Source organism: Burkholderia sp. MSMB1498 (genome assembly GCF_001526245.1).
Classification (GTDB): domain Bacteria; phylum Pseudomonadota; class Gammaproteobacteria; order Burkholderiales; family Burkholderiaceae; genus Burkholderia; species Burkholderia savannae.
The window spans coordinates 1-93,606 of record NZ_LOYJ01000080.1 but is presented as its reverse complement, the minus strand read 5'-3'; the positions used below and the strand labels follow the sequence as shown (position 1 = coordinate 93,606).

Here is a 93,606-nt window from a genome sequence, read left to right as displayed (position 1 = left end):
AGAACGGCGAACCGAGAACGGCGAACCGAGAACGGCGAACCGAGAACGGCGAACCGAGAACGGCGAACCGAGAACCGAGAACCGAGGTCCGCTCGACTTCGAGGCTTACCCGTTCGACATCGCGACACGCCGACGGCAACGGCACGCCGTACAGCGGCCGTACAACGCCTCGATCCGCCCCATTCACCGCGCCGAGCGCCGCGCCCAGCGCCAGCCCGAACCGAAGCGGCACATAAAAAAGCGGCGCATCGCGCGCCGCTTCGATCAGCTTTTCATCAGCCGTTTCTGCCGTCCGACGCTCATGATGAGCCCGACGGCGATGCCGAGCGTCGTGAGCGCGGTGCCGCCGTAGCTCATGAACGGCAGCGGCACGCCGACGACGGGCAACACGCCGCTCACCATCCCGATGTTGACGAACGCGTAGACGAAGAACGCGAGCGTGAGCGAGCCGGCGAGCAGCCGCCCGAACAGCGTCGCGCCCTGCGCGGCGATGTAGAGCCCGCGCACGATCAGCGCCATGTAGAGCGTGAGCAGCACGAGCCCGCCGACGAGCCCGAATTCCTCGGAAAACACCGCGAAGATGAAGTCGGTGTGCTTTTCCGGAATGAATTCGAGGTGCGCCTGCGTGCCCTTCAGATAGCCCTTGCCGAGCGGGCCGCCCGAGCCGATCGCGATTACCGCCTGGATCGTGTGGAAGCCCTTGCCGAGCGGGTCGGACGTCGGGTCGAGCAGTGTGCAGACGCGGTGCTTCTGGTAGTCGTGCATCAGCGGCCAGACGACGTCGGGCTGGCAGATGCGCTCCTCGAACACGGCGATCGAGCCGACCGCGATCACGCCGGCAACGAGCACCGGCACGATCAGCTTGAACGACAACCCCGCCAGATAGATCACGAAGAGGCCCGCCGCGAATACGAGGACGGCGGTGCCGAGGTCCGGCTGCTTCGCGATCAGCCCGACGGGCACCATCAGGATCACGAACGCGACGACGAAGTCGTACCAGCGCAGGCTGCTTTCGCGGCGCTGGTAGTACCACGCGAGCATCAGCGGGGTCGCGATCTTGAGGATCTCGGACGGCTGGATCACGACGCCGACGTTCAGCCAGCGCTTCGCCCCCTTCTTCGTCATCCCGAATAGCGCGACCGCGACGAGAAGCGCGACGCCCAACGAATAGAGCGGCACCGCGAAGCGCATCAGCGTCTGCTGCGGGATGTTCGCGATCACCCACATCAGCACGAACGTCAGCATGATGTTGCGCAGCTGGTCCTCGACGCGGCCGGGCATGTCGATGCTCGCGCTGTAGAGCGTGACGATGCCGACGCACAGCAGCAGGAACACGATGAGCGCGAGCGGCCGGTCGAAACCCTCGAACATCTGCTTGATCTTGTCGAGCGAGGCGCGCTTGTCGAATTGCATGCCTGTCTCCGTTACTCGTCGATGCCGCCCGCCGCCGGCTTGGCGGCGGTGGCGGCGCGGTTGTCGTCCCTCGGGGACTTCCGTTGGTCGGCTGGCGCGGCGGCGGTGGTCGCGGCGTCGCTCGCCGGCGCGCGGCGCGGCTTGCGCGGCGGCAGCCGGCGGGGCGCGGGCGGCGCGCTCGCGGCGCTGCCGGCCGTGGCGGCCGCGCTCGACGCACCGCCGACGGCGCTTGCTGCGCCCATCGCGCCCGCCGTGCCGGCGGCGCTCGCGCCCGTTGTGCGTCCGCTCGCGCTCCCTTGGCCGACATCCGTCCCGCTCGCGCCCGACGTCGAGTCCGCCCCGCTCGCCGCCGCGGGCGCCGGCAGCGGCAGCGCCCTGAAACCGGCCGCGACGCCGACGGGCCTCGTCGCGTCGCCGATCACGGGCGCGTTGACGGGCTCGGTCGCCGACGCGGCCGCCGCGACGGCCGCCGCTTCCGTCGCCGGATTCTTGCGGTCGAGCAGATGGAAATCGAGCACCCGCCGCGCGATCGGGCCCGCGGACTGCGCGCCCCAGCCGCCGTTCTCGACGATCAGCGCGATGGCGATCTGCGGATGGTCGACGGGCGCATATGCGATGAAGAGCGCGTGGTCGCGCAAATGCTCGGCGAGCAGGTGCCCGCGGTAGTTGCCGCCCTGCAGCGAGAACACCTGCGCGGTGCCGGTCTTGCCCGCAGCGAGATACGGCGCGCCGCGGAACACCTTGTACGCGGTGCCGGACGGGCTCTCGACCACGTTCTCCATCCCGCGCTTCACGACGTCGAGATCGTTCTGCTTGAGCGGGATCACGCCGCTTTCCTTCGGCACGGTCAGGTGCCGCGCGCGCGAGATCGGGTTCTCGATCTCCTTCACGAGGTGCGGCTTCATGATGACGCCGTTGTTCGCGAGCGTCGCCGTCGCGTGCGCGAGCTGCAGGATCGTGAACGAGTTGTAGCCCTGGCCGATCCCGAGGCTGATCGTCTCGCCGTCGAACCACTTCTGCTGCGCGGCCTTCTTGAACGTCTTCTTCTTCCATTCGGGCGACGGCAGAATTCCGCGCGCCTCGCCCTGGACATCGATGCCCGTCAGCTGGCCGAAGCCGAACGGCTTCATGAAGTTCGCGATCGCGGTCACGCCGAGATCGCGCGCGAGCATGTAGAAGTACGTGTCGTTCGACACCATGATTGCCCTGTTCATGTCGACCCAGCCCTGGCCCGAGCGCACGTCGTTACGGAACGTGTGGCCGCCGAACGTGAAGTAGCCGGGGTCCTGGAAGCCCCAGCCGGGCGTGCGCTTGCCGAGCGAGAGGCCCGCGAGCGCCATGAACGGCTTGTACGTCGAGCCGGGCGGATAGGTGCCGTGCAGCGGGCGGTTCAGCAGCGGCTTGTCGGGCGAGTTGTTGAGCTCGTCCCAGGTCTGCTGGTCGATGCCGTCGACGAACGAATTCGGATCGAAGCTCGGCGACGACACGAACGCGAGCACGTCGCCCGTCTTCGGCTCGATCGCGACGAGCGCGCCGCGCTTGCCGGCGAACGCCTGCTCGGCGACCTGCTGCAGCCCGATGTCGATCGACAGCACGAGGTTGCTGCCGGGCGTCGCCTGCGTGCGCGACAGCGTGCGCACGGGCCGCCCGCCCGCCGTCACCTCGACTTCCTCGAAGCCCGTGATTCCGTGCAGTTCCGTCTCGTAGCTCTGCTCGACGCCCACCTTGCCGATGTAGTCGGTGCCCTTGTAGTTGTTCGCGTCGCGGCGCGGATCGTAGGTTTCCGGATCGCTGTCGTTCTCGTCGCTCATCGCGTCGATCTTGTCCTGGTCGCGCTTCGAGATCCGGCCGATGTAGCCGATCACGTGCGCGGCCGTCGGGCCGAGCGGATATTGGCGGAACAGGCGCGCGCGCACGTCGACGCCCGGGAAGCGCCAGCGCTGCGCGGTGAAGCGCGCGACTTCGTCGTCGCTCAGGCGCGTGCGGATCGGCAGGCTCTCGAAGTTCTTCGAGTCTTCCTGCAGCTTCTTGAAGCGGCGGCGGTCGCGCGCGTCGATCTGCACGACTTCGGAGAGCGCGTTGATCGTGTTTTCGAGCGTGTCCGTGAGCTTCGACGGCGTGATTTCGAGCGTGTACGCGGAGTAGTTCTTCGCGAGCACGACGCCGTTGCGGTCGGTGATGATTCCGCGGTTCGGGACGATCGGCGCGACCGAGATCCGGTTCTCCTCGGCCTGCAGCGCGTACTTGCCGTGCTGCCAGACTTGCAGGTAGAAGAATCGCGCGGCGAGCAAGCCGAAGCAGACGAACACGAACACGCCCGCCGCCGCGACGCGCAGGCGGAACTTCGAGAGCTGCTGTTGAGTGTCCTTGAATTCGGTCATGCGATTACGGATGAAGGGGCGCGCTTTCGCCTCCGCGCCGGCGCGCCGGACATTGCCGAACACGGCCGGCGCGGTGCGCCCGCCAGGCCTGCGCGAGCCGCCGGGCCGGCGCGCTGCGGCCGCGGTGCGCAGGCGGCGAGCGGGCGGGCGGTTGGTCGGCGGGCGTTCAACGCGAAAATCCTGGCGGCGCGGCGCGTCAGATCGGCCGCGTGTCGTCCGGGTCGACCGGGCGGCGCTGCGGCATCAGCAGCAGCTGGCTCGCGATCGGCCACAGCGCAGCTTCGACGAAGCCGTCGACGAGATAGCTCCAGCCGGGGAACGCGGCGCCCATCAGCAGCCGGATCACGAACGGCACGAGCTGCGCGATCACGAGCAGCGGCGCGACGTAGAAGATCTGCACGCCAAGCGGCAGCCACAGCACGCGCCGGTGGATCGTGATCGCGCCGTACGACAGCAGCGTGTACGCGAGCGCGTGCTCGCCGAGCAGGCCCGCGTCGTGGACGTCCATCAGGATGCCGAGCATGAACGCGACGCCCATGCCGACCTTGCGCGGCTGATGGATGTTCCAGAACAGCACGACGAGCGCGACGAAATCGGGCACGCCCGGAATCCGCCCCCACGGCATCAGGTTCAGCAGGAACGCGGCCGCGAGGCTGAAGACGATGAAGTACGGGTTGACGGGCTGCAGGATGTACTGAGGGCGGCTCATCGCGGCGCTCCTTGCGACGGCGCGGCCGCGGGTTTGAGCGGCGCGGCGGGCTGCGCCGCGCCGGCCGGGCGATTCTGGGCGGCCGCGGGCGGCGGCACCGCAGGCTTCGCGCCCTTGTCCGTGCCCTTGCCCTTGTCCGCGCTTTTATCGGCGGCCTTCGCGTTCTTGTCCGCGCCCTTCGCCGCCTTCTTGCCCTTCGCCGGCTTCGCGTCGCTCGCGGCGTCGTCGGTGGCGGGCCGCGGCGGGATGTCGTTGCGGTAGTGCAGCACGAGCATCTCGCGCGCGCCGCGCACCGCCGCGATCGGCGCGCAGACGACGTGCGCGAAGGCCGTATCGGCGAGCTTGTCGACGCGCACCACCTTCGCGACCGGCAGCCCGGGCGGATAGACGCCGTCGAGGCCGCTCGTCACGAGCTCGTCGCCGGCGAGCAGATCGGCGCTCGTCGGCACGAAGCGCAGATCGAGCGCATCGCCCTTCGGGGTGCCGTAGATCACGCTGCGCAGGCCCGTGCGCAGCACCTGGACGGGAATCGCGAGGTCGCGATCGGTGACGAGCGTGACTTCCGACTGCAGCGGGAACACGCGCGTGACCTGGCCGATCACGCCGTCCTCGTTGACGACGGGCGCGCCGTCCTGGATGCCCGCCTGCGAGCCGTGGCCGATGATGATCTTCTGCGAGAACGGATCGCCCGTGTCGTACTGGATCTCGACGGGCGTCGCCTGCGCGGCGATCTGCTGGCGCAGCTCGAGCACCGCGCGCAGGTGCGCGTTGTCGGCGGCGAGCTGGCCCGCCTGGTTCGCCTGCAGCGACAGCTTCAGGTTGCGGTCGCGCAATTGCTGATTCTCGTGCCGCAGCGCCGAGCTCGTCGTCGCGAGCTCGGTGGCGCCGACGAACAGATCGCGCGGCACGAGCGCCGCGCGCTGCAGCGGATAAAGCACGGTGCCGAGTACGCCGCGGACGATTTCGAGCGTGTTGAAGCGCGCGTCCGAGACGAGGAGCGCGATCGCCAGGACGACGAAGAAGATCAGCCGCGCCAGTGCGGACGGACCTTGTTTGAAGAGGGGCGGCGGACTGTATTCCATGGTCGGCGCCGGGCGCGTGATCGATTTAGATGTTGCTCAGACGCGCGAACGGCGCGGCGGTTCGTTCTAAACGAGCGAGCCTGCCACGCCGCACGAGCGACATACGGATGCCTAGACGATCACTCGTACGAGAAGATGCTGCCGAGCTTGTCCATCCGTTCGAGCGCCATCCCCGAGCCGCGCACGACGCAGGTGAGCGGGTCCTCGGCGACGAGCACGGGCAGGCCGGTTTCCTCGGCGAGCAGGCGGTCGAGGTCGCGCAACAGCGCGCCGCCGCCCGTCAGCATCATCCCGCGTTCGGCGATGTCGGCGCCGAGTTCCGGCGGCGTCTGTTCGAGCGCGATCTTCACCGACGACACGATCTGGTTCAGCGGATCGGTCAGCGCTTCGAGGATTTCGTTGCTGGAGATCGTGAAGCTGCGCGGAATGCCTTCCGACAGGTTGCGGCCCTTCACTTCCATTTCCTTGACTTCGGAGCCCGGGAACGCGGAGCCGATCTCCTTCTTGATCGCCTCGGCGGTCTGCTCGCCGATCAGCATCCCGTAGTTGCGGCGGATGTAGTTGACGATCGCTTCGTCGAACTTGTCGCCGCCGACGCGCACCGAGCCCTTGTACACGATGCCGCCGAGCGAGATCACGCCGACTTCGGTCGTGCCGCCGCCGATATCGACGACCATCGAGCCGGTGGCTTCCGACACCGGCAGGCCGGCGCCGATCGCGGCCGCCATCGGCTCCTCGATCAGGTAGACCTGCGACGCGCCCGCGCCGTGGGCCGCTTCCTTGATCGCGCGGCGCTCGACCTGCGTCGAGCCGCACGGCACGCAGATGATGATGCGCGGCGACGGCGAGAACATGCGCGACTCGTGCGCAGTCTTGATGAACTGCTTGATCATCTGCTCGGTGACGGTGAAGTCGGCGATCACGCCGTCTTTCATCGGACGAATCGCCTCGATGTTGCCCGGCACCTTGCCCAGCATCTGCTTCGCTTCCTTGCCGACTGCTTGAATCGTTTTCTTGCCGTTCGGGCCGCCTTCCTGGCGGATCGACACGACGGACGGCTCATCGAGCACGATGCCCTTGCCGCGCATGTAGATCAGGGTGTTTGCGGTGCCGAGATCGATCGCGAGATCGTTGGAGAAATAGCTGCGCAAAAAACCGAACATTCAGAATCCTGTTTCGCTCTGGGGCCGGCCCCATGCGGACATGGCGCGAAGGGCGGCAGCGGAAAAATAACAGCCTCGGATCGGGCGGGAGCGGCCGCCTGAAAACCGCGAAGCTGCGAATGAAATCTTCCGGGACCGGCGCGAAGCCCGCGCGGCTTCGTCAAAGCGGCGGCGGCGCGGCAAGGGCAGTCCGGGTCTGGGTCGAACGCGTAATGATACCTTATAATTTCGCTGTATTTGAACCGAAACAGGCTGTATTTTCGCCGCTTCGCCCCCGATTTTTGAGGGTTCGATCGAGCCTTCCAACCCCTGACGCAACGCAAGTTTCACGCTGCGCCAAGCCCTTGTTTTCCGGTGACCGCATGGCTTTGACCCTGACCGATGTGAAACGCATCGCGCACCTCGCGCGGCTCGAAATGGCCGACGCCGACGCCGAGCACACGCTGGCCCAGCTCAACGAGTTCTTCGGCCTCGTCGAGCAGATGCAGGCTGTCGACACGACGGGCATCGCGCCGCTCGCGCACCCGATCGAGCAGATCCAGGCCGTCGCGCAGCGGCTGCGCGACGACGCCGTCACGGAGCGCGTGAATCGCGACGACAATCAGCGCCCGGCCCCGGCCGTCCAGGACGGCCTGTACCTCGTGCCGAAGGTGATCGAGTAAACGCTCGAATTCGGGCCGCATCCGTCGCCGCAACCGCAACCGCAATCGCGCCTTCGGCCCGGCCGCCCGATTCGCCAGCTTGTTCGCCCGGGCGCGCGCTTCTCGCCGCGCGCCGAAGAATCCAGGAAACCCACGCAATGCACGCAAAAAGCCTGACCGAACTGCGCGCCGCGCTCGACGCCAAGGAATGCTCGGCCGTCGAGCTGGCGCAGCACTATTTGAAACGGATCGACGCCGCGCGCGATCTGAACGCGTTCGTCCACGTCGACGCGGATCTCACGCTCGCGCAGGCGAAGGCCGCCGACGCCGCGCTCGCGCAGGGCGCGGCCGGCCCGCTGACGGGGCTGCCGATCGCGCACAAGGACGTGTTCGTCACGCGCGGCTGGCGCTCGACCGCCGGCTCGAAGATGCTCGCGAACTACACGAGCCCGTTCGACGCGACCGTCGTCGAGCGCCTCGCGAAGGCGGGCATGGTCACGCTCGGCAAGACCAACATGGACGAGTTCGCGATGGGCTCGTCGAACGAGAACTCGGCGTTCGGCCCGGTGAAGAACCCGTGGGACACGAGCGCGGTGCCGGGCGGCAGCTCGGGCGGCAGCTCGGCCGCCGTCGCCGCGCGCCTCGCGCCCGCCGCGACGGGCACCGACACGGGCGGCTCGATCCGCCAGCCGGCGTCGTTCGCCGGCGTGACGGGCATCAAGCCGACGTACGGGCGCGTGTCGCGCTACGGAATGATCGCGTTCGCGTCGTCGCTCGATCAGGGCGGCCCGATGGCGCAGACGGCCGCCGACTGCGCGCTCATGCTGAACGCGATGGCGGGCTTCGACGAGCGCGACTCGACGAGCCTCGAGCGCGATGGCGAGGATTTCGCGCGCCACCTCGGCAAGACCTGGTCGGCCGGCGGCGATGCGGGCAAGCCGCTCGCCGGCCTGCGCATCGGCCTGCCGAACGAGTATTTCGGCGCGGGTCTCGCCGACGACGTGCGCGCGGCGATCGACGCGGCGCTCAAGGCTTACGAAGCGCTCGGCGCGACGCTCGTGCCGGTGTCGCTGCCGAAGACGGAGCTGTCGATTCCCGTCTATTACGTGATCGCGCCCGCCGAGGCGTCGTCGAACCTGTCGCGCTTCGACGGCGTGCGCTACGGCCACCGCGCGGCGGAATACCGCGACCTGCTCGACATGTACAAGAAGTCGCGCGCGCAAGGCTTCGGCCCTGAGGTGAAGCGCCGGATTCTGGTCGGCGCGTACGTGCTGTCGCACGGCTACTACGATGCGTATTACCTGCAGGCGCAGAAGATCCGGCGCATCATCGCTCAGGATTTCCAGGAAGCGTTCAAGTCCTGCGACGTGATCATGGGCCCGGCGTCGCCGACCGTCGCATGGGACATCGGCGCGAAGGGCGACGACCCCGTCCAGATGTATCTCGCGGACATCTACACGCTGTCGGTGAGCCTCGCGGGCCTGCCCGGCATGAGCGTGCCGTGCGGCTTCGGCGCGAACGCGAAGCGTCCGGTCGGTCTGCAGATCATCGGCAACTATTTCGACGAGGCCCGGATGCTGCAGGTGGCCGACGCGTTCCAGCGCGCGACCGACTGGCATAAACAGAAACCGGCAGGAGTGTGAGCATGACCCAGTGGGAAGTCGTTATCGGCGTCGAGACGCACGCGCAGCTGTCGACCGTCTCGAAGATTTTCTCGGGCGCGTCGACGCAGTTCGGCGCGGAACCGAACACGCAGGCTTGCCCGGTCGACCTCGCGCTGCCGGGCGTGCTGCCCGTGCTGAACCGCGGCGCGGTCGAGCGGGCGATCCGCTTCGGCCTCGCGATCGGCGCGACGGTCGCGCCGCGCAGCATCTTCGCGCGGAAGAATTACTTCTACCCGGATCTGCCGAAGGGCTATCAGATCAGCCAGTACGAGATCCCGGTCGTGCAGGGCGGCCAGATCACGATCCAGGTGCCCGCCAACGAAAAGGCCGGCAAGGACGCGTATTCGAAGACGGTCAACCTGACCCGCGCGCATCTGGAAGAAGATGCGGGCAAGTCGCTGCACGAGGACTTCGCGGGGATGACGGGCATCGACCTGAACCGCGCGGGCACGCCGCTGCTCGAAATCGTCACCGAGCCGGAAATGAGGAGCGCGGCTGAAGCGGTCGCGTATGCGAAGGCGCTGCACGGCCTCGTCGTGTGGCTCGGCATTTGCGACGGCAACATGCAGGAAGGGTCGTTTCGCTGCGACGCGAACGTGTCGGTGCGCCCGGTCGGCCAGGAGAAGTTCGGCACGCGCGCCGAGATCAAGAACCTGAACTCGTTCCGCTTCCTCGAGGAAGCGATCAACTTCGAGGTGCGCCGCCAGATCGAGCTGATCGAGGACGGCGGCGAAGTCGTGCAGGAAACGCGCCTGTACGACCCGGACAAGCGCGAGACGCGCTCGATGCGCAGCAAGGAAGACGCGCACGACTACCGCTACTTCCCCGATCCGGACCTGATGCCGCTCGTGATCGGCGCGGACTGGGTCGAGCGCGTGAGGGGCGAGATGCCCGAGCTGCCGGCCGCGATGCAGCAGCGCTTCGTCGAGCAGTACGGCGTGTCCGCCTATGACGCGGGCGTGCTGACGTCGAGCAAGGCGATGGCCGCGTACTTCGAGGCGGTGGTCGCGAAGGCCGGCGCGGCGAACGCGAAGATCGCCGCGAACTGGCTGATGGGCGACGTGTCGTCGCAGTTGAACCGCGACGGCATCGAAATCGATGCGTGCCCGGTGTCGGCCGCGCAGCTCGCGCTCGTGCTGCAGCGGATCGCCGACGGCACGATCTCGAACAAGATCGCGAAGGAAATCTTCGTGACGATCTGGGACGAGAAGGCGGCCGACGAAGGCGCGGCCGACCGCATCATCGACGCGAAGGGCCTGAAGCAGATTTCCGACACGGGCGCGCTCGAGGCGATCATCGACGAGGTGCTCGCCGCGAACGCGAAATCGGTCGAGGAATTCCGCGCGGGCAAGGAAAAGGCGTTCAACGCGCTCGTCGGCCAGGCGATGAAGGCGACGAAGGGCAAGGCGAACCCGCAGCAGGTCAACGAGCTCCTGAAAAAGAAGCTCGGCTGAGCGGGCGGCGCCGGATTGAAGCCGAACTGAAGCAAGCGGGCCGCCGCCGAACCGGCGTTCGGGGCGGCCCGCTCGCGTTTCGCGAAGCGCCGGGCCGCGCTTCGTGCAACACGAAAGGAGGTGCCGATGGCCAAGCAACCGTCGCTTGACGACTACTGCGTGCCGTATCACACGCGCGAAAAAGAAGCCGCCGCATTCGCGCTCGACGCGTTCGATCCGGCCGCGAAGCCGTTTTCGAGCGGGGCGAAGGAAACCGACCGCGAGCGGCTCTCCGCCGTCGCGTTGCAGCTCGACGCGCTGCAGGAGCGCCTGCATACGCAGCGGCACAAGCGGATGCTGCTCGTGCTGCAAGGGATGGACACGAGCGGCAAGGACGGCACCGTGCGCGCGGTGTTCCACGAAGTCGATCCGCTCGGGCTGCGCATCGTGTCGTTCAAGGCGCCGACGTCGGTCGAGCTCGCGCACGATTTCCTGTGGCGCGTCCACGCGCAGGTGCCCGCCGCGGGCGAGCTGACGATCTTCAATCGCAGCCATTACGAGGATGTCCTCGTGCCCCGCGTGACGGGCGCGATCGACAAGGCCGAGTGCGAGCGGCGCTACAAGCAGATCCGGCAGTTCGAGGAGATGCTCGCCGAATCCGGCACGCGGGTCGTCAAATGCTTCCTGCACATCTCGAAGGACGAGCAGCGCGCTCGGCTGCAGGCGCGCATCGACGATCCGAACAAGCACTGGAAGTTCGATATTTCGGATCTCGAAGCGCGCAAGCACTGGGACGCGTATCAGGCCGCGTACCGCGACGCGCTCGTCGCGACGTCGGCCGAGCATGCGCCGTGGTACGTGATTCCGGCCGATTCGAAGACGCATCGCAACGTGATGATCGCCGAGCTGCTGCAGCGCGAGCTGACCGCGATGAAGCTCGAATATCCGCCCGCGAAGCCCGAGCTCGCCGGCATCAGAATCCAATAAACCGCAACGAAATCACTGGACGGAATTCACCATGCTGCGTGTCATCACCGCGAATCTGAACGGCATCCGCTCGGCCGCGAAAAAGGGCTTCTTCGACTGGCTTGGCGAGCAGAACGCGGATTGCGTCTGCGTGCAGGAAATCAAGGTGTCGGCGGACGATCTGCCCGCCGAGTTCGTCGGGCCGCACGGCTTCAGGAGCTACTTCCACCACGCGGAGAAGAAGGGCTATAGCGGCGCGGGCCTTTACTCGCGCCGCGAGCCCGACGACGTGATCATCGGCTACGGCAGCAGCGAGTTCGATTCGGAGGGCCGCTATGTCGAGGCGCGCTTCGGCAAGCTGTCGGTGGTGTCGGTGTACGTGCCGTCCGGTTCGAGCGGCGACGAGCGCCAGCAGGCGAAGTATCGCTTCATGGACGAGTTCATGCCGCACCTCGCCGAGCTGAAGGCGAAGCGCGAAGTGATCCTGTGCGGCGACGTGAACATCGTCCACAAGGAAATCGACATCAAGAACTGGAAGAGCAATCAGAAGAACTCCGGCTGCCTGCCGGAGGAGCGCGCGTGGCTCACGCAGCTGTTCGACGAAGTCGGCTATGTCGACGTGTTCCGCACGCTCGATTCGCGGCCTGAGCAGTACACGTGGTGGAGCAATCGCGGCCAGGCGTACGCGAAGAACGTCGGGTGGCGGATCGATTACCAGATCGCGACGCCGGGCATTGCCGGCACGGCGAAAAGCACGTCGATCTTCCGCGACGTCAAGTTCAGCGATCACGCGCCGCTCACGGTCGATTACGACTACAAGTGACGCGGCGGGCGGTCGCGCCGGCTCGCTTCTGCGAGAGCGGGCCGGGCGATCGTCGCGAGCGGGTGGCGACGACGGAAAGAAAAACGGGCCGCGCGTGCGGCCCGTTTTTTTGCGGCTTGCGTTGCGGTGAGATGGGGGCGATGCTGCACGACGCACGACGCACGACGCACGACGCACGACGCACGACGCACCGCGCCCGGCGTCTCGAACGGCGCGCGACGCGCCGGATCGATTCCGCTACGCGCCGGCGCGCCGGTCGGGCGAGCAGCCGCTCGTCACGCCGCGCGCTTCGGCTTGATCGACCCGATGTCGATCACGAAGCGGTACTTCACGTCGCTCTTCAGCATCCGCTCGTACGCTGCGTTGATCTGCGACATCGGAATCACTTCGATGTCCGACGTGATTCCATGCCGCGCGCAGAAATCGAGCATCTCCTGCGTCTCGGCGATGCCGCCGATCAGCGAGCCCGCGAGGCGGCGGCGCTTGTAGATCAGGTTGAAGACCCGCGGCGACGGATGATCGTGCTCCGGCGCGCCGACGAGCGTCATCGTGCCGTCGCGCTTCAGCAGGTGGAGGAACGGATTCAGATCGTGCTGCGCGGCGACCGTGTTCAAAATGAAGTCGAAGCTGTTCAGATGCGCATTCATCTGCGCTTCGTTCTTCGAAATGACGACTTCGTGCGCGCCGAGCCGCTTGCCGTCCTCGATCTTCGGCGGCGATGTCGTGAACAGCACGACGTGCGCGCCCATCGCGCGCGCGAGCTTCACGCCCATGTGGCCAAGGCCGCCCAGGCCGACGATGCCGACCTTCTTGCCGGGCCCCGCGCCCCACTGGCGCAGCGGCGAATACGTGGTGATCCCCGCGCAGAGGAGCGGCGCCGCGCCCGCCGGATCGAGCGTGTCGGGCACGCGCAGCACGAACGCCTCGTCGACGACGACCTGCGTCGAGTAGCCGCCGTACGTGATGTCGCCCGTCGCGCGGTCGCGGCCGTTGTACGTGCCGACGAAACCGTTCTCGCAATACTGCTCGAGCCCTTCCGCGCAGCTCGGGCACGTGCGGCACGAATCGACGAGGCAGCCGACGCCGACGAGCTCGCCTGCCTTGAAGCGCGTGACCTGCGGGCCGACGGCCGTCACGCGGCCGACGATCTCATGGCCCGGCACCACCGGGTACGTCGTGTTCTTCCATTCGTTGCGGGCCTGGTGGAGATCGGAATGGCAGACGCCGCAGTAGAGGATCTCGATCTGCACGTCGAGATCGCGCAGCGCGCGGCGCTGGAATTCGAACGGCGCGAGCGGCGTCGTGGCGCTCGTTGCCGCGTAAGCGTAAGTCGTGCTCATGAAGGCTCCTGACTCGAAAAGACACGCGCCGCGCGCGGCCGCGGAATGCGGCGGCGCAGCGGCACGGGGCACATCGTAAGCACGGGGGTACGCGCGCGGAATACCTGAAGATCTCGAAGGTTTGCCTATTTCTCTCGAATGCCGGGCAAAGTGCGGAAAAAAGGCTTGTCCGGTGCTAGATTGCAAGCCTGATTCTCTTGCAGTCCGAAGGAAGTCCGATGAGCTTCGAACCCCTTTTCCACGACGGCGGCGCGCATCTGCGGCGTCGCATCCTCGCGCTGTTCGACCGGCTCGCGCCGAACGAAGGCTATACGCACGCCGCGATCGACGGCGTGCGCTTCATTCGCTCGAACCGGCCGGTGCCGCGAATGCCGGTGCTGTACGAGCCGAGCATCGTCGTCGTCTGCCAGGGGCGCAAGCGCGGCTATGTCGGCGAGCAGACCTTCGTCTACGACGCGCAGCAGTATCTGGTGCTGTCGGTGCCGCTGCCGTTCGAATGCGAGACGTTCGCGACGCCGGAGGAGCCGTTCCTCGCGCTGTCGATTCGCATCGATCTCGCGGTGATCGCCGAGCTCGCGATCCTGCTCGACGAGACGCACGGCGCGTCGATCAGCGAGCCGCGCGGCGTTTACTCGACGCCGCTCGACGCGCCGCTCGCGGACGCGGTGCTGCGCCTGCTCGAGACGCTCGCGTCGCCCGCCGACACGCGCGTGCTCGGCCCGGCGATCATGCGCGAGATCGGCTACCGCGTGTTGACGGGCGCGCAAGGCGACGCGATTCGCGCGGCGCTCGCGCAGCAACATCACTTCGGCCGCGTCGCGAAGGCGCTGCGGCGGATTCACGCGGACCTGAGCGGCGAGCTCGACGTGGAGACGCTCGCGAGCGAAGCGGGGATGAGCGTCGCCGTGTTTCATGCGCAGTTCAAGAGCGTGACGGCGAGCTCGCCGATGCAGTACGTGAAGGCGACGCGGCTTCATCATGCGCGGCTGATGATGGTGCAGGACGGATTGAGCGCGGGCGCGGCGGCGGCGCGGGTGGGCTATGCGAGCGCGTCGCAGTTCAGCCGCGAGTTCAAGCGGCTGTTCGGACGCAGCCCGAGCGACGAAGTGCGCTGGGTGCAGGCGGGCGGCCGGCAGCCGATCGCGCTCGAGGCGGGGGAATGACGGAGGGGCGTGACGGGCGGCGCGAACGCGCTGGGGGACTCGCGCAAGCGGCTCGACCAAGGCGGTCTGCCGGCCCGGGCTGCGGGCGCAAACCGCGGAGCCGACCGCGGGCGCGACGCGGTGCGGGAGCGTTCGTGAGGCGCGTTGCCCGGCCTTCGCCGATCAGCCGCGGCCGTTCAACTTTCGCCGTTCAACCTTTGCCGTCTGGCGATTCACCGTTCACCGTTCGGCGATTCATCGCCTAGCGATTTCCCGCCGCGGTGCCGCGCTGCTTCGCGCCGTCCGCGCCCGCGGCGCTCGCGTCGGCATGTTTGTCGAGCGCTTTCTTGTAGAGCGGCATCAGGTCCGCAAGGCGCTTGCGCAGATCGTTGCGGCGTCGCGTATCGTACGGATGCGCGTAGATGAAGCCGCTTTCCTTGTCGGCGCGCGTCGCGACCGCGAGCTTGTCCCACAGCGTGATCGCCGCGCGCGGATCGAAGCCCGCGCGCGCGGCGATGTCGCCGCCGATCACGTCGGCTTCGGTTTCGTCGGTCGGATCGTAGCGGACCGATGCGAAGCGCTCGACGACGCCGAGCGGCGCGGGCAGCGGGTCCGACAGTCCGAAGAGCGGCGGCAGCGGCGTCGCGCCGGTGCCGAGCGACGCGGCCTGCTGCTCGCCGAGGCTCGAGCGTGCGTGCTCGCGCAGCGCGTGCGCGATCTCGTGCGCGAACAGTACGCCGAGTTCGTCGTCGGTGAGGCGCAGCCGGTCGAGCAGCCCGCTGTCGACGAGCACCTTGCCGCCCGGCAGGCAGAACGCGCGAATCGAGCGCGAGCGCAACACCTCGATTTCCCAGCCCCAGCCCTTCACGCGCTCGCTCCACTTGACCGCATACGGTGCGAGCCGCGTGACGATCGCGCGCAGCCGCTTCACGCGCGCGCTGTTCGGCGGCAGCAGGCGGTCGCGCTGCGCGGCGTCTTGCACGGTCTGCCGGTATTCGTTGTCGGTCAGCTGCTCGAGCAGCGGCGATGGAATCAGGCTGCGGAACACGATCGCATTGCCGTAGCGCACCTGCTGATCGCCGAGCCCGTACGGCTGCGGGCTGCCGGCTGCGGGCGCCGCGGCCGGAGCCGCGGGCGTGGCGACGAGCGGCGCGCTCGGCGGCGGCGCGGACGGCGCGCCGTTGTCGGCGACGATGACCGGCTCGGCCATGCACAGCTCGAGCCCGAGCGCCGGGCCGGCTACGCCGAGCGCGACGCCGCCCGCGAACGTGAGCGCGGCGCGGGCGGCGCGCAGCTTAGCCTGCACGGGCGGCCTCGTTGCGGGGCATGCTGCCGTTCCACGGCGCGATCTTGAACAGCAGCAGCATGCCGGGGATGCCGAGCGCCGCGCAGACGAGGAAATAGTCGAACCAGCCGATCTGCGACACGATGAAGCCGCTCGACGCCGACGCGAGCGTGCGCGGCACCGACGCGAGGCTCGTGAACAGCGCGAATTGCGTCGCCGTGTAGCGCGGGTCCGTCGTGCTCGCGATGTACGCGGTGAACGCGGCGAGCGTGAGGCCCGTGGAAAATGTCTCGAAGCCGTAGATGGCCGCCATCAGCACGGCGTCCGGGCCCGCCTTCGCGAGCCACGCGAAGCCGAGCGTCGACACGATCTGCAGGACCCCGAAGATCCACAGCCCGCGCGCGATGCCGATCTTCACGAGCCACACGCCGCCGATGATGCCGCCCGCGAGGCTCGCCCAGAACGCGGTCGTTTTCGCGATCACGCCGATCTGCGTCTTGTTGAAGCCGAGGTCGAGGAAGAACGACGTCGACAGCGTCGTCGCCATCGTGTCGCCGAGCTTGTAGAGGAAGATGAAGCCGAGCACGAGCAGCGCGCCGCGCCAGCCGTCGCGGCCGATGAATTCGCGAAACGGCAGGACCACCGCGTCCGACAGGCTCTTCGGCGGCGCGCCGTGCACGTCGGGTTCGCGCACGACGAGCGTCATCAAGATGCCGGGCAGCATGAACGCGGCCGTGAGCGCGAACACGGCGTCCCACGGCAGGTGATCGGACAGGATCAGCGACAGCGAGCCGGGAATCAGCGCCGCGACCTTGTACGCGTTCACGTGCACCGCGTTGCCCAGGCCCTGCTCGGTATCGCGCAGCAATTCGCGGCGGTATGCGTCGATCACGATATCGGCGCTCGCGCCGAAGAACGCGACGAGCGTCGTCAGCGCGGCGACCGTCCAGATCGATTCGCGCGGCGACACGAAGCCGAGCGCCGCGATCGCAACGGCGACGAGCAACTGCGTGACGAGCATCCAGCCGCGCCGCCGCCCCGGCCGCCAGCCGGGCAGGCGCGGGATGAAGCGGTCCATCAGCGGCGCCCACAGGAACTTCCACGTGTAGGGGAACTGAATGAGCGCGAAGAGGCCGATCTCCTTCAGGTTCACGCCTTCCGAGCGCAGCCAGGCTTGCACCAGGTAGACGAGGGTGAAGAGCGGCAGTCCCGACGTGAAGCCGAGAAAGACGCAGATCAGCATGTGCGTGTTCAGAAACGCGCGCCAGCCCGGGTGGTCCTCGTGGGCGTTGAGGGCGGGCGCGTCGTGCGGTGGTTTGGTCATCGAACTAAATACTAGGGTTGTCTCCGCTTGACGCGGTAGACCGCAAGACTACCACGCCAGTTCACTCCCCATCGAATCGGCTGCCCTTCGTGCAGCACCGCGCGGTCGAGAATCTCGACGCCGACTTCGGGCGCGAGCGCCTCGAAATCCTTGATCGTCAGCACCCGCACGTTCGGTGTGTTGTGCCACTGGTAAGGCAGCGATTTCGATACCGGCATGCGGCCGCGCAGCACCGACAGCCGGTGCGCCCAATAGCCGAAGTTCGGGAACGACACGATGCATTCGCGGCCGACGCGCGCGGTCTCGCGCAAGATCGCGGCCGTCTGGTGGATCGTCTGCAGCGTCTGCGACAGGATCGCGAAATCGAAGCTGTGATCCTCGAAGAGGCGCAGGCCGTCCTCGAGATTCTGCTGGATCACGTTGATGCCGTTCTTCACGCTCGCGAGCACGCCGGCATCGTTGATCTCGACGCCGTAGCCCGATACTTCGAGCTCCTCGGAGAGGAGCGACAGCAGCGACCCGTCGCCGCAGCCGAGATCGAGCACTGTCGAGCGCGGCTCGACCCAGCGCGCGATCGCGCGAAAGTCCGCGCGTGCGGACAGCGTGTTCAGCGCCTGTTGGTTCATGCGCCCACCTCCTCGGCAATTCGTTCGTAATAGGCGCGCACCAGGTTGTGATAGCGCGCGTCGTCGAGCAGGAACGCGTCGTGCCCGTGCGGCGCATCGATCTCCGCGTACGACACCGCGCGCCGGTTGTCGAGCAGCGCCTTCACGATCTCGCGCGAGCGCGCGGGCGCGAAGCGCCAGTCGGTCGTGAAGCCCGCGACGAGATACTTCGCCTTGGTATGCGCGAGCGCCGCCGTCAGGTTGCCGTCGAACGCCTTCGCCGGATCGAAGTAGTCGAGCGCGCGCGTGATGAGCAGGTACGTGTTCGCGTCGAAGTAGTCGGCGAACTTGTCGCCCTGGTAGCGCAGGTACGACTCGACTTCGAACTCGACGTCGAAGTTGAAGTTGTACGCGTCGAGCGCGCCGTCCGAGCGGCGCAGCGCCCGGCCGAATTTCTCGGCCATGTCGTCGTCGGACAGATACGTGATGTGGCCGATCATCCGCGCGACGCGCAGGCCCCGCCGCGGCTTCACGCCATGCGCGTAGTAGTCGCCGCCGTGGAAATCGGGGTCCGACAGGATCGCCGAGCGCGCGACCTCGTTGAACGCGATGTTCTGCGCGGACAGCTTCGGCGTCGACGCGATGTCGATGCAATGCGCGACCCGCTCCGGATACAGGAGGCTCCACGCGAGCGCCTGCATTCCGCCGAGGCTGCCGCCCATCACCGCGGCGAAGCGCTCGATGCCGAACGCGTCGGCGACGCGCGCCTGCGCATGCACCCAGTCCTCGACCGTCACGACCGGAAAGCGCGCGCCGTACGGCGTGCCCGTTGCGGGATCGATGCTCATCGGCCCGGTCGAGCCGAAACACGAGCCGAGATTGTTGACGCCGATCACGAAGAAGCGGGTCGTGTCGAGCGGTTTGCCGGGGCCGACCATGTTGTCCCACCAGCCGGTGTTGCGCGGATCGTCCGCGTAGACGCCCGCGACGTGGTGCGACGCGTTGAGCGCGTGGCAGACGAGCACCGCGTTCGAGCGCGCGGCGTTGAGCTCGCCGTAGGTCTCGACGACGAGCTGATAGTTGCCGAGCACGCTGCCGCTTTGCAGGCGCAGCGGTTCGGCGAAATGCATGGTTTGTGGAGCGACGATGCCGATCGATTCCATTCGTTCCGCCTTATGACTGGGCGGCTAAATGGTTGTCGGGCGTGCGCGGGAAGCGGGGAGCCGGCTGACGACCTCTTTAGCCGCATTTGTACTGAACCGCCGGGACGGAGCCCCGGCCGGTTCGCGCGCCCGCAATCGAGTCAGCAAATCGGCGCGCTTTCCGAGCATCGCCGCGAAGCGACGACAACAACAATCGCGCAAGTATAACGGAAAAACTTCGGCGTCGCGGCGAGGGCGTGCCGAGCGCCAGGCGTTTGGCTTCGGGCGCGGAAGCGCGGTAATGCCCGCCGTTTCCCTCGTGCTCGCCGCGTCCTCCATGTTCTCCATGTTCTCCATGTTCGCGGCGGCTTCGCGCCTGCGCCGCTGCAGCGCTACTGCAGGATCAGCCGCAACTGCGCGTCGGCGTGTTCGCCCGGCGCTTTCGTGAAGCCGCTCTTCGCATAGCGGTGCCAGCGGCCGAGCACATAGCTGACGACGAGGCTCGCGCGCAGCGCCGGATCGTAGTCGTCCGGCAGCGGCACGGAGGGCGGCGGCGCGGCGGCAGCGGCGGCGTCGGCGCGCGCGCTCGCTTCGAGAAGCGCGACGCGCAGGCTCTGCTTGATCGACGCCTCGATCCGCTCGAGCATCTGATTGACGCGCTCGGCGAGGCGCTCGTGCTCGCCGACGAGCGCCTCGCCCGTCAGCACGCGGGTCATGCCGGGATTCTTCGCCGAAAAATTGAGCAGCATCAGCGCGATCGAGCGCGCCTGCAGCACGCCGTTCGGCTCGTTCGCGGCGATCTGGTTGACGAGCCCGAAGAACGTCTCCTCGATGAATTCGATGAGGCCTTCGAACATCTGCGCCTTGCTCGCGAAATGCCGGTAGAGCGCGGCCTCCGACACGTCGAGACGCGCGGCGAGCGCCGCGGTCGTGATCTTCTCGCTCTTCGGCGATTCGAGCATCGACGCGAGCGTCTGCAGAATGTGCACGCGACGCTCGCCCGGCTTCAGGCGCACGCGGGTGCGGGAGGCGGGGTTGCGTTCGTCTTCCGCCGCTGCGGTTACTGCCGGGTCCTGCGGGTGAGTCGGCTGCATTTTCGTCGCCCCGATCGAGTGCCCAATCGCAGCGATTTTAGCGAACCAATGCGACGATCGACATAGTGCGGCCGCCCGTAGCTTGGCAGATGACCGGGCAGGTGCCCCGTGATCCAGACCGTTCGGATGCCGAGCCGCTTGTAGCGCTTCAGGTGGCCGCGCGTATCCTCGACGAGGATCGCGTCGGACAGGCGCACGTGCGCGGCGCGCATCGCCCGGCGCAGCATCGTCGCGTCGGGCTTCGCGCGCCACGCGCGGCGGTCGCGCATGTGCTCGATCGCGATCACGCGCTCGAACAGGCGCTCGATCCTCAGCTCGCGCAGCACCGCGCGCGCGTACGCCTCGGGCGCGTTCGTCAGCACGATCTTGCGGCCGGGCAGCGCCGCGACGAGCCGCGCGAGCCCGCGCTCGGCGCGCACCATCGACGGCAGGTCGGCGAACGTGTGGACGACCTTCAGGAAATCGTGCGGATCGATCGAATGATGGCGCGCGAGGCCGAGGAGCGCCGCGCCGTAGCGGCGCGAGTAGTAGGTGCGCAGGTGATCGGCGTGCGCGCGCTCGACTTTCAGCGTGTCGGCGATGTATTGCGTCATCGCCTGGTTGATCACCGGGAAGATCGCGTGCGACGCGTGATGCAGCGTGTTGTCGAGATCGAAGAGCCAGACGGGGCTGCCCGCGTGCGGACGGGCGCGCCGCGCGCGACGGCGTCCGGGCGTCTGCTCGCCGGCTGGCGGCAAGGCCGCGCGGGGTGGCTGACGGCGCGCGCTCAATGCGAGCGGATCATCGTGCCGAACGGCTGCTCGGTCAGGATCTCGAGCAGCACCGAGTGCTCGATGCGGCCGTCGACGATGTGAACCGACTTCACGCCGCTCTTCGCCGCGTCGAGCGCGGACGAGATCTTCGGCAGCATGCCGCCCGAAATCGTGCCGTCTTCGAAGAGGGCGTCGATCTCGCGCGCGGACAGGTCGGTCAGCAGGTTGCCTTCCTTGTCCATCACGCCGGGGATGTTCGTCATCATCACGAGCTTCTCGGCGTTCAGCACGGTCGCGAGCTTGCCGGCGACGAGGTCGGCGTTGATGTTGTACGACAGGCCGTCCTCGCCGAAGCCGATCGGCGAGATCACCGGGATGAACGCGTCGTCCTGCAGCGCCCTCACGACGGCCGGGTTGATCGCCTCGACCTCGCCGACCTGGCCGATATCGACGTACTCGCCCGGGTTGTCGCGGTCCGGCATCATCAGCTTGCGCGCGTGGATGAGGCCGCCGTCCTTGCCCGTCAGGCCGACCGCATGGCCGCCGAAGTGGTTGATCAGCGTGACGATGTCCTGCTGCACCTCGCCGCCCAGCACCCATTCGACGACTTCCATCGTCTCTTCGTCGGTGACGCGCATCCCCTGAATGAACGTGCCCTGCTTGCCGATCTTCTTGAGCGCCTGGTCGATCTGCGGGCCGCCGCCGTGCACGATCACCGGATTGATGCCGACGAGCTTGAGCAGGATCACGTCGCGCGCGAAGCCTTGCTTGAGCCGCTCTTCCGTCATCGCGTTGCCGCCGTATTTGATCACCACGGTCTTGCCGTGGTAGCGGCGAATGTACGGCAGCGCTTCGGCGAGAATTTCGGCTTTCAGGACGGGGGAGATCTGCGAGAGGTCGATCGGCTCGGACATGGCGGCGGCTCTGGTGCGAAACGGTTGAAACAGGCGGAATTGTACAGGAGTGGCGCACCGCAGCATGGGGTTTTTGGCCGTTCGGACAATGGGCGGCGCGGGTGCCGCAAGCATGCGCCGTCGCCGGAAAAGTGACGTTTTCCTGCGCGATCCGCATGCAAATTCCGCGCGCGGCGCTTATGCTTGGCACGTGGTGCTCGGCTGCCCGCCGCGAGGCGGTGGCCGGGCAGCCGCCTCGCGGCGGCGGACCGGCTGTGCCGGCCGCCGGCGCTCGCTTTTTGTCCCTTTCTGCCCTTTCCGGCTTGACCCGGCCTATTCGAGATGACCGAGCCCGCCGCTACGTCCGGCCTGATCAGCAAGCGTTGCCCGCGCTGCGGCAGCGCGTTCGACTGCGGCGCCCGCACGCGTCCGTTCACCTGCTGGTGCGCGGCGATGCCGAGCCTGCCGCCCGGCGCGCAGCCCGCGACGGGCGCGCGCTGCCTGTGCCCGGAATGTCTCGCCGACGAGATCGCCCGGCGCGTCGCCGCGGGCGCGGGGAGCGCGGGGGCCGGCCGGCCCGAGCGCGAAGACTGAGAAGGTAAACTGCGCGGATGCAACGAATCACCACCACCGGACGCGTCAACCTGAGCCATCTGTTCTGGCTGCGCAATCTCGCGATCATCGGCCAACTCGTTACGATCGCCGTTGTACAGACCTATTTCGGCGTCCATTTGCCGTTGCCGGCGATGCTGATGGTAATCGCGCTCGAAATCGTCTTCAACGCGCTGACGTGGGTGCGCGTGCTGCGTGCGCGGCCCGAGACCAATTTCGAGCTGCTCGGCCAGCTATGGGTCGACCTGGGCGCGTTGTCGGCGCTCCTGTTCCTGTCCGGCGGGACGACGAACCCGTTCGTGTCGCTGTATTTGCCGTCACTCGCGATCGCGGCCGCGGTGCTGCCGTGGCACCTGATGATCTGGCTCGCGGCGTTCGCGGTCGCGTGCTATCTCGCGCTCGGCTTCGATTCGGTGCCGCTCAACCTGGATAATCCCGCGAATCTGTTCGATTATTTCCGGGCGGGCATGTGGGTGAACTTCATGGTGAGCGTCGGGCTCATCGCGTGGTTCGTCGCGCGGATGTCGAGCGCGCTGCGCCAGCGCGACGCGGCGCTCGGCGAGGCGCAGCAGGCGCTGCTGCGCGACGAGCGCGCGGTCGCGCTCGGCGTGCAGGCGGCCACGGTCGCGCACGAGATGGGCACGCCGCTGTCGACGATCGCGATGCTGACCGAGGAGCTGCGCGAGGCCGCCCGCACGGATGCGGGGCTCGCGCGCTACGATGCGGACCTGAAGGTGCTCGAGGAGCAGATGTCGCAATGCACGTCGGCGCTCGCGCGCCTCAGGAGCCGCGCGTCGGAGCGGCCGAGCAGCGAGCCGGTCGGCGAATGGCTCGACACGTTCGTCGAGCACTGGCGGCTGCGCCATCCGCACGTGCTGTTCGAGCAGTTGGGGCCGCAGCCCGCGGGCGTCGCGCTCGACGATACGGTCGCGGTCGGCCAGATCCTGACCATCCTGCTCGACAATGCCGCGCGCGCGAGCCGCGATCGCGTTACGCTGGCGGCAACGATCGCGCATGACGGCGCACGCGACGAAATCGAGTTCGAAGTCTGCGACAACGGGCCGGGCATCCCGGCCGCGTTGCGCGACGCGCTCGGCGCGGCGCCCGTCGACAGCACGCAGGGCGGCCACGGGGTTGGCCTGTATCTGGCGTTCAGCGCGGCGGCGCGCCTCAGCGGCTCGATCGAGCTCGCCGACGCGCAGCCGCGAGGCACGCGGGCGATCCTGCGGCTGCCGGTCGCGCGCCAGGTGGCGGCCGAGATGGCGAACGGTAACGGATAGACAAGACGGAGTGATGCAAATGAGCGACAAGAATTTCCTCGTGATCGACGACAACGAAGTGTTTGCCGGCACGCTGGCGCGCGGGCTCGAGCGCCGCGGCTACACGGTGCGGCAGGCGCACAACAAGGACGAGGCGCTCAAGCTCGCGGGCGCCGAGAAATTCCAGTTCATCACGGTCGATCTGCACCTCGGCGACGATTCGGGCCTGAGCCTCATCGCGCCGCTGTGCGATCTGCAGCCCGACGCGCGAATCCTCGTGCTGACGGGCTACGCGAGCATCGCGACCGCGGTGCAGGCGGTGAAGGACGGCGCGGACAACTATCTCGCGAAGCCGGCGAACGTCGAATCGATCCTCGCCGCACTGCAGACGAACGCGAGCGAAGTGCAGGCCGAAGAGGCGCTCGAGAATCCGGTCGTGCTGTCGGTCGACCGGCTCGAATGGGAGCATATCCAGCGCGTGCTCGCGGAGAACAACAACAACATCTCGGCGACCGCGCGCGCACTCAACATGCACCGCCGCACGCTGCAGCGCAAGCTCGCGAAGAAGCCGGTGCGGCAGTAAGAGCGGGGCGCGCGCCGCGGACGCCGGGCGTCGCACGGCGCTTGCACCGCGCGTTGCGGTGGCGGCGAGGCGCGCCGGGCAATCGGCTTGGCAGTCGGCTGGTAGTCGGTCGGCGGTCGGCATGCAATCGGCCGGCGGTCGGTCCGTGGTCGGTCCGTGGTCGGCGAGGCCGGCTTCGAGCGATCGACGCGAAAGATTCGCAGCCGGCGGCGGGCGATAGATGCCGAGCCGCAAGCGGCCGAGATCGATGCCGCGCCGCGCGCCGAAACGAAAAACGGGCAGCCCCGCAAGGGACCGCCCGTTTTTTTCGGTCGGCAAAGCCGCTTCGCGTTACAGCACGTAGCGCGACAGATCCTCGTCCTTCGACACCTCGCCGAGCGCACGGTCGACGTACGCCGCATCGATCGTCACGCTCTGGCCGGCGTGGTTGCCCGCCGCGAACGACACTTCCTCGAGCAGCTTCTCGATCACCGTGTACAGGCGCCGCGCGCCGATGTTCTCGGTCTTCTCGTTGACCGCGTATGCGATCTCGGCGAGCCGGCGGATGCCGTCGTCGGCGAACTCGAGCTTGACGTCCTCGGTCGCGAGGAGCGCCTGATACTGCTTGACGAGGCTTGCGTCGGTCGCGACGAGAATCGCTTCGAAATCCTTCACCGACAGCGATTCGAGCTCGACGCGGATCGGGAAGCGCCCTTGCAGCTCGGGGATCAAGTCGCTCGGCTTCGCGAGATGGAACGCGCCGCTCGCGATGAACAGGATGTGATCGGTCTTCACCATCCCGTACTTCGTGTTGATCGTCGTGCCCTCGACGAGCGGCAGCAGATCGCGCTGCACGCCCTGCCGCGACACCTCGCCGCCGCCGCCTTCGTGGTTTCTCGACGTGATCTTGTCGATCTCGTCGAGGAACACGATGCCGTTCTGCTCGACGTTCTGCACGGCCTTCGTCTTCACTTCCTCGTCGTTGAGCATCTTCGCCGCTTCCTCGTCGGTGAGCAGCTTCAGCGCTTCCTTGATCTTCACCTTGCGGCGCTGCTTCTTGCCGCCGCCCAGGTTCGAGAACATCGAGCGGATCTGCTCGGTCATCTCTTCCATGCCCGGCGGCGCCATGATGTCCATGCCGACGCTCGGCTGCTCGATGTCGAGCTCGATTTCCTTGTCGTCGAGCTGGCCTTCGCGCAGGCGCTTGCGGAACGTCTGGCGGGTTGCGTTGTTGTCGTCGTTCGCGTGCTCGGCGTTCGCGCCGAAGCCGACCGCTCGCGGCTGCGGCAGCAGGGTGTCGAGGATGCGGTCCTCGGCCTGGTCGGTCGCCTTGCTGCGCACCTTGCGCATCTCCGCTTCGCGCGTCTGCTTGACCGAGATCTCGATCAGATCGCGCACGATGCTGTCGACGTCGCGGCCGACATAGCCGACTTCGGTGAACTTCGTCGCTTCGATCTTGATGAACGGCGCGTCGGCGAGCTTCGCGAGGCGGCGCGCGATCTCGGTCTTGCCGACGCCCGTCGGCCCGATCATCAGAATGTTCTTCGGCGTGATTTCCTGGCGCAGCGGCTCGGCGACCTGCTGGCGGCGCCAGCGGTTGCGCAGCGCGACCGCGACGGCCTTCTTCGCGTTGTCCTGGCCGATGATGTGCTTGTCGAGTTCCGAGACGATCTCGGCAGGGGTCATGGTGCTCATTGCTTCGTCCTTACTCGATAGTCTCGATGACGCGATTGTGGTTCGTGTAGATGCACATGTCGCCCGCGATCTCGAGCGATTTTTCGACGATCTCGCGCGGGGACAGATCGGTGTTCTCCGCGAGCGCGCGCGCGGCGGCCTGCGCGTAGGCGCCGCCCGAGCCGATCGCGCAGATCCCGCCTTCCGGGTCGAGCACGTCGCCGTTGCCGGTGATGACGAGCGTCGTGCTCGCATCGGCCGCGATCAGCATCGCTTCGAGGCGGCGCAACATGCGGTCGGTGCGCCAGTCCTTCGCGAGCTCGACGGCGGCGCGCGTCAGGTTGCCCTGGTGCTTTTCGAGCTTTGCCTCGAAGCGGTCGAGGAGCGAGAAGGCGTCGGCCGTGCCGCCCGCGAAGCCGATGAGCACCTGGTTGTTGTAGATGCGGCGCACCTTGCGCGCACCGCCCTTCATCACGATATTGCCGAGCGTGACCTGGCCGTCGCCGCCGAGCGCGACCTTGTCGCCGCGCCGCACGGAGACGATCGTGGTGCCGTGAAATTGCTCCATCTGTAATCCTCGAGAAAGACGGGGGATGCGGGGCGCGCGGGCGCCGCCGCGTGATGCGGCGCGCGCAAGCCGTGGCGTGGCCTGCCGGCTCGACGCGCATGGACTTCATTTTAGGGCGGGCGCCGCGATATCAAGAGCGGCGTGCGTCGAGCGCCGTCGCGAGGGGGAAGCGGGCGGCAGCGGAAAAACAAAAGCGCGCGGCAGGCCGCGCGCTTTGTGCAAAGCGTGTGAGGCGCGGAAGGCGGGCCGCGCCGGGAAGGTCAGTCGCCGAACAGCTTCTGACGCAGCTCGCGGCGCTCTTGCGCCTCGAGCGACAGCGTGGCCGTCGGACGCGCGAGCAGACGCGGAATGCCGATCGGCTCGCCCGTCTCTTCGCACCAGCCGTATTCGCCCGATTCGATGCGGGCGAGCGACTGCTGGACCTTCTTGAGAAGCTTGCGTTCGCGGTCGCGCGTGCGCAGTTCGAGCGCGTGCTCTTCCTCGATCGTCGCGCGATCGGCGGGGTCCGGCACGATCACCGTTTCGCGCAGATTCTCGGTCGTCTGGCCCGCATTGCGGAGAATTTCCGCCTGCAATTGTTCGAGCCGATTTTTGAAGAAGGCGAGCTGATCCTCATTCATGTAATCCTTGTCGCTCATCTTCAGGATTTCGGCTTCGGTCAAGAGTTTCTTCGTCATCTGCTTGCTTCTTCAATGTGCGGCGAATCTGTAGATATTGCCCGCACTTTGGGATTACCCGCAACAGCCCTTGCAATTGTTTGCCATTCGCTGCGGCGGGGCCGAAAGCCTCCGGATACCGGGCCCATTTCGTTCAGGACTCCCCTTGGGAGGACCGGATTGCGCGCGACCGGCGGGCGGCCATCCCCGGCGCTCCACCGAGCCGCCCACGCTCATGCAAGGATCGGGCCTGCCGCCGCCCTTCTCTCTCCAGCGGGCAGGTATTGTAACTGAATCGCAAGTCCTCGCCGTATCGGGTCGATCCCCTGCCGGTCAAGCGGTATCCTGAAAATATAACCCGCAAATCAGGAAAAAGCGATGACGACTGCACGCCGGCGAGCGGGCGGCGCGGCGGTCTTCGCCGCGGGTGCGGGACGCGACGCGCGCGGGCTCGGCAGCGGCGTGCGATCGGACGGCGAGTGTCGGGTGGGGCGACGGTGAGCGGTGAGCGGTGAGCGCGCGGGGCCGCGTCGCCGTCGCCCCGCGCGCAATCGCGCCGGCGCGCCCGGACCGAGCCGCGCGCCGGCCGCGCGTGGGCGCGTTACGCGAGGCAGGCGTCGAGGCCGTCGGTGATGAGGTCGCGCGGCAGGTCGACGCCGATGAACACCATCTTGTTGGTCTTCTTCTCGGCCGGCAGCCACTTCGCGGCGAGATCGCTGCCCATCATCTGGTGCACGCCCTGGAACACGACCTTGCGGTCAACGCCCTTCATGTACAGCACGCCCTTGTAGCGCAGCATCCGCTCGCCATAGATCTGCAAGATCCCGCCGAGGAAGTCCTCGAGCTTGTTCGGATCGAACGGGCGATCGTTGCGGTACACGAACGACTTGATCTTGTCGTCGTGGTGCGCATGGTGATGATCCTGATGGCCGTGCTCGTGATCGTGCTCGCAATGGCCGTGATCGTGGTCGCAATGCGCGTGATCGTGGTCGTGATCGTGGTGATGCGCGTGCTCGTGCTCGTCTTCCGCCAGGAAGTCCGGATCGATCTCGAGCTTCGCGTTCAGGTTGAAGCCGCGCAGGTCGAAGATCTCCTTGATGTCCGCGTCGCCGAAGTTCACGACCTTGATCGCCGCCCTCGGGTTCATGTGCAGCAGGCGGTGCTTAAGCTCCGAGGCCGTCTCGTCGTCGACGAGGTCCGCCTTCGTGATGAAGAGGCGATCGGCGAAACCGACCTGGCGCTGCACGACTTCGTGCTCGTCGAGCTGCATGTCGGCGTGCTTCGCGTCGACGAGCGTGATGACCGCGTCGAGCAGGAATTCGTCGGCGATCTCGCTGTCGATGAAGAACGTCTGCGCGACGGGGCCCGGGTTCGCGAGGCCCGTCGTCTCGATCACCACGCGGTCGAAGTCGAACTTGCCGTCGCGCTTCTTCGCGGCGAGGTCGGCGAGCGCGCGCGCGAGGTCGCCGCGGATCGTGCAGCAGATGCAGCCGTTGCTCATCTGGATGATCTGCTCGTTCGAATCCTGGACGAGGATCTCGTTGTCGATGTTCTCCTCGCCGAACTCGTTTTCGATCACGGCGATTTTCATGCCGTGCTGTTCGTTCAGGATGCGCTTGAGCAGCGTCGTCTTGCCGCTGCCGAGGAAGCCGGTGAGGATGGTGACGGGAATGGCCATGTCGTCGGTCGCCTGTGGTTCGTGAAACGGGGTCAAAACAGTGGGAAAACAGCGCGCCCGGCAACTTCCCGGGCGCTCGATCACTTATTGAAACATATCTGTCAAGCCCCCGCTGCCGGCCGGATGGCCGGCGCGGCGCGGGCGCGCACTGCGCCGCCCGTTCAGATCGGGGCGATCACGCGATTTGCAACAGCAGGCCCTTCAGATATTCCCCTTCGGGGAACGCGGTCAGAAGCGGATGGTCGACGCCCGCGCCGAGCCGCTTCAGGATGCGCGCGTCGACCTTCGCGTCGGCCGCCGCGTCCGCGACGATCTTCTGAAACAGCTCCATGTCGATCGCGCCCGAGCACGAATAGGTGAACAGCAGGCCGCCCGGGCGCAGCAGCTTGAAGCCGCTCAGGTTGATGTCCTTGTACGCGCGCGCGGCGCGCTCGACGCTGTCGCGCGTCGGCGCGAACTTCGGCGGGTCGAGCACGACGAGGTCGAAGCGCTCGCCTTCGTCGACGAGGCGGCGCAGCGTCTTGAATGCGTCGGCGTCGAGCCACTCGGCGCGCGCGGCGTCGAAGCCGTTCGCGGCGACGTTGCGCTGCGCGAGCGCGAGCGCGTCGCCCGACGAGTCGATCGACACGACCCGCTTCGCGCCGCCCTTGAGCGCCGCGAGCGAGAAGCCGCCCGTGTAGCAGAAGCAGTTCAGCACGTCGCGCTCGCGCGCGTACTGCGCGACGAGCGCGCGGTTGTCGCGCTGATCGACATAGAAGCCCGTCTTGTGGCCGTTGCGGACGTCGACGTGGTACAGCACGCCGTTCTCGTTCGCGATCAGCGTGTCGGGCGGCGGATCGCCCGCGAGCACGCCCGTCGTCTGCTCGAGGCCTTCCTTTTCGCGGATCGACACGTCCGAGCGCTCGTAGACGTTCGGGCAGCCGGTCGCGGCGACGAGCGCCGCGACGATCGCGCCCTTCCAGTGCTCGACGCCCGCCGCCATGAACTGGCAGACGAGCTGGCCGCGGCCCGCGCCCTCGCCGGAGGCCGGCGGCTCCGCTGCGTGGGCGGCAGCGCGTTGCGCGGGAACCTGCGCGGCGACGTAGTAATCGACGACGAGCCCCGGCAGCCCGTCCGCCTCGCCGAACACGAGCCGCACCGCGCCCGTGCCGGCGATCATCGTGTTGCGATGCGCAACCGCGCGCTGCACGCGCCGCTTGAAGAACGCATGGTCGATCGGCTCGTTCTCGTCGAAGCTCCACACGCGCAGCCGGATCTGCGAATGCGGGCTGTACGCGGCGCGCGCGAGGAAGCGGCCGTCGTGCGAGCGCACGACGACGGTCGCGCCGGGCGCGGGCTTGCCGTCGACGCGGTCGATCGCATTCGCGTAGATCCACGGATGGCGGCGCAGCAGGGATTTGTCTTTCGACGGCTTGAGCGTAACGGTATGCATGTCGGGATCGAAAAAGCCGCGTCGGACGCGGCGAAGGGTGATTCGGTGAGCGCGGCGGCGCGCGTCAGTCGCGCTTCTTCGCGCGCGGATGCGCGCTGTCGTAAATCTTCGCCAGATGCTGGAAGTCGAGCGACGTATAGACCTGCGTCGCCGAGATGCTCGCGTGGCCGAGCAGCTCCTGCACCGCGCGCAGGTCGCCGCTCGATTGCAGCACGTGCGTCGCGAACGAGTGGCGCAGCACGTGCGGATGGACGTTCGCCGGAATGCCCGCCGCGAGCGCCGCGCGCTTCACGCGCTCGCGCACGACGCCGGGCGACATCCGGTTGCCGCGCACCGACAGGAAAAGCGGGCGCGGATCGTGTTTCACGAACTCGCCGCGCACCGCGAGCCATGCGTTCAGCGCGTCGATCGCCTTGCGGCCGACGGGCACCTTGCGCTCCTTGCCGCCCTTGCCGTGCACGGTGACTTCCGCTTCGGCGAGGTCGAGCCAGCCTTCGGAGCGATAGTCGCCGTCCTTCGCGTATTCGATGTCCAGACCGATCAGCTCGGCGAGCCGCAGCCCGGACGAATAGAACAGCTCGAGGATCGCGTGGTCGCGCAGGCTCTCGGCGGTGCCGGCCGTCGGCGCGTCCATCAGCGCGGCCGCATCGTCGACGGACAGCGCCTTCGGCAGCGTCTTCGCGCGCTTCGGCGCGCGGACCGCCGCGACCGGATTCGCGTTCATCTCGACGTGCTGCGCGAACCAGCGGTAGAACGCGCGCCACGCGGACAGCCGGTGCGAGATCGAGCGCGCGGACAGGCCGCCCGCATGCGCGCGCACGACCGCGCCGCGCATGTCGACGGCCGTCAGGCTTTCGAGCGGGCGGCCGTTCGCGAGTTTCTTCAGCTCGTCGAGCTCGTGTGCGTACGCGCGCAGCGTGTGGTCCGACAGCTTCCTGACGTGCCGCAGGTTCGACAGGTAATCGGCGGTCGGGTCGGCGATCATGGCGCGTGTCGGGCGGGCGAGTGGCGATGCGCGCTGCGCGGCCGTCAGTGCGGCAGGAGGCGCGTGAGCGCCGCGCCGGCGAGCGCGCCGATCTGCGTGAGGAAATCGGTGCCCATGCCGTCGTGGAAGCGGCGCGGATCGGGCGAGCCCAGCACGAGGAGGCCGAACGCGCTCGCGCCCTCGCCCGCGGCGGGCGTGCGCAGCGCGATCAGCGCGACCGATTCGGCGGCGCCGCTCGCGGCGGGCGCTTCGCCGTCGCCCGCGGCCGGCGCGGGGGCGACGGGCGCGAGCCACTGCGCGGCCTCGAAGCCGGTGTTCGCGCCGCAATATGGGGTCGCCAGACTGTTCGTGAACAGGCGCACTTCCTCGCCGGCGTTGCGCGCGAAATCGGCTTGCGCATAGGTGTCGGCGACGTCCCAGAGCCTGAGCGCCGTCTGCGGGACGTCGAACACGTCGGCCAGGCCGCTCGCGATCGCGCGCGGCAGCGCGTACGGATCGCGCTCGGCGATCACGCGCGCGGTCCAGCGGTTGAACTTCGCGGCAAGCCCGTCGTTCTCGTGGCCATAGCGCAGCAGCTCGGCGAGCCGGCGTTCGAGATGCTTGTTCTTGTCGCGCAGCATCTCCATCTGCCGCTCCTGTAGCGACACCGCGGCCTTGCCGTGCGGATTCGCGAGCTTGATCGTCGCGAGCAGCTCCGCGTGCTTGGCGAAGAATTCGGGATTGGCGAGCAGGTAGTCGGCGACTTCGCGATCGTTCATGGCGCTTCGTTGGGCTTCGGCAAATGAAAGGTCAGACAACAGGAGATCGGACGGGCAGGTCGATCACGCCTTCGAAGACGGTCGTCGCGGGGCCGGCCATCAACAGCGGCGCGCTTTCGTCGCGCACGCCGTCCCACGAAATCGTCAGCGTGCCGCCATGCGTATGGACCGTGACGGGCGAATCGAGTTGCCCGCGCCGGATGCCCGCCGCGACCGCCGCGCACGCGCCCGTGCCGCACGCGAGCGTCTCGCCCGCGCCGCGCTCGTAGACGCGCAGCTTCACTTCGCGGCGCGACACGATCTGCATGAAGCCCGCGTTCACGCGTTGCGCAAAGCGCGGATGGCGCTCGATCGCGGGGCCGTCGACGCCGACCGGGAACGCCTCGGCGTCGTCGACGATCTGCACCGCGTGCGGATTGCCCATCGACACGACCGAGATCCAGCGCGTCGCACCGTTCACGGGCAGCGGCCAGAGCGTGTCGGCGCCTTCGCGGCGGCCGTCGAGGCCGCTTGCGTCGAACGGCACGCGGGCCGGTTCGAACACGGGCGCGCCCATGTCGACGACGACCTCGCCGTTGGCCTGCATCGTCAACGTGATCACGCCGTGCTTCACTTCGACGCGCACGCTCGCCTTGTCGGTGAGTCCGTGGTCGCGGACGAACTTGACGAAGCAGCGCGCGCCGTTGCCGCAGTGCTCGACCTCGCCGCCGTCGCAATTGAAGATCCGATACTTGAAGTCGGCGCCTTCGACGGTGGGCTTTTCGACGAGCAGCAGTTGATCGGCGCCGATCCCGAAGTGGCGGTCGGCGAGCGCGCGCACCTGCGCGTCGGAGAGCGGGGGCAGCGCGCGGGTGTAGCCGTCGAGCACGACGAAGTCGTTGCCCGCGCCGTGCATCTTGGTGAACGAGAGTTTCATGGGCGCTATTGTATGCCGGGGGTACGCCGCGGCGGCGGAGTCAATAGAAGCCCGGCTCGCCGGGCGGGCGCGTCTTGAAGCGCTTGTGCACCCAGTAGTACTGCTCGGGCATGAGCGGAATCTGCTCCTCGAGGAACGCGTTCATCCGGCGCGCGTCGAGATCGTCGTCGCCCGTCGGATAATTTTCCCAAGGTTTGAAGACTTTCAGCCGATAACCCTGGTAATTGGGCAGCACTTCGCCGATGAACGGCACCACCTGCGCATGGCCCGTCTTCGCGAGCCGGCCGACCGCGGTCAGCGTGCACGCGGGCACGCCGAAGAACGGCACGAACGTCGAGTTGCGCAGGCCGTAGTCCATGTCGGCGCCGAGCATCACCGGCTTGCGGTCGCGCAGCCAGCGCAGCACGACGCGCGCGCTGTCGGCGCGGCTCGCCAGCTCCGCGCCGAAGCGGCTGCGGCCGGCCTTGGCCGCAGCCTCGATCTGCGGGTTCTTCATCGGCGTGTAGAGTGAGCCGCACATGCGGCCGAGCGCGAGATTGATCGCCATCGAGCCGGCTTCGATGCCGACGAAGTGGAAGCCGAGCAACAGCGTCGGCGGCATGTCGGGGTCGCTGAGATCGATCTCGCTGTCGACTGTGAACAGCTTGCGGTAGGTCTCTTCCGACGCGAACCATTGATAGCTGCGTTCGACGTAGCTGCGGATCGCGTGCCGGAAGTGCAGGCCGGCCACCTCCTCGCGGCGAGCGTCGCTCCAATTCGGGAAGCAAAGTTTCAAATTGATGTGTACGATGCGCTTTCGCCGGCTGGGGATTCGATAGAGCAGCCAGCCAAGGCCGTCGCCCAGGCGCGCGGTCAAGCCGTAGGGCAGGATCGCGAGGAATTTGAGAAACGCGACGGCGAGCTGTGTGCCGAGACGGCCTAGCATGCGAATCCTCCGTCGATCCGGACGGCCGGCGCGATGAAAGCAGGGTTGAAGGACAGCGGAAGGAGCAGCACGATCGACGCTCTGTAACAATTCGAGAAAGCCGCTATAATACGGGCTTCGCCGAGTTAACTGACAACTTGCGGGGCGAAGCCGGCGGGCGCTATGAGCGCTCACGGTGCAGGAAATCCGCTAAAGCGTCGCCGCTTCGGGCCTCTGGAAGCTGGCTACGTGAACTTCAACCGTAACCACAACAGGAGCCTGAGAACGTGGCAAACGATTATCTCTTTACGTCCGAATCCGTATCCGAAGGCCATCCGGACAAGGTCGCGGACCAAATCTCCGACGCGATCCTCGACGCCATCCTCGCGCAGGACAAGTACTCCCGTGTCGCAGCCGAGACGCTGTGCAACACCGGCCTCGTCGTGCTGGCCGGTGAAATCACCACGACCGCGAACATCGACTACATCCAGATCGCACGCGACACGATCAAGCGCATCGGCTACGACAACACCGATTACGGCATCGACTACCGCGGCTGCGCGGTGCTCGTCGCGTACGACAAGCAATCGCCCGACATCGCGCAGGGCGTCGACCGCGCGCATGACGACAACCTCGATCAAGGCGCCGGCGACCAGGGCCTGATGTTCGGCTACGCGTGCGACGAAACGCCCGAGCTGATGCCGCTGCCGATCCACCTGTCGCACCGCCTCGTCGAGCGCCAGGCAAACCTGCGCCGCGACGGCCGCCTGCCGTGGCTGCGTCCGGACGCGAAGTCGCAGGTGACGGTTCGCTATGTCGACGGCAAGCCGCACTCGATCGATACCGTCGTGCTGTCGACGCAGCACGCGCCGGACATCGAACTGCCCGCGCTGCGCGAAGCGGTGATCGAGGAGATCATCAAGCCGACGCTGCCCGCCGACCTGATCAAGGGCGACATCAAGTTCCTCGTGAACCCGACCGGCCGCTTCGTGATCGGCGGGCCGCAAGGCGATTGCGGGCTGACGGGCCGCAAGATCATCGTCGACACGTACGGCGGCGCAGCGCCGCACGGCGGCGGCGCGTTCTCGGGCAAGGACCCGTCGAAGGTCGACCGCTCGGCCGCTTACGCGGGCCGCTACGTCGCGAAGAACATCGTCGCCGCGGGCCTCGCGTCGCGCGCGCTGATCCAGGTGTCGTACGCGATCGGCGTGGCAGAGCCGACCTCGGTGATGGTCAACACGTTCGGCACGGGCCGCGTGTCTGACGAGACGATCACGAAGCTCGTGCGCGAGCATTTCGATCTGCGTCCGAAGGGCATCATCCAGATGCTCGACCTGCTGCGTCCGATCTACGAGAAGACCGCCGCCTACGGCCACTTCGGCCGCGAAGAGCCGGAGTTCTCGTGGGAAGCCGCCGACAAGGCGCTCGCGCTCGCCGAAGCGGCTGGCGTCGAGCCGGCCGTGCAGGTCGCCTGACGCAACGCACGTTCCCGGCGGCAAACGAAAACCCCGGCCTTGGCCGGGGTTTTTTATTTCGGTTCTGCATCGGCTTCGCGCGCGTTGCGCGCCGGTGCCGTTCGCGTTCGCCGGGCATGCACGATGCGCGCGCGGGCGCGGCGAATTGCCGCGCGCGTGTCGCGCTCAGCGCGCGGCGAACACGAACCAGCCGGTGCTCGCCGCGAGGCGGCGCGGCCGGTTGATCCGGCGCGGCGCGGCGCTTGCGCGATGCAGCGACGGCGCGCGCAGCCGCAGCGACGGCTTTTGCAGCAGCGAGCGCAGCGCGATGCGCCGCGCCGCAGCATGGGCGCTCATCAGCGACAGGAATGCATGCAGCCATGCGCGCAGACCATCGAGCCGCGGCTGGTGCTGGCGTGCGCGCTCGGCGAGCACGCTCGCCCGCGCGCTGTGGTGGCGCAACGCGCGCACGATTCGCGGCGGCGCCGACGGCGTGCTCTTCGGGGTGCGGTGAAGACGGGAAGTCAGTCGGAAAGGCATGACGAAAGTAATTCGCTCGTAGATTGCGTCCATTTCAGGGCGCGAATGTCAAAACGGCCGTTGTGCGGCAAGGGTCGAACCCATCGTACCGAAGGCATCGGTGCGCCGCTGCCCGCGAAAACTAGCAGGTGCGTCGAGACTACAGGCGATTCGTGACGCCAGAAAGTCGCGCTAACCCTTGTGCGTCGGGCACATCGCATCCGGGCAGCCGTAGTTAGTGACGTGCGCGCGCCCGACAGTTCCTTTGCGTTACATCAAATTCGCCGCAGCGATTGCGCGCTGTTTTTCACTTCGCGGCATCGTTGCCGAGCATGTCGCACAGGCCGGCTTTACAATCGATCGTTGATAACAATCATGTCGAACTTCCCATGTCTTCCTTGCACCCGGAGTTGATTCACACGCAGGTCCAGACGCTGCGCGCGCGCGGCTTCGTTGTCGCACCGGGGCTCGTCGCGCCCGAGCGGTGCGCGCAGTTGAAGGCGATCGCCGAGCGTCAGCTGCACGAGGCGGCGCAGCCGCTCGAATTCGAAGCGGACTTGCGCTATCCGGGCGCGCCCGAATCGCGACACGCGCCGGGCGGCCACACGGTGCGGCGCCTGCTCGACGCGTACGCGCGCGACGAAGCGTTCGCCGAGCGCGCGACGGCGCCCGAGATCGCCGCGTGGATGCGCGCGTACTTCGGCGAAACGCCGGTGCTCTCGCGCGCGCATCACAATTGCGTGATGACGAAGCATCCGGCGTACGGCAGCTTGACCGGTTGGCATCGCGATGTCCGTTACTGGTCGTTCGAGCGTCCGGACCTCGTGTCCGTGTGGCTCGCGCTCGGGCCGGAGACGAACGAGAACGGCGCGCTGTGGCTCGTGCCGGGCTCGCATGGCGAGGAATTCGGGCCGGAGCGCTTCGACGAAGCGAAGTTCTTCCGCAGCGACGTGCCGGGGAACCGGCGACTGATCGAGCAGGCGGTGTGCCCGGAGCTCGCCGCGGGCGACGTGGTGTTCTTTCATTGCAACACGCTGCATTCAGCGGGGCAGAACCGCACCGATCAGGTGAAGTTCTCGCTCGTGTTCACGTACCACGGCGACAGCAACCGGCCGATGCCGGGCTCGCGCTCGGCGTCGACGCCGGAAGTGCGCTTCTAGTTCGTCGCGCGCGCCGGCGGGATGCGGCGCGATTCGCGATTCGCGATGCGTCGCGTGTCGCGCTTCGTTCGATGCGCGATGAAACGTGCGCGACTTCGCGGCGCGCGCAAGCCGACGATGATCGAAAGAAGCGGGCGGCACGCATGCGCGCCGCCCGCTTTGTTTTTGGGGGGCGAGACGAAATGCGCGGGCGCGTCAGCGCCTGCCGCTCGGCATCGACACGCCGATCAGCCCGATGAGCGTTGCGACGACGCCGCCTGCGATCAGCATGATCGTTTTCGTCGAAGGCGAGCCGGTGAAGAAGCGCGCGACGCCGTCGTTGATCGAATGGAACGACTGGCCGCCGAAATACAGCAGCACGACGCCGCCGACGATGAGCGCAACGGAAATCGCTCGGGTCATGAAAATCCTCGCTGAAACGGATGGTGAAGACGCCGCAGTGTAGGGGAGCGCCGCCGCTGCGTCCATCGCGGCGCGTGTTGCTGCACGATTCGCGATCGTTGGCTAACATGGCCCGCTGAGGTTCGTCCGGCCGGGTCGCACCGGCCTCGTTCAACGTCTCGATGGGAATTCAGATGGCCTACGAAGCAGCTTCCGAACGCTATGCGGACATGCAGTATCGCGTATGCGGAAAATCCGGGCTCAAACTGCCGGCGCTTTCGCTCGGCTTGTGGCACAACTTCGGCGACACGACGCCGATCTCGACGCAGCGCGAGATCCTGCGCACCGCATTCGATCTCGGCATCACGCATTTCGATCTCGCGAACAACTACGGGCCGCCTTACGGCAGCGCGGAAATCAACTTCGGGCGTTTGTTGCGCGAGGATTTCAAGCCGTATCGCGACGAGCTGCTGATCTCGACGAAGGCCGGCTGGGACATGTGGCCCGGCCCGTACGGCAGCGGCGGCGGCTCGCGCAAGTACGTGCTCGCGAGTCTCGATCAGAGCCTGCAGCGCATGGGGCTCGACTACGTCGACATTTTCTACTCGCACCGCTTCGACGCGCACACGCCGCTCGAGGAAACCGCAAGCGCGCTGGCCGCGGCCGTGCAGCAGGGCAAGGCGCTCTACGTCGGGATCTCGTCGTATTCGGCGGCGAAGACGCGCGAGATCGCGAAACTGCTCGCCGAATACAAGGTGCCGCTCCTGATTCACCAGCCCGCGTACAACATGCTCAATCGGTGGGTCGAGCGCGAGCTGCTCGACGCGCTCGACGAGACGGGCTCCGGCTGCATCGCGTTCACGCCGCTCGCGCAAGGGCTCCTGACGTCGAAGTATCTGAACGGCGTGCCGGCCGATGCGCGGGTCAACAAGCCGGGCGGCGGATCGCTGAAGGCGGATCACCTGAGCGCGGAGAACCTCGGGCACGTGCGCAAGCTGAACGAGATCGCGCAGCGGCGCGGCCAGAGTCTCGCGCAGATGGCGCTCGCTTGGGTGCTGCGCGATTCGCGCGTGAGTTCCGCGCTGATCGGCGCGAGCCGCGCGGAGCAGGTGCGCGAGAACGTCGCGGCGCTCGGCAAGCTCGCGTTCAGTGACGATGAGATCGCCGAGATCGACCGCCATGCGACGGAAGGCGGGATCAACTTGTGGGAAAAGCCGTCCACCGATCAGGCGATCTGATCGGTAGTCATCCTGACGATGCGCCTGCCGCCCGCTTTCGGCGCGCCGAAAGCGGTGCGAGCGCGACAGCTAGATCAGCGCAGGGAGCCCTTCGACGAGCAGCACGGCCACGGCCACGCCGAGCATCGCGCCGAGCACGCGCAGCACGTTGTGACGGAATTCGGTCGCGCACGGGACCGCGCCGAGGAACAGCGCGCCGGCGAGCGCCATCGGGATCAGCAGGATGAAGTCGCCAATCGTGAAATAAGTCGACATGCGTGTCTCCTTTCTTATCCGATCCGGCCGCCTGCTGGGCGGCCGGTTGTTTCGAGTATAGGAAACGGCCGGCGTTTTTTGGTTATCCGAAGCTTCGCAGCGCGACGAAAAAGCGCAGATTGCTCCGTTTGTCGCAAACAATCCGACGATATGCTTTCGTAATTGCTTTCTGAATGCTTTCTTATGTTGCGATGCCATGAGAAAGGCGCCCGCATGCTGCAGTGCGGGTGCTTGTCTTCATGCCGTCGTCACGCGTGCGCGGGGCGCCGGAACACGAGCGCAAGCCCGGCGAGAATCGCGACCGCGCCGACCATCTCGAAGGGCGCGCGGCGATTGCCGCGCCACGCCGTATTCATCGGCGCGGTCACGACCGGTACGAGGTAGAAGAGACTCGTCACGTTGACGAGATCGCCGTGTTGCATCAGCCGCCAGAACAGCAATTGCGTGAACACCGAGATCAGGACGCCGAACCACGCGAGCGGCCGCGAGAGCGACGAGCTCGCTTCGGACGAGAGCGGCTCGAACGGCGCGATCAGCGCACAAAGCCCACGGCCGGCTGCGTTCCGCTGCGGCGGCGCGTCGATCGGCGCCGCGCGCGCGTTTTTGCCGCAGCGCGCCCGTCGGGATCGCGAGCAACGCGCAGAGCTCGGCATGCAGTGCCGGATGCTGGCGTGTCGCCGCCAGCGATGCCGCGGTGGACGACGAGGCTCAGGCCGATCGGAGTGAGCGCGAGCCCCGCGAGACGCACGCCCGATGCTCGGCGTTGGAGCGCGACGAGCGTGAGGATCGGCTGCACGCCGAGTATCGTCGCGAGTATGCCGGGCGCGAGCCCGCGTTCGCGTGCGAGTAGACAGGATCGAATAGTCGCTCGTGAGCAGCAGCCTTGTTGCGACGGTCGCGAGCCGCGCGCCGGGCGGCGACAGCCAGCGGCGTCGCGCGAGCGACAGCAGGAGCAGCAGGAGCAGCAGGAGCAGCAGGAGCAGCAGGAGCAGCAGGAGCAGCAGGAGCAACACGAGCAACACGAGCGCGAAGCCCGCGATCAGGAAAGCGAACGCGCACGCATGCCGCAGGCCGAGTCCGTCGAAGATCGCTCCGCTGCTCCAAGGCAGCACGAACAGCGACGTCGCTCCATGTGCCGCAAGCGCGGGTCTGATTGAGGCCATCTGAAGCCCACTTGTCGATCGAATCGGTACGCTCCGGTTGCGTGCGCACGCGAACACGCCGCGCGCCAATGCACGGAACGGTTCGATCAGCGGCGAACGGCGAGCGAAAGAGGTTGCGCGGCGTTTAGCCGAGCAACGCAGCCGGAGGCGGCGGCACGCCGACGAGCGGCGGAGCGGCAGGCGGACGATGCGCGCACGCGCGCGGCAGCCGTGCGATAGACGGCTTCGATACGGCGCGGGCGGGCAACGAGGGCTTCATCGCAAAGCCTGCGAGCGAAAATTGCGATAGCGTCAAAGGTAACGTGCCGACGCGTGGTTTGGCATCGCGTCGGCGATGTCGTGCGCTCAGGCGGCCCCGGCGCGTTCGCGCGCACGCAGCCACGCCGCAGCAAGAATGCCGAGCGCGAGCAGCACGCCGACGAGCGACGCGACGCCCGGCCAACCGAGCGCGCTCCAGAAGCGTCCGCCGAGCGAACCGACGACGCTCGAGCCGAGGTAGTACGCGAGCAGGTAGAGCGCCGCGGCCTGGCCCTTGCCGTGCTGCGCGAGCCGGCCGACCCAGCCGCTCGCGACCGCGTGGCCCGCGAAGAAGCCGAACGTCACGCACGCGATGCCCGCGGCGATCGCGGCGACAGGATGCAGCAGCGTCAGCGCGACGCCCGCGAGCATCACGGCGAGGCTCGCGATCAGCACGCGGCCGCGGCCGAGCGTATCGGCGAGCCGCCCCGACGACGGCGATGCGACGACACCCACCAGATAGACGACGAAGATCGCGCTGATCGTCGCTTGCCCCATCGAATACGGCGGCGCGAGCAGCCGGTAGCCGATGTAGTTGTAGAGCGTGACGAAGCTGCCCATCAGCACGAACGCCATCGCGAACAGCACGGGCAGCTCACGCCCCTTGCCGAGATGATGCGCGAGCGATGCGCGGTGATGCGCGAGGTTCAGGCCGCGGTGCGGCGTGAAGTGTCGCGACGGCGGCAACAGCGCTCGGAACGCGAGCATCGACGCGAGGCCGAGCACGCCGATCGCGCCGACCGCGATGCGCCACGAGAACAGGCCGGTGAGGATGCCCGTGATCACGCGGCCCGCCATCCCGCCGATCGCCGTGCCGCCGACGTAGAGCCCCATCGCGAGCCCGAGGCCGTCCGGATGCACTTCTTCCGCGAGATACGCCATCGCGACGGCGGGCACGCCGCCGAGCGCGAGCCCCGTCAGCGCGCGCAGGATCAGCAACTGATGCCAGTGCGGCGCGAACGCGGCGGCGAGCGTGAGAAGCGACGATGCGGTGAGCGACGCCGTCATCAGCTTGTGGCGGCTGAGCGCTTCGGACACGAAGCCCGCGACGAACACCGCGGCCGCGAGCGCGGCCGTGGCGAACGACAGCGCGAGACTGCTTTGCGCGGGGCTCACGCCGAACGTCTTGGAGAACTCGGGCAGGAGCGGCTGCACGTAGTAGAGGAGCGAGAACGTCGCGTAGCCGGCGAACAGCAGCGCGACGCTCGCACGCCAGTAGTTGCGCGAGCCGCGTTCGAGATACGGCGCGGGCGATGCGCACGGCGCGTTCGCGGCGGCGCGCGCGTCGGCCTGACACGCGCCGGCGGCGGGCCGCGGCGCGCCGGATGATACAGTCACGCTGAGTCTCCGTCTGAAGCAAACCTCAACGATACGCCGGTTGCGCACCCGGCGTCGTTTCGTCAGACGACGCGTTGGCTTTTGGCCGCACTTCCGAATGAATCATCGGATGTCGGCCATGTGCGTCAGGGTATGATGGAGCGACGCTGCCGCAAAAGCGGCGCGTCGCGGCGACGGGATCGACGCATCCCGCGAATTGGCGGCGCTCTTGCCGCCAGCTCGCGCCTTCGCGATCCCATGAGCGGTGAACAATGGGATACGCGCCGCCGTCGTCGCGCGGATGCGCAATTCGGGTATTTCCGGCCGGGCAGCACGCGGCCGGCTTTGAAAGCGGGGAAACATCATGCATGTCGGTTCGATTGTCTGCACCACCCACATTGCCGTGCCGAAGGGCGCGCGCGGCATCGTCCAGCGCATCTTGGGGGACATGGCGATGGTGACCTGGTACGCGGGCGTGCCGGGCGAATCCAAGGAGCTCAATACCGAGCCGTTCTTTCTCGAGGATCTGATCGACACCGGCGAATCCGTGCTCCCCGCGGGCGCGGCGCTGCACTGACCGCTCGTCTTTCGGCCTCGCGCGCGGCACAATGCGGGGCATGAACGACGCCACTTCCGATTCCAACGCAGCCGGCGCAAGCGCCGGCTTGCCTTTTGCAGGCCTCACGCCCGAGCGCGTGCTCGACGCGCTCGACAGCGTGCTGATCCCCGCCGGCTCGCGCACCGACGGGCGCCTGCTCGCGCTCAACAGCTACGAAAACCGCGTCTATCAGGCGGGCATCGAGGACGGCCCGCCGATCGTCGCGAAGTTCTATCGTCCGCATCGCTGGTCGAGCGACGCGATCCTCGAAGAGCACGCGTTCGTCGCCGAACTCGCGGCGCGCGAGATCCCGGCCGTGCCGGCGCTCGCGTTCGACGGCCGCACGCTGCACGAATTCGAGGGCTTTCGCTTCGCGATCTTCGAGCGGCGCGGCGGCCGCGCGCCGGAGCTCGATCGCCGCGACACGCTCGAATGGCTCGGCCGCTTCATCGGGCGCATTCACGCGGTCGGCGCGACGAAGCCGTATGTCGCGCGGCCGACGCTCGACATTCACACGTTCGGCTACGAGCCGCGCGATTTCCTGCTGTCGCACGACTTCGTGCCGGAAGACGTTCGGCCTGCTTACGAAGCGGCGGTCACGCTCGCACTGGAGGGCGTCGCGCACGCGTACGAGCGAGCGGGCGACGTGCGGATGCTGCGTGCGCACGGCGACTGCCATCCGAGCAACGTGCTGTGGACCGACGCGGGCCCGCACTTCGTCGACTTCGACGACAGCCGGATGGCGCCCGCCGTGCAGGATTTGTGGCTGCTGTTGCCGGGCGACCGGCCGGGCGCGTCGCACGCGCTCGCCGAACTGCTCGCGGGCTACGAGGACTTTTGCGAATTCGATCCGCGCGAGCTGCATCTGATCGAGGCGCTGCGCACGTTGCGGCTCATTCATTACGCGGCATGGCTCGCGCGTCGCTGGGACGATCCCGCGTTTCCGGCCGCGTTTCCGTGGTTCAACACGCATCGCTATTGGGAAGCGCGCGTGCTCGAGTTGCGCGAGCAGATCGGCGCGATGCAGGAAGGGCCGCTGTGGCCCGTGTGATGCCGCGCTCGTCGCGTCGATCGCGCGCGGCGAGCGTCCGATCGACGTCGCGGCGAAGGCGTGCGCCGCGAGCGGCGGTTTGCGCCGTTGCCTCGCGTTTCTTCGGCTTGCGACAACGTCAGTTTCCCTAAGGATTTGTTAATCGCGTTGCGTGCGAAACGACGTATTTCGCACGCGCGCCACCGGCTCTTCGCTCCATCGCAGGACGCCCGGCTGCGCAGGCGCGTAATCCGTCAGCGCCTTTCGGCGAGCGACTTGCGCAACACGTCCTTCAGCGCGCCGAACGCGGGATTGTCGTTGTCCTTGCGATACGCGAGCGTCAGTTCGACGGGTTTCGCGGGCGTCGTGCGCACCGGCCGGTAGACGACCCCTTCGAAGTGCAGCATCGACGCGGCCGCCGGAATCAGCGCGGCGCCGATGCCCGCGCGCACCAGCGCCAGCATCGAATGAATCTGGCTCACGTATTCGACGATGTCGGGCAGCACCTCGGCGCGCTCGAGCAACCCGCTCACCAACTGGTGAAAATAGCGCGCCTCGTACGGCGAATACATCAGGAGCGGCTTGCCTTCGCAGTCGCGCAGCGCCGGGCGCTTCGGCCACGCATCGGCCACCGCTTCCGGCAGTGCGAGCACGAGCGCCTCGCGCACGCACGGTATCGACGCGAGCTCGCCGTGCTCGACGGGCGGGCGCAACAGCCCGACGTCGATCAGCCGCGCATCGAGCGCTTCGAGCTGCGCGCCGCTCACCATCTCCCTGAGCGTCAGCCGCACGTCCGGCGACGCCGCGCGCACCGCGCTCACGAGCGACGGCAAGAGACCGTAGCCGACCGACGCGGTGAAGCCGATCGCGAGCGTGCCCGCCGCGCCCGTCGCGACGCGGCGCGCGGTTGCCGCCGCTTCGTCGGCGAGCCGCAGAATGCGGGCCGCATCGGGCAGGAAGCCGCGTCCGGCCGCCGTCAGCTTCACCGATCGGCTCGTGCGCTCGAGCAGCTCGGTGCCGATCTGGTGCTCGAGCAGGCGCACCTGCCGGGACAACGGCGGCTGCGTCATGTGCAGGCGCTCGGCCGCGCGCCCGAAGTGCAGTTCCTCGGCGACCGCGACGAAGCAGCGAAGCTGGCTGAGTTCGAACATCGATTCAAAATATGGATTGATTGAGTCATTCCTTATCTTGGACTTGAATCGTTCGCAGTGCAAGAATCCGCTCACCACTTGTCACGCCGCACCGGCACGAACGCTCATGTCACGCTACACGCCCACCGAATTCGCCCGCCAGATCGGCTCCGGCCTGCTGTCTTTCCCGGTCACGCACTTCAAGCCCGATCTGTCGTTCGACGAGGCCGCCTATCGCGCGAACCTCGGCTGGCTGTTCAGCCACGACGCCGCTGGCCTCTTCGCCGCGGGCGGCACGGGCGAGTTCTTCTCGCTCACGCCCGCCGAAGTCGATAGCGTCGTGCGCGCGGCGCTCGCCGAAACGGGCGGCCGTCTGCCCGTGATCGCGCCGGCGGGCTACGGCACCGCGATGGCGATCGACTATTGCAAGGCGGCCGAAGCGGCGGGCGCCGACGGCATCCTGCTGTTCCCGCCGTATCTGACGGAGGCGTCGGCCGACGGCGTTGCCGCGCACGTCGAGCAGGTCTGCAACGCGACGCGCCTCGGTGTGATCGTCTACAACCGCGCGAACCAGGTGCTCGACGAAAACGCGCTCGCACGCCTCGCCGAGCGCTGCCCGAACCTCGTCGGCTTCAAGGACGGCGTAGGCGACATCGAGCTGATGACGCGCATCTACACGCGCCTCGGCGATCGATTCACGTACATCGGTGGCCTGCCGACCGCGGAGACGTTCGCGCTGCCGTATCTGACGCTCGGCGTGACCACGTACTCGTCGGCGATCTTCAATTTCGTGCCGCGCTTCGCGCTCGATTTCTACGCGGCCGTGCGCGCGCAGGATCATGCGAAGGTGTATGCGATGCTCGATCAGTTCGTTCTGCCGTACATCGCGCTGCGCAACCGCAAGCGCGGCTATGCGGTGTCGATCGTGAAGGCCGGAATGAAGGTGATCGGCCGCGGCGCGGGCCCCGTGCGCGCGCCGCTCATAGATTTGACGGGCGAGGAGCTGGCCGAGCTGTCGGCGCTCGTCGCGCGGATCGCCGAGGTTGCCGAGGTGGAAGCATGTCTCTGAGCGGCGAGCTGATGCTGGGCGGCGAATGCGTCGCACCCGGCGAGCGCACGGTGCGGGCGATCGACCCCGCGACGGGCGCGACGCTCGAGCCGGCGTTCGCGCTCGCGACGCACGCGAACGTCGCGCGCGCGTGCGAGCGGGCCGCCGCCGCGTTCGACGCGTATCGCGACACCGCGCCCGATGCGCGCGCCGCGTTTCTCGACGCGATCGCCACCGAGATCGAGGCGATCGGCGACCCGCTGATCGAACGCGCGACCGCCGAAACCGCGCTGCCGCGCGCGCGCCTCGAAGGCGAGCGCGCGCGCACCTGCAATCAGCTGAGGCTGTTCGCGTCGGTCGTGCGCGCCGGCGATGCGCTCGGCGCGCGCATCGATTCGGCGCTGCCCGAGCGCAAGCCGCTGCCGCGCGCCGATCTGCGGATGCGGCGCATCGCGCTCGGCCCGGTCGCGGTGTTCGGCGCGAGCAATTTCCCGCTCGCGTTCTCGGTCGCGGGCGGCGATACCGCTTCCGCGCTCGCGGCCGGCTGCCCCGTCGTCGTGAAGGCGCACCCCGCGCATCCGGGCACGTCCGAGCTCGTCGGCCGCGCGATCGCCGCGGCGCTCGCGCGGTGCGGGCTGCCGGCCGGCGTGTTCTCGCTCGTGCACGCGGACAACGACGTCGCGGGGGCGCTCGTTGCCGATCCGCGCATTCAGGCGGTCGGCTTCACGGGCTCGCGCGCGGGCGGCCAGGCGTTGCTGCGCATCGCGCAATCGCGTGCGCAGCCGATTCCGATGTACGGCGAGCTGAGCGCGATCAACCCGGTGTTCCTGCTGCCCGACGCGCTCGCGAAGCGCGGCGGCGCGCTCGGCCGGCAATTCGTCGCGTCGCTCACGCTCGGCGCCGGGCAGTTCTGCACGAATCCGGGTTTGCTGCTCGCGATCGACGGCCCCGACGTCGGCGCGTTCGTGAACGCGGCCGCCGATGCGCTCGACACGAGCGCCGCGCAGCCGATGCTCACGCCCGGCATCCACGCGGCGTACGTGCGCGGCGTCGAGCGTCTGGCGGGCGCGGCCGGCGTGCGTTGCGCCGCGCGCGGCGACGCGAGCGACTTGCCGAATCGCGGCCGCGCGGGCTTGTTCGAGACGCACGCGCGGCACTTCATCGAGCAGCCCGCGCTGCACGACGAGATCTTCGGCGCGACGGCGCTCCTCGTGCGCTGCCGCGACGCGGCCGAGCTGAGCGCGGTCGCCGAGACGCTCGACGGCCAGTTGAGCGCGACGCTGCATCTCGATACGGGCGATGCGCCGCTCGCGCGCGCGCTGTTGCCGGTGCTCGAACGCAAGGCGGGCCGCATCGTCGCGAACGGCTGGCCGACGGGCGTCGAAGTCTGTCACGCGATGGTGCACGGCGGCCCGTGGCCCGCGACGACGGATGCGCGCGCGACGTCGGTCGGCACCGCGGCGATCGAGCGCTTCCTGCGGCCCGTCTGTTATCAGGATCTGCCCGCGGAGCTGCTGCCGCCCGCACTGCGGGACGACAATCCGCTGCGGCTGCGCCGCCTCGTCGACGGAAACTGGGTCTGAACGCGATAGTCGCGCGAAGCCGGGCCGCACGGGCCCGGCGCTGAAACGACCGGCGCATAATGGACGCCGGCGGAAGGAGGAGACAATGGACATCAAAGCCCCCGCCGTGGGTGCGCACAGCACGCCGCGCGTCGAGCGCATGAGCCGCGTGCGCTTCATGATCCTCGCGATGCTGTTCGTCGTGACGACGATCAACTACGCGGACCGCGCGACGATCTCGATCGCCGGCTCGGCGATGCAAAAGGATCTCGGCATCGACGCGGTGTCGCTCGGCTACATCTTCTCCGCATTCGGCTGGGCGTACGTGATCGCGCAGATTCCGGGCGGGTGGCTGCTCGATCGTTTCGGTTCCCGGCGCGTTTATGCGGCGAGCATCCTGATGTGGTCGATCTTCACGTTCGCGCAAGGCGCAATCGGCTTCTTCTCCGGCATGGCCGCGATCGCGGTTGTGTTCGCGCTGCGCTGTCTCGTCGGCGCCGCCGAAGCGCCCTCGTTTCCGGCCAACAGCCAAATCGTCGCCGCGTGGTTCCCGGCCAGCGAGCGCGGCACCGCATCGGCGATCTTCAATTCCGCGCAGTACGCGGCCACCGTGATCTTCGCGCCGCTGATGGCGTGGCTCGTCCACACGTTCAGCTGGCACTACGTATTCATCGTGATGGGCGCGATCGGCGTCGCGGCGGCGTTCGCGTGGCGGCTCTTCGTACGTGATCCGAAGGATCATCCGCGCATGACGCGCGCGGAGATCGAATACATCGAGAACGGCGGCGGCCTCGTCAACATGGATCGCGCGGGCGTCGCGAAGACGGAAGGCCCAGATCTCGGCTACATCGGGCAACTGCTGAGGAACCGGATGATGATGGGCGTCTACGTCGCGCAGTATTGCATCAACGCGCTCACGTACTTCTTCATCACATGGTTCCCGGTGTACCTCGTGCAGGCGCGCGGGATGTCGATCCTGAAGGCGGGCTTCGTCGCGTCGGTGCCGGCCGTGTGCGGCTTCCTCGGCGGCATTCTCGGCGGGATCATCTCCGATGCGCTGTTGCGGCGCGGCGCGTCGCTGTCGGTCGCGCGCAAGGTGCCGATCGTGCTCGGGATGCTGCTGTCGGTCAGCATGGTGGTGTGCAATTACGTCGACGCGCAGGGGATCGTCGTCGCGGTCATGGCGCTGTCGTTCTTCGGCAAGGGCATGGGCGCGCTCGGCTGGGCGGTCAATTCGGATACCGCGCCCAAGCAGATCGCGGGCCTGTCCGGCGCGCTGATGAACACGTTCGGCAATCTGTCGAGCATCACGACGCCGATCGCGATCGGCTACATCGTCAACCGGACCGGCTCGTTCAACGGCGCGCTGGTCTACGTGGGGCTTCATGCGCTTGTCGCTTGCGTCTGCTATCTGTTCGTGGTGGGCGAGATCAAGCGCGTCGAGCTGAAGCCGGCATCGTAAGCGGAGCCATCGGACATGACGTCCAATATGATCGAAGCCGTCGCGCGCGCGCACACGCCGCGCGTCACGCGGATGCAGGTGATTCCCGTCGCGGGGCGCGACAGCATGCTGCTCAACCTGTGCGGCGCGCACGCGCCGTTCTTCACGCGAAACATCGTGATCCTGAACGATGGCGCCGGGCATGTCGGCGCGGGCGAAGTGCCGGGCGGCGAAGGCATTCGCCGCGCGCTGGAGCGCGCGGCGCCGCTCGTCGTCGGGCAGCCGATCGGCCGCATGAACGGCGTGCTCGCCGACATTCGCCGCGCGCTCGCGGGCGACGGCCCCGCCGCGCATCAGGCGACCGTGCACCAGGTGACGTCGGCGTCGGAGGCAGCGGTGCTGCGGCAGCCGCACGAGATCAATCTGCGGATGGACAACGTCGTGACCGCGGTCGAAGCGGCGCTGCTCGACCTGCTCGGGCAGTTCGTCGGTGCGCCCGTCGCCGACCTGCTCGGCGCGGGCCGGCAGCGCGACGCGGTGCCGATGCTCGCGTACCTGTTTTACGTCGGCGAGCGCCGCCACACCGATCTGCCGTATCCGGCGGGCGCCGACGGCGGCGACGCGTGGCTGCGCGTGCGCCGCGAAGCCGCGACGACGCCCGCGCAGATCGCGCGCTTGGCCGAAGCCGCGGCCGATCGCTACGGCTTCGCCGACTTCAAGCTGAAGGGCGGCGTGATGGACGGCGAGGACGAGATGGAAGCGGTGGCGGCGATCAAGGCGCGTTTTCCGCACGCGCGCGTGACGCTCGATCCGAACGGCGCGTGGTCGCTCGACGAGGCGATCGCGCTTTGCAAGGGGCGGCGCGATCTGCTCGCGTACGCGGAAGATCCGTGCGGCGCGGAGGCCGGCTATTCGGGCCGCGAGATCATGGCCGAGTTCAAGCGCGCGACCGGCGTGCCGACGGCGACCAACATGGTCGCGACCGACTGGCGCCAGCTCGGCCACGCGGCATTGCTGCAGGCGGTGGACATTCCGCTCGCCGACCCGCATTTCTGGACGATGCAGGGCTCGGTGCGCGTCGCGCAACTGTGCGACGAATGGGGGCTCACGTGGGGCTCGCATTCGAACAATCACTTCGACATTTCACTCGCGATGTTCACGCACGTCGCGGCGGCCGTGCCCGGCGCCATCACCGCGATCGACACGCCCTGGATCTGGCAGGAAGCCGACGAACGCCTGACGCGCGAGCCGCTTTCGATCGAGCGCGGACACGCGGCCGTGCCGGACCGGCCGGGGCTCGGCATCGAACTCGACATGGCGCGCGTGTTCGAGGCGCACGCGCTGTACGAAACCCTCGGGCCCGGCGCACGCGACGACGCACGGGCGATGCAATACCTGGTGCCGGGCTGGACGTACGATCCGAAACGGCCGAGCTTCGGCGCCGCTGCGCGCGCGGCCGCGCGCGGCGCCTGAACGCTTCGATGGAGACACTCGTGAATCAAACCGAATCGAGCCGCACGGCGGCGCCCGTCGTGTCCGACATGCGCGTCGTGCCCGTCGCCGGACGCGACAGCATGCTGTTGAACCTGAGCGGCGCGCACGCTCCGTTCTTCACTCGCAACGTCGTGCTGATCCGCGACAGCGCGGGCCACACCGGCGTCGGCGAGGTGCCCGGCGGAGAAGGCATTCGCCGCACGCTGGAGGATGCGCGCGCGCTCGTCGTCGGCCAGCCGCTCGGCCGCTGGCAGGACGTGCTGAATGCGGTGCGCGCCCGCTTCGCCGATCGCGACGCGGGCGGCCGCGGCCTGCAGACGTTCGACCTGCGCATCGCGATTCACGCGGTGACGGCGCTCGAAGCCGCGCTGCTCGATCTGCTCGGCCAGCATCTCGGCGTGCCGGTGGCCGCGCTGCTCGGCGAAGGCCAGCAGCGCAACCGCGTGCCGATGCTCGGCTACCTGTTCTATGTCGGCGATCGAAACCGCACCGATCTCGATTACCGCAGCGAAGCCGAATCCGACGATGCGTGGTTTCGCTTGCGCAACGAAGCGGCGCTCACGCCCGATGCGATCGTGCGTCTTGCCGAGGCCGCGCACGCGCGCTACGGATTTCAGGACTTCAAACTGAAGGGCGGCGTGCTGTCGGGCGACGAAGAGATCGCCGCGGTGAGCGCGCTCGCAAAGCGCTTTCCGCACGCGCGCGTGACGCTCGACCCGAACGGCGCGTGGCCGCTGCAGGAGGCGATTCGCCTCTGTCGCGGCAAGGACGGCGTGCTTGCGTACGCGGAAGATCCGTGCGGCGCGGAGGCCGGCTATTCGGGCCGCGAGATCATGGCCGAGTTCCGCCGCGCGACGGGGCTGCGCACGGCGACCAACATGATCGCGACCGACTGGCGTCAGCTCGGCCACGCGATCCGGCTCGGCTCGGTGGACATTCCGCTCGCCGACCCGCATTTCTGGACGATGCGCGGCTCGGTGCGCGTCGCGCAGCTGTGCGACGAATGGGGGCTCACGTGGGGCTCGCATTCGAACAATCACTTCGACATTTCGCTCGCGATGTTCACGCACGTCGCGGCGGCCGCGCCCGGCGCCATCACCGCGATCGACACGCACTGGATCTGGCAGGACGGCCAGCGCCTCACGCGCGAGCCGCTGCGCATCGAGGACGGCCACGTCGCCGTGCCGCCGCGCGGCGGGCTCGGCGTCGAGATCGACGAGGACGCGCTCGAAGCCGCGCACGCACTGTATCTGAAGCACGGCCTCGGCAGCCGCGACGATTCGCTCGCGATGCAGTACCTGGTGCCGAACTGGACGTTCGACAACAAGCGGCCCTGTCTCGTGCGTTGAGCGACGCCCGCCCATCACGGAGCATTCGATGCAGGAATCCACCTCGACCGACGACGCGCGCACGCGATCGGACAGCGCGCTGACGATCCGCGTGCACGACAGCGACAACGTCGCGATCGTCGTCAACGCACGCGGCCTGCCCGCCGGCGTGACGCTCGGCGACGGCACCGTGCTGGCCGAAGGCGTGCCGCAGGGCCACAAGGTCGCGCTCGCCGATCTCGCCGAAGGCGACGCGGTGATTCGCTACGGCGAAGTGATCGGCTACGCGGCGAAGCCGCTGCCGCGCGGCAGTTGGGTCAACGAGCATGCGGTGAAGCTGCCGTCGGCGCCCGCGCTCGCCGAGCTGCCGCTCGCGACGCGCGCCGATCCGAAGCTGCCGAAGCTCGAGGGCTACGCGTTCGACGGCTATCGCAACGCGGACGGCACGGTCGGCACGAAGAACGTGCTCGGCATCATGACGAGCGTGCAGTGCGTCGCGGGCGTCACCGACCATGTGGTCGCGCGGATCAGGCGCGAGCTGCTGCCGCGCTATCCGCACGTCGACGACGTCGTCGCGCTGAACCACACGTACGGCTGCGGCGTCGCGATCAACGCGCCGGCCGCGATCGTGCCGATCCGCACGCTGCAGAATCTCGCGCTCAATCCGAACTTCGGCGGCGAGGTGATGGTGATCGGCCTCGGCTGCGAGAAGCTCGTGCCCGAGCGCCTCGTGCCGGAATCGCTCGCGCCGGGCGGCCGCATTCCGATCGAGGTCGCGGGCAGCGCCGATTCGCCCGTGCTTCGTCTGCAGGACGAAGCGTTCGACGGCTTCGGCGGGATGGTCGACGCGATCATGGCGATGGCCGAGACGCGTCTCGCGCATTTGAACCGCCGCCGCCGCGAGCCGTGCCCGGCGTCCGATCTCGTCGTCGGCGTGCAGTGCGGCGGCAGCGACGCGTTCTCGGGCGTCACCGCGAACCCGGCCGTCGGCTTCGCGGCCGATCTGATCGTGCGCGCGGGCGGCACCGTGATGTTCTCCGAAGTGACCGAGGTGCGCGACGCGATTCATCTGCTGACGCCGCGCGCGATCGACGAGGACGTCGGCCGCGCGCTGCTGCGCGAGATGGCGTGGTATGACGATTACCTGTTGCGCGGCGAAACCGACCGCAGCGCGAACCCGTCGCCCGGCAACAAGACGGGCGGGCTGTCGAACGTCGTCGAAAAGGCGCTCGGTTCGATCGTGAAATCGGGCACGAGCCCGATCGTCGACGTGCTCGGTCCCGGCGAGAAGGTGCGGCGCAAGGGGCTCGTCTTCGCGGCGACGCCCGCGAGCGACTTCGTCTGCGGCACGCTGCAGCTCGCGTCGGGCATCAACCTGCAGGTGTTCACGACGGGGCGCGGCACGCCGTACGGCCTCGCGATGGCGCCTGTCGTCAAGGTGTCGACGCGCAAGGCATTGAGCGAGCGGTGGCACGATCTGATCGATCTCGATGCGGGCCGCATCGCGACCGGCGAGGCGAGCATCGCCGACGTCGGCTGGGAGCTGTTCCATCTGATCCTCGACGTCGCGAGCGGCCGCCGCAAGGTGTGCGCCGACAAGCTCGGGCTGCACAACGCGCTCGTCCTGTTCAACCCCGCGCCGGTGACCTGATCATGACCGACCTCCTGCGTTCGAACACCGGCGCGCCGACGGCGGACGGCGATCCGCTCGACGGCGTTCTCACGCACTGCGGCCGCATCCTGCTGACGGGCGCGGCCGGCGGTCTCGGCCGCGTGCTGCGCGAGCGGCTGCGTCGCTACGCGGACGCCGTGCGCGTGTCCGACATCGCGCCGCTCGGCGACGCGCGGCCGGGCGAGGAAAGCGCGCGCTGCGATCTGTCGGACGCGGCGGCCGTCGACGCGCTCGTGCGCGGCGTCGACGTGATCGTGCATTTCGGCGGCGTGTCGGTCGAGCATCCGTTCGATGCGGTGCTGCCCGCGAACATCGCGGGCACGTACCACGTGTACGAGGCGGCGCGCCGGCACGGCGTGCGCCGCGTCGTGTTCGCGAGCTCGAATCACGTAACGGGCTTCTACGAGCAGGGCGAGCGCATCGACGCGGCCGCGCCCGCGCGCCCCGACGGCTACTACGGCTTGAGCAAGGCGTTCGGCGAGCAGCTCGCGCGGTTCCATCACGATCGCTACGGAATCGAGAGCGTGTGCATCCGGATCGGCTCGTCGTTCCCGGAGCCGACGGATCGCCGGATGCTCGTCACGTGGCTCGGCTACGACGATCTGGAGCAGCTCGTGGCCCGCGCGATGTTCGTGCCGCGCGTGGGCTGCACGATCGTCTACGGGGTGTCGGCGAATCGCGACGCGTGGTGGGACAACGCGCGCGCCGCGCATCTCGGCTACCGGCCGACGCAATCGAGCGAGCCGTGGCGCGAGCGGATCGAGCGCACGCAGCCGCCGCTTGCCGACGACGATCCGGTGCGCCGCTATCAGGGCGGCGCGTTCGTGACGGCTGGGCCGTTCGGAGACTGACGCGCATGCACGCGCCGGAAATCATCGAACGAATCGGCGACATGCGCTGCGGCGTCGGCGAAAGCTCCATGCGGCGGGACGGCGGAGCAGCGCTTTGCTTGACCGGCACCGCGGGCCGCGCGCTCCGTCGTTGGGATACCGAAGCGAATCGCGCGCACGCGTGCGCGCTGCCGGAGACGGCGGGCTCGATCGCGCTGATCGCGGGCGGCTGAGCAGGTGCGCCAGCCTGCGCGCATCGCAAAAAGAAAAAGGGCCGCGCTCAGCGGCCCTTCGTTCGCCTTGCATCAGCGAGCGCGCATCAGAACCTCAGCATCAGCTTGAGGATCGCCGCGAAGCGCTTGCCATATGGCGGCGCGATCATCGCGCGCGTGTTCAGGCGCGGCTGCGTGAGCACGGGCTTCATCTTCGAGAACGTGACGAAGCCGTCGTAGCCGTGGTACGCACCCATCCCGCTCGCGCCGACGCCGCCGAACGGCAGCGTGCCGCACGCGATGTGCATCAGCGTGTCGTTGACCGTCACGCCGCCCGAGATCGTGTCGCGCATCACGCGCTCGACGCTCGCGTTGTCTTCGTCGAACAGGTACAGCGCGAGCGGCCGCGGCCGCGCGTTCACGTATGCGATCGCGTCGTCGAGCGTGTCGTACGGGACGATTGGCAGCAGCGGCCCGAAGATCTCTTCCTGCATCAGTTGCGACGCGTCAGGCGCCTGCGTGACGAGCACGGGCGGCAACCGGCGCAGCGCGGGATCGGGCGCCGCGTCGGTGAGCGGATGCAGTTGCGCGCCCGCTTCCTGCGCTTCGCTCGCGAGCCGCTGCAGCCGTGCGAAGTGGCGCTCGGAGATGATCGACGTGTAATCCGGATTCGTCGACAGATTCGGATAGAGCTTCGCCATCCGCTCGCGCGCCCGCGCGACGAATGCCGCCTCCTTGCCGCGCGGCACGAGCACGTAGTCGGGCGCGATGCAGGTCTGGCCCGCATTCAGCGTCTTGCCGGTGACGATCGCGTCCACCGCCATATCGAAGCGCGCGCGCGGCCCGACGATCACGGGCGACTTGCCGCCGAGCTCGAGCGTGACGGGCGTGAGGTTCTCGGCGGCCGCGCGCATCACGTGGCGGCCGACGTTCGTCGAGCCGGTGAAGAGCAGGTGATCGAACGGCAGCCCGCTGAACGCGGCGCCGATTTCCGCATCGCCGTTGACGACCGCCACGTGATCGCGCGCGAAAGTCTTCGCGATCAGCTCTTCGAACAATTGCGACGTGCGCGGCGTCAGTTCGGACATCTTGATGAGCGCGCGATTGCCGGCGGCGAGCGCGCAGATGAGCGGCCCGGCCGCGAGCAGCACCGGGTAGTTCCACGGCACGACGATGCCGACGACGCCGAGCGGCTGCGGCATCACCTTCGCGCGCGCCGGGCGCAACCACTTGTTCATCGTCCGGCTCTTCGGCTTGATCCAGCGCTTGCCGTGCTTGAGCGCCTCGTCGATTTCCTCTTTCGCGAGCCAGATCTCGGACATCAGCACTTCTTCCTTCGCGCGGTGGCCGAAATCGGCGCTGATCGCGGCCGCGAGCGCGTCGCGGTTCTCGAGCAGCATCTTGCGCAACGCGCGCAGGTGGTCGGCGCGCGTCGCCCACGACGGATACGGCGCGCGCAGATACGCGGCGCGCTGGTCGCGCAGCAGCGCGTCGAGCGTGGCTAAACCGGGCAGATCGTTCTTCATGGCGTCTCCTGTGCGATACGGGTGCGGCCGGCTTCAGGCCGGGAACGCCCGCTCGATGAGCGCGGCGTGATCGATGGTGGCCGGCAGCGTGCCGAATACGCGTCCGGTTTCGCTGCTGGCGTGGCCCAAGCGCGTGGCGGCGAACGCCTCGGCGACGGCGGACGGCCCGTCGCGCAGCAGCAGCGAGGCCTGCGCGACGAGTGCGATGCGTTGCGCGATCCGGCGCGCGCACGCTTCGCGTTGCTCGGGTTCGAGGGACAGCGCGCGCGTCAGTTCCGCGAGCGCGTCGGCAAGCGGCGCGCTGCGCTTCGCCGCGTCCCGCCATTCGTCGAAGAGCGCGGCGGCCGCGTCGGGCTCGCGCTCGATCGCGCGCAACACGTCGAGGCACATCACGTTGCCCGAGCCTTCCCAGATCGAATTGACGGGCGCTTCGCGGTAGAAGCGCGCCATCGGCGCGGTCTCGACGTAGCCGTTGCCGCCCCATACTTCCATCGCTTCGCCCGTGAACTCGAGCGTGCGCTTGCAGACCCAGAATTTCGCGGCCGGCGTGACGATGCGGCGCCAGCCGCGCGCGAGCGGCGAGCGCGCGGCCGCGTCTTCTTCGAACGCGTGCGCGAGCCGCATGAAGAGTGCGGTCGCCGCTTCGGATTCGAGCGCGAGATCGGCGAGCACGTTGCGCATCAGCGGCTGATCGGCGAGCGCGCGGCCGAACGCGCTGCGATGCCGCGCGTGATGGATCGCCTGCACGAGCGCCGCGCGCATCAGCGCCGCGCTGCCGATCACGCAATCGAGCCGCGTGTAGTTCGCCATCTCGATGATCGTCGGCACGCCGCGCCCTTCGTCGCCGATCATCACGCCGTACGCGTTCAGGAACTCGACTTCGCTGCTCGCGTTCGAGCGGTTGCCGAGCTTGTCCTTCAGGCGTTGCACCTGCACCGCGTTCTTGCCGCCGTCGGGCGAAAAGCGCGGCACGTAGAAGCACGAGATGCCCGCGTGTTCGGACGTGCGCGCGAGCACGAGATGCGCGTCGCATTGCGGCGCGGAAAAGAACCATTTGTGGCCGACGAGCCGATACGCCCGGCCGCGCCCGCCCGCGTCGAGCGGATACGCTTGCGTCTCGTTGCTGCGCACGTCGGAGCCGCCCTGCTTTTCCGTCATGCCCATGCCGACCATCATCGAGCGCTTGTGCGGCAGCGGCACGTCGCGCGCGTCGTGCTCGCGCGAGTAGAGCTTGTCGCGCAGCGTCGCAAAAAGGGCCGGTTCGCGTTGCAGCACCGGAATGCTCGCGAACGTCATCGTGAGCGGGCAGAGCGAGCCGGATTCGAGCTGCGCATGCAGGAAATAGCCGGCGCAGCGCGCGGCCATCGCGCCCGGCCGCGGCTCGGAGAACGGCAGCGCATGCAGTCCTTCGCCGCGCAGCAGCGCGAGCAGCCGGTGCCAGCTCGGATGAAATTCGAGTGCGTCGATCCGCTCGCCGCGCGGGCTGTGCGTCGACAGTTCAGGCGCGTGCCGGTTCGCGAGATCGGCGAGCGCGAGCGTATCGGGCGTCGTCAGCGCGGCGCCGTCGCGCGCGAGCGCCGTTCGATGCCAGCTCGCGCCGTACCGTTCAACGGCCTCGACGAGCGCGGCATCTGTTTCAAACGCGTTGTAATCGTGAAGCGGCGGCGCCTGGTTCGTCACCCGGTGCGTCGCCGTCAAAAGGTCCTGCTGCATGCCTTTGTCTCCCATTTCGCGGGGCCCGGCTTCTCTGTCGGCCGCGTCCTCCGCGCGAGGCGAATCCGGTCATCTTAAATTTAGTTCACGCCGACGTTTAGAGGAATCGCTCTTGAGTCGGGATGTCCCGGCTCGTTTTGCGTTCCTAAAATGCGCGAACATTACAAGCCAGAATCCGGCTGTCTCGAGTGCGATTCCAGCCGCCGTTGCGTGGACGAAAAAACAGGGAGACGTGACATGCAGTACGACTACATCATCGTCGGTGCCGGATCGGGCGGCTCGAGCCTCGCGGGGCGTCTGGCCGATGCGTGCCCGGATGCGACGATCGCGCTGATCGAAGCGGGCGGCCACACCGAACGCAATCTGCTCGTCAACATGCCGGTGGGAATCGCCGCGCTCGTGCCGTTCAAGCTCGGCACGAACTACGGCTACGAAACGGTGCCGCAACCGGGCCTCGGCGGACGCCGCGGCTATCAGCCTCGCGGCCGCGGGCTCGGCGGCTCGAGCGCGATCAACGCGATGATCTACACGCGCGGCCATCCGCTCGACTACGACGAATGGGAGCAGCTCGGCTGCACCGGCTGGGGGTGGCGCGACGTGCTGCCGTATTTTCGCCGAGCGGAGGGCAACGCGCGCGGCGCGAACGAATGGCATGGCGCGGACGGTCCGCTCACGGTGTCCGATCTGCGCTTCCGTAATCCGTTCTCCGAACGATTCATCGCCGCCGCGCACGAGGCCGGCTATCCGCTGAACGACGACTTCAACGGCGAGAATCAGGAAGGCGTCGGCTTTTATCAGGTCACGCATCGCGACGGCTCGCGCTGCAGCGTCGCGCGTGCATACGTGTACGGCCGCACGCGGCCGAACCTGCACGTGATCGTCGACGCGACGGTGCTGCGCGTCGCGTTCGACGGCAAGCGCGCGACGGGCGTCGAGATTTCGCGCGGCGGGCGCGGCGAGCTACTCGGCGCGCGAGCGGAAGTGATTCTGTCTGCCGGTGCGTTCAATACGCCGCAATTGCTGATGTGCTCGGGCGTCGGCCCCGCCGCGCAGTTGCGCCGCCACGGCGTTGCGCTCGTGCACGACGCGCCCGACGTCGGCGAAAACCTGATCGACCACATCGATTTCATCGTCAACAAGCGCGTGAATTCGCCGGAGCTCGTCGGCATCTGCCTGCGCGGGTTCGCGAAGATGACGCCCGCGCTGTTCAGCTATCTGGCGAGGCGCGAAGGGATGATGACGAGCAACGTCGCCGAGGCGGGCGGCTTCATCAAGAGCGAGCCCGGGCTCGATCGCCCCGATCTGCAACTGCACTTCTGCACGGCGCTCGTCGACGACCACAACCGCAACATGCACTGGGGCTTCGGCTATTCGCTGCACGTGTGCGCGCTGCGGCCGAAGAGCCGCGGCAACGTCGCGCTCGCGAGCAGCGATGCGCGCGTCGCGCCGCTCATCGATCCGCGCTTCTTCAGCGACGAGCGCGATCTCGATCTGCTCGTGCGCGGCGCGAAGGCGATGCGCACGATCCTGTCGGCCGCGCCGCTCGCGTCGCAGGGCGGGCGCGAGCTGTACACCGATCCGAACGACACCGACGCCAAGCTGCGCGCGGCGATCGTCGCGCACGCGGACACGATCTATCACCCGGTCGGTACTTGCCGGATGGGCACCGACGCGCGCGCGGTCGTCGATCCGCAATTGCGCGTGAACGGGGTGGAGGGATTGCGGGTCGTCGACGCGTCGGTGATGCCGACCCTCATCGGCGGCAACACGAACGCGCCGACCGTGATGATCGGCGAGCGCGCGGCGGATTTCATCGTGGCCGCGCGCAAGGGGCAGGCCGCACCCGCTCGCGAGCGGATCGCGGCGGCGCACGGCGGCTGATGCGCGCCGCCGCGCGAAAGGCCGCCGGCGCGGCCGTCAGGCGAACGTGTCGACCAGCCCGACGCTGCGTTGCGTCGCGCCGCTGGACGGCGTCGCTGCGAGTTCGCCGAGCGCGGCGTCGGCCGTCGACGCGCCGGGCGCGCGTCGCGTCGCGGCTCCGTCCGACGATTGTCGTTGCGGGGTCTGCTGCTGCGCGGACGCGAAGCCGCCGTCGCTGACGCTCGCGCTGCCGAGCCCGAGTCCGCCCGCTTCCATCGCTTCGCGCAGCTTCGGCAGCGCGGCCTCGATCGCGTCGCGCACTTGCGCGTGCTGCGACACGAAGAGCGCGTGCGCGTGGCTGTCGGCCACGCGCAGCACGACTTGCAGCGGCCCGAGATCGGGCGGATTCAACGTGAGCTCCGCGCTCTGCTGATGCGCGTTCGACAGGAACACGACCTTCTGGCTCAACGCGTCCGTCCAGTCGGGCGTGCCGACGGGCGGCGCGAGCGCCGCGGCGGCGGCCGCGCCGGCGCTCGCGTTCGTGGCGAGCGCCGCCGGCGCGGCCTGTTGCAGCGCGGCCGGCGCGCTCGAAGCCGCGAGCGTCGCGCGCGCGGAATCGGCCGCGTCCTGCAGCGCGGCGAGCGCGCCCGACGCGTCCGGCTGCGCGGCGTTCGTCGCCGCGATCGCGATTGCCGTCGCCGGGTTCGCGCCCGACACGTCGGCGAACGCCGCTTGCGCGGCGGGGGCCTTCGCGCCGGCGAGCATCTTGTCGAATGTGGCGCCGTTCGCGGCAAGCGGCGCGGACGCGTTGCCCGTGCCCGCCGATTGCGCGCCTTGCGCCGCCGTCGCGCTCGCCTGGCCGGCGCCCGTGAGCTTGCCCAGCGCCGCGTTCAGCGCGTCGCCGATCGATTGCTGCGCGCTAGCGGGCACGGACGAATCGGCGTCGCCCTGCGGGGCGGCGTTCGTCGCGGGCGAGGTCGACGGATGGGCGACGGCGCCCGCTTGCGCGGCCGCCGCGTCGGCGGCCGTCTGCACCGCCTGCGCATCGGGGCGCGCCTGCAGTTGCGCCTGCAGCGACGCGGCCGCGGCGAGCGCGGCGGCGTTGGCCGATGCCGATTGCGTCGCGGTGTCGTCGTCGTCCTGATCGTCAGGTTTTCCCGATCCTTTCGCGTTGCCCGTGCTCGCCGCCGCCTGCGCGCTCGCGCCGGAGGCCGACGCGCTCGCCGCGTTGCTCGCCGAAGCATTCGTCGCGGCGTTCGCCGCGTTGCCGGCGCTCTGCGCGCATGCGCTCGAATTCGCGTTCGCCTGACGCTGCGTCTGCACGCTTTGCTTGAGCGTTTGCGCGAACGGCGCATCGCCGGGCGACGCAGACGGCGCGTTCGACGCGCCGGACGCGTTCGCCGAAGAACCGGACGACGACTTGACCATCGTGCTCGCCGCGCCGAGCAGCAAACCGATCAGGGGAAGAGGAGGCATGTCGGATCTCGTGTTCGGGTTCGATGTGCGGCGCGGCGCTTACTTCGCCGCTTCCTTCGCCGCTTCCGCGCGCATGCGCAGCACCTTCGCCGCGTGCTCGTCGGCGTCGCGCTGCTCGCGTTTCGCGGCGTGTTTCGCTTCCTGCTGCGCGCCGCGCGCCTGCAGGATTTCGTACGAGCCGAGCGTGCGTTTCTTCGCCTGCCACTCGGGGCGCGCCGCTTCGATGCGCGTCTGCGCGGCGGCGACGACGCGCCGCTGCTGGTCGATCGCCGCGTCGAGCGTGTCGAGGAACGCCTGGAAGTTGCGGCAGTTGCCGGCGGGCATGCCCGATTGCGCGGATTCGGCGAAGCGCACGCGGTATTCGTCGCGATAGCGCAGGAGCGCGTCGAGCTGCGTCTGCGCGTCGGTGCGCTCGTGCTGCGCGCGGCCGAGCTGCTTGGTCGCGGCGTCGAGTTCGTCCTGCGCGCGCTCGAGCAGGAGCTGAAGGGGAAAGGTTTGGGCCATGGCGTTCAGCCTCCTTCGGATTCGAACAGCGCATCGAGCGCGGCGAGGCTCGGCGCGTATGGCGCGCATTCGCGAAAGCCCTGCTGCAGGAACGATTCGATGCGCGGGTACAGCGCAACCGCACGGTCGAGCTGCGCGTCGCGTCCCGCCGCGTACGCGCCGACCGCGATCAGGTCGCGGTTGCGTTGGTAGCGCGACAGCATTTGCTTGAACTGGCGCACGCGGTCGAGGTGCGCGTCGTCGATCAGCGCGGTCATCGCGCGGCTGATCGACGCTTCGATGTCGATGGCCGGATAGTGGCCGGCTTCCGCGAGCGAGCGCGACAGCACGATGTGGCCGTCGAGAATCGCGCGTGCGGAATCGGCGATCGGGTCCTGCTGGTCGTCGCCTTCGGTGAGCACCGTGTAGAACGCGGTGATCGAGCCGCCGCCTTGCGGCCCGTTGCCGGTGCGCTCGACGAGCGCGGGCAGCTTGGCGAACACCGACGGCGGATAGCCTTTCGTCGCGGGCGGCTCGCCGATCGCGAGCGCGATCTCGCGCTGCGCCATCGCGTAGCGCGTGAGCGAATCCATCAGCAGCAGCACGTGCTTGCCCTGATCGCGGAAATACTCGGCGAGCGTCGTCGCGTAAGCGGCGCCCTGCATCCGCAACAGCGGCGACACGTCGGCCGGCGCGGCCACGACGACCGAGCGCGCGAGCCCGTCCTCGCCGAGGATCTGCTCGATGAACTCCTTCACTTCGCGGCCCCGCTCGCCGATCAGGCCGATCACGATCACCTCGGCGCTCGTGTAGCGCGCCATCGTGCCGAGCAGTACCGATTTGCCCACGCCCGAGCCGGCGAAGAGGCCCATCCGTTGGCCGCGCCCCACGGTCAGAAGCGCGTTGATCGCGCGCACGCCGACGTCGAGCACGTGATGGATCGGTTCGCGATCGAGCGGATTGACCGACGGCGCGGTGAGCGGCGCGTCGACCTTCGACGCGAGCGGCCCGAGATTGTCGAGCGGGCGGCCCGACGCGTCGACGACGCGCCCGAGCATCTCCCGGCCGACGGGCAGGCGCTTGGCGCCCGCGAGCGGATCGGCGACGGGCGCGGTCTCGAGCGGCCACACGCGCGCGCCGGGCAGCACGCCCGCGACCGCGGTGGTCGGCATCAGGAAGAGGCGCTCGCCCGCGAAGCCGACGACTTCGGCTTCCGCATACGGCAGCGCGCTGCCCGCGGGCAGCTCGATCGTGCATTCGGCGCCCACCGACAGCCTCAGTCCGATCGCTTCGAGCACGAGGCCCGCTGCGCGGGTGAGGCGTCCGCACGGGCGCAGCGGCAGCGCGCGCGCGTTGCGCTCGCGGATGCCGTCGAGATGGGCGCGCCAGTGCGCGAGATGCGGATTGGCGAGCGCCGCGCGCGACGTCGCGGGGCCCGCCGCGAGCGGGCGGTGGTGAGGGGGCTGGGCGAGCGCGCCGTCGCCGATGTCGCGCGCGGCCGCGTCGCCGTGCTCGGGGCCGCGCGACGCGAGCGCGAGCTCGCGCTCGAGCGCATCGAGTTCGTCGCGGCCGAGCGCGCCGGATGCGTTGCTCACCATGCGCTCACCTTGCCGAGCGCGGCCGCGACGCGCTCCCAGCGGGTCGTGAGCGTCGCGTCGATTTCGCCCGTCGATGCGTGCGCGCGGCAGCCGCCGCGCTCGACGGCCGCGTCGGTGCGCACGCTCCAGCCGAGCGCGTCGAGCTCGTCGTCCAGATAGGCTTCGACGACGGGCAGGTCCGCGGGATTCACGATCAGATGCGGTGCGCCCGCGAGCGCGGGCTCCGCGGCGAGCACCTCGCGCGCGGCCGCGATCAGCGCGGCCGGATCGTGCTGCACGTGCTGGCGCACGACCTGCTGCGCGATCTCGAGCGCGAGCGTCGCGATGTCGTCGGCGAGATCGCGCTCGACGCCCGCGAGCGCGTCGCGAAACGACGCGGCGAGCGCGGCGAGCGCGGCGCTCGCCGCGCGCGCTTCGGCCTGGCCTTCGTCGAAGCCCTTCGCGCGCCCCTGTTCGTAGCCGGCCTGATAGCCGAGCGCCTGGCCTTCGACGTGGCCGGCGGCGATCCCTTCCGCGTGCGCGGCGTCGCGCACGCGCTGCAGTTCGGCGGCGAGTGCGGCGGCCGCCGCCGCGCCGCCGTCGTCGGGCGGCGCGGGCGGCGGCGGATCGAACGAAGCCATCTCCCACCGCTGATACGCGGTGACGGGCTTGCTCGACGCGCTCGTGCGATCAGACATATGCGTCTTCCGCCTTGCCGCCGATCACGATCTGGCCGCTCTCGGCGAGGTTGCGCACGACCTGCAGGATCTTGCGCTGCTGCGTCTCGACTTCGGACACGCGCACCGGGCCGCGCGCGTCGAGATCCTCGGCGAGCAGCTCGGCCGCGCGCTGCGACATGTTCGACAGGAACTTCTGCCGCAGCGCGGGCGGCGCGCCCTTCAGCGCGACGATGAGCGCCTCCGATTCGACTTCCTTGAGCAGCAGCTGGATCGCGCGGTCCTCGAGTTCGAGCAGGTTCTCGAACACGAACATCTGGTCGATGATCTTCTGCGCGAGATCGGGATCGTATTGCTTGACGTTCTCGAGCACGGCTTCCTCGTGCACGCTCGTCATGAAGTTCAGGATCTCGGCCGCGGTGCGGATGCCGCCCATCGGCGCGCGCTTCAGGTTGTCGCTGCCGGACAAGAGGCCCGTCAGCACGTCGTCGAGCTCGCGCAGCGCGGTCGGCTGGATGCCGTCGAGCGTCGCGATCCGCAGCAGCACGTCGTTGCGCAGCCGCTCGGTGAAGCACGACGCGATCTCCGACGCCTGGTCGCGATCGAGGTGCACGAGGATCGTCGCGATGATCTGCGGGTGCTCGTTCTTGATGAGCTCGGCCACGGCCGCCGAATCCATCCACTTGAGCCCTTCGATCCCGCTCGTGTCGCTGCCTTGCAGGATGCGGTCGATGAGCACGCCCGCCTTGTCCTCGCCGAGCGCCTTCGTCAGCACCGAGCGGATGTAGTCGTTCGAATCGAGCGACAGCGCGGTGTGCTTCTCCGCTTCGTGCACGAAATCGTTGAGCACGCCCTCGACCTCTTCGCGCGTGACGTTCTTGAGCGAGGCCATCGCGGCGCCGATCTTCTGCACTTCGCGCGGCGCGAGGAATTTGAATACCTGCGCGGCCTCTTCCTCGCCGATCGACATCAGCAGGAGCGCGCTCTTGTTCAAGCCTTCAGCGTTCATCGGACACCCAGTTCTTCACGACGGTTGCGACGATCTTCGGATCTTGCCGCGCGATCGTGCGCGCGTAGTCCAGATTGCGTTCGTAGCGGTTCTTCTCGCTTTCGAAGGCGAGGAGGGCCGGATGCTCATCGTCCTCTTCGGCAAGCTGTTTCTTGTCGGGGCTCGGCAGGCCGTCGAGCGCGATCGCGTCGTCCGGGCCGTTGAGCGCCGCAACCGCGGCCGCCGCCGGCTGCTCGGCGGGCGGCGGGAACGCGCGGCGCAGCGCCGGGCGCACGAACATGAAGTAGAGCGCGGCGGCCGCCGCGGCGACGCCCAGCCACTTCGCGATGTCCTTGCCGAGCTCGATCATGTCGGGCTGGCGCCACCACGGCAGGTTCGCGAACGGGTCGACCGCCGCCGAGAACGTGCTGTTGACGACGTTCACCGAATCGCCGCGCTTCTCGTCGTAGCCCATCGCGTCCTTCACGAGCTGCTGGACCTGAGCGAGCTTGTCCGCGGTGAGCGGCTGCATCGTCACGTGGCCCTTCGCGTCGGTGGCCGGCTGATAGTTGACGACGACCGCGACGGACAGCCGCTTGATCGTGCCCATCGATTGCTCGACGTGACGCACCGTTCGGTCGAGCTCGTAGTTCGTCGTCGAATCCTTGCGATCGCTGACGGGCGTCGCAGCCGGGCCGGCCGGCTGGCCGTTGCTCGCGACGATCGGCGCGGACGCGGGCTGCGGCGGCGTGTTCGACAGCGCGCCCGGCACGCCCGACGCGCCGCTTTGCGCGAGCTCGGTCGCGGAGCTCGTCTGCTGGCTGCGGATCGCGGCCTGCTGCGGCGCGCCGTTCGGGCCGTAGCTCTCCGAGGTCTGCTCGATCTTCGAGAAGTCGACGTCGGCGCTCACCTGCGAGCGCGCGTTGCCGGCGCCGAAGATCGGCGCGAGGATCGCGTCGATGCGCTTTTGCGTGTTGCGCTCGATCTGCTGCACGTACTTGAGCTGGCTCGCGTCGAGGCCCGTGGCCGACGCGGTCTGCGTGAGCAGGTTGCCGTCCTGGTCGACGATCGTCACGTTCTTCGCGGGCATGTCGGGCACGCTCGACGACACCATCCGCGTGACGGCGAGCACCTGCCCTTCGTCGAGCACGCGGCCCGGATACAGATCGACGAGCACCGACGCCGACGGCGCTTCGCGCTCGCGCACGAACACCGACGGCTTCGGAATCGCGAGATGCACGCGCGCGGCGCGCACCGCGTTGATCGATTCGATCGTGCGCTGCAGCTCGCCTTCGAGCGCGCGCTGATAGTTGACCTGCTCGGCGAACTGGCTGATGCCGAATTTCTGGTTGTCCATCAGCTCGAAGCCGACCGAGCCGCCCTTCGGGAGCCCCATCGAGGCGAGCTTCAGACGCGTTTCGTGAACCTGGTTCGCGGGCACGAGGATCGCGCCGCCCGCGTCGGCGAACTTGTAGGGAACGTTTGCCTGCTGGAGCGCGGTGATGATCGCGCCGCCGTCGCGGTCGGACAGGTTGCTGTACAGCACGCGGTAATCGGGCGCGCGGCTCCAGAGCACGAGCGCGACGATCGCGGCGACGGCGAGCGCCGCGCCGATCAGGAACGGCAGGCGCGGATTCGTCTTCATCCGCGAAAGTCCGGGAATGCGCTCGGCGAAGCCGCCCAGGCCGAAATCCGCGCCGCCCGCCGCCGCGCCCGGCAGCGCGCCCGCCGCGGCCGCGGCTTGCGGCGGCGCGCCCGCAAGGCTCGAACGGGCGTCGGGATTGATCAGCGAGTTGGCCTGCGAGTCCATGCGTCGAGTATCTCCACTGCGGGCTGAGTGCCGGCTCGGCAGAGCAGGCGGACATTGACACGATGCGATTATCCGCAGTGCGGTCAAGCGCGATCGGCCGAATAGAGCGGGGTTTCGCCCGTACTTCTGCGTCTTTCGCCTTCGGGCCGCTGCTATGCTTTTTCGCAATCCGGCCCTTGCAACGCTCGCGGGAAGCCGGAGTTCCCCCCCGCCGGGCCCTCGCGGCCCGGCTCTTTTGCGGAGATCCCATGGTTGCCCCCGTCAACGGAATCGCTTCGGCGCTGCAACAAATGCAGGCGATGGCCGCGCAGGCCGCGGGCGGAGCGGCGAGTCCGACGGCGGCGCTCGCCGGCTCCGGCGCGGCGAGCGCCGGCTCGTTCGCGAGTGCGATGAAGGCGTCGCTCGACAAGATCAGCGGCGACCAGCAGAAGGCGCTCGGCCAGGCCCAGGCGTTCGAGCTCGGCGCGCAGAACGTGTCGCTCAACGACGTGATGGTCGACATGCAGAAAGCCAACATCGGCTTCCAGTTCGGGCTCCAGGTCCGCTACAAGTTAGTGAGCGCCTACAACGAGATCATGCAGATGTCCGTCTGACGGATCTCTCCGCGCGTCATTTTTCTAAAGCTTTCGGGCTTCCTTACCGATAACGTCGGTACAAGCCCGCGCCGTGCCGTGCACGGGGCGGTGATACCGGATCGAATGCACCAAAGAGGAGGAGCGCCATGTTCACCCCAGGACACGCTGGAGCCAGTGCCTATGCGCGCGTCGGCGTCGAAACAGGGGTGATGGGCGCATCTGCGCATCGGCTCATCGCGATGCTTTACCAGGGCGCGCGCCAGGCGATCGCGCTTGCGCGGCTGCATTTGCAGCAAGGCAACGTCGCCGCGCGCGGCGAGGCGATCGGCAAGGCCATCCGCATCGTCGAGAGCGGCTTGCAGCAGTCGCTGAACCTCGAAGCCGGCGGCGAGATCGCGTCGCGTCTCGACGCGCTTTACACGTACATCTGCCGGCGTCTGCTGCAGGCGAACGTCGACGCGAGCGAGCCGCTGCTGATCGAGGCCGACGGCCTGCTCGCGACGCTCGAGGACGCGTGGACGGGCATCGGCCCGGAGGTGGCCAGGATGACCGCGCAAGCCGCAACGGAACAGTCGCGATGAACCGGAAGACCGAATACTTTGCCCGCTACGAAGCGATCGCCGACGTGTCCGGGCGGATGCTCGTCGCGGCCCGCAATGCGGCATGGCATGCGATGGGCGGGCTGCAGGAGGAGTATCTGCGGCTTGTCGACGGGCTGAAAGAGGCTGAGCAGGGCGTCATGCTCGACGATGCGGAGCGCACCCGCAAGTTCGAGCTGATCCGCCGCATCCTCGCCGACGACGCCGCGATCCGCGATCTCGCGAGCCCGGAGGTCGCGCGGCTGTCCGCGTTCATCCGCGCGGGCCGCTCGACGCTGAACGACCTGTACCGGGCGCGCGGCTGAACGCGGGCGGGGCACGCCGCCGCGTTCGTGCGCGCCGGCTCACGCAAGCGGACGGCGCGCGTCCGTTTGCGCGGGTTGCACGAATTTCATCCGGCGCGCGTCAGGACTCACGATGACCGCTATCGACACCGCTGCCGCCGCCATCCTGGCGAGCCGCATCGACAGTCTTCTCGACGCGATCCAGCCCTCGGCGGGCGGCGCGGCGGCGGCACAGGTCGGCACGTCCGGCGCGCCGCCGGCGTCAGCGCCGCCGCAGCAGGCGGCGGGCGGGCCGCCGCCTGCGTCCGCGCAGGCCGTGCTGTCCGAGGTCGGACTCACGTTCGACGCGATTTCCCGTTACGGCGGCGATGCGACGCCCGCGGTCGTCGGCGCTGCGCCGCTGCTGCCCGCGCCGCCGATCGCGTCCGCCGCGCAAGCGGCCGCGTTGGTCGATCCGTTGCTTGTCGCGTCCGATGCCGGCAACCCCGGGCCGTCCGCGGCGGCGCCCAGCGCGCAGGCGGCGCAGGCCGCGGCGCAAGCGTCTTCGGGCGCATCGCCCGCCGCCGCGCTGAGCGCGGCGCTCGCGCAGGCCGTCGCGGAAAGCGGCCTCTTCTACGAATCCCATCTCGCACAATGGCTCGCGGGCCAGCGCACGACGGCCGAGCTCGCGCGCGAGCCGCAGGCGCGGCTCGCGACGGCCGGCCAGCCGGGCGCGCAGGCCGGCCAGGCGGGCAATGCGCTCGACGACGCGCTTGCCGATCTGCTCGCCGCGCGCCTGCCGCTGCCGCAAGGCGGCCGCGACGACGCGCCCGCGCAATCGGCGGCGCGCAACCCGGGGCAGCCGGCGGGCGACGCGGGCGAAGGCGCGGCGGCGTCGGGCCGCGCGCCGCCGAACGCGGCGGCGCTCGCACGCTCGGTCGACGCGTATGCGGCGCTCGCCGGCGAAGACGGCAAGCCCGCCGCCGCGCAAGCCGCGCAGACGGCCGGCGCGCGGCCCGGCATGCCGCCTCCGGACGCGGAAGCGCCGGCGTCGGTCGCGGCCTCGCTGCACGCGGCGACGCTGCCGATCGTGCGTCAGCAGCTCGATCTGCTCGCGACCGACCAGTTTCGCTGGACCGGCGAAGCGTGGCCGGGCGCGAGGCTCGACTGGACGATCGAGCCGGACGAGCGGCATGGCCGCGAGCGGCCGTCGTCCGAGGCCGAAGCGCCGGATGCGCGCGGCTGGCGCACGCACTTGACGCTCGCATTGCCGTCGCTCGGCACCGTCGACGCGGAGCTCGTGCTGAACGGCGAGCAGCTCGCCGCGCGGCTGCGCGTGAGCGAGGCGGGCGCGGCGCGGCTCGCGCCGCACGGCGACGCGCTGCGTGCCCGTTTGCAGGCGCTCGGATTGCAGGTGAGCGGCTTGTCGATCCGCGTGATCGACGGGGTGCCCGACGGTTTCGACGCGACGGTCGCGCGGGCGGCCGCGTCCGCGTACGCGCGCGCGGCGGCGAGCGGCGAGCCGGGGGCGGCAGGGGCGACGGGACCGACGGGACCGACTGGACCGACTGGGGAGAGGGGGGCGGCAGGACCGACAGGGGCGGCCGGTATTGCGAGCGGCGCGGCTGCAGGCGCCGGTGCGGCGGGCGTCGAGCCGCGCACGCCGCCGTCGCCGGTCGAGACCGACGACGATTGGGAGCTCGCGCGATGAGCGGGCCGCAGCGCAAGCGTGCCGCGGTGCTCGCGTACGACGCGAAGGGCGGCGATACGGCGCCGCGCGTCGTCGCGAAGGGCTACGGGCTCGTCGCCGAGCGGATCATCGAGCGGGCGCGCGATGCCGGGCTGTACGTGCATACCGCGCCCGAGATGGTGTCGTTGCTGATGCAGGTCGACCTCGACGCGCGGATTCCGCCGCAGTTGTATCAGGCGGTCGCGGAACTGCTCGCGTGGCTGTACGCGCTCGAACGCGGCGCAGGCGACGGTGACGGTGACGGCGGGCAGACGGTTTTTCCGCCGTTGCCGAAGCGGTGAAGGCGGACGGCCTGAGGGCGTGACCGGTGTCTCGGGCTCGTGGGACGTGCGTCGGTGCTCGATCGTTCGGTGCGGTGGGTTGGTGAGCTGGCGGATCGGTGAGTCGGTGAGTCGGTGAATCGGTGAATCGGTGAATCGGTGAATCGGTGAATCGGTGAATCGGTGAATCGGTGAATCGGTGAATCGGTGAATCGGCGAGTCGGCGAATCAGCGAACGCGCAGCACGATCCTGGCTCCGTCAGCGTCCAGCGACATTGAGTTCGCCGATATTTTATGTAATGATATCCATTCTCATTTAATTAAACGGGCGGCGCGCGACTCGGTTGCGCGCCGCCCGATGTTTTGTGCGAATGGAAATCGAAGCGTGAACGCGCCCGAATCGATCGAAAAACTCACCGGCGTCGTGGTGCCGTATCCGGGTTCGCCGCGCAAGCTCGACGAGATCGAGCTCACCGAGCGCCGCCGCCGCTCGCGGCGCGCGACGTTCATCAAGTGGCTTCGCAAGGTGCATGGCTGGGTCGGCTTGTGGGGGGCGGTGCTGGGCCTGCTGTTCGGCGTGACGGGCGTGCTGCTCAATCACCGCGCGCCGCCGCTCAAGATCTCGTCCGGCGAGCCGCAAGTCAGCCAGCTGCAACTCGCGCTGCCGTCGCCCGTGCCCGATACGCCCGCCGCGATGGCCGCGTGGGTTCGGCGCGAGCTCGCGTTCGACGGCCGGCTTGGCCGCATCCGCAAAGATCCGGCGCAGCCCGTCGCGTGGGGCGAGCGCCGCGTCACGCAGCCCGAGCACTGGCAGTTCGGCCTCTTCGGCCCGCGCAGCAACGTGCAGGTCGAATACTGGAAAGGCAACGGCTACGTGTCGGTGAAACGCACCGACAACGCGATCCTCACGACGCTCAATAACCTGCATCGCGGCGTCGGGATGAACCTGTTCTGGGTGCTGCTGATGGATACGATCGCGGGATCGATGGTCCTGCTGTCGCTGACGGGTGTGCTGCTCTGGACCGAGCTCAACAAGCGGCGCACGGTGGGCGTCGTGCTCGTCGCCGGGTCGGTGGCAGCGGCGCTGGCGGCGGGCTTGTCCTGAGTCGAGCATCTTCGGCCGCGGCTTTCCGGGCGGCGCGCGCCGCGCGTTCGTCGGGCGTTGTCGCGCCGCGCGCCGTTACGTCTTTCCGCGCGGCGCGATGCGCAAGGCGTCGCATTGTGCAATCGGGCCGGCTCGACGTCGAGTCGCGCATGCTTTTCACGATCGCGGGCCGGCATCGTCGGTTCGCCCGTCGAGACAAGCGCACGGTTGCGGCCTGATTTGCGGCGCGCATGTGCGCTGGACTTCGAAAAACAGAAAGTCCGCTGGATGACCGGGCTATTCTGCTTTGCCGACCGCCGACCGCCGACCGCCGACCGCCGACCGCCGACCGCCGACCGCCGACCGCGAACGCGAACGCGAACGCGAACGCGAACGCGAACGCGAACGCGAACGCGAACGCGAACAGCGAACAGCGAACACCGAACAGCGAACAGCGAACAGCAAATCACCACACCCCAAACACCGATCGACGTTCGCGGCCGCCGACCTAAATTCCGCACGCCACGTCGCCGTTCGTCGCGACCTCCCGCGCCGCCTTCGCTCCCTCGACCTGCAGGATCGTCGGCAGCGACACGCCATTCTTCGCCGCCGTCACCTCGGCGAGAATCGACACCGCGATTTCCGGCGGCGTCCGGCTTCCAATGTAGATGCCCGCCGGCCCGTGCAGCCGCGCGAGTTCCGCCGCGCTCAGATCGAATTCCCGCAGCCGCTCGCGCCGCGCCTGGCTGTTGCGCCGCGAGCCGAGCGCGCCGACGTAGAACGCCGGCGTCTTCAGCGCCTCCATCAGCGCGAGATCGTCGAGCTTCGGATCGTGCGTCAACGCGATCACCGCCGAGCGGCGGTCGAGTTGCATGTCGAGCACGGTGTCGTCGGGCATCGTCCGCACGACGTGCGTGCCGGGCACGTCCCACGCGTGCGTGTATTCGTCGCGCGGATCGCAGACCGTCACCTGATAATCGAGCCCCACCGCGATCTGGCACAGATAGCGCGACAACTGCCCCGCGCCGATCACGAGCATCCGGTAGCGCGGCCCGTGGATCGTCACGAGGCGCGCGCCGTCGAAGTGGAGCCCGTCGGTCGCGATCGCGGGCGCGAGCGTCGCTTTGCCGCTGGCGAGCTCGAGCGTGCGCGTGACGAGCCGGCCGCGCTCGACCGCGTCGCACAGCGCCGCGACGCCGCTCGCCGGCCCGAGCGGCTCGAGCACGAGCTCGATCGTGCCGCCGCACGGCAGGCCGAAGCGGTGCGCCTCCTCGGCCGTCACGCCGTATTTGACCGCTTCGGGCCGCGTCCAGCTCGCGACGCCCGACGCCTGCACGCGCGCGATCAGATCGTCTTCGATGCAGCCGCCCGACACCGAGCCGGCGACGAGCCCGTCGTCGCGCACCGCGAGCATCGCGCCCTCGGGGCGCGGCGACGAACCCCAGGTCCGCACGACCGTGACGAGCAGCGCGCGGCGCCCCTCGCCGAGCCAGCGCGCGCTCGTTCGCAGCACTTCGAGATCCACGCTTTCCATGATCCGGTCCTTGCAGCTTCCCGGCCGATGGGATTCCGGCCGCTGAATGGCGCGATTATGGCGCGTCCGATGAAAGCGTGCAGGAGCGGCCGCGCGCACAAAAAAAGCGCTCCCGGCGATCGGGAGCGCTTGGGCTCGGGCGGCGCGGCGAGCCGTGCGATTGGCCCGCCGCGCGCATGGCGCGAAAAAGCGCGTCAGTGCTGCGCGCCGTGCGCGAGCTTCGAGTGACGGCGCGAGTACGCGAAGTACACGACGAGGCCGATCACGAGCCACGCGCCGAACGCGATCCACGTGACGGGCTGCAGGTTCAGCATCAGGAACAGGCACGCGGCGACGGCGAGAATCGGCACGATCGGCACGCCCGGGCAGCGGAACGCGCGCGGCAGATCCGGGTGCGTGCGGCGCAGCACGAGCACCGCGATCGACACCATCGAGAACGCGGCGAGCGTGCCGATGTTGATCAGCTCGGCGAGCACGTTGAGCGGGATCAGCGCCGCGATGAGGCCGAAGAACAGGCCGACGAGCCAGGTCGTCAGGAACGGCGTCGCGAAGCGCGGATGCACGCGCGAGAGCGCGGCGGGCAGCAGGCCGTCGCGCGACATCGCGAAGATGATCCGGGTCTGGCCGTAGCTCATCACGAGAATCACGGTCAGCATGCCGATGACGGCGCCGAGATCAATGAAGCCCGCGACCCACTTCTCGCCCGCGACTTGCAGCGCGTACGAGATCGGGTGCGAGATGTTCGCGTACTGCGCCCACGGCACGATGCCCGTCGCGATCGCCGCGACCGCGACGTACAGGAACGCGCACACGCCGAGCGAAGCGATGATCCCGATCGGCAGATCGCGCTTCGGGTTCTTCACTTCCTCGGCCGCCGACGACACCGCGTCGAAGCCGATGAACGCGAAGAACATCACGGCCGCCGCGCCGAACACGCCGTTCCAGCCGTGCGGCATGAACGGCTTCCAGTTCGCGGGCGTCACGTGGAAGACGCCGACGGCGATCACGAGCAGCACGACGGCGACCTTGATGAACACCATGATGTTGTTCACGCGCGTCGATTCGCGAATGCCGATCGACAGCAGCGTCGTGATGACGATCATCACGAGGAACGCGGGCAGGTTGAAATAGGTGGCGACGCCCGGCAGCGCGCCAGGCGCGGCGGAGAGCGCTGCGGGCAGCGACACGCCGAAGCCTTGCAGCAGCGATTGCAGATAGCCGGACCAGCCGACCGACACCGCGGATGCCGCCAGCCCGTATTCGAGCATCAGGTCCCAGCCGATGATCCACGCGACGACCTCGCCGAGCGTCGCGTACGAATACGTGTAGATCGAGCCGGCGACGGGGATCGTTGATGCGAATTCGGCGTACGACAGCGCGGCGAGGCCGCACGCGATCGCCGCGATCACGAACGCCAGCATCAGCGCGGGGCCGGCCTGCACGGCGCCCGTGCCGGTCAGCACGAAGATGCCGGTGCCGATGATCGCGCCGATGCCGAGAAAGGTGAGGTCGACCGCGCCGAGCGCCTTCTTGAGGCCGGCCGCGTGCGCGCCGGCGATCATGCGGTCGACGTTTTTCTTGCGGAAGAGAGACATTGCGAAGGGTGACCGGAAACGCGAGGCGCGCGCCCGGATAAGTGGAAAACCCGCCATTTTAGCGGATGTCGCGCGCTTGCCCGCGCCGGACGGCGCGCGTTTGCGACGTGAGTCGCAAAAAAAATCGTCCAATGAAAACAATCGTTTGCGGTCGGCGCGGCGTTGCGCCGCAGGGCGTGCGCGCCGCTTCGGACACGCGCGCCCCCGGCGCTACGCGCCGATCGCCGGGTTCATGTCGACGAGGCGGTTGCTCATCACGTAGAACGTCAGCTCCGCGTTGTTCGACAGCTTCATCTTCTCGAGCAGGCGCGTGCGATAGACGCTGACCGTCTTCACCGACAGCGACAGCGCGAGCGCGATGTCGGTGAGCCGCTTGCCCGACGCGATCATGCAGAGCGTCTGGTACTCGCGGTCGGACAGCTTCTCGTGCGGCAGCGGCTCGTTCTCGAACGACACGTATTCGGCGAGCGCCTCGGCCATCGCCGGGCTCACGTACTTGCGGCCCGCGGCGACCTGGCTGATCGCCGACACCATCTGCACGGCGTTGACGGTCTTCGACAGATAGCCGGCCGCGCCCGCCTTCAGCGCACGCACCGCGAACTGATCCTCGCGGTACATCGAGAACATCAGCACCGGCGTGCGCGCCAGCTTGCGCTTCAGGCGCTTGAGCACCTCGATGCCGTTCATGTCGGGCAGCGAGATGTCGAGGAGGATCACGTCGAACGTGCTCTTCTCGGTGATCGCGAGCGCCTCGCTGCCGGATTCGGCCTCCATGACCTCGCGCGCGATGCCGCGGTCGATCAGCAATTGGCGAATGCCTTGGCGGACGATCGCATGATCGTCGACGAGCAGGATCTGCAGGCTCATCTTGCCTCCCGGCGCATCCTGCGCGCGACGGCCGGCGCGTGCGCGGCGGCGACGAGCGCGTCCCACGCGAAGCGCGCGCGCAGCACGGTGCCCGCGCCGCTCGGGCGCGGCGAGACGAGCTCGAGCGTGCCGCCGAGCGCCTCGCAGCGCGCGCGCATGCTGCCGAGCCCATAGCCGCGGCGGCGCGCGGCGGCGATGCCCACGCCGTCGTCCGCGACGACGAGGCTCAGATGCGTGTCGTCGACGTCGATCCGCACGTCGGCGGCCGACGCGTGCGCGTGCTTCGCCACGTTTGCGAGCGCTTCCTGCGCGACGCGGAAGACGGCGAGCGTGCCGTCGGTGCGAAGCTGCGTGACGCGCGCGTCGGCCGCGCAGACGAAGCTCGTGCGCAGGCCGGTGCGCGCGCCGTGCGCGCCGATCCACGCGGCGAGCGCGCCGACGAGCCCCGCTTCGAGCGCGGGCGTGCCGAAGCCGTCGATCAGGCGCCGATTCGCGGCCGTCGCGGCGTCGAGCGCCTGCTGCGCGAGCGCGAGCGCGCGCCGGCACGCGTCGGGCGCGCCGTCCGGCAGCCAGGTTTCGACGTTCGCGAGCGCGAAGCGCGCGGCGGTGAGATCGGCGCCTAGGCCGTCGTGGAGCTCGCCCGCGAGATGGCGGCGCGCGGATTCGTCTGCGGCGACGAGTTCGGCGGACAGTTGCGCGACGCGCGCGCCGAGCCGCTCGGCGGCGGGCGCACGCGCGGCGGGGCGGGAAACGAAAGGAATGCCGACCTCGGGTGCGAGGTCGCTCGCCGACGCAGCGGCGGCGCTTGCAATCGACGGCGCAATAGACGGCGTATCCATGACTCTCCCTTTCTGTTCAGAAAGCTATTCAGATACCTACTGAAACGATTGCGAACCGCCGCAGCCGGTACGACCTGTCGGCGGCTAAGTCAGCAATGCGCCGTGGAAACACTATTTACATCTTGTAACAATTAGTCTGGCACTGTAACAGCACGTGGGACCGTTTTCACACGCCGCGCATGATATCGCAGAATTATAGGAAAAGTCATACGGGGCGGACGTTTAAAGGCGATCGTTACGCCTCAGGATGTTCCCGATGTAGGACAAACACCGACAGACAATTTCGGCAAAATAACGCGAAGTTGTAACGATGTTGAGATACAAATATGACATTTTGTAACTCTGTTGCAGAGATTCGGCATAAAAAAACCGGAGCGTGAGGCTCCGGTTTTTTTGATCTGGATTAAACGCGGGATCAGTCGACGAACGCGCGCTCGATCACGTAGTGGCCGGGGGCGCTGTTTTTGCCCTCGACGAGGCCCGCTTTCTTCAGCAGCTCGGTCGTGTCCTTCAGCATCGCGGTGCTGCCGCACAGCATCACGCGGTCGTGCTCGGGCGAGAACGGCGGGGTGTCCAGATCCGTGAACAGCTTGCCTGACGAGATCAGATCGGTGATCCGGCCTTCGTTCTCGAATTCCTCGCGGGTGACGGTCGGGTAGTACACGAGCTTCTCGCGGATCACTTCGCCGAGGTACTCGTGGCCCGGCAGGTCGTTCTTGATGAAATCCATGTACGCGAGCTCGCCCTTCAGGCGGCACGTGTGCGTGAGGATCACCTTGTCGAAGCGGTCGTAGATGTCCGGATCGCGAATGATCGACATGAACGGCGCGAGGCCCGTGCCCGTCGACAGCATCCACAGCGTCTTGCCGGGCAGCAGGTTGTCGGCGACGAGCGTGCCCGTCGGCTTCTTGCCGATGAGGATCGAATCGCCGACCTTCAGGTGCTGCAGCCGCGACGTCAGCGGGCCGTTCTGCACCTTGATGCTGAAGAATTCGAGATGTTCTTCATAGTTCGGGCTCACGATGCTGTATGCGCGCGTGAGCGGCTTGCCGTCGACTTCCAGGCCGACCATCGTGAATTCGCCGTTGTTGAAGCGCAGGCCTTGGTCGCGGGTGCAGGTGAAGCTGAACAGCGTGTCGGTCCAGTGGTGGACGGACAGGACGGTAGCGGTGTCGAATTTGCTCATGGATTCGGAAACGGACGCGTATAACGGGCCCCAAAACGGGCAAAAAACCGAGGGCGTCGGCCCGATCGCGGATCGGCCGGCCGGCGCGTCGGACACGCGCCTTCTCGATGAGAGACGATTGAGGAACTTGTTATTTTACCCTGCTTGCGGCACGCGCGGGCTTGCCCCCCGCGAGCGCGCGGATTTGGCGCAACGCATTCTTTCCGGCGACGCTCATCGGTCGGCCGCGAGCTTCGCGCCGAGACCGACGAGCGCCGCCCCGCACAGCGCGTCGAGCGGGCGCCGCACGCGCCGGTAGCCGCGCTGCGCGCGCGGGTTCGCGAACAGGTACGCGACGCCGCAATACCAGCCGCCCGACATCGCGCCGATCGCCAGCAATGTCGCGCCGTCGAACCACAGCGGGACGTGCGAGGGCAGCATCGCCGCGAACACGCTGGTCCAGAACGCGCACGATTTCGGGTTCGTCAGGCACGTGAAGAGGCCCGTGCGGTACGCGTGCAGGTAGTCGCGCATCGCGGGCGGCGGCAGGGCGGCGCAGGCGTCGCCGGCGCTGTCGGATGCGGGCGCCGGCTCGCGCCGCGCGCTCGCGCGCAGCAGCTTGATGCCGAAATACACGAGATAGGCCGCGCCGCCGATCCGGATCGCCTCGTACAGCCATTCGACCTGGTGCAGCACGGCCACGAGCCCGAGCATCGCGAGCGTCGCCCACGTGAGCGACGCGGTGCCGACGCCGAGCGCCGACACCGCGCCGAGGCTGCGGCGGCCCGACAGCGACAGCTGCGAGATCATGAAGATGTTCGGGCCCGGCGTGACGAGCGCGACGAGGTAGACGGCACAGATTTGCAACAGGATCGGCAGCAGGTTCATGGCGGCGCGGGTTCGAAAACGGGGCAAGCCGTTAATGTAGCGCGCCGCCGCGCTCACGGCGAATCCAGCCGCAGCCGCGCGATGTACGGCAGATGATCGGACAGCCAGGCGGTTTCCTCGCCGGGCGCGCGCCATTCGATCGGCGTCATGCCGCGCACGAACATCTTGTCGAGCGCGAGCGCGGGCGAGAACGCCGGAAACGTGCGGCCCGATTCGCCGAGCAGCGTCGCGACTTCGGACAGGCCGATGTCGCCGAATAGCGAGATCGAGTCGTTGCGCCAATCGTTGAAGTCGCCGGCGAGCACGAGCGGCCCCGCGCCCGCGTGGCGCTCGATCCAGTGCGCGATCCAGTGCATTTGCCGCAGCCGCGCGGCGCGCGTGAGCGCGAGGTGCGCGCACAGCAGCGTGACGGGCGCGCCGCCCGCGAGCGTCGCGCGCGCAACGAGCAGGCCGCGGCGCTCGAAGCGGTGCGCCGAGATGTCCCAGCGGCCGCCGAGATCGAGCGGGTGCGGCGACAGGATCGCGTTGCCGTGCCGCCAAGAGGGCTTGAACACGTTCGGCCCGAGCGCGATTTGCCAGTCGAGCGCGCGCGCGATCTCGGTCGCCTGGCAGTGCCAGACGTCGTCGACGGGCTCGGCCATCGGCGTGCCGAAGCCGGACGCGAGCACCGGTCGCGGCATGCGCCGCGCCATCGCTTCCTGCAGGAAATAGACGTCCGCGTGCGTCGCTTCCACCCAGCTGCGCATCGCGTCCCACGCGGTGAAGCCGAGCGGCGAGCGGCCCTTGTGCAGATTCCAGCTCACCGCCGTGATCTCGTTCTCGGCCGGCAGCGGCTCGGCGAGCGACAGGGTGTCGGGCACGTGCATGATCGATCAGTCCCCGACGACGCGCGCTCGCACGCGATAGACGAGTTGCGGGTTGCGCTCGGCGAGGGTCCAGTCTGTCCACTGGGCGGCGCGCGCATCGAGGGCCGGATGGCTCGCGACAATTCGACGCGGCGGCGGGCGCGTGCACGGCGCGCCGGCGGACGGCGCGGCGCCGTCGTCGGCGAGCGTTTCCTGCGCGTCGATCGCGAGCGCGACCGCGTTGCCCTCGACGTACAGCGGCGCGACCGTGATCGTGCGCGACAGGCCGGAGGCGGGGGCGCCCGCGGCCGACGCGGCCGCCGGTGCGGCGCCGCACCCGGCGGCGGGCGCGACGGGAATGCCGTGCGTGTCCGAGCGGGCCTGGCCGACGGTGGTCTTCTGCTCGAACGTGTCGATCGTCTGGCCGTCGCGTACCACCTGGATCTCCCAATCGATCACGGGCTGCGGGCCGCTCTGTGCATGCGCGCCGAACGCGGCGGCGCCGAGCGCGCCGGCAACGCCGGCTTCGAGTACGAATTTTCCGGCGCGGGCGAGCCGGGAGGCAGGACAGGCGGGCATCTTACGCTTAAACGAAATCATCGAACTTCCGACCGCGCGGGTTTTTGCTCGGTTCATCTTTCGCACGCGGCGCCGTTATCGGGGACATCGACGACATGTGCGCGGCGTGCGGATTTTCAAGCATCGGGCGGCGCGGCAAACGGGCGCGCCGCGCGGGCGCGAGTGGCGAATGCGGCGGCGGCGCACGCGTTGCGGACCGCGGTTTGCGGCGCGATGCGCACGACGTGAACTCACGATCATACGCGCGGCGCGTGCCGCGTGCAGCATCGCGGGCATGTTAGCAGCAGCCCCAGACGGCTGCTCGCTTGCAGTGGACGCCGGGCTGGCTACACTGAAATCGAAGGGGTCTGATGGGCAGGCAGCAGTAGCAAGGCGAGGTGGGCGATGACGACGGCGATGGTGAAACAGGAACTGGCGGTGGCGTCGTTCAGCACGGTCTACGATCTGGACCGTGTCGAGACGGCGCTGAACGATCTGAACGAAGGTGCGAGCGATGCGCTGCGCGCGACCTACGAGAAGATGCTGAAGACGGGCAATCTGCGCTTTTGCGTGAAGCCGACGCGGATGCCCGCATTCGATTCGCTCGCGGAGGAATTGCCGAACTTCGCCGAGCTGCTCGACGACGTGCGCAAGCAGGTGGCGCTCTGCCTGGAAACCGACGACCGCCTCGAATTGATGCCGATCCTCCTGCTCGGCGAGCCGGGCATCGGCAAGACGCATTTCGCGAAGGCGCTCGCGAAGATGCTCGGGACCGCTTACCACTACGTGCCGATGAGCTCGCTCACGGCGGGCTGGGTGCTCTCGGGCGCGTCGTCGCAGTGGAAGAACGCGAAGCCGGGCAAGGTGTTCGATGCGCTCGTCAACGGCTGCTACTCGAACCCCGTGATCGCGATCGACGAGATCGACAAGGCGGGCAGCGACGCGCAGTACGATCCGCTCGGCGCGCTGTATGCGCTGCTCGAGCACGACACCGCGTGCGCGTTCGTCGACGAATTCGCCGAGGTGCCGATCGACGCGGGCAACGTGATCTGGATCGCGACCGCGAACGACGCGAGCGCGATTCCCGAGCCGATCATGAACCGGATGAACGTCTACGAGATCGAGCCGCCCGACGCGTCGGGCGCGCGCCGCATCGCGCAGACGATCTACGGCGAGATCCGCAACGCGCATGCGTGGGGAAGGCGCTTTCCCGACGCGCTCGGCGACGATGCGCTCGACGTGCTCGCCGCGATGCAGCCGCGCACGATGCGCCGCGTGCTGCTGCACGCGTTCGGCGCGGCGCGGCTCGACGGGCGCGACGCGATCGCGCCGCACGACATCCGCACCGGCGAGAGCGCGGGGCGCCGCCGGCCGATCGGCTTTTGACGGGCGCCACGCGCACACGCTTCGCGCGACGTACAATCGTATGTCCTGCCTTCGAAGCGTGAGCGACGCGAATGACGATGGAGCGGATTGACTGTGTGGTGATCGGCGCCGGCGTGGTCGGCCTCGCGATCGCGCGCGAGCTGGCCGCGCGCGGACGCGAGACGCTGATCCTGGAGGCGGCCGACGCGATCGGCGCGGGCACGAGTTCGCGCAACAGCGAGGTGATCCACGCGGGGCTCTACTATCCGCGCGGATCGCTGAAGGCGTCGCTGTGCGTGCACGGGCGCGACCTGCTGTACGACTTCTGCGAGACGCACCACGTGCCGCACCGGCGCTGCGGCAAGCTCGTCGTCGCGACGTCGCCTTCGCAGGTGAAACAGCTGAAGGCGATCGCCGCGCGCGCGGAGGAAAACGGCGTGCTCGATCTGCTCACGCTGTCGCGCGACGAAGTGCAGGCGCTCGAGCCCGAGCTCGAATGCATCGAGGCGCTGTTCTCGCCGAGCACGGGCATCGTCGACAGCCATCAGCTGATGCTCGCGCTGCTCGGCGACGCCGAGCGCGGCGGCGCGTCGTGCGCGCTGCGCTCGCCCGTCGAATCGATCGACGCGGCGGGCGGCGGCTTCGTCGTGCGCGTCGGCGGCGCAACGCCGACCGAAGTCGAAGCCGCATGCGTGATCAACAGCGCGGGGCTCGGCGCGCAGGCGCTCGCGAGGCGCGTTCGCGGGCTCGATTCGCGCTGGGTGCCGCCCCTTTATCTCGCGCGCGGCAATTACTTCAGCCTGGCCGGCCGCGTGCCGTTCGCGCATCTCGTCTATCCGGTTCCGGACCGGGCCGGGCTCGGCGTGCATCTGACGCTCGATCTCGCCGGGCGGGCGCGCTTCGGGCCCGACGTCGAATGGATCGACGCGCTGCGCTACGACGTCGATCCGCGCCGGGCAGAAGCGTTCTACACGTCGATCCGCTCGTATTGGCCGGGATTGCCCGACGGCTCGCTGCAGCCGGCGTACGCGGGCATCCGCCCGAAAGTCGCCGGGCCGGGCGAGCCCACCGCCGATTTCGTGATCCAGGGCGTCGCGCAGCACGGCGTGCGCGGGCTCGTGAACCTGTTCGGCATCGAGTCGCCCGGGCTCACCGCGGCGCTCGCGATCGCGCAGCGCGTCGGCGAAATGGCCGCGCGCACGTAGCATGCGTAGGTTGCATGACGATTTCTTGTTTTCGATTGGCTTATCTTCGGAATTACCCGCGTCACATTTGGGTGCATGAGCGGTATGCTTGTGCGCTGCTGCCGCTAGAGCAGCGACAACCCACAATGTTGGAGCGAATTCCCATGAAAACGTCCCGCCGGAGTTTCCTGATCACGAGCGTCGGGGCCGTGTCGGCGCTCGCGCTCACGCGCGAAGCGTTCTCGGCCGATCTGCCGATGCTGTCCGAAAGCGATCCGACCGCCGTCGCGCTCGGCTACAGGGCCGACGCCACCAAGGTCGACAAGGCGAAGTTCCCGAAGTACGCGGCAGGCGAAGCCTGTTCGGGCTGCATGCTGTATCAGGGCAAGAAAGGCTCGGCGTCGGGCCCGTGCGGCGCGTTCCCCGGCAAGCAGGTGGCGGCGAAGGGCTGGTGCAACGCGTTCACGAAGATGGCATGACGCAAACCTGAAGCGGCGCGCGGCGGTCTCGCGCCGGCGCGCCGCGTCGCATCGAAGTGCAAAACGCCCGCCGTCCGACGACGGCGGGCGTTTTTTATTGCTTGAAATCGATTCCTCCGCTTTCTACACTCGCTCAACGGCAGTCGGCGCGGCCTCCGCCTTTTTTCGGCGGCGATATCGGCGCGCGACGCACGACGACATCACACAAAGGCACGACGACAGCGAGGGGCGAGGATGGCATCCGTTGCGGCTTCGACGAAAACGGCGGGACAGGCGCTGAACCGGCGCGCGGTGGTGGCGGCCGTGATCGGCAACGCGCTCGAGTGGTACGACTTCATCGTCTTCAGCTTCATGACGGTCGTGATCGCCGAGCTGTTCTTTCCGACCAGCCGCGAGTATTCGTCGCTGCTCCTCACGACCGCGACGTTCGGCGTCGCCTTCTTCATGCGGCCGATCGGCGGCATCGTGCTCGGCCTCTACGCGGATCGCGCGGGGCGCAAGGCGGCGCTGTCGCTCGTGATCCTGATGATGACGTTCGGCATTCTCCTGATCGCGATCGCGCCGCCCTACGCGGCGATCGGCATCGGCGGGCCGCTCCTCATCGTGCTCGGACGCCTGCTGCAAGGCTTCTCCGCGGGCGGCGAATTCGGCAGCGCAACCGCGCTCCTGATCGAAGCGGCGCCGTTCTCGCGGCGCGGCTACTACGGCAGCTGGCAGATGGCGAGCCAGGCGGCGGCGCTGCTGTTCGGCTCGCTCGTGGGCGCGGCCGTCACGCGCGGCCTGTCGACCGAGGCGCTGCACGCATGGGGCTGGCGCGTGCCGTTCCTGCTCGGGCTCGTGATCGGGCCGGTCGGCTTCTACGTGCGCCGCCATCTCGTCGATTCCGAAGCGTTCCTGCATGCGCGCGCACGCGGGCGGCGCGTGACGCTTCGCGACGTGTTCGCGCAGCACGGGCGCGCGGTGACGTGCGGGCTCGGCGCGGTGATCGCGCTCACCGTGACCGTCTACGTGCTCATCAGCTATCTGCCGACGTTCGCCGTCAAGCAACTGAAGCTGCCTTACGCGCAGTCGTTCTACGCCGTGATCGTCGGCAATCTGCTGTTGACGGTGCTGTCGCCCGTCGCGGGCGCATGGTCCGACCGGATCGGGCGCAAGGGGCTGTCGCTGTGGGCGCTCGGGCTGACGCTCGTGATGATCTATCCGCTCTTCCTCTGGCTCGACGCGTCGCCGAGCATCGCGCGGCTGATTCTCGTGCAGGCGATCCTGTCGGTGACGCTCGCCGGCTACTACGGACCGTTCGGCGCGATGATCGCCGAGCTCTTTCCGGCGCGCGCGCGCTCGACGGGCCTGTCGCTCGCGTATAACGTCGCGGTGATGGTGTTCGGCGGCTTCGGGCCGTTCATCGTCACGTGGCTCATCAAGACGACGGGCACGCCGCTGGCGCCGACCTATTACGTGATGGCGGGGCTCGCGCTGTCGTTCGTCGCGATCGCGTTCGTGCCGGCGAGAAGCGCCGATCTCGATTGACGGCGGCGGGCCGCGCGGCTGATACGCGGTCGATACGTGGCCGATACGTGGCCGATGCGCGGCTGATACGCGGTCGATGCGCAAGACGTCGGCGCGAACGCGCGCCAATAAAAATCGCGCAATCCGTATCAGTCACGTATCGAACCCGATTCATCGCCGAAGACCGTTACGAAAAAACGAAGATATCAGGGATAACGCTGATCGCGGCGAATCGTGCCGAATGAGCTCGGCGGCGCACGCGCCGCGCGCGGCCCGGCAGCGCGTTTCGCGATCGCGCGCGCATGACGAATGGTTTTTTCTCCAGCTTGTTCCTCTTACGAAAGCTCAAGTAATATCCGCGTACGCTGGCCTAGGCCGGCCTTGAACTGGAGACCTGGAGGAAACATGGAACATAATCGTCTGTTGCGCGCGCTGCGTGTTACCGCCATCGCGGGCGTCGCAGCGGCATCGTTCGGCGTCGCGGGCTCTGCATTCGCACAGATCCCGAACAAAACGCTCGTCTACTGCTCAGAAGGCAGCCCGGCGGGCTTCGATTCCGCGCAATTCACGACGGGCGTCGATTTCACCGCGTCGACGTTCCCGATCTACAACCGCCTCGTCGAATTCGAGCGCGGCGGCACGAAGGTCGAGCCCGGCCTCGCCGAGAAGTGGGACATTTCGTCCGACGGCAAGATCTATACGTTCCATCTGCGCCACGGCGTCAAATTCCATAACACCGATTTCTTCAAGCCGACGCGCGAATTCGACGCGGACGACGTCGTATTCACGTTCGAGCGGATGCTCGATCCGAACCAGCCGTTCCGCAAGGCCTATCCGGTGTCGTTCCCGTACTTCACCGACATGGGCCTCGACAAGCTGATCGTCAAGATCGAAAAGGTCGATCCGTACACGGTGCGCTTCACGCTGAAGGAGCCGAACGCGCCGTTCATCCAGAACCTCGCGATGGAGTACGCGTCGATCCTCTCCGCCGAATACGCGGATCAGCTGATGAAGGCGGGCAAGGCGGCCGACATCAACCAGAAGCCGATCGGCACGGGCCCGTTCATCTTCCGCAGCTACACGAAGGACGCGACGATCCGATTCGACGGCAATCCTGATTATTGGAAGAAGGGCGCGGTGAAGATCTCGAAGCTGATCTTCTCGATCACGCCCGATCCGGGCGTGCGCGTGCAGAAGATCAAGCGCAACGAGTGCCAGGTGATGAGCTATCCGCGGCCCGCCGACATCGCGACGCTGAAGGCCGATGCGAACGTCGACATGCCGTCGCTGCCGGGCTTCAATCTCGGCTACCTCGCGTACAACGTGCAGCACAAGCCGGTCGACAAGCTCGAGGTGCGCCAGGCGCTCGACATGGCGATCAACAAGAAGGCGATTCTCGAATCCGTCTACCAGGGCGCGGGCCAGGCGGCGAGCGCGCCGATGCCGCCGACGCAATGGTCGTACGACAAGAACCTGAAGGCCGCGGCCTACGATCCGGCGAAGGCGAAGGCGCTGCTCGCGAAGGCGGGCTACCCGAACGGCTTCCCGATCACGCTGTGGGCGATGCCCGTGCAGCGCCCGTACAACCCGAACGCGAAGCTGATGGCCGAGATGATCCAGGCCGACTGGGCGAAGATCGGCGTGCAGGCGAAGATCGTCACGTACGAATGGGGCGAGTACATCAAGCGCGCGCATTCGGGCGAGCACGACACGATGCTGATCGGCTGGAACGGCGACAACGGCGACCCCGACAACTGGCTCGGCACGCTGCTCGGCTGCGAGGCGGTGAAGGGCAACAACTTCTCCGAGTGGTGCTACAAGCCGTTCGACGAGCTCGTACAGAAGGGGCGCGTGACGACCTCGCAGGACGGCCGCACGAAGATCTACACGCAGGCGCAGCAGATCTTCGCGCAGCAGCTGCCGTTCTCGCCGATCGCGAACTCGACCGTCTATCAGCCGGTGCGCAAGAGCGTCGTCGACATGCGGATCGAGCCGCTCGGCTATGCGCGCTTCGACGGCGTCAGCGTGAAATAAGCGCGTTGGTGCGCCGTTAGGCCGACTGCACGATAATCACCGGCGACGGGGGGCCATGTGCTCCTCGTCGCCGGTCGCACATTTCCCCCCCAAGAAAATATCGAGAAGCGTCATGTTCCGATTCGTCTTGCGCCGCGTGGGCATGGTGATCCCGACTTTCATCGGCATCACGGTGCTCGCGTTCGCGCTGATTCATCTGATACCGGGCGACCCCATCGAAGTGATGATGGGCGAGCGCGGCGTCGATCCCGCAATGCATGCGGAGGCGTTGCATCGCCTCGGGCTCGACGAGCCGCTGCCCCTCCAGTACCTGCACTACGTCGGCCGCGCGCTGCACGGCGACCTGGGCATGTCGATCATCACCAACACGAGCGTGATGGGCGAGTTCCTCGCGCGCTTTCCCGCGACGGTCGAGCTGTCGGCCTGCGCGCTCGCGTTCGCGCTCGCCGTCGGGCTGCCGGCCGGCGTGTTCGCCGCGCTCAGGCGCGGCACGATCGTCGATCACGGCGTGATGGGCACGGCGCTCACCGGCTACTCGATGCCGATCTTCTGGTGGGGCCTCATCCTCATCATGGTGTTCTCGTCCACGCTCGGCTGGACGCCCGTGTCGGGCCGCATCGCGGTCGAGTACGAGATTCCCCATGCGACGGGCTTCATGCTGATCGACACGCTGCTCTCCGGCGAGGAGGGCGCGTTCGCATCGGCGGTGAGCCATCTGATCCTGCCCGCGATCGTGCTCGGCACGATTCCGCTCGCGGTGATCGCGCGGATGACGCGCTCGTCGATGCTCGAAGTGCTGCGCGAAGACTACATCCGCACCGCGCGCGCGAAAGGGCTCTCGCCCGTGCGCGTCGTCGTCGTGCACGCGTTGCGCAACGCGCTGATCCCGGTCGTCACGGTGATCGGCCTGCAGGTCGGCACGCTGCTCGCGGGCGCGGTGCTCACCGAGACGCTGTTCTCGTGGCCGGGCGTCGGCAAGTGGCTCATCGACGCGATCGGACGGCGCGACTATCCGGTCGTGCAAGGCGGCATCCTGCTGATCGCGACGCTCGTGATCGTCGTGAATCTCGTCGTCGATCTGCTGTACGGCGTGTTGAACCCGCGCATTCGCCATACGAGGTAATCGAACATGCATCCCCACACTCGTATTCATCCGCTGCCCCGGCGCTCGACCGCCGCGGCCGCAATCGCGCGCGTGGCCACGCGGGAGGCGCAATGAGCGACATGCAAAACGCGATGCCGTCGCAGGGAGCGGCGCTCAGCGGCCGCGTGCTCGCGCTGCGCGAATTCTGGGCGAATTTCTCCCGCAATCGCGGCGCGGTCGGCGCGGGCGTCGTCGTGCTCGTGCTGGTCGTCGTCGCGCTGCTCGCGCCGGTGCTCGCGCCGCACAGCCCGATCGAGCAGTACCGCGACCACGTGAAGATTCCGCCCGCGTGGCTCGAGGGCGGCAACTGGCAATTCGTGCTCGGCACCGACGAAGCGGGCCGCGACATTCTCTCTCGCCTGATGTACGGCGCGCGGATGTCGTTCTGGATCGGCTTCGTGTCGGTCGTGCTCGCGCTGATTCCCGGCGTCGTGCTCGGGCTCGTCGCCGCGTTCTTCCAGAAGTGGGCCGACACGCCCGTGATGCGCGTGATGGACGTGCTGCTCGCGCTGCCGTCGCTGCTGCTCGCGGTCGCGGTCGTGGCGATCATCGGCCCGGGCTTGACCAACACGATGTTCGCGATCGCGATCGTCGCGCTGCCCGCGTACGTGCGCCTGACGCGCGCGTCGGCGCTGGGCGAACTGCAGAAGGAGTACGTGACGGCGTCGCGCGTCGCGGGCGCGGGCACGCCGCGCCTGATGTTCTCGCAGGTGCTGCCGAACTGCACGGCGCCCCTCATCGTGCAGGCGACGCTCGGCTTTTCGTCGGCGATCCTCGACGCCGCCGCGCTCGGCTTCCTCGGCCTCGGCGTGCAGCCGCCGACGGCCGAGTGGGGCGCGATGCTCGCGTCGGCGCGCGATTACATCGACAATGCCTGGTGGATCGTCACGATGCCCGGCCTGTCGATCCTGATCTCGGTGCTCGCGATCAACCTGCTCGGCGACGGGCTGCGCGACGCGCTCGATCCCAAACTCAAACGGATGGCGTGACATGAGCGATTTATTGACCATCCGCAATCTCGCGGTGAACTTCAACGGGCTACCCGCGGTCGACAGGATCAACCTGTCCATCGCGCGCGGCGAAGTGGTCGGCGTGGTGGGCGAATCCGGCTCGGGCAAGAGCGTGACGATGATGGCGCTGATGGGCCTGATCGACGCGCCCGGCATCGTCACCGCCGACGAAATCGCGTTCGACGGCGTCGATCTGCTGAAGGCGAGCCCGAAGGCGCGCCGCGGGATCATCGGCAAGGACATCGCGATGGTGTTCCAGGACGCGCTGACGAGCCTGAACCCGAGCTACACGGTCGGCTATCAGATCAAGGAGGTGCTGAAGCTGCACGAGGGCCTGCGCGGCGACGCGCTGAACAAGCGCGCGCTCGAATTGCTCGACCAGGTTGGAATTCCCGATGCGAAGAACCGCATCGGCACGTTTCCGCACCAGATGTCGGGCGGCATGAACCAGCGCGTGATGATCGCGATGGCGGTCGCTTGCAATCCGAAGCTCCTGATCGCCGACGAGCCGACGACCGCGCTCGACGTGACGATCCAGGCGCAGATCATGGATCTGCTCGTTACGTTGCAGAAGGAGCGCGGGATGGCGCTCGTGCTGATTTCGCACGATCTCGCGGTCGTGTCGGAAGTCGCGCAGCGCGTCGCGGTGATGTACGCGGGCGAGATCATCGAGACGAATCGCGTGCCGGACATCTTCGCGCATCCGCATCATCCGTACACCGAAGCGTTGCTCGCGGCGATACCCGAGCACAACGCGGGCGCGAAGCGGCTCGCCGCGCTTCCCGGGATGGTGCCGGGCCGCGACGACCGGCCGAGCGGGTGCCTGTTCGCGCCGCGCTGCAAGTACGTCGTCGACGACTGCACGAAGGCACGCCCCGCGCTCGCCGAGCTCGTGCCGGGCACGGGCATGCGCGTGCGCTGCATCAAGCCGCTCAATCTGCAAGCGGCGCATACGGAAGGAGGCGCGCGATGAACGCAGTCTACGAAACGCGCGAGTCCGCCGCGCGCGACGACATCGTGCTCGTCGCCGACCATCTCGCGAAGCACTACACGGTTCGGCGCGGGATGTTCGGGCACGGCACCGTGAAGGCGCTGAACGGCGTGTCGTTCTCGCTCGTGCGCGGCAAGACGCTCGCCGTCGTCGGCGAATCCGGCTGCGGCAAGTCCACGCTCGCGCGCCAGTTGACGATGATCGAGCAGCCGACGTCCGGGCATCTGTCGATCGACGGCCGCGACGTCGCGGGCGCGGATCGCGAGACGATCGCCGCGCTGCGCCGCCGCGTGCAGATGGTGTTCCAGAATCCGTTCGCGTCGCTGAATCCGCGCAAGACGGTCGAGCAGACGCTCGCCGAGCCGCTCGCGATCAACACGCATCTGACGGCCGCCGAGCGCGCGCAGCGAATCGCGCAAATCATGCGCACGGTGGGCTTGCGCCCGGAGCACGCGAAGCGCTATCCGCACATGTTCTCGGGCGGGCAGCGCCAGCGCGTCGCGATCGCGCGCGCGATGATCCTCGATCCGCAGATCGTCGTCGCCGACGAGCCGGTGTCCGCGCTCGACGTGTCGATTCAGGCGCAGATCCTGAATCTCTTCATGGATCTGCAGGAGCAGTTCAAGACGAGCTACGTGTTCATCTCGCACAACCTCGCCGTCGTCGAGCACATCGCCGACGACGTGATGGTGATGTACTTCGGCAGCGTCGCGGAGCTCGGCGACAAGAAGACGATCTACGCGCGGCCGAGGCATCCGTATACGCGCGCGCTGATGTCGGCGACGCCCGCGATCTTCGAGGCGGACCGCAAGATCCAGATCAAGCTGCAGGGCGAGCTGCCGTCGCCGCTCAATCCGCCGTCGGGCTGCGCATTCCATCAGCGCTGCCCGTACGCGGTCGAGCGGTGTCGCGCCGAGGAGCCGAAGCTGCGCGAAGTCGACGGCCGGCTCGTGGCCTGCCATCGCGCCGAGGAGGTGGGGGAGGCGAATGCCTGAGGTAGTGGCGGCGCGCGAAGCCGCGCGCCGCTCGCGTAACGGCGTGCGGCGCGCGGCTTCGCGAGCCGCACGCAATCCCCGGCGCTGGCGCGCGCGTGCGCTCGCGGGCGCCGTGCTTGCCGGCGCGTGCGCGGCGGGCGGGCTCGCGTGGCCGACCGTCGGCGCGCTGGCGGCGGGCGGCGTCGCGGCCGCGCCGGTGCCGCAGTCGCCGATTCCGACGCCGAGCATGTTGCTGCCGGGCTTTCACGCGCCGCCGCCGTCGACGTCGAACGGCACCGTCGCGAGCGGCGCGGTGCGCACGCAGCCCGCGCGCATGCCGTTCTATGTCGCGACGAAGGGCAAGGTCACCGTCTACGTGCTCGGCACGCTGCACGTCGGCGAGCCTGCCGACTATCCGGCGAACCAGCCGTTTCGCCGCCCGATTCTCGCGGCGCTCGCCGCGTCGCCGACGCTCGCGCTCGAGCTGTCTCCCGACGATCTGCTCGAATCGCAGGACGACGTGTCGAAGTACGGCGTGTGCAACTATGCGTGCCTGCCGCGCCTGCTGCCGGGGCCCCTCTGGCAGAAGCTCGCGAACCGGCTGCGCGGCAATCCGGCCGCGCTCGCCGGCATCCGCCACATGCGGCCTTGGCTCGCGTCGCTCGTCGTCGAAACGTACGATTCGCTGTCGGCCGGCCTGCAGACCGAATACGGCACCGAGGCGCAATTGCAGAACGTGTTCCTGCGCAAAAAGGGCGGCAAGGTGGTCGGGCTCGAGACGCTCGCCGAGCAGATGCGCGCGTTCACGGGGCTCACGCTCGCGCAGCAGCGCGAGATGCTCGCGCAGGACATGGCGCAGACGCCCGCGCAGAACGCCGACGACGTGCGCGCGCTGCACCGCCTCTGGCGCATCGGCGATGCGGACGCGATCGCCGCATGGGCGAGCGCGAAGACGGAGCGGCTCACGCGCGTGCGATCGATCGCCGATTCGATCGACAACAAGATCGTCTACGAGCGCAACCGCCGTTTCGTCGCGCGCATGGCGGCGATCGCCGCGCCGAACAAGCCGCTTTTCGTCGCGATCGGCGCGTTGCACCTGGGCGGGCCGAAGGGCGTGCTCGAGCTGCTGCGGCAGCAGGGCTATCGTGTCGACGCCGGGTGATCGGGAATCCCGAACGACTAGGGATTAACCCAAATTTTGCGGTGTTTGGCGAGCGGAGCGTGTTCCGACGATTGACACTCCGTGGGGCTAAATCTATTCTCCTTTCACCAAGTCGTAAAAAAGAAAATGCGCTACGGGGAACAATAAAAACAGCGCGGGGGTAGCGTTGCCGGCGCGCGTCGAGCGTGTCGGCAGCGGTTGTCTGCATGCACGACGGGGCCAATCACCACAACAAGCCAACATGCAGGCACATACGCCTACTCAATGGACGTTCCGCCGTTCGGCCGGGGGAAGCAGATGCGGGCGGCGGCGGACGCATTTTTTATCCAAAGCGTGGGGCTTCGTTGCGACGCGCGCGGCGGCTGACGGGCCGCTGCATCAAGCGGGCGGCCGCTGGCCGAACCGCTCGGCCGGTTAATCGGCCGGTCGATCGGCCGGTCGAAGAAAAAGCGCCCGAGGGCGCTTTTTTCATGGCCCGCATGCCCGCGCGCCGCGCCCGTTCACCGAAACATCAGGAGATTCAGCAGCACGATGTTCGCCGCGAGCAGCGCGAGCGCGGTCGGGATCTGCACCTTGATCACGCCGTTCTTGTCGGGCAGCTCGAGGAGCGCGGCGGGCACCATGTTGAAGTTCGCGGCCATCGGCGTCATCAGCGTGCCGCAGTAGCCGGAGAACATCCCGATCGCGACCATCACGGCCGGATCGCCATGGAACACGTTGACGAGGATCGGCACGCCCACGCCGCCCGTCATCACCGGAAACGCGGCGAAGCCGTTGCCCATCACCATCGTGAAGAGCGCCATGCCGATGCAGTACACCGCGACCGCGACGAACCGGTAGTCGAGGTTCACGTACGCCGTCGTCACGTGCGCGACCGCCTTGCCGACGCCCGCATCCGAGAACACGAGCCCGAGCATGCCGAGCATCTGCGGCAGCACGGCCGCCCACGACAGCGCGTCGATGAGGCGCCGCGCCTCCTGCAACGACTGGCCGACCGAATCGCGCGTGATCCAGCACGCGAAACCGAGCGCGATCACGCAGCCGATGCCGAAACCGATCAGCGTGACGTTTTTCGGATCGACGAGCGGCGCGCCGCCGACGTGCAGATGGCTCGCCGCGAGCGTGATCGCGACCGTCACGAACGGAATCGTGAGCGCGGGCACGAAGAGCCGGTTGCCGATGCGCGCGGCGCTCGCGCGGCGGATTTCGTCGGCCGGCAGCTTCGGCTTGGCCGCCGTTACGCCGCCGAAGCCCGCGATCAGCGCCATCGCGATCACGAGCGCGCCGACGAGCTCGACGGGCAGCATGTCGCCGACGATGAAGACGAGCGCGTAGAGCAGCCAGAAGCCGCCCGTGGTGAAGCGGCGCGGGTGCGCGCGGTCGGTGACGATCGTCGCGCCGACGGCGAGCAGCACGAGGCCGACGAGCCAGAACAGGTAAGTGATCGTGAGCGTCATGCGCGGCCTCCGTGGTCGGCGGCGGTGGCGGTGGCGGCGGTGAGCGGCGCGGCCAGCGCGCGCAGTTCGCGTTCGAGCCGGCGATCGAGAAGCCACAGCCGGAAGCCGTGGATCAGGAACGCGGATACGGCGGTCGGAATGCCCCAGAGCGCGACGTGCATCGGTTCCACCGCGATGCCCGCTTCCTTCAGGAACGTCACCATCAGCACGATCGCGCCGAACGCGACGAAGATGTCCTCGCCGAAGAAGAGGCCGACGTTGTCGGTCGCGGCGGCGAACGCGCGCAGCCGGTGGCGGATCGCGTCGGGCAGCGGACCGAAACGATTCTCGGTCGCGCCCTCGGCCATCGGCGCGATCAGCGGCCGCACCATCTGCGGATGGCCGCCGAGGCCCGTCAGGCCGACGGCCGCGGTCAGCTCGCGCACGAGCAGATAGATGATGAGAAGGCGTCCCGCCGTCGCCGCCCGGATGTTCGCGATCCACGCCTGCGCGCGCTCGCGCAGCCCGTGCCGTTCGAGGAGGCCGATCACGGCGAGCGGCAGCAGGAGGATGAGCGGGATGTTGCGGGTCTTGAGGAAGCCCGCGCCGATCGCGGCGAGAATCCGCTCGGGCGGGAAGTGCGCGCTCGCGGCCGTCGCGATCGCCGCGGTGGCGACGATCAGCATCGGATTGAAGCGCAGCGCGAAGCCGACAACGATCACGGCGACGCCGATCAGCGGCCATAGACTTACGGTGCCTTGCATGAACATTCTCCTGACATGGGTTGACGCGCGCCGTCTTGGAGCGGCGCGCGGGCGGCTTGCGATCGGCGCGCGGCCGGCGCGCCGATGGGCCTTTGCGGCTCTCGTGGCCGCTCGGGACTGCAGGGCGGGCGCGCGTTCGTTGCGCGCGTCCGCGCGATCCGGGCGAAGGCGGCTCGCGCGAGCATGCGCGCGCGCCGGCCTTCGCCGCGTCGGCGAATGGTTCTTGCGGCGGGCGCGGCCCGCCGCATGCAAGGTGTCGTGTGCGCCCGGCGCGTGGCGCGCGCCGGGCGGAGTTCATCGTTCGCGGCCGTTCGGCGCGCGGCGGCCGTCGGTCAGACGCCGGCCTGCTCGCGTCAGTCGTGCGCTGCGCCGCGATTTGCGCGATGCTCGGGCCCGCAGGGCGTCCCGCGCGCCGAGCCGCGCATCCGAATGCGCGCGATCGCGGCGAACCGTGTGCGCCGGGCCGGGTCGCTGCGCACACGCGCGCGCCGCCGGCCGGGCGTCGGACCTCGGACCTCGGGCCTCGGACCTCGAGCCTCGAGCCTCGAGCCTCGAGCCTCGAGCCTCGAACCTCGAACCTCGAACCTCGAACCTCGAACCTCGAACCTCGAACCCCGAACCCCGAACCCCGAACCCCGAA

Annotated in this window: 84 protein-coding genes and 1 pseudogene; 38 read left to right on the top strand and 47 right to left on the bottom strand. The window is 68.4% G+C overall.

Annotation, left to right across the window (positions count from 1 at the left end; translation table 11 throughout):
• Positions 1 to 264 precede the first annotated feature (264 nt).
• The 5 genes from rodA to WS91_RS17910 form a co-directional block, all read right to left on the bottom strand.
• On the bottom strand, positions 265 to 1,413 hold the full coding sequence (rodA, locus tag WS91_RS17930) for a rod shape-determining protein RodA (protein WP_059583746.1): 1,149 nt from the start codon (positions 1,411 to 1,413) through the stop codon (positions 265 to 267).
• Positions 1,414 to 1,424: 11 nt separating this feature from the next.
• On the bottom strand, positions 1,425 to 3,794 hold the full coding sequence (gene mrdA / locus WS91_RS17925; protein WP_038748577.1) for a penicillin-binding protein 2: 2,370 nt from the start codon (positions 3,792 to 3,794) through the stop codon (positions 1,425 to 1,427).
• Between the two features lie 196 nt (positions 3,795 to 3,990).
• Positions 3,991 to 4,503: a rod shape-determining protein MreD gene (mreD, locus tag WS91_RS17920; RefSeq protein ID WP_038748576.1), complete on the bottom strand. Its 513-nt coding sequence runs from the start codon at positions 4,501 to 4,503 to the stop codon at positions 3,991 to 3,993.
• Positions 4,500 to 5,585 (bottom strand): rod shape-determining protein MreC, encoded by a 1,086-nt coding sequence (gene mreC, locus WS91_RS17915; RefSeq protein WP_059583753.1) that lies wholly within the window; start codon positions 5,583 to 5,585, stop codon positions 4,500 to 4,502. Before mreC ends, mreD begins: the two co-directional genes overlap by 4 nt.
• Before the next feature lie 119 nt (positions 5,586 to 5,704).
• Positions 5,705 to 6,748: a rod shape-determining protein gene (locus WS91_RS17910; RefSeq protein ID WP_004189550.1), complete on the bottom strand. Its 1,044-nt coding sequence runs from the start codon at positions 6,746 to 6,748 to the stop codon at positions 5,705 to 5,707.
• A 362-nt stretch (positions 6,749 to 7,110) separates the two neighbouring features.
• Between WS91_RS17910 and gatC the strand changes: the two genes are divergently transcribed.
• The 5 genes from gatC to WS91_RS17885 all read left to right on the top strand — a co-directional run bounded on the left by gatC (position 7,111) and on the right by WS91_RS17885 (position 12,275).
• The gene (gene gatC, locus WS91_RS17905; RefSeq protein ID WP_038748574.1) at positions 7,111 to 7,410 is read left to right on the top strand and encodes an Asp-tRNA(Asn)/Glu-tRNA(Gln) amidotransferase subunit GatC; all 300 of its coding nucleotides are present in this window, start codon (positions 7,111 to 7,113) and stop codon (positions 7,408 to 7,410) included.
• A 137-nt stretch (positions 7,411 to 7,547) separates the two neighbouring features.
• Entirely contained in the window at positions 7,548 to 9,032 is a 1,485-nt protein-coding gene (gene gatA / locus WS91_RS17900; protein WP_038748573.1) for an Asp-tRNA(Asn)/Glu-tRNA(Gln) amidotransferase subunit GatA, read from the top strand.
• Positions 9,033 to 9,034: 2 nt separating this feature from the next.
• Positions 9,035 to 10,507 (top strand): Asp-tRNA(Asn)/Glu-tRNA(Gln) amidotransferase subunit GatB, encoded by a 1,473-nt coding sequence (gatB, locus tag WS91_RS17895; protein WP_059670721.1) that lies wholly within the window; start codon positions 9,035 to 9,037, stop codon positions 10,505 to 10,507.
• A gap of 126 nt (positions 10,508 to 10,633) precedes the next feature.
• Positions 10,634 to 11,473: a PPK2 family polyphosphate kinase gene (locus WS91_RS17890; protein WP_038748571.1), complete on the top strand. Its 840-nt coding sequence runs from the start codon at positions 10,634 to 10,636 to the stop codon at positions 11,471 to 11,473.
• Positions 11,474 to 11,504: 31 nt separating this feature from the next.
• A complete protein-coding gene (locus WS91_RS17885; protein ID WP_059583756.1) occupies positions 11,505 to 12,275 on the top strand; it encodes an exodeoxyribonuclease III in 771 nt (256 codons plus the stop codon).
• A gap of 275 nt (positions 12,276 to 12,550) precedes the next feature.
• Here WS91_RS17885 and WS91_RS17880 read toward each other — a convergent pair whose 3' ends face one another.
• Positions 12,551 to 13,615 carry an NAD(P)-dependent alcohol dehydrogenase gene (locus WS91_RS17880; protein WP_059670720.1) on the bottom strand — a complete coding sequence of 355 codons (1,065 nt, stop codon included), beginning with the start codon at positions 13,613 to 13,615 and terminating at the stop codon, positions 12,551 to 12,553.
• A 218-nt stretch (positions 13,616 to 13,833) separates the two neighbouring features.
• Between WS91_RS17880 and WS91_RS17875 the strand changes: the two genes are divergently transcribed.
• Positions 13,834 to 14,778 carry an AraC family transcriptional regulator gene (locus tag WS91_RS17875; RefSeq protein WP_059583764.1) on the top strand — a complete coding sequence of 315 codons (945 nt, stop codon included), beginning with the start codon at positions 13,834 to 13,836 and terminating at the stop codon, positions 14,776 to 14,778.
• Positions 14,779 to 15,019: 241 nt separating this feature from the next.
• Here WS91_RS17875 and WS91_RS17870 read toward each other — a convergent pair whose 3' ends face one another.
• The 7 genes from WS91_RS17870 to argB form a co-directional block, all read right to left on the bottom strand.
• Entirely contained in the window at positions 15,020 to 16,063 is a 1,044-nt protein-coding gene (locus tag WS91_RS17870; RefSeq protein WP_038748567.1) for a M48 family metallopeptidase, read from the bottom strand.
• The gene (locus WS91_RS17865; protein ID WP_038748566.1) at positions 16,053 to 17,366 is read right to left on the bottom strand and encodes an AmpG family muropeptide MFS transporter; all 1,314 of its coding nucleotides are present in this window, start codon (positions 17,364 to 17,366) and stop codon (positions 16,053 to 16,055) included. Before WS91_RS17865 ends, WS91_RS17870 begins: the two co-directional genes overlap by 11 nt.
• A gap of 11 nt (positions 17,367 to 17,377) precedes the next feature.
• Positions 17,378 to 17,992 carry a methionine biosynthesis protein MetW gene (gene metW, locus WS91_RS17860; RefSeq protein ID WP_038748565.1) on the bottom strand — a complete coding sequence of 205 codons (615 nt, stop codon included), beginning with the start codon at positions 17,990 to 17,992 and terminating at the stop codon, positions 17,378 to 17,380.
• Positions 17,989 to 19,134, bottom strand: a complete 1,146-nt coding sequence (metX, locus tag WS91_RS17855; protein ID WP_038748564.1) for a homoserine O-succinyltransferase MetX — start codon at positions 19,132 to 19,134, stop codon at positions 17,989 to 17,991. Before metX ends, metW begins: the two co-directional genes overlap by 4 nt.
• Positions 19,135 to 19,505: 371 nt before the next feature.
• Complete coding sequence (slmA, locus tag WS91_RS17850) at positions 19,506 to 20,207, bottom strand: nucleoid occlusion factor SlmA (protein WP_059583770.1); 702 nt, start codon at positions 20,205 to 20,207, stop codon at positions 19,506 to 19,508.
• Complete coding sequence (locus tag WS91_RS17845; RefSeq protein ID WP_082717313.1) at positions 20,174 to 20,977, bottom strand: pyrimidine 5'-nucleotidase; 804 nt, start codon at positions 20,975 to 20,977, stop codon at positions 20,174 to 20,176. Before WS91_RS17845 ends, slmA begins: the two co-directional genes overlap by 34 nt.
• On the bottom strand, positions 20,974 to 21,873 hold the full coding sequence (argB, locus tag WS91_RS17840) for an acetylglutamate kinase (RefSeq protein WP_038748561.1): 900 nt from the start codon (positions 21,871 to 21,873) through the stop codon (positions 20,974 to 20,976). The genes WS91_RS17845 and argB overlap by 4 nt, the downstream gene beginning before the upstream one ends.
• Before the next feature lie 321 nt (positions 21,874 to 22,194).
• Between argB and WS91_RS17835 the strand changes: the two genes are divergently transcribed.
• The 3 genes from WS91_RS17835 to WS91_RS17825 are packed head-to-tail and all read left to right on the top strand — an operon-like array spanning position 22,195 to position 24,306.
• Positions 22,195 to 22,446 (top strand): cysteine-rich CWC family protein, encoded by a 252-nt coding sequence (locus tag WS91_RS17835; protein ID WP_059583775.1) that lies wholly within the window; start codon positions 22,195 to 22,197, stop codon positions 22,444 to 22,446.
• A 17-nt stretch (positions 22,447 to 22,463) separates the two neighbouring features.
• Positions 22,464 to 23,744, top strand: a complete 1,281-nt coding sequence (locus WS91_RS17830; protein WP_038748559.1) for an ATP-binding protein — start codon at positions 22,464 to 22,466, stop codon at positions 23,742 to 23,744.
• Between the two features lie 19 nt (positions 23,745 to 23,763).
• Entirely contained in the window at positions 23,764 to 24,306 is a 543-nt protein-coding gene (locus WS91_RS17825; protein ID WP_038748639.1) for a response regulator transcription factor, read from the top strand.
• A gap of 330 nt (positions 24,307 to 24,636) precedes the next feature.
• Here WS91_RS17825 and hslU read toward each other — a convergent pair whose 3' ends face one another.
• The 9 genes from hslU to WS91_RS17780 all read right to left on the bottom strand — a co-directional run bounded on the left by hslU (position 24,637) and on the right by WS91_RS17780 (position 33,877).
• Complete coding sequence (gene hslU / locus WS91_RS17820) at positions 24,637 to 25,980, bottom strand: ATP-dependent protease ATPase subunit HslU (protein WP_038748558.1); 1,344 nt, start codon at positions 25,978 to 25,980, stop codon at positions 24,637 to 24,639.
• A 10-nt stretch (positions 25,981 to 25,990) separates the two neighbouring features.
• The gene (gene hslV / locus WS91_RS17815; RefSeq protein ID WP_038748557.1) at positions 25,991 to 26,527 is read right to left on the bottom strand and encodes an ATP-dependent protease subunit HslV; all 537 of its coding nucleotides are present in this window, start codon (positions 26,525 to 26,527) and stop codon (positions 25,991 to 25,993) included.
• Between the two features lie 260 nt (positions 26,528 to 26,787).
• Positions 26,788 to 27,204 carry an RNA polymerase-binding protein DksA gene (dksA, locus tag WS91_RS17810; protein ID WP_006024133.1) on the bottom strand — a complete coding sequence of 139 codons (417 nt, stop codon included), beginning with the start codon at positions 27,202 to 27,204 and terminating at the stop codon, positions 26,788 to 26,790.
• A 580-nt stretch (positions 27,205 to 27,784) separates the two neighbouring features.
• The gene (locus WS91_RS17805) at positions 27,785 to 28,861 is read right to left on the bottom strand and encodes a CobW family GTP-binding protein (protein WP_059670719.1); all 1,077 of its coding nucleotides are present in this window, start codon (positions 28,859 to 28,861) and stop codon (positions 27,785 to 27,787) included.
• A 175-nt stretch (positions 28,862 to 29,036) separates the two neighbouring features.
• The gene (locus WS91_RS17800) at positions 29,037 to 30,293 is read right to left on the bottom strand and encodes a class I SAM-dependent rRNA methyltransferase (RefSeq protein ID WP_059670718.1); all 1,257 of its coding nucleotides are present in this window, start codon (positions 30,291 to 30,293) and stop codon (positions 29,037 to 29,039) included.
• A gap of 64 nt (positions 30,294 to 30,357) precedes the next feature.
• Positions 30,358 to 31,278 (bottom strand): tyrosine recombinase XerC, encoded by a 921-nt coding sequence (gene xerC / locus WS91_RS17795; RefSeq protein WP_059670717.1) that lies wholly within the window; start codon positions 31,276 to 31,278, stop codon positions 30,358 to 30,360.
• A gap of 44 nt (positions 31,279 to 31,322) precedes the next feature.
• On the bottom strand, positions 31,323 to 32,036 hold the full coding sequence (locus WS91_RS17790) for a DUF484 family protein (protein ID WP_038748553.1): 714 nt from the start codon (positions 32,034 to 32,036) through the stop codon (positions 31,323 to 31,325).
• 31 nt (positions 32,037 to 32,067) lie between these two features.
• Positions 32,068 to 32,952, bottom strand: coding sequence for a diaminopimelate epimerase (dapF, locus tag WS91_RS17785; RefSeq protein WP_059670716.1), 885 nt, complete (start codon positions 32,950 to 32,952; stop codon positions 32,068 to 32,070).
• Between the two features lie 40 nt (positions 32,953 to 32,992).
• On the bottom strand, positions 32,993 to 33,877 hold the full coding sequence (locus WS91_RS17780; protein WP_059670715.1) for a lipid A biosynthesis lauroyl acyltransferase: 885 nt from the start codon (positions 33,875 to 33,877) through the stop codon (positions 32,993 to 32,995).
• Between the two features lie 266 nt (positions 33,878 to 34,143).
• On the opposite strand from WS91_RS17780, the gene metK reads away from it, so the two are divergent.
• Positions 34,144 to 35,331 (top strand): methionine adenosyltransferase, encoded by a 1,188-nt coding sequence (metK, locus tag WS91_RS17775; protein ID WP_038748550.1) that lies wholly within the window; start codon positions 34,144 to 34,146, stop codon positions 35,329 to 35,331.
• A 165-nt stretch (positions 35,332 to 35,496) separates the two neighbouring features.
• Here the strand turns inward: metK and WS91_RS17770 are convergent, their stop codons facing one another.
• Positions 35,497 to 35,850, bottom strand: coding sequence for a hypothetical protein (locus WS91_RS17770; protein ID WP_038748638.1), 354 nt, complete (start codon positions 35,848 to 35,850; stop codon positions 35,497 to 35,499).
• A 368-nt stretch (positions 35,851 to 36,218) separates the two neighbouring features.
• On the opposite strand from WS91_RS17770, the gene WS91_RS17765 reads away from it, so the two are divergent.
• Positions 36,219 to 36,989 carry a phytanoyl-CoA dioxygenase family protein gene (locus tag WS91_RS17765; RefSeq protein WP_038748549.1) on the top strand — a complete coding sequence of 257 codons (771 nt, stop codon included), beginning with the start codon at positions 36,219 to 36,221 and terminating at the stop codon, positions 36,987 to 36,989.
• A 195-nt stretch (positions 36,990 to 37,184) separates the two neighbouring features.
• Here the strand turns inward: WS91_RS17765 and WS91_RS17760 are convergent, their stop codons facing one another.
• The gene (locus tag WS91_RS17760; protein WP_038748548.1) at positions 37,185 to 37,391 is read right to left on the bottom strand and encodes a DUF3185 family protein; all 207 of its coding nucleotides are present in this window, start codon (positions 37,389 to 37,391) and stop codon (positions 37,185 to 37,187) included.
• Between the two features lie 173 nt (positions 37,392 to 37,564).
• On the opposite strand from WS91_RS17760, the gene mgrA reads away from it, so the two are divergent.
• Complete coding sequence (gene mgrA, locus WS91_RS17755) at positions 37,565 to 38,608, top strand: L-glyceraldehyde 3-phosphate reductase (protein ID WP_038748547.1); 1,044 nt, start codon at positions 37,565 to 37,567, stop codon at positions 38,606 to 38,608.
• Positions 38,609 to 38,677: 69 nt separating this feature from the next.
• Here the strand turns inward: mgrA and WS91_RS17750 are convergent, their stop codons facing one another.
• The 4 genes and pseudogenes from WS91_RS17750 to WS91_RS36885 form a co-directional block, all read right to left on the bottom strand.
• A complete protein-coding gene (locus tag WS91_RS17750) occupies positions 38,678 to 38,863 on the bottom strand; it encodes a hypothetical protein (protein WP_038748546.1) in 186 nt (61 codons plus the stop codon).
• Positions 38,864 to 39,111: 248 nt separating this feature from the next.
• A pseudogene (locus WS91_RS17745) lies at positions 39,112 to 40,026 on the bottom strand (EamA family transporter).
• Positions 40,027 to 40,371: 345 nt separating this feature from the next.
• The gene (locus WS91_RS17740) at positions 40,372 to 41,661 is read right to left on the bottom strand and encodes an MFS transporter (protein ID WP_059643373.1); all 1,290 of its coding nucleotides are present in this window, start codon (positions 41,659 to 41,661) and stop codon (positions 40,372 to 40,374) included.
• Between the two features lie 102 nt (positions 41,662 to 41,763).
• Entirely contained in the window at positions 41,764 to 42,006 is a 243-nt protein-coding gene (locus WS91_RS36885) for a hypothetical protein (protein WP_186448595.1), read from the bottom strand.
• On the opposite strand from WS91_RS36885, the gene WS91_RS17735 reads away from it, so the two are divergent.
• Positions 42,005 to 42,217 carry a hypothetical protein gene (locus tag WS91_RS17735; protein ID WP_004198969.1) on the top strand — a complete coding sequence of 71 codons (213 nt, stop codon included), beginning with the start codon at positions 42,005 to 42,007 and terminating at the stop codon, positions 42,215 to 42,217. The two genes, WS91_RS36885 and WS91_RS17735, sit on opposite strands and share 2 nt — an antisense overlap.
• 40 nt (positions 42,218 to 42,257) lie before the next feature.
• Entirely contained in the window at positions 42,258 to 43,289 is a 1,032-nt protein-coding gene (locus WS91_RS17730) for a serine/threonine protein kinase (RefSeq protein ID WP_059583791.1), read from the top strand.
• A 233-nt stretch (positions 43,290 to 43,522) separates the two neighbouring features.
• On the opposite strand, the gene WS91_RS17725 is transcribed toward WS91_RS17730, so the two are convergent.
• Positions 43,523 to 44,419 carry a LysR substrate-binding domain-containing protein gene (locus WS91_RS17725; RefSeq protein WP_059670714.1) on the bottom strand — a complete coding sequence of 299 codons (897 nt, stop codon included), beginning with the start codon at positions 44,417 to 44,419 and terminating at the stop codon, positions 43,523 to 43,525.
• Between the two features lie 106 nt (positions 44,420 to 44,525).
• Here WS91_RS17725 and kdgD point away from each other — a divergent pair, with 106 nt between their 5' ends.
• The 7 genes from kdgD (at position 44,526) to WS91_RS17690 (ending at position 53,794) form a co-directional block, all read left to right on the top strand.
• Complete coding sequence (kdgD, locus tag WS91_RS17720; RefSeq protein WP_038748541.1) at positions 44,526 to 45,467, top strand: 5-dehydro-4-deoxyglucarate dehydratase; 942 nt, start codon at positions 44,526 to 44,528, stop codon at positions 45,465 to 45,467.
• The gene (locus tag WS91_RS17715) at positions 45,458 to 47,029 is read left to right on the top strand and encodes an aldehyde dehydrogenase (NADP(+)) (protein WP_059670713.1); all 1,572 of its coding nucleotides are present in this window, start codon (positions 45,458 to 45,460) and stop codon (positions 47,027 to 47,029) included. The genes kdgD and WS91_RS17715 overlap by 10 nt, the downstream gene beginning before the upstream one ends.
• 85 nt (positions 47,030 to 47,114) lie before the next feature.
• Positions 47,115 to 48,470 (top strand): MFS transporter, encoded by a 1,356-nt coding sequence (locus tag WS91_RS17710; protein ID WP_059670712.1) that lies wholly within the window; start codon positions 47,115 to 47,117, stop codon positions 48,468 to 48,470.
• Between the two features lie 15 nt (positions 48,471 to 48,485).
• Positions 48,486 to 49,922, top strand: coding sequence for an enolase C-terminal domain-like protein (locus WS91_RS17705; protein WP_059670711.1), 1,437 nt, complete (start codon positions 48,486 to 48,488; stop codon positions 49,920 to 49,922).
• 8 nt (positions 49,923 to 49,930) lie between these two features.
• A complete protein-coding gene (gene gudD / locus WS91_RS17700; protein ID WP_038748533.1) occupies positions 49,931 to 51,292 on the top strand; it encodes a glucarate dehydratase in 1,362 nt (453 codons plus the stop codon).
• Positions 51,293 to 51,320: 28 nt separating this feature from the next.
• Entirely contained in the window at positions 51,321 to 52,922 is a 1,602-nt protein-coding gene (gene garD, locus WS91_RS17695; protein ID WP_059670710.1) for a galactarate dehydratase, read from the top strand.
• A gap of 2 nt (positions 52,923 to 52,924) precedes the next feature.
• Positions 52,925 to 53,794 (top strand): NAD-dependent epimerase/dehydratase family protein, encoded by an 870-nt coding sequence (locus tag WS91_RS17690; RefSeq protein WP_059670709.1) that lies wholly within the window; start codon positions 52,925 to 52,927, stop codon positions 53,792 to 53,794.
• A gap of 298 nt (positions 53,795 to 54,092) precedes the next feature.
• On the opposite strand, the gene WS91_RS17680 is transcribed toward WS91_RS17690, so the two are convergent.
• Together WS91_RS17680 and WS91_RS17675 are read right to left on the bottom strand one after the other, a co-directional pair.
• On the bottom strand, positions 54,093 to 55,511 hold the full coding sequence (locus tag WS91_RS17680) for a coniferyl aldehyde dehydrogenase (protein ID WP_038748526.1): 1,419 nt from the start codon (positions 55,509 to 55,511) through the stop codon (positions 54,093 to 54,095).
• Positions 55,512 to 55,544: 33 nt separating this feature from the next.
• A complete protein-coding gene (locus tag WS91_RS17675) occupies positions 55,545 to 57,224 on the bottom strand; it encodes an isovaleryl-CoA dehydrogenase (RefSeq protein ID WP_038748524.1) in 1,680 nt (559 codons plus the stop codon).
• A gap of 237 nt (positions 57,225 to 57,461) precedes the next feature.
• Between WS91_RS17675 and WS91_RS17670 the strand changes: the two genes are divergently transcribed.
• Positions 57,462 to 59,105, top strand: coding sequence for a GMC family oxidoreductase (locus WS91_RS17670; RefSeq protein WP_059670708.1), 1,644 nt, complete (start codon positions 57,462 to 57,464; stop codon positions 59,103 to 59,105).
• A 36-nt stretch (positions 59,106 to 59,141) separates the two neighbouring features.
• Here WS91_RS17670 and WS91_RS17665 read toward each other — a convergent pair whose 3' ends face one another.
• Genes WS91_RS17665 through fliF form a run of 6 tightly spaced genes read right to left on the bottom strand, consistent with a single transcriptional unit; the run spans position 59,142 to position 66,095 of the window.
• Complete coding sequence (locus tag WS91_RS17665; protein ID WP_059583817.1) at positions 59,142 to 60,560, bottom strand: flagellar hook-length control protein FliK; 1,419 nt, start codon at positions 60,558 to 60,560, stop codon at positions 59,142 to 59,144.
• A gap of 39 nt (positions 60,561 to 60,599) precedes the next feature.
• On the bottom strand, positions 60,600 to 61,064 hold the full coding sequence (fliJ, locus tag WS91_RS17660) for a flagellar export protein FliJ (protein ID WP_038748519.1): 465 nt from the start codon (positions 61,062 to 61,064) through the stop codon (positions 60,600 to 60,602).
• A 5-nt stretch (positions 61,065 to 61,069) separates the two neighbouring features.
• The gene (fliI, locus tag WS91_RS17655) at positions 61,070 to 62,641 is read right to left on the bottom strand and encodes a flagellar protein export ATPase FliI (RefSeq protein WP_059670707.1); all 1,572 of its coding nucleotides are present in this window, start codon (positions 62,639 to 62,641) and stop codon (positions 61,070 to 61,072) included.
• Positions 62,635 to 63,318, bottom strand: coding sequence for a flagellar assembly protein FliH (gene fliH, locus WS91_RS17650; RefSeq protein WP_038748514.1), 684 nt, complete (start codon positions 63,316 to 63,318; stop codon positions 62,635 to 62,637). Before fliH ends, fliI begins: the two co-directional genes overlap by 7 nt.
• Positions 63,311 to 64,306: a flagellar motor switch protein FliG gene (gene fliG, locus WS91_RS17645; RefSeq protein WP_038748513.1), complete on the bottom strand. Its 996-nt coding sequence runs from the start codon at positions 64,304 to 64,306 to the stop codon at positions 63,311 to 63,313. The genes fliH and fliG overlap by 8 nt, the downstream gene beginning before the upstream one ends.
• Positions 64,296 to 66,095: a flagellar basal-body MS-ring/collar protein FliF gene (gene fliF, locus WS91_RS17640; RefSeq protein ID WP_059583820.1), complete on the bottom strand. Its 1,800-nt coding sequence runs from the start codon at positions 66,093 to 66,095 to the stop codon at positions 64,296 to 64,298. The genes fliG and fliF overlap by 11 nt, the downstream gene beginning before the upstream one ends.
• Positions 66,096 to 66,343: 248 nt before the next feature.
• Here fliF and fliE point away from each other — a divergent pair, with 248 nt between their 5' ends.
• The 6 genes from fliE to WS91_RS17610 all read left to right on the top strand — a co-directional run bounded on the left by fliE (position 66,344) and on the right by WS91_RS17610 (position 70,647).
• Positions 66,344 to 66,688: a flagellar hook-basal body complex protein FliE gene (fliE, locus tag WS91_RS17635; protein WP_059670706.1), complete on the top strand. Its 345-nt coding sequence runs from the start codon at positions 66,344 to 66,346 to the stop codon at positions 66,686 to 66,688.
• 128 nt (positions 66,689 to 66,816) lie between these two features.
• Complete coding sequence (gene fliS, locus WS91_RS17630; RefSeq protein WP_059670705.1) at positions 66,817 to 67,251, top strand: flagellar export chaperone FliS; 435 nt, start codon at positions 66,817 to 66,819, stop codon at positions 67,249 to 67,251.
• Positions 67,248 to 67,574 carry a flagellar protein FliT gene (locus tag WS91_RS17625; protein WP_038748505.1) on the top strand — a complete coding sequence of 109 codons (327 nt, stop codon included), beginning with the start codon at positions 67,248 to 67,250 and terminating at the stop codon, positions 67,572 to 67,574. Before fliS ends, WS91_RS17625 begins: the two co-directional genes overlap by 4 nt.
• A 112-nt stretch (positions 67,575 to 67,686) precedes the next feature.
• Complete coding sequence (fliK, locus tag WS91_RS17620) at positions 67,687 to 69,243, top strand: flagellar hook-length control protein FliK (RefSeq protein ID WP_059670704.1); 1,557 nt, start codon at positions 67,687 to 67,689, stop codon at positions 69,241 to 69,243.
• Complete coding sequence (locus WS91_RS17615) at positions 69,240 to 69,563, top strand: EscU/YscU/HrcU family type III secretion system export apparatus switch protein (RefSeq protein WP_059643418.1); 324 nt, start codon at positions 69,240 to 69,242, stop codon at positions 69,561 to 69,563. The genes fliK and WS91_RS17615 overlap by 4 nt, the downstream gene beginning before the upstream one ends.
• 364 nt (positions 69,564 to 69,927) lie before the next feature.
• A complete protein-coding gene (locus WS91_RS17610) occupies positions 69,928 to 70,647 on the top strand; it encodes a PepSY-associated TM helix domain-containing protein (protein WP_059670703.1) in 720 nt (239 codons plus the stop codon).
• 487 nt (positions 70,648 to 71,134) lie between these two features.
• Here the strand turns inward: WS91_RS17610 and WS91_RS17605 are convergent, their stop codons facing one another.
• The 8 genes from WS91_RS17605 to WS91_RS17570 form a co-directional block, all read right to left on the bottom strand.
• Positions 71,135 to 72,160 carry an XdhC family protein gene (locus WS91_RS17605; RefSeq protein ID WP_038748499.1) on the bottom strand — a complete coding sequence of 342 codons (1,026 nt, stop codon included), beginning with the start codon at positions 72,158 to 72,160 and terminating at the stop codon, positions 71,135 to 71,137.
• Positions 72,161 to 72,354: 194 nt separating this feature from the next.
• The gene (locus WS91_RS17600) at positions 72,355 to 73,755 is read right to left on the bottom strand and encodes an amino acid permease (protein ID WP_038748497.1); all 1,401 of its coding nucleotides are present in this window, start codon (positions 73,753 to 73,755) and stop codon (positions 72,355 to 72,357) included.
• A 210-nt stretch (positions 73,756 to 73,965) separates the two neighbouring features.
• Positions 73,966 to 74,622, bottom strand: a complete 657-nt coding sequence (gene rqpR, locus WS91_RS17595) for a response regulator transcription factor RqpR (RefSeq protein WP_038748495.1) — start codon at positions 74,620 to 74,622, stop codon at positions 73,966 to 73,968.
• A complete protein-coding gene (locus tag WS91_RS17590; RefSeq protein ID WP_059670702.1) occupies positions 74,619 to 75,461 on the bottom strand; it encodes a sensor histidine kinase in 843 nt (280 codons plus the stop codon). Before WS91_RS17590 ends, rqpR begins: the two co-directional genes overlap by 4 nt.
• A 415-nt stretch (positions 75,462 to 75,876) precedes the next feature.
• Complete coding sequence (locus WS91_RS17585; protein ID WP_038748492.1) at positions 75,877 to 76,647, bottom strand: ferredoxin--NADP reductase; 771 nt, start codon at positions 76,645 to 76,647, stop codon at positions 75,877 to 75,879.
• A gap of 213 nt (positions 76,648 to 76,860) precedes the next feature.
• Positions 76,861 to 77,514 (bottom strand): LysE family translocator, encoded by a 654-nt coding sequence (locus tag WS91_RS17580; RefSeq protein WP_038748490.1) that lies wholly within the window; start codon positions 77,512 to 77,514, stop codon positions 76,861 to 76,863.
• A gap of 53 nt (positions 77,515 to 77,567) precedes the next feature.
• Positions 77,568 to 78,380 carry an endonuclease/exonuclease/phosphatase family protein gene (locus WS91_RS17575; RefSeq protein ID WP_059583836.1) on the bottom strand — a complete coding sequence of 271 codons (813 nt, stop codon included), beginning with the start codon at positions 78,378 to 78,380 and terminating at the stop codon, positions 77,568 to 77,570.
• Positions 78,381 to 78,386: 6 nt separating this feature from the next.
• Positions 78,387 to 78,959 carry a hypothetical protein gene (locus WS91_RS17570; RefSeq protein ID WP_038748487.1) on the bottom strand — a complete coding sequence of 191 codons (573 nt, stop codon included), beginning with the start codon at positions 78,957 to 78,959 and terminating at the stop codon, positions 78,387 to 78,389.
• A gap of 363 nt (positions 78,960 to 79,322) precedes the next feature.
• Between WS91_RS17570 and WS91_RS17565 the strand changes: the two genes are divergently transcribed.
• From WS91_RS17565 to WS91_RS17520, 10 genes are all read left to right on the top strand, one after another.
• Positions 79,323 to 80,303, top strand: coding sequence for an AAA family ATPase (locus tag WS91_RS17565; RefSeq protein ID WP_038748485.1), 981 nt, complete (start codon positions 79,323 to 79,325; stop codon positions 80,301 to 80,303).
• Between the two features lie 71 nt (positions 80,304 to 80,374).
• Positions 80,375 to 81,487 carry an NAD(P)/FAD-dependent oxidoreductase gene (locus tag WS91_RS17560; protein ID WP_082758228.1) on the top strand — a complete coding sequence of 371 codons (1,113 nt, stop codon included), beginning with the start codon at positions 80,375 to 80,377 and terminating at the stop codon, positions 81,485 to 81,487.
• A gap of 143 nt (positions 81,488 to 81,630) precedes the next feature.
• Positions 81,631 to 81,945 (top strand): high-potential iron-sulfur protein, encoded by a 315-nt coding sequence (locus WS91_RS17555; RefSeq protein ID WP_038748484.1) that lies wholly within the window; start codon positions 81,631 to 81,633, stop codon positions 81,943 to 81,945.
• A gap of 234 nt (positions 81,946 to 82,179) precedes the next feature.
• Positions 82,180 to 83,472 (top strand): MFS transporter, encoded by a 1,293-nt coding sequence (locus tag WS91_RS17550; RefSeq protein WP_059670701.1) that lies wholly within the window; start codon positions 82,180 to 82,182, stop codon positions 83,470 to 83,472.
• 384 nt (positions 83,473 to 83,856) lie between these two features.
• Positions 83,857 to 85,485: an ABC transporter substrate-binding protein gene (locus tag WS91_RS17545; RefSeq protein ID WP_038748480.1), complete on the top strand. Its 1,629-nt coding sequence runs from the start codon at positions 83,857 to 83,859 to the stop codon at positions 85,483 to 85,485.
• A 112-nt stretch (positions 85,486 to 85,597) separates the two neighbouring features.
• Positions 85,598 to 86,608, top strand: coding sequence for an ABC transporter permease subunit (locus tag WS91_RS17540; RefSeq protein ID WP_038748478.1), 1,011 nt, complete (start codon positions 85,598 to 85,600; stop codon positions 86,606 to 86,608).
• 92 nt (positions 86,609 to 86,700) lie between these two features.
• Entirely contained in the window at positions 86,701 to 87,618 is a 918-nt protein-coding gene (locus WS91_RS17535) for an ABC transporter permease subunit (RefSeq protein ID WP_059643434.1), read from the top strand.
• A gap of 1 nt (position 87,619) precedes the next feature.
• Complete coding sequence (locus WS91_RS17530) at positions 87,620 to 88,612, top strand: ABC transporter ATP-binding protein (RefSeq protein ID WP_038748474.1); 993 nt, start codon at positions 87,620 to 87,622, stop codon at positions 88,610 to 88,612.
• Positions 88,609 to 89,625, top strand: coding sequence for a peptide ABC transporter ATP-binding protein (locus tag WS91_RS17525; RefSeq protein ID WP_038748472.1), 1,017 nt, complete (start codon positions 88,609 to 88,611; stop codon positions 89,623 to 89,625). The genes WS91_RS17530 and WS91_RS17525 overlap by 4 nt, the downstream gene beginning before the upstream one ends.
• Positions 89,618 to 90,766: a TraB/GumN family protein gene (locus WS91_RS17520; RefSeq protein ID WP_059670700.1), complete on the top strand. Its 1,149-nt coding sequence runs from the start codon at positions 89,618 to 89,620 to the stop codon at positions 90,764 to 90,766. Before WS91_RS17525 ends, WS91_RS17520 begins: the two co-directional genes overlap by 8 nt.
• Positions 90,767 to 91,266: 500 nt before the next feature.
• Here WS91_RS17520 and WS91_RS17515 read toward each other — a convergent pair whose 3' ends face one another.
• Positions 91,267 to 92,223 carry a DUF979 domain-containing protein gene (locus tag WS91_RS17515; protein ID WP_059643437.1) on the bottom strand — a complete coding sequence of 319 codons (957 nt, stop codon included), beginning with the start codon at positions 92,221 to 92,223 and terminating at the stop codon, positions 91,267 to 91,269.
• Positions 92,220 to 92,966 (bottom strand): DUF969 domain-containing protein, encoded by a 747-nt coding sequence (locus tag WS91_RS17510; protein WP_059643449.1) that lies wholly within the window; start codon positions 92,964 to 92,966, stop codon positions 92,220 to 92,222. Before WS91_RS17510 ends, WS91_RS17515 begins: the two co-directional genes overlap by 4 nt.
• Positions 92,967 to 93,606 lie beyond the last annotated feature (640 nt).

Excerpts from the sequence above, each read along its gene's own strand:
- rodA (WP_059583746.1), bottom strand. The coding sequence starts at position 1,413 with ATGCAATTCGACAAGCGCGCCTCGCTCGACAAGATCAAGCAGATGTTC.
- mrdA (WP_038748577.1), bottom strand. The coding sequence starts at position 3,794 with ATGACCGAATTCAAGGACACTCAACAGCAGCTCTCGAAGTTCCGCCTG.
- mreD (WP_038748576.1), bottom strand. The coding sequence starts at position 4,503 with ATGAGCCGCCCTCAGTACATCCTGCAGCCCGTCAACCCGTACTTCATC.
- mreC (WP_059583753.1), bottom strand. The coding sequence starts at position 5,585 with ATGGAATACAGTCCGCCGCCCCTCTTCAAACAAGGTCCGTCCGCACTG.
- WS91_RS17910 (WP_004189550.1), bottom strand. The coding sequence starts at position 6,748 with ATGTTCGGTTTTTTGCGCAGCTATTTCTCCAACGATCTCGCGATCGAT.
- gatC (WP_038748574.1), top strand. The coding sequence starts at position 7,111 with ATGGCTTTGACCCTGACCGATGTGAAACGCATCGCGCACCTCGCGCGG.
- gatA (WP_038748573.1), top strand. The coding sequence starts at position 7,548 with ATGCACGCAAAAAGCCTGACCGAACTGCGCGCCGCGCTCGACGCCAAG.
- gatB (WP_059670721.1), top strand. The coding sequence starts at position 9,035 with ATGACCCAGTGGGAAGTCGTTATCGGCGTCGAGACGCACGCGCAGCTG.
- WS91_RS17890 (WP_038748571.1), top strand. The coding sequence starts at position 10,634 with ATGGCCAAGCAACCGTCGCTTGACGACTACTGCGTGCCGTATCACACG.
- WS91_RS17885 (WP_059583756.1), top strand. The coding sequence starts at position 11,505 with ATGCTGCGTGTCATCACCGCGAATCTGAACGGCATCCGCTCGGCCGCG.
- WS91_RS17880 (WP_059670720.1), bottom strand. The coding sequence starts at position 13,615 with ATGAGCACGACTTACGCTTACGCGGCAACGAGCGCCACGACGCCGCTC.
- WS91_RS17875 (WP_059583764.1), top strand. The coding sequence starts at position 13,834 with ATGAGCTTCGAACCCCTTTTCCACGACGGCGGCGCGCATCTGCGGCGT.
- WS91_RS17865 (WP_038748566.1), bottom strand. The coding sequence starts at position 17,366 with ATGACCAAACCACCGCACGACGCGCCCGCCCTCAACGCCCACGAGGAC.
- metW (WP_038748565.1), bottom strand. The coding sequence starts at position 17,992 with ATGAACCAACAGGCGCTGAACACGCTGTCCGCACGCGCGGACTTTCGC.
- metX (WP_038748564.1), bottom strand. The coding sequence starts at position 19,134 with ATGGAATCGATCGGCATCGTCGCTCCACAAACCATGCATTTCGCCGAA.
- slmA (WP_059583770.1), bottom strand. The coding sequence starts at position 20,207 with ATGCAGCCGACTCACCCGCAGGACCCGGCAGTAACCGCAGCGGCGGAA.
- argB (WP_038748561.1), bottom strand. The coding sequence starts at position 21,873 with ATGTCCGAGCCGATCGACCTCTCGCAGATCTCCCCCGTCCTGAAAGCC.
- WS91_RS17835 (WP_059583775.1), top strand. The coding sequence starts at position 22,195 with ATGACCGAGCCCGCCGCTACGTCCGGCCTGATCAGCAAGCGTTGCCCG.
- WS91_RS17830 (WP_038748559.1), top strand. The coding sequence starts at position 22,464 with ATGCAACGAATCACCACCACCGGACGCGTCAACCTGAGCCATCTGTTC.
- WS91_RS17825 (WP_038748639.1), top strand. The coding sequence starts at position 23,764 with ATGAGCGACAAGAATTTCCTCGTGATCGACGACAACGAAGTGTTTGCC.
- hslU (WP_038748558.1), bottom strand. The coding sequence starts at position 25,980 with ATGAGCACCATGACCCCTGCCGAGATCGTCTCGGAACTCGACAAGCAC.
- hslV (WP_038748557.1), bottom strand. The coding sequence starts at position 26,527 with ATGGAGCAATTTCACGGCACCACGATCGTCTCCGTGCGGCGCGGCGAC.
- dksA (WP_006024133.1), bottom strand. The coding sequence starts at position 27,204 with ATGACGAAGAAACTCTTGACCGAAGCCGAAATCCTGAAGATGAGCGAC.
- WS91_RS17805 (WP_059670719.1), bottom strand. The coding sequence starts at position 28,861 with ATGGCCATTCCCGTCACCATCCTCACCGGCTTCCTCGGCAGCGGCAAG.
- WS91_RS17800 (WP_059670718.1), bottom strand. The coding sequence starts at position 30,293 with ATGCATACCGTTACGCTCAAGCCGTCGAAAGACAAATCCCTGCTGCGC.
- xerC (WP_059670717.1), bottom strand. The coding sequence starts at position 31,278 with ATGATCGCCGACCCGACCGCCGATTACCTGTCGAACCTGCGGCACGTC.
- WS91_RS17790 (WP_038748553.1), bottom strand. The coding sequence starts at position 32,036 with ATGAACGATCGCGAAGTCGCCGACTACCTGCTCGCCAATCCCGAATTC.
- dapF (WP_059670716.1), bottom strand. The coding sequence starts at position 32,952 with ATGAAACTCTCGTTCACCAAGATGCACGGCGCGGGCAACGACTTCGTC.
- WS91_RS17780 (WP_059670715.1), bottom strand. The coding sequence starts at position 33,877 with ATGCTAGGCCGTCTCGGCACACAGCTCGCCGTCGCGTTTCTCAAATTC.
- WS91_RS17770 (WP_038748638.1), bottom strand. The coding sequence starts at position 35,850 with ATGCCTTTCCGACTGACTTCCCGTCTTCACCGCACCCCGAAGAGCACG.
- WS91_RS17765 (WP_038748549.1), top strand. The coding sequence starts at position 36,219 with ATGTCTTCCTTGCACCCGGAGTTGATTCACACGCAGGTCCAGACGCTG.
- WS91_RS17760 (WP_038748548.1), bottom strand. The coding sequence starts at position 37,391 with ATGACCCGAGCGATTTCCGTTGCGCTCATCGTCGGCGGCGTCGTGCTG.
- mgrA (WP_038748547.1), top strand. The coding sequence starts at position 37,565 with ATGGCCTACGAAGCAGCTTCCGAACGCTATGCGGACATGCAGTATCGC.
- WS91_RS17750 (WP_038748546.1), bottom strand. The coding sequence starts at position 38,863 with ATGTCGACTTATTTCACGATTGGCGACTTCATCCTGCTGATCCCGATG.
- WS91_RS17735 (WP_004198969.1), top strand. The coding sequence starts at position 42,005 with ATGCATGTCGGTTCGATTGTCTGCACCACCCACATTGCCGTGCCGAAG.
- WS91_RS36885 (WP_186448595.1), bottom strand. The coding sequence starts at position 42,006 with ATGATGTTTCCCCGCTTTCAAAGCCGGCCGCGTGCTGCCCGGCCGGAA.
- WS91_RS17730 (WP_059583791.1), top strand. The coding sequence starts at position 42,258 with ATGAACGACGCCACTTCCGATTCCAACGCAGCCGGCGCAAGCGCCGGC.
- WS91_RS17725 (WP_059670714.1), bottom strand. The coding sequence starts at position 44,419 with ATGTTCGAACTCAGCCAGCTTCGCTGCTTCGTCGCGGTCGCCGAGGAA.
- kdgD (WP_038748541.1), top strand. The coding sequence starts at position 44,526 with ATGTCACGCTACACGCCCACCGAATTCGCCCGCCAGATCGGCTCCGGC.
- WS91_RS17715 (WP_059670713.1), top strand. The coding sequence starts at position 45,458 with ATGTCTCTGAGCGGCGAGCTGATGCTGGGCGGCGAATGCGTCGCACCC.
- WS91_RS17710 (WP_059670712.1), top strand. The coding sequence starts at position 47,115 with ATGGACATCAAAGCCCCCGCCGTGGGTGCGCACAGCACGCCGCGCGTC.
- WS91_RS17705 (WP_059670711.1), top strand. The coding sequence starts at position 48,486 with ATGACGTCCAATATGATCGAAGCCGTCGCGCGCGCGCACACGCCGCGC.
- gudD (WP_038748533.1), top strand. The coding sequence starts at position 49,931 with ATGGAGACACTCGTGAATCAAACCGAATCGAGCCGCACGGCGGCGCCC.
- garD (WP_059670710.1), top strand. The coding sequence starts at position 51,321 with ATGCAGGAATCCACCTCGACCGACGACGCGCGCACGCGATCGGACAGC.
- WS91_RS17690 (WP_059670709.1), top strand. The coding sequence starts at position 52,925 with ATGACCGACCTCCTGCGTTCGAACACCGGCGCGCCGACGGCGGACGGC.
- WS91_RS17680 (WP_038748526.1), bottom strand. The coding sequence starts at position 55,511 with ATGAAGAACGATCTGCCCGGTTTAGCCACGCTCGACGCGCTGCTGCGC.
- WS91_RS17675 (WP_038748524.1), bottom strand. The coding sequence starts at position 57,224 with ATGCAGCAGGACCTTTTGACGGCGACGCACCGGGTGACGAACCAGGCG.
- WS91_RS17670 (WP_059670708.1), top strand. The coding sequence starts at position 57,462 with ATGCAGTACGACTACATCATCGTCGGTGCCGGATCGGGCGGCTCGAGC.
- WS91_RS17665 (WP_059583817.1), bottom strand. The coding sequence starts at position 60,560 with ATGCCTCCTCTTCCCCTGATCGGTTTGCTGCTCGGCGCGGCGAGCACG.
- fliJ (WP_038748519.1), bottom strand. The coding sequence starts at position 61,064 with ATGGCCCAAACCTTTCCCCTTCAGCTCCTGCTCGAGCGCGCGCAGGAC.
- fliI (WP_059670707.1), bottom strand. The coding sequence starts at position 62,641 with ATGGTGAGCAACGCATCCGGCGCGCTCGGCCGCGACGAACTCGATGCG.
- fliH (WP_038748514.1), bottom strand. The coding sequence starts at position 63,318 with ATGTCTGATCGCACGAGCGCGTCGAGCAAGCCCGTCACCGCGTATCAG.
- fliG (WP_038748513.1), bottom strand. The coding sequence starts at position 64,306 with ATGAACGCTGAAGGCTTGAACAAGAGCGCGCTCCTGCTGATGTCGATC.
- fliF (WP_059583820.1), bottom strand. The coding sequence starts at position 66,095 with ATGGACTCGCAGGCCAACTCGCTGATCAATCCCGACGCCCGTTCGAGC.
- fliE (WP_059670706.1), top strand. The coding sequence starts at position 66,344 with ATGGTTGCCCCCGTCAACGGAATCGCTTCGGCGCTGCAACAAATGCAG.
- fliS (WP_059670705.1), top strand. The coding sequence starts at position 66,817 with ATGTTCACCCCAGGACACGCTGGAGCCAGTGCCTATGCGCGCGTCGGC.
- WS91_RS17625 (WP_038748505.1), top strand. The coding sequence starts at position 67,248 with ATGAACCGGAAGACCGAATACTTTGCCCGCTACGAAGCGATCGCCGAC.
- fliK (WP_059670704.1), top strand. The coding sequence starts at position 67,687 with ATGACCGCTATCGACACCGCTGCCGCCGCCATCCTGGCGAGCCGCATC.
- WS91_RS17615 (WP_059643418.1), top strand. The coding sequence starts at position 69,240 with ATGAGCGGGCCGCAGCGCAAGCGTGCCGCGGTGCTCGCGTACGACGCG.
- WS91_RS17605 (WP_038748499.1), bottom strand. The coding sequence starts at position 72,160 with ATGGAAAGCGTGGATCTCGAAGTGCTGCGAACGAGCGCGCGCTGGCTC.
- WS91_RS17600 (WP_038748497.1), bottom strand. The coding sequence starts at position 73,755 with ATGTCTCTCTTCCGCAAGAAAAACGTCGACCGCATGATCGCCGGCGCG.
- rqpR (WP_038748495.1), bottom strand. The coding sequence starts at position 74,622 with ATGAGCCTGCAGATCCTGCTCGTCGACGATCATGCGATCGTCCGCCAA.
- WS91_RS17590 (WP_059670702.1), bottom strand. The coding sequence starts at position 75,461 with ATGGATACGCCGTCTATTGCGCCGTCGATTGCAAGCGCCGCCGCTGCG.
- WS91_RS17585 (WP_038748492.1), bottom strand. The coding sequence starts at position 76,647 with ATGAGCAAATTCGACACCGCTACCGTCCTGTCCGTCCACCACTGGACC.
- WS91_RS17580 (WP_038748490.1), bottom strand. The coding sequence starts at position 77,514 with ATGAACCTGCTGCCGATCCTGTTGCAAATCTGTGCCGTCTACCTCGTC.
- WS91_RS17575 (WP_059583836.1), bottom strand. The coding sequence starts at position 78,380 with ATGCACGTGCCCGACACCCTGTCGCTCGCCGAGCCGCTGCCGGCCGAG.
- WS91_RS17570 (WP_038748487.1), bottom strand. The coding sequence starts at position 78,959 with ATGATTTCGTTTAAGCGTAAGATGCCCGCCTGTCCTGCCTCCCGGCTC.
- WS91_RS17565 (WP_038748485.1), top strand. The coding sequence starts at position 79,323 with ATGACGACGGCGATGGTGAAACAGGAACTGGCGGTGGCGTCGTTCAGC.
- WS91_RS17560 (WP_082758228.1), top strand. The coding sequence starts at position 80,375 with ATGACGATGGAGCGGATTGACTGTGTGGTGATCGGCGCCGGCGTGGTC.
- WS91_RS17555 (WP_038748484.1), top strand. The coding sequence starts at position 81,631 with ATGAAAACGTCCCGCCGGAGTTTCCTGATCACGAGCGTCGGGGCCGTG.
- WS91_RS17550 (WP_059670701.1), top strand. The coding sequence starts at position 82,180 with ATGGCATCCGTTGCGGCTTCGACGAAAACGGCGGGACAGGCGCTGAAC.
- WS91_RS17545 (WP_038748480.1), top strand. The coding sequence starts at position 83,857 with ATGGAACATAATCGTCTGTTGCGCGCGCTGCGTGTTACCGCCATCGCG.
- WS91_RS17540 (WP_038748478.1), top strand. The coding sequence starts at position 85,598 with ATGTTCCGATTCGTCTTGCGCCGCGTGGGCATGGTGATCCCGACTTTC.
- WS91_RS17535 (WP_059643434.1), top strand. The coding sequence starts at position 86,701 with ATGAGCGACATGCAAAACGCGATGCCGTCGCAGGGAGCGGCGCTCAGC.
- WS91_RS17530 (WP_038748474.1), top strand. The coding sequence starts at position 87,620 with ATGAGCGATTTATTGACCATCCGCAATCTCGCGGTGAACTTCAACGGG.
- WS91_RS17525 (WP_038748472.1), top strand. The coding sequence starts at position 88,609 with ATGAACGCAGTCTACGAAACGCGCGAGTCCGCCGCGCGCGACGACATC.
- WS91_RS17520 (WP_059670700.1), top strand. The coding sequence starts at position 89,618 with ATGCCTGAGGTAGTGGCGGCGCGCGAAGCCGCGCGCCGCTCGCGTAAC.
- WS91_RS17515 (WP_059643437.1), bottom strand. The coding sequence starts at position 92,223 with ATGACGCTCACGATCACTTACCTGTTCTGGCTCGTCGGCCTCGTGCTG.
- WS91_RS17510 (WP_059643449.1), bottom strand. The coding sequence starts at position 92,966 with ATGCAAGGCACCGTAAGTCTATGGCCGCTGATCGGCGTCGCCGTGATC.